The sequence below is a fragment of the Gemmatimonadota bacterium genome, from assembly GCA_009692115.1.
In the GTDB taxonomy this organism is placed as follows: domain Bacteria; phylum Gemmatimonadota; class Gemmatimonadetes; order Gemmatimonadales; family GWC2-71-9; genus SHZU01.
Genome location: SHZU01000008.1, coordinates 57,672 through 170,812, shown reverse-complemented (window position 1 = coordinate 170,812; position 113,141 = coordinate 57,672). Strand labels below are relative to the sequence as shown.

Sequence of the window (113,141 nt, the reverse complement as noted above, 5' to 3'; positions counted from 1 at the left end):
CGCTCACCGGCCTCCGAGTCAGGAAGCATCAAGGATTCGACGCGGACCGATGGGTTCTCTCCAAACCGTTCGCGGAGCCGGGTTCGGTACCATGCTTCCATGTCCGTAAGCACGAGATGTTCGGCCCCGGCCTCGACCATTTGGGCCGACATGTTCCCGATGCCGGAGCCAACTTCGAGCACCCGGCGGCCAACGTACGGCGCGATCACCTGATACATCCACGTGTTGTAGTTCGGCGCGGCCGCCATGATCGCGAGGGTCTCGGCCCCCACCGCATCGCCAGGTGCGAGGCTCTCAGACACCGGTGGTCTGCTCCTCGTACCTCGACAACTTGCGGTACAGCGTCGACGGATCGATGCCCAGCACCTCGGCGGCGCGGGTCTTGTTGCCGCCCTCCGACTGCAGCACCCACATGATGTAGGCCCGCTCCACGATGTCGAGCGACGGATTCGGCGACGAACGCTCCGCCACCAACGGCTCCTTGCGGCGCCGGGTAATCCGCTCGGGAAGACTCATCGGATCGATGACATCGCCCCGGCTCAAGACCACCGCATGTTCGAGGGCGTTTTGCAACTCGCGGACGTTTCCGGGCCAGTCGTAGACCATGACCGCATCGAGCGCCTCGGACGACAGGGCCTTCGGCGCATCGGACCGCTCCGAGGAAAGCTCCTGGAGAAAGTTGTCGATCAAGAGGACCAAGTCGTCCCGCCGGTCTCGAAGCGGCGGTAATTCGAGCGCAATGACGTTCAGCCGATAAAAGAGATCCGAACGAAAGTGACCCCGCCGGACCTCCTCCTCGAGATCCCGGTTCGTGGCGGCGATGATCCGGACATCGACAGGAATCGACTCCGTCGCGCCGACTGGAATCACTTCGCGCTCTTGGAGCACCCGCAGCAGCTTGACCTGCAACGACGGCGGCATCTCGCCGACCTCATCCATGAAGAACGTCCCGCCCCGGGCCGCGGCAAACAGTCCCTGCTTGTCCCGAACCGCCCCGGTAAACGATCCCTTCACGTGCCCGAACAACTCGCTCTCGAGAAGGTTCTCCGGCAAGGCCCCACAGTTGATCGACATGAACGGCCCGTCGGCGCGGGTCGACAAGTTATGGAGGTAGCGTGCGATGACTTCCTTGCCGGTTCCGCTCTCACCCTGGATCAGTACCGTCGAATCAGTCGGGGCCACGACCTCGGCGAGCCGCAGCGAATCGAGGAACCGCCGGGACTTGCCGATCGGGCGGGACACCGTGGGCCGGTCGCCCCGCCGCCGGATGTCCTGCTTCAGCAGCCGGTTCTCGACCCGGATCTGGCGGAATTCGCAGGCCCGCCTGAGAATGGCCAGGAGTTCGTCGTTTGAAAACGGCTTCTGGATGTAGTAAAAGGCGCCGGCGTTGACCGCCGCGACCGCCGTCTGGAGCGAGGCCTGCGCCGTCATCAACAGCACCGGCGTCATGATGTCCTGCTCCTTGGCCGCCTGCAGGATATCGAGGCCGCTCACTTGGGGCATCCGCACATCAGTCAGCACGATGTCGTGATTGCCGCTCCGGATTTGTTCGAGTCCCGCCTTGCCGCCTTGGGCCGTGGTGACCTCGAATCCCTCCTTCCTGAGCAGAATGCGCAGGGTATCCAAGATCCCGGACTCATCGTCCACGATCAGGATCGAGGGTTGTTGACTCATACCGCCTCCTCCATCGTCATCTTCGCGTGTAGCAGAATGGTAAATGTAGTCCCTTCACCCGGCAGCGACTCGACCAACACCAAGCCGCGATGCGCCTCGACCGCTCGTTGCACGATCGCCAGGCCCAGCCCGCTCCCGCCGGTTCGTCCCGAAACGAAGGGCTGGAACAGCCGGTCCCGCACCTCGGGATCGATGCCGGGTCCGTCATCGGCCACCCGCAGGCGGACCGCCTGGTCGAGGCCCGACCCGCGGGGCAACTCGGCCGCGTCCGGGATGTCAATCGTCACGGTCACCCGGCCAGGACCCTTCACGGCCTGCACCGCATTGAGCATCAAGTTCCACACGATCCGGTGAATCAGATCCTCATCGGCTTGCACCAGCGTGGCCGGACCCGACACCGAGAGGTCGATCGTCGGGGCACAATCCGGATGCTCCCGAACCATCCGCGCCACGTCATTCGACACCGTCAACAGGTTCACCGCCCGGAAATGACTGGCCCGCACCCGCGAAAAATCGAGGAATTCTCCGAGTAACCGGCTCAACCTGTCACTCTCACGCAGCACCAGATCGCCCAGCAACCGTTCGTCCGGATCGTCCCGGTGCGATTGGGCCAATTGCTCCACGGCACTGCGAATCGACGCCAAGGGATTCCGGATCTCGTGGGCCAGGGAGGCAGACAACGCCGCCACCGCCTCCAGCCGCTCCGCCCGCAGATGAAGCTCCTGCAAGTACTGGGCATCGGAAATATCACTGAAGATTGCCGTCACCGACGGCAACTGCTCGGTTTCCCGCTGAATCGTCGTGGTCGAGAGCCCAATCGGAAACGACCGCCCGTCGGGCCGGTGTACCGACCCCTCTGCCCGGGCCACCCGTTGGCCGCCGCCGAGGCCCGATTGGATCGCGGCATGGAGCTCCGGCGCCCGCTCGGCGAGCTCCGGCATGATCCGGCGCCTGTACCAATCCTCCGCCACAATTCCAAGCACCGTCTCGGCGGTCGGATTAATGAACGCCAATTCGCCCTGACTGTTGACGGTCAACACTCCGGACCGAATGTTCCGGAGAATCTCATCGGCCTCGAACCGGACATGCTCGAGCTCAGTTTCGAGTTGGGTCTGGTCCAACGCGGCCGCCCGCAGCCGATGCCCCGAGAATGCGACGAAGATGAAGACCACGGTAAACACCGCCACTTGGCCCCACAATCCGAGGCCCAGGGTTCGCTCCGGCTGCGCAAAGCTGGCATTGGCAAGAAACAGGACCGACCCAAACAGCGACATCACGATCCCCGACCGAAACGGCATCAGGAGACCGTACATCGCCATCACCAGCACGTAGAGCGCCGCCCAGCCGCTTTGTTCGGCCCCGGCAAAGTGCACCAGCGCCGTCACCAGCAGCATGTCCATCGCCGCTTGGCTTTGGAGAAAGCCGAGGCTTGGGCGGCTCCGTCGAACAAAGACGACGAAAGCGCCGTAGGCCGTCACCGCCAAGACGAAGACCACCGTGATAACGGCGATGAACGCCACGTACCGAGCGAAATCCGCCCCCTCGTCCGGCGGTTCGTTGAATGCCAGCGCCGCTTGGATTAGAGTCGTGACCGCCAGCACGGTGCGGCCAAGGAACAGCGCCCGCATCAGAACCGGGAAGCTCGGGAGGCCAAGTTTGACGTCCAGATGCGCCCCGCCCCGGGCTGGAACGAGTTTCGACTCCGCGTCCGGCACTTGGCCCTGCCCCATGGATTGGCTCAGATTCTAGATGACGAATGGCCACCTAAGTTAATATCAGAGTTATGCTTAATAGAATGCCAGAAAACCAAACCTCGGTCCGGCTCGATAGCTGGCTCTGGGCCGCCCGGTTCTACAAGACCAGAACCCTGGCGGCGGAGGCCGTGGACGGCGGGAAGGTGGATCTGAACGGCGACCGGCCCAAACGAAGCCGGTCCGTGAAGGTGGGTGACGAGATCTCGCTCCGGCAGGGACCTTTCCACTACCGCGTGCACGTCACCGGTCTCGCGGATCGGCGGGGACCCGCCTCCGTCGCGGCCACCCTCTACCAAGAAGACCCTGCCAGCTTGGCGGCCCGGCAGGCACTCTCGGAAAAACTCAAACTCCAAGCACCGATCTTCTTCGAGGGAGCTGGGCGGCCCACCAAGAAGCAACGGCGCGAAATCGACAAATGGAAAGGCAAAGCCTGAAGGGCGTTTCATCACGCCGATTCGGTTCGCAATCCATTCTGGTTTCGTCAGGTTACGGCCGGGCTTTCGCCGCGGCAGCCTTGGTGGGATAGGCGACGTCGGGCGGCGGATCACCCTTGGGCCAGTCATTCGCTTTGGCGGCGAAGTCAGGGCGGCTCTGCGCGTTGATGTACGCGGCCACGTCAAACGCCTCTTGGTCCGTGAGCGTACCCGGTTGGTCGAAAGGCATGTTGTGCCGGACGAACGACGCCGCCGTCCGGAGCCGGCCCATGCCGGCGCCGATTGTATACGACTCGGGGCCAAACACCGGCGGATAGTACCTCGGCTGACCCCGAGGATCGGGGTTCGGCAGGCCCTCACCCCGGCCACCGTGACACCGGGCGCATTGGGCGGCGTACACCAATCGCCCCGCAGCCGGATCGGCCGCAACGAGATCGATTTTCGCGAAGCCCTGGCCCGGCACCTCGCCCGGGGGGGCAACCCCGCGCGACAGGAACGCCATATAGGAGATGATGTCGGCCATATCCTTGCCGCCTAACGGCAACGGTTGGCCGTTCAGGCTCCGCTGGAAACAGTCGTTGATCCGATCCTGGATCACGTTGATCCGGGCATTGCGGGACCGGTATTGCGGGAACCGGCTGTAAACCCCGACCCACGGGGCTGCGTCCGGCCGGGTCCCCAGATCGAGGTGACAACTGGTACAGCGCAACCGATTACCTACGTGACCGGGCAGGCTATCCCGGGTGTTCGCCAAGAGGGCCCGGCCCCGGCGGATGGCCGACCCGACTTGGTCGGAGGGTATCTCGCTGTCGGGGGGCACTCGAAACCCGGAGAGTGGAGGCGGAACCGGAGGCCGGGCCGGTTCGGCCCGGCGGATCTCGCACCCGGCCGCCAGCAGTCCAAGCAGAATCCATCGCATCGGATCAACCTAGGGTTCACCCCGCCCCAGCGCAACGATTATGTTGATCGATATGCGACGCGCACTCCTCGCTCTCGGTTTGGCAATCAGCGCGCTGGCACTGGCCCCTCGCTCGGCGTCCGCTCAAGTCGAAGTCCAGGTCTTTTTCGGATCGGCCGCCAGTCTCCCGCTGCCGATATCGATCCACCAAGACGGCCAACCCGACCTCAACTTCACAGCCCACTGGACCACCAAGCCCACCCGGCCAACCTGGTACTACGCCTGGCGGATCGGAGTCTGGAAAGACAACCGCGGCTGGCGGCTCGATCATATCCATCACAAGATCTATCTCACCAATCCGCCGGCCGAGGTCCAGCAGTTCCGGATTACCAACGGGTTCAACATCGCCACCGTCAGCCGGGCGTTTCGGTCCAAACACCTGACCTACAGCCTCGGGGCCGGCCCGGTCATCACCTACCCGATCAACACGGTCCGCAACAAGAAACTCGACCACGACCGGGGCCTGAACGGATATTTCTTGAGCGGCGGTTCCGTGCTCGGCATGGTGACCCGGGAGTTCCCAATCACCGGCGGGCTGATGCTGAGCCTCGACGCCCGCGCGTCAGCCTCCTACGTCCGGGTCCCGGTCATTGACGGCCATGCCTCGGTTCCAAACGCTGCCCTCCACCTCCATGCCGGCCTCGGGTACCGTTTCCGCGGCAAGACCTGAGTTCGACGTCTCGAGCGGCCACGGCGCCCGGCATCGGGGCACCGTCAAGGTCGACGCCAGCGATGGCCGGGCCGTGATCGAAATCAACGGTGAGAACGGCGAAGAACTCTTCCGCCTCCGCGCCGACGACAACGGAGTCTCGATCAATGCCCGCGACAAACGCGGCCGAACTCTGCTCAAGCTCCTGGCCGCCGAAACCGGCGTCCAACTGAATGCCGAGAAGCCCTAACGGGAGTGGATGTACATCAGGTCGAGCAATTCATCGTACATCGCCTCGGCCTTGGCATCACCGGCCCGCACCGCATGGGCCGCGCAGTGCCGCAGGTGATGTCGCATCAATTGACGGCCAACCGACCGGAGCGCCTCGTGGGTTGACGCAATCTGAGTCATGATGTCGGCGCAATAGCGATCTTCTTCCACCATCCGGGCCAGGCCACGAACCTGGCCCTCGATTTTCTTGAGCCGCAGCAGATTCCGCTGCTTGAGATCCGGATCGACCGCGACCGCCTTCCGCCCCTCACCTCTGGTCATGTTGCCAACTCCATATCAAGAGACCTGGCCCGCGCGAGCCGGCCGGAACCCGCGAAGGCGAAGGGAATTCGACACCACACTCACCGAACTCATCGCCATGGCCGCACTGGCCAGAATCGGGCTGAGTTGCACCCCAAACACGGGATAGAGCACGCCGGCGGCCACCGGGATCCCGATCACGTTGTAGACAAACGCCCAGAACAGGTTTTGGCGCATCAAGCGAAGAGCCCGCCGGGACAGTTCGACCGCATCGGCTACGGCCTGAAGATCCGGCCGCATCAGGGTGATATCGCCGGCCTCGATGGCCACGTCGGTGCCTGATCCCATCACGAAACCCACGTTGGCTTTGACCAGGGCCGGGGCATCGTTGACACCGTCGCCCACCATGCCAACCGAGAATCCCCGGTCGATCCGCCGGCCAACCTCAGCGATCTTGTCCGCCGGCATCGCATCCGCCACCAAGTCCGTGATCCCAACCGCCCGCCCGATCGCCTCCGCCGCGGCCCGACGGTCGCCGGTGACCATGGCAACGCCAAGCCCCATCGCCTTAAGCCGGGCCACCGCCGCCCGGGAACTCGGCCGGGGCGCGTCGGCCAAGGTCAGGTGACCGAGCAACGATCCGTTGCTCCCGACGAAGACAGTGGTGCCGGTCGCCGGGACCGTTGTCGGGTCGACCTGGATCCCGTACTCATCCATCAACCGGCCATTCCCGACCACCACCATGGCACCGTCGACGACCCCAACAGCTCCGAGGCCGGGCAGGGCCCGAAACCCCTCCACCGGCCGGGACTCGAGTCCCTGGTCCCGGGCCGCCCGGACAATCGCCTCGGCCAAGGGATGTTCCGACAGTCGTTCCAAGGAGGCCGCCGCCGCCAGGGTCTCCGTGGTGGTGGCCGACACGACCTCGGGCCGGCCTAACGTGATCGTGCCGGTCTTGTCCAGCAGTAAGAGATCGAGCCCGCCAGCCCGCTCGAGCGCTTCACCGCCTTTGATCAGAATCCCGAGCTCGGCTCCCTTGCCGGTGGCCACCATCACCGCGGTGGGGACCGCGAGCCCCATGGCACAGGGACAGGCGATAATCAGCACCGAGATGGCCGCCGTCAGGCCCCGGACCACCGGTGCGGTATCGGCGGTGGCGTACCAGACGACGAACGTGATCGCGGCGATGGCGACGACGACTGGGACGAAGACGGCGCTGATCCGGTCGGCCATCCGTTGAATCGGGGCCCGAGTGGCCTGGGCATCGCGCATCATCGTGACGATCCGGGACAGGACCGTACCGGCCCCGACGGCCGTGACGGTAAACTCCACCGCCCCCGTGCGATTGATCGTTCCGCCGATGACCCGGTCGCCGGCCACCTTCGGGACCGGCAGGGGCTCCCCGGTCATCATCGACTCGTCGAGGTCGGTGGTCCCGGAGGCGATAAGGCCGTCAACTGGAACCCGTTCCCCCGGGCGAATCAGCACCAGATCGCCAACCCGGACGTCCTCGAGCGGCAGATCCACCTCCTGGCCGTTCCGCCGAACCCGGGCCCGTTTCGGGCTCAAGTCGATCAGTCCCCGGAGCGCCCCGCTGGTCTGGCGTTTGGCCCGAGCCTCCAGGGTATGGCCGAGCAGCAGCAGCCCGATGATGAGAATCACGGCCTCGTAGTAGACGTCGGCCGGCAGCTGGTTTCGTTCAAAGACCTCGGGGGCCACCGTGGCCACAACACTGAAGGCGAAAGCCGAGCCGGTACCGAGGGCCACCAGGGTGTTCATGGTGGCGGTCCGGTGGCGGAGGGCCGACCAGGCCCCGGCGTAGAAGTGGCGGCCGCCCCACGCCATGACCACGGCGGTTAGGCAGAGGAGGGTCCACCGGAGCAGATCGGGGTTGGCCCGGTAGAGCCACGGCCAGGCGGCTTCGAGTGGCGGATTCAGCACCCCGGCCGCCCACCGCATCACCGGGTCCATCCCGGCATGGGGACCTTGCATCAGGGGCATCGACACCACCATGGCGACCAGGCCGAGCCCGACACTGACCAGGGCTTTCGCGCGGTACCCCCGGTACTCGGCGTCTTGATCCTGCTCGAGCGAGTGGTGGGCCTCCTCGGCGGTCTGGCCTGCTGCCGGCAGCTCGGCGCCGTACCCGGCGTCCCGAATCAGCTCGACCAGCCGCTCCGGTGTGGTGGCCGTCGGGTCGTAGTGAACCGTGGCGGAGTGAAGCATGAGGTTGACGGCAGCCTCATCGACCCCCGGCGTTCGTTCCAGGGTGCGCTGGACCCGGGCCTGGCAGGCGGCGCAGGTCATCCCGGTGACGGGGAGGGTGATGGTTTCGGGCATGAGGGAATATACTATACCCCCCTATGGTAGGATCGGCACTCGGCACTCGGCGGGGGGACTAGAACTTGAGGGCGAGGCCGGCGGTGACGACGAGGTCCTGGGTAGACTTGGCGCCGCGGCCGAAGCTGCCATTGTAGATATAGTCTTCGAAGTCGCCGCGGAGGGCGACGTTCTCGCCGAGGTTGATGCGAAGCGAGACTCCGGCGACGCCGGCGACGTCCGTGGCGGAGACATTGGGATCGGCTACGGTTTTTCCGGTGTGAATGCCGGCCACCCCGCCGCCGGGGGCGAGGCCGCACAGCTTGCTGCCGGGGGTGAGATTGAACATCAGCTTGCCGGAGCCCATCGCCACGGCGGTGCTCCGGGCAAATTGGCCCGCGGTCGACGACACCCGGATCCGGGCCGGCGAGAAGGCGCCGGTGAGTTCGAGGCCCAAGGCTTTGCCGGTCCAGTAGGTCAGGCGGCCCCCGAACGCCGCCGAACCGCGGCGGAGCGCTTCCCGGGTCCCCTGGAGGCCTTCCTTATTGGTGGGGCCGTAGATTCCGAAGAAGCCGTTCAACTCGACTCCCTTGACCCGCGCCGCCGCTGACCGGATACCGGCCACGGCCAAGCCGATGACCAAGAGTCCCCGCACGACCGTCGCCTTCAACCGCCCCATTGATGCCCCCGCCGATGAGTGTTGTGGGAAGATCAGACGACTCGAACGACGAAACATAGACACGGCAGCCGGGCCGGCGGTTGACAAACCGGCTCGCGCTCCTTACTGGCCGCGCCTGGTGTTCGAGCGTTATGCAAAACGTAGGCGAGTTGTGACGGAGATCACATGAGCAACGTGCGGCGCAAGCAAACAAGAAGCGAGGCGCGGGGTGTGCCCGCTGCCGATCGTTTCCATGTCTGGTGGAGGCCTGATCCGTCCTAAGCTTTTCCAAACGCCCGCGCCGTGTTTTTAGGGGCATCGCGGCGCCCCTCCCGGGCCCGCCCCTGGGCGCAAAACAGCGGGGGCCGGTTCTTCACCGGCCCCCGCGTCCTCCATGGCGAATCTGTGGGTTTTCGGTCGATTACTGGACCGCGTTCACCATGTCGAAGATCGGGAGGTACATCGCGACCACCATGCCACCGACGACCACGCCGAGCACGACGATCATGATGGGTTCCATCAAGCTGAGCAATGCGCTGACGGCGACGTCGACTTCGGCGTCGTAGAAGTCGGCGATCTTGGAGAGCATTTCATCGAGACCACCAGTCTGTTCACCGACGGCGATCATCGAGATGACCATCGGCGGAAATACCTTCGAGGCCTCGAGCGGTCCGGCAATCGTTTCACCGCCGGCGATCGACGCCCGGGACTGCATGACAGCATCGTGGATAACCCGGTTGCCGGCGGTCTTGGCCGTGATTTCGAGCCCATCGAGAATCGAGACGCCTGACGAGATCAGGGTACCGAGGGTCCTGGTAAACCGCGACACGGCCGATTTCCGGAGCAAATCACCCAGCACCGGCGCCTTCAGCATGGCGCCGTCGATCATTTTTCGGCCATCAGGCGTCATGTAATACTGGCGTCCGAAGAAGCCGATGGCCCCGGCGCCGCCCAAAATGGCCCACCACCACCCGGTCAGGATCTTGGATGCGCCGATGACGACCTTGGTCGGCAGCGGGAGTTCCATGTTCACCGAGGCGAACATGCTCTCGAACGTCGGAATCACGAAGATGAGGAGTACCGCGATGGCAATGACGGCCACCGAGATGATGACGGCCGGATAGACCATCGCGCCTTTCACCTTCCGGATCAGGGCATCGCTCTTTTCGAGAAAGGTGGCCAACCGGAGCAAGATGGTGTCGAGAATACCGCCGGCTTCGCCGGCCGCCACCATGTTGACATACAGATCGGGGAAGGCCTTCGGGTGTTTTCGGAACGCGTCGGCCAGGGTATTGCCGGCCCCGACGTCGTACACCACCTGCTTGACGATGTCCTTCAGTGCCTTGTTTTCGGTCTGCGCTGCCAAAATGGTCAGCGACTGGACCAGGGGAAGGCCGGCGTTGATCATCGTCGCGAACTGCCGCGTGAAAATGACGAGATCGCGGGTACCGACCCCGCCGGATCCCGGCATCTTGAACGTGATCTGCTTCGGCTGCTCGCGGACCGTCACGAGCAGCATCCGGTTCTTCTTGAGGTACGCCATGACGTTGTCTTTCCCGGCGACGTCAAGGGTCCCCTTCATGATTTGGCCACTGGTGGTGTTCTTGGCCGTGTATTCAAAGACTGCCATCGGCGACCTCACCTGGTTTATCGGCGGGCTTACGCCCGCTCGCTTTTTCCCTGCCCCGGGATGGCCACGATCGCTTGCTCTTCCATCGGTTTCTCGCCAATCATCCGCAAGAACTCGTTCGGGTTGCTAGCCACCCGAAGGCACTCGTCCTTGGGCACCTCGCGGTTCATATAGAGTTGATAGAGCGCATCGGTCATGGTCTGCATGCCGTGCTTCTTGCCGGACTGCAATGCCGAGTAGATCTGATGACTCTTGTCGTCCCGGATCAAGGCCCGAATGGCCGGAGTCGCCACCATGATTTCGCAAGCCATGACCCGGCCCTTGCCGCGGTTCCGCTGGAGCAGCGTCTGGGTAATGACGCCTTCGAGCACGAAGGCGAGCTGGGCCCGGATCTGCGACTGCTGGTTGCCGGGGAAGACATCGATCATCCGGTTGATCGACTCCGCCGCCGAGTTGGTATGCAGCGTGGCCAAGACCAAGTGACCGGTTTCGGCGATGGTGAGGGCCGCCGCGATCGTTTCGAGATCCCGCATTTCGCCGACGAGGATGACGTCCGGGTCTTCGCGGAGGGCGTACTTGAGCGCGGTGGCAAACGACTTGGTGTCGGTGCCGATCTCACGCTGGTTGACGATGCAGCCCTGGTGGCGGTGGATGAACTCGATCGGATCTTCCACGGTGAGGATGTGGCTCTTCCGTTCTTTGTTGATCTTGTCGATCACCGCCGCCAGCGTCGTCGATTTACCAGACCCGGTCGGGCCCGTCACCAGGATCAATCCGCGCGGCCGATCGGCCAGCTCGGCCATGACCGGCGGGAGCCCCAGTTCGTCGAAGGTCCGGACCGAGAACGGAATCATCCGGAGCACCATGGCCACGCAACCCCGCTGCTTGAACACGTTCCCGCGGAACCGGACCAGGTTCTGGATGCTGAAGGAAAAGTCGAGTTCGTTCTCGAGCTCGAACCGCTTCTTCTGGGATTCAGTCAACACCGAGTAGGCCAGCTGGAGCGTGTCCTTCGGCGTCATGATGTGATCGACGGTCGAGTCGAGGATGTCGCCGTCGACGCGGAGTTTGGGGCGCTCACCTGCGGTGACGTGAAGATCCGAGGCCTCCCGATCGATCATCTCCTGGAGCAGTGACCGGAGATTGAGCCGGTTCCGGCCGTCGCCCGCGAACGCCGCGTCTGCCAATCGACGCGCGCCTTCGCTCATGACGCAGTCTCCTTGACCACTTCTTCGAGAGTGGTCACGCCTCGTTCGATCTTCTTGATCCCATCCATACGCAACGTCAGCATGCCGTCTAGCACCGCCTGGTCCCGCAACTCCGCCACCGAGGCGCCGCGGAGGATCATCCGCCGAAGCTCGTTGGTCATCGACATGACTTCGTAGATACCCGCCCGGCCCTTATATCCGGTGCCGCCGCAGGTGTCGCACCCGATACCCTTCATGTACGGCAACGCCCGGGCAATGTCGAGGTCTTCGTTGATGGACCGCAACTCCTCGTCCCGGTACTTGGTGGGCGCCTTGCAGCCCGAGCAGATCCGCCGTACCAGCCGTTGCGCTACCACCAAGTTGACCGCCGCCGACACGTTGAACGGCTCGATCCCCATGTCGATCATCCGGGTAATCGTGCTCGGCGCGTCGTTGGTGTGAAGGGTCGATAGCACCAAGTGGCCCGTCAAGGCGGCCTTGATGCTGATGCCGCCGGTTTCCAAATCGCGAATTTCGCCGATCATGATGACGTTGGGGTCCTGGCGCAAGAACGCCTTCAGCGCCGCGGCAAACGTCAAGCCGATATCGGGCCGAACTTGAACCTGATTGATCCCCATCAGGTTGTATTCGACCGGATCTTCGGCGGTCATAATGTTGGTTTCGATCGTATTGATACGGGACAAGGCGGAGTACAACGTGGTCGTCTTACCGGAACCCGTCGGACCGGTGACCAGCACCATGCCGTACGGATTCAAGATCGCCTTCATCAACTCGCCCTCGGCTTTCGGCTCGAAGCCGAACTTGGAGAGGTCGAGGGTGAGATTGCCCTTGTCCAAGATTCGGAGCACGATCTTCTCACCGAAAAGGCAGGGCAAGGTCGAGACCCGGAAGTCGATGACCTTGGGGCCCATCTTGAGCTTCAACCGGCCGTCTTGGGGGACCCGGCGCTCGGCAATGTTCAGTTGCGAAAGAATCTTGATCCGGGAGATCAACGCCGCCCGAAGCCGGATTGGCGGCTTCATGACCTCATGGAGCACCCCGTCGATCCGGTAGCGGACCCGGAGCTCGTGTTCAAAACACTCGACGTGGATGTCCGACGCCCCACGATTGAAGGCGTCGGTCAGGATCCCGTTGATGAACTTGACCACCGGCGCATCGTTGATCTGCGCCTGGCTGACATTCTCGTCTTCCTCGTCCTGCGCCAACTCGCGATCATCGGTGAGGCCCAGCTTCTCCATGTCCTTGAGGATTTCTTGGAGCTGGGCCTGCTGGGTGTCTTCGACCGATTCGTAGTACTTGTCGATCAGGTTCCGAAGGGTGTATTCGCCGGCGAGGACCGGGAAGAGGTCGAACCGGGTAATGAACTTGAGGTCCTGGAGCAGGCCGTGATCGGTCGGGTCGGCTATGGCGACGGTCAAGGTACGGCCTTCCCGTTTGAGCGGAAGGACGCAGTGTTTCTTCGCCACGTCGGACGGAATCAACTTGAGGATCTTCGGATCGACCTCAAACTGGGAGAGGTCAACCGCCGGCATCCGGTGCTGGCGGGCCAGGACCTTAGTCACCTCGATCTCGGCCAACGCCCCCATCTTGATCAGGATGTAACCCAAGCGATGACCGGAGGTTTTTTGCTCCGCCAGGGCCTGGCTAAGCTGCTCGCGGGTGAGGAGGTTCTCCGTTAGGAGCATCTCACCGAGGCGATCGCCAATTTCTGGGGCTGCTACAACGCTGGCCATGGGTCTACGGACCCCTCCTTGGGGTAGTACCGGGATCCCCCCAATGGCAAAGAATTGCGCCATCCTGATCGGGGTCCGGGCACTCCCTAGATCGAAACCAGTGCCAAACCCCGTATCCGCTCACGGCACTACAACTTGTGGCACCAGTTGAGTTACCAAGGCTGGGGGTATTCCAGGCACTTTTCCGAGGTCCATAGCCGACGCGAATGGCCCGTAGGTTTTGCGATATGCCAGGATTCGCTTGGCCCGTCCCGGGCCGATTCCTGGCAGAGTTTCGAGTTCCGCTTGAGTGGCCGAGTTGAGGCGAATTGGGCCGATCGGGAGCGCGGCCGCGCCCCGATTCCGGCCTTTTTTGGGCGACCCAACGACCACCAACGGAGCCTGGACCGGAGCCGGCTCGGCGGCCCGAGCCGTCCGGACCCGATCGGTGTCACCCAGGGTCACATGGGGGGCGATACCGACCAGCAGTCCTGGGCCGATCCCGGGCACGGCATCGACCTCGGCCATGGAGGCGAACCCGCCGCGAACCGCCCGCTGCTTGATGATCGCCTTAGCGAGGGGGATCCCGACTTTGGGAAGCCGAGCCAGGTCCTCGGCGCCGGCCCGGTTGAGGTCGATTCGTTCGGCTCGACCGAGGGGCCGAGCGGCCTTGGCGGCCCAGGCCCGCTGCTCGGCGAGGGACGGGGCCGCGACACTCGACCGGAGCGTGAACCCGCCGGCAGCTTCAGACCCATCGAGGGCATAGAGACGGATCCCATGCCCGACCAACGCAGCGACCAGCAACGAGATGACGGCGGTCCGTTCTTGAGATGTCATGGGCCCAATCTACGTTCAGATCAGGAGCCGGACATAACCGAAAATCTCGGAGACCGGGCCTTTCCGCTGCGGTTTAGTTGACCGCTTTCGCCTCCCGGATCAGCACCATCATCACGTCACCCACGGTTTTCAGAGTTTCGGCCGCGAGCTTGTCGACCGTGTCGCCGGCGGTATGCCAATACGGGTAGGTCGTCCCGGCGCCGAACTCGGCGATGATATTGACCGCCTTGAGGCCTGCCTGCTGGAGGGGAATGTGGTCGTCGGTGATCGAGGTCCCGGTTTCGTTCAGGAAGTAGTTACTGGCGCCCACCCGGGTGGCCGTGGCCCAGATCTGATCGACGACGTTCGGGGCCGCGGTCACGGAATAGCCTTCCTTGCGGAACACCGCGCCCTTGCCCCCTACCATGTCGAGCAGCACCGCGTATTCAGGCGTGGGCCCCGGCAGTTGGTGCCGGGCGTAGTACTGCGACCCGATCAACACGTCGACCTCCTCGCTAAAGATCCCGTAGTCCTCGCCATCGACGAACAGGAGATCGACGCCGATCGTCGGCGGTACCTTCTTCAAGGCATCGGCCATGGCCAGGAGAACCGCCACGCCCGACCCCCCGTCGTTCGCGCCGGGGATCGGTTGTTTGGCCCGGACCCCGGTGTCGGCATCGGCCACGGGCCGGGTGTCCCAGTGGGCCAGGAAGAGGAGCCGGCGGGTGGCCGCAGGGTTGAACCGCGCCACCAGGTTCCGCATCGGAAGGGAGTCGCCGGTCCGGCTCACATGGGTCCACGCCTGGACCACCACGGAATCGGCCCGGGCCCGGAGCAGACTGTCGAGCCAGGCAGACATCGCCCGGTGACCCGCGGTTCCCGGGATCCGGGGGCCGAACCCGACCTGGGTTTCGACGTACCGGAGCGCCGCCTGACCGTCGATCTCTTTGGCCGGCGGTGGCGTCTGGCATCCGGCCAGACTGAAGAGCAGCAGGTTGAGCCGAAGCGTCATGGTAGGGGTCCGGAAAAGTGAGTGACCAGCGCCAGAGCATAAGGCAACCAACTCGGCCGCGATAGGACGGGCGTTCCAGCCGGAGGGCGATTAGACTTCCGCCCCAGAATGCGTCTGCTGCGAAGGTACATCCTCCGGTCCGTCGCGGGCCCGTTCTTCTTCTCCCTGGGGGCCTGCACCGGTTTGTTGCTGGTCAATCAACTCGCCAAGCGGTTCGGCGAATTGGTGGGCAAGGATCTCCCGGTCGGCATCATCATCGAAGTCCTCCTCCTCAGCATTCCGTTCATCATCGCGCTGACCCTCCCGATGGCGGTGTTGGTCGCGATTCTCTACGGGTACAGCCAGCTTGGCGCCGACAGCGAAATCACCGCGATGCGGGCCAACGGGGTCAGCGTCGGGCAGATGCTCCGGCCGGCCTTGGTGGCCGGCCTGGCCCTGGCCGCCATCAGCTTTTTGTTCGTCGACCAGGTCCTGCCCCGGACCAACGCCCGGCTCGGCAACCTCCAGCGCGACATCGGCGAAAAGCGGCCCGCGTTCCAGATGCGGGAGCAGGCCATCAATGCCCTGGGCCAGTATTACATCCTGGCGTCCCGGGTGTTCCCCGGCTCGGGCAAGATGTCGGATGTCCAGATCTTCGATCACTCGGCCTATGACGGCCGCCGGGTCATTTACGCCGACAGCGGTTTGATGACCTTCGATGAGACGGGTGTCGACCTGATCCTCCAGCTCTTCAACGGCAAGGTCCACGACTACAAGACCTCCGAGATCTCGCAGCTCCAGGTCACCCGGTTCGGTCACAACACGATCCGGGTCAAGGCGGTCCAGAATCTCTTCGAACGCGATACGACCAATTTCTCCCGGGGCGACCGGGAAATGACGACCTGTGAAATGATGGACCAGGTGACGTCGTCGCGCCGGCGGGCCACCCGGGCCGCCGGGACCCGCCAGGACCTGGCCCGCACCGACCTTCGGGCGTTGATGCGGATTTCACACAGCGGCGTGGTGCCGACCATTGCCGACACCGGGAAAGTCAGCCACTGCGGCGCCTGGCGGACCTTCGAGCGGGCGTTCGGGAAACTGCTGCTTCCCGAAGCCGCCGCCGCCCAGAATCCGGTCCAGAATCCGATCCAGACTCCGCTGATCACCGATACGACGGGCCGCCAGACCGTCAACCCCACCAACCAGGCCAACCAGGCCATGCCGGTGCTTACCAGCATCGCTGAAGTCACCGTGACCCGGGATGACGAGCGGACCTCGCGGACCCAGGCGGACCGATTTCTGGTTGAGATCCACAAGAAGTACAGCATCAGCGTCGCTTGCTTCAGTTTCGTGCTGATCGGGGTCGCGATGGCCCTGCGGTTCCCTCGGGGGGGCATGGGCCTCGTGATCGGCGGCGGTCTCCTGGTCTTTGCGATCTTTTACGTGTGCCTGGTGGGCGGCGAGTCGCTGGCCGACCGGGGCTACGCCTCGCCCGCCGTCGCCATGTGGCTTCCCAACGTCCTGGTGTTGCTGGCGGGGACGATCGGTCTGATCCGGGTCAATCGCGAATTCGGTTCGACCCGCGGCGGCGACATCGCGGATCTGGTCGAGACCATGCTCCGGCCGTTCCGGTTCCGGAAAAGGGAGGGGTAGCCGTGCCGCTGATTCGGACCCTGTCCCGGTACATCCTGTGGAGCTGGATCCGGATTTTTCTGCTGGCCGGGTTGGGGTTCCCGGTCGTCGCGGTGATGATCTATCTCGTCGATCGGTTGAGCCGCCTCCTCGACCGGAACCTCGGCGCCGCTGAAATCCTCCAGATCGGCCTCTACGCCATTCCCGGCAACACCGCCAACATGATTCCGGCGGCGGCCTTGTTCGCCACCGTGTTCACGATCGGTCCGCTGGCCAAGAACTCTGAGATTACGGCGGCCAAAGCCGGCGGGATCAGTTTCTACCGGCTGATCCTCCCGATTCTGATCGCCTCGATCTTTGCCGGCGGGCTTTGTTTCTGGGTGACGGAGATCGCGCCGATAACGACCGCCCGGCAACTCGAGATCGAGAAGGAGCGAAACAACCGGAATCAGACCACCCGGTACGATTTCACCTTCTTGGCCGACAACGGGTGGAGTTACTCGATTCGCTACCTCGACACCCGAGCCAAGACCATGCGAACCGTGGTCCTCGAGCACGCGGGCCGGGTCGAGGGCTACCCCAACCTCTCGATCCTGGCCGATAGCGCGCGGTGGAACGACAGCACCAAGCGCTGGCGGCTCGAGAGCGGGGCCTCGCATATCCTGAGCGATAGCCTCCCGCCATCCACGATGAAGTTCACCTCGCTCGAACTGCCGAGCTTCAACGAGGAACCTCGGTCGTTGCTGACCGAGCCGAAACGGCCCGACGAGATGACCTACCGGGAGCTGGAGTCGTTCATCGAAACGCTGGGGCGGTCCGGCAACGACGTCAAGAAGCTCCAAGTCGACCTGGCGGTCAAAGTGGCCTTGCCGGTCGCCTGCGTGGTCATCGTCCTGTTCGGCGCCCCGCTCGCCATGAGCAACCCGAGAGCCGGGGCCGCGATGGGAATCGCGATCAGCCTCGGCACGACGGTGCTCTACCTGCTTCTGATCAACTTGTCGAAGGCGGTGGGAGCCACCGGCGTGATCGACCCGACGCTCTCGGCCTGGATTCCGAACGGGATTTTTTTTCTCCTGGGCCTGGGGCTGCTCGCCCGGGTCAGGACTTGAGGGTATCGGTCCGGAACGCTTCGTGAAATGGAGAATAGAAACGGGGGCCGGATCCCGGCCCCCGTTTCACTCGACCCGCCTTCAGGCTAAAACAGATACTTCGCCCCGAGCTGAATTCGCCACCGCGAGCTGTTGACCAGCACCCGGCGCTGGAACGGCAGCACGCTCGGCACCGTGTAGCGGCCCCGGTCGTCGGTCTGGGCCGCAGTGCCGCGGGTGTCGTAGCCGGACATCGTCACCAGGCTGACCTGCTCGAAGAAGCTGGTTTCGCGATTGATACCCCAGTCGCGGTCGATCAGGTTGAGGAAGTTGAACACATCGGCGCTGATCAGCATCGACTGGCCGCTCGCGGTCCGGATCGGCTTGCTGAACCTGACGTCGAGGAACTTGCTCCACGGGTTCCGGCAGGAGGCCCGTTCCATGATTTTGCCCCGCTGTTCCCGAAGGCATTTTTCGCCGGCAATAAAGTTGTTGAGCCGGTCCCAATCCGCCGCATTGACCAAGCTGATGTCGTTCTGATCGCGGGGCACGTAGAACAAGTCGTTGTTGATGTTCCCGTCGCCGTTGGCGTCGTTGGCCGCCGTGAAGGCGTAGGGGGTGCCGGCCCGAGCGGTGTAGATCGCCGAGATCTGGATGTCGCCGGGAAGGTTGGCGGTGCCGCTGAAGGTGATCTTGTGGGGCACATCGAGCGCCGAGGTCCTGAGGTTCCGGTCGGCGAGCGTTCCGTCGAGCGGGGTGTTCCGGAGGTTCGAGGTCGCGACGCTCGAGCCGAGCGTCATCAAGTCAACCGTCCGCGACCGGGTGTAGGCGGCGCTGAACGCGAAGTCGTCGGCAAACGACTTCTGGATCTGAATCGTCGCCAGGGTCGACTTGTCGGCATTCCGGTTGGTGTGCCGAACCACCTGGCGCACCCCGTTGACCCGGGTCAACCGGGTGATGTTGGTGCCGGCGGTGTTCGGGACCGCGTACATCTGCCGGCCCTCGCCATTCACCTCCCCCAGACGGACGTTGTCGTCGGTCTGGTACATCTGATTGCGGGCGCGGGACTGGAGGAAGTCGAAGGTTGCCACCCAGCCCGACCCGAGCCGCTGGTCGATGCCGAAGGCAATCTTGAACGCCTGTTGGAACTTGAAGTTGTTCTCGAAGTAGTTGACCGCGGCCGTCGGTGGGACCGGCGCGCCCTGTCCAACGCAGGTCGTTGGCTGGGCGTCGGGATCGACGGTGAACGTCGGAGGCGTCCGTCCATTCCCGGACCCCGGCGTCAAATCGCAGGTCAGGGTTACCTGCTCGAGGCCGGTGTTGGTAAAGGCGTTGGCCATCCAGACGTAGGGCGGCCGGCCGGAGAACAAGCCCAATCCGCCGCGGATCACGGTATTGGTGGTTCCGCCCACGTTCCAGTTGAACCCAAGCCGGGGCGACAGCAAGACGTTGCCGCTCGGGAAGGTCCCGGTGTTGACGCCCAAAGTGTCGGTGAGGGCCCGCAACGGATTCTGGAATGGTTTGTCGGTCACCGGAACATCAAACCGGAAGCCCCCGGTCACGGTGATGTCGTTGGTCGGCCGCCAGGTATCTTGGACGTAGCCGCCCAATTGCTTCACCCCGAAATCGGCCGTGAAGCCGCCGGGCCGGCTCTCGAGCTGAATCTCATAGCGTCGCGCCAGGCCCGCGTCGAGCGAGTCCGCGTTGCCGAACGTCCAGGTGCCGTACCGGTTGTTGGCAAAGAGGTTCCGGAAGCCGAACATCTCGTTGTGGGTGCCGACCGTTATCTGGTGCTTGGCGCCGACATTGAAGGTCAGATTCGCGCTCAACTCGCCGACGTTCTGGTCGAGTTCGTTGCCGTGTGAGAAGCGCTCGCCGCCGGCGGCGAGGTAGTTGTTGATGACATCGCCCTGGACCAGGATGAGGGGCGTCCGGTTGGCAATCTCTCGGGCGTCCCGGACGGTCTGGTACCCGAGCAGAACTTCAAGACTGGCCGCACCGAGGAGCGTGGTGTATTTCGCCCGGGCGGCATTGGTGGTATTGCCGATCTTGTATCCGCTATTCGACAACTGCCAGCCGTCGCGGGTCGGATCGCTTCGGCTGCTCCGGTTGAAATTATCCAAACTCGCGCGGACGTAGTTGTACGAGAACTCGAGCTGCGACGTCTGTCCCATCTGGTAATTCAGCTTGCCGAAGAAGTTCTTGTCCGGGCGCGTCAGGTTCTCCGGGGCATCGGCGCCACCCGGATCGAACCCATACTTCGTCCGGATGATGTTGGCGATCCGCTCCGCCGTGGCGACCGTGATGCCGGTCGCCGGCTCGGTCGCGGAAAGGCCGACAAATGGCGTCGTCGAGGCCTGAATGTCGGCGCTCCCGAAGAAATGGAGTTTGTTCTTGATGATCGGGCCGCCGATGGTGCCGCCGTATTGCTTGATGTCAAACCTGGAAAACTTGACCCCGCCGGTGTCGGCGCCGACCAGCTCGGGACGCTGCATGTATCCGAAGACCGAGCCATGGAAACCGTTGGTGCCGGACTTGGTGATGGCGTTGATCAAGCCACCCGAGAAGCTGCCCTGCCGGACGTCGAACGGCGCCACCAGGATCTGAAATTCCTGGATGGCTTCGAGCGAAATCGGCTTGGCACCGGCGCTGCCACCCGGGGTACCGCCGGAGGAGAGCCCGAAGACGTCATTGTTCACCCCGCCGTCGATCAAGATTGCATTGAAGCGGCTGTTCTGGCCGCCGACCGAGGTCCCAATGGTCACCTGCGGGCTGGTCCGGATCAGGTCCGTGAAGTTCCGGCCCAGCAACGGATAGCGCTGAATCGCGGTGTCGGTCACGATCTGCGCCGGGCCGGTCCGGCCCGCGTTGATGAGCGGGTTGGTCGCGGCCACCACCGTCAGTTCTTGGAGCGTAATGACCCGGGCGGCGAGTTCGAGGTTGATTGGGTACCGTTGCCCGAGAGTCAGCATCACCCCCGTCTTGGTCGCCGGCTCGAACCCAATGGCGCGGATCGCAATCGTGAACGGGCCGCCCGGCGGCACGTTTTCGAAGTTGAAACGGCCACTCTTGGCGGTGGTAGTGGCGAGCCGGGTGCCGGTCGACAGGTTGGTGATCGACACCAGCGCGCCCTCGAGAGGAACGCCCCCTTCCTTGGTCACCACCCCGGTTACCGCCGAGCTGGTGACACCCTGGGCCGCAACCTGGCCGACGATCACGAGGCTAAGGCCAATTACCACAGCAAGATAGAAAGTATTCCGCAGGAAAACCCGCATGGCAACTCCGGGGGGGGGACAACGTGGCCAGTAACCGACGGGACAAACATACGGACGGGGGCCAAACGGTCAAGTTGCGAGTGGTATCGATCCCGCAACCGCGTTCAGGCCCGCTTCCGCCCGAGCGTCAAATAGTAGAGCGGAATTCCCGCGCCCAGGATCACGAAGGTAACACCCGTGTTGATCGGGTCCGTCACCAGGGCGTTGATGACCATCCCGGTGGCCGCCAGCAGAAACACGATCGGGACGACCGGGTAGCCGATGGTCCGGTAGGGCCGTTCGAGGTTCGGGTACTTCTTCCGCATCACGAATACGCCCAAGATGGCCAGGATGTAGAAGGGCCAGATCCCGAGCACGAAGCGATCGGCCAGCTGCTGGAAGTCGTTGAACATGACGTACGCGCACCCGAGGAACGCCGCCAGCCAAATCGCAACCGACGGGGTCTGGAACTTGGGGCTGACCCGGGCCACGCCCTTGAAAAAGAGCCCCCGGTCGGCCATGGCAAAGAAGATCCGCGGATTGGTCAGCATCGAGCCGTTCAGGGTGCCGAAGCAGGAAATCATCACGATCGCCGAGACGATTCCAGCCCCCGCCCCACCCAGGATCGGAATCCGGCTGGCCGCGGTGGCCGCGATCAGTGGCTGGCCGGCCATTTCCGATATCGGCACCAAATAGATGTAGGCCGCATTGAGGAGCAGGTAGATCGCGATGATCAGGATGGTCCCGGCAATCAGGGCCACCGGGAAATTCCGGCCGGGGTTCTTGATCTCGCCGCCGATATACGACAAATCAGCCCACCCATCGTACGCCCACATGATCGAGACCAGCGCCGACGCCACCATGGAAAGACTGAACGTGGTGGTGGTCGCACTCCCGGAGTGCGAGAAGTTGCTCCAATTGCCATCGCCGACGGAAAACGCCAGCACCACCAGCCCGACCATGCCCGCATACTTCGCGATCGTGGCCACGCCCATGACCCGGGAGGCGTACTTGACGCCGAGATAATTGATCAGCGCCACCACGAGAATGGTGGCGGCCGCCGCGTAGCGGACTTCCTGGGGCGTGAACTTGGTGAAATAGCCGAGATATTCGGCAAAGATGGTGGCAATACTGCCGAGCGCCGAGGCCCGAATGACCGACAGTTGCGACCAGCCGAACAGAAACGCCGGCATCGGCCCAAAGGCCTCGTCGATGTACGCGAACAGCCCCCCGGACCGCGGCGACGCCGCCGCCAACTCCGCCACCGTCAACGCGCCGAACAACGCCAGCGCCCCGCCAATGACCCACGCCAGCAAGACGACACCCGGCTCGCCCACCAATCCGGCCACCCGGGCCGGCACCCGGAAAATACCCGACCCAATCGTCGTCCCCACGATGATCGCCACCGCCGAGAACAGCCCGATGGTCCGAGGAAGCCGCTCCGTCATAGAACTCCCATCCCCAAGCCGAGTGCCGAGCAGTTACCGCCGAGCCCAAGTATATTCTTCCCCCAGAGGCCCCGATAGCCCTCGATCCCTCAAGCGCCGACTGCCACTGTGTCTCTTCTCGCCGATCTCGTAACCCTGACCAAGCCCCGAATCATTTCGTTGCTGTTGCTGACGACGATCGCCCCGATGTTCATCACCGACCAGGGCATCCCGAGTTGGAGTCTGATTGGCTGGGTGGCGCTCGCGGGCTATTTGATGGCGGGTGGGGCCAACACGGTCAACATGTGGTTTGACCGCGACATCGATCGGCTGATGGCCCGGACCCAGAGCCGCCCGATTCCTTCGGGCCGGCTCTCGGCCGGCGCTGGCCTCGCCTTCGGCCTCTCGCTCGCTACCATTGCCTTTGCGCTCTTCTGGAACCTGGTCAATCCGCTTTCGGCGTGGCTCGCCCTCGGCGGATTTCTCTTCTACGTGTTCATCTACACCGTGTGGCTCAAGCGGTCCACCCACCTCAATATCGTGATCGGCGGCGCGGCCGGTGCGTTCCCGCCGCTCGTCGGATGGGCCGCCATGACCAACACGATCGACTTCGCGGCCCTGACTCTGTTTGCCATCATCTTCTATTGGACGCCGCCCCATTTCTGGGCCCTCGCACTCGTCAAACAGGGCGACTACGCCAAGGTCGGCGTCCCGATGATGCCGGTCGTCAAAGGCAACGAATACACCAAGCGGCAAATGCTCGCCTACACCGTCCTACTTCTGCCGCTCACGATCCTGCCGACGATCGTGGGCACCCAGGGGGTGGTCTACGGGCTCGTGGCGCTGGCCTTGGGCGGCCGGCTCTTGTGGTATTGCTGGCGGTTACTTAAGGAGCCCGGGGTAACCCCGACCGCCTGGAAGATGTACCGCTACTCGCTGCTGTATTTGGCGCTGCTGTTCGTCGCGATGGGCGTCGACCGGACCCTGCCCTTTGGACACCGGGAGCCCGCACCGACCCGACTCGACGTCTCCCGGGTTACCGACGGGCCGGCTGAACACCTCGGCCACTAGGTCGGACTGAGCACCGCCCGGCCCAGGAACGCCACTACTTCTTTGACCCCCGCCGGCGCCAGAATCTCCTGCCACCGCCGCTCCGCTGGCTCCCGGCCATCATTCGACCGCACCAACATGGCGCCGCCTAACGGGCCCCGGTCGACGAAGACGTAGAACCGGCTGACCGGATCGAAATACCGCCAGACCTCATACCAGGGCACCGTCCCGCGCTGTTCCCGCCGGAGCACCTGGGGCGGCAACCCCTCCCGCAGAAAGATCCGGCCCCGGTCGGTCTGCCAGCCGGCGGCGGGCGGCGCCATAGAACGCATTGGCGTACCCAACCCCGGCGTAGAGCTGGGCCCGTCGCTCGTTCCCGGTGGTCTGCGGAGTCGGGTCGCGGCCCTGCCAGAATGCCGCCAATTGATCCGGTCGGGCAATGACCGAGAGCGGCGCGAACGCCTGATCGAGCGCGCCGGCGCCCAGCCCGCCAAAGTAGGTTTCATCCGGCAGGGCCGGCGGCGCATTGGCCACCGCGGGGTCCACCGCGAACGAGGCCTCCCGCATCGTGGCCACCCCATCCAATTCAACGGTGGCCCGAAGCCGGTAGGACCCCGCCTCCAAGTTCCCGATCTCCAGTTGCCCGGTCAGGAGTCCGACCCCAGCCACCACCTTGAGGGCCGTCGGTCCCACCCGCTTGCGTTCCGCCCCGCCCCGGTCGAGGAAGGCCAGGGTCAGCCGGCCGTCGGTGGCGGTACCGGCGTAGGTCTCGAGCAGATAGGCCACCGAAGCGGTCGCGCCACCCACCACGACTTCCGGAGCGATGGCCAGGATCAAACCACCCCGGCGGAACTCGCCGGGCTGGGGAATCGTATCGACCAAGGCCACGGGACGAAGCCACGGACTGATCATCAAGTCGGACGCACTGGGTGGCTCGGGGTAGCCGTCGATCTCGGCGCTCGAATCGAGCCGGCGTCCCGAGACCGAATCAACCACACTGGCCTCGAGCCGATACCGGCCGGCACCGAGGGTAAACCGGATCAGATCAAGCCGGTCGGCGTCGCCCCGGGGAAAGGGTACCGAGGTCCGGCGCTGCCAGGATTGGGGATAGAGCGCGGCGCCAGTCGAATCAAGGATCCTGACCGTGAGGGCCAGCGACGCTTCCCCGGCCGCGCCGGGACTTGGCAAATCGGCCGGGATCTGAAGGAAGGCGGTGACATGGGTTTGACCGGGAGATCGGCCCGGGTCGGCGCGGTACGACCGGACAGCCCGAACCAGAAAACCGGTGTCGGCAGGGGCCGCGGCCATGGCCACGCTGAACCACACTCCGAGCATCGCACCCTCTATGGCAAGATCAGATTCCGCTGCAGTTCACTCGGCGTGACGACCGGACCCTCGGGTGACCAGAACACGTTGACCTCGCTCCGGACCCCGAACCGACCCGGGAGATAGATGCCGGGCTCCACTGAAAACCCGACCCCCGGCACGATCAACCGGTCGTCCCTGGTTTCGTAGTCGTCGCAATGGGGCCCGGATCCATGGAGGTCGCGATCGATCGAATGTCCGGTCCGGTGGACGAAAAACTCGCCATAGCCGGCGCCCTCGATGACATCCCGGGCCGCCCGATCAACTTCGAACCCTCTAATGGGACGTTTCTCCCGCGCCGCCCGCCACACGCAGGCTAGCGCGGCATCCCGGGCATCCCGCACGGTGTCCCAAACCCGGAGAACCTCCTCGGGAGGCTGGCGGCCGCTGAACCCCATCCAGGTCTGATCGGCAAACACCGTCTCCAGGGTCTTCCCGCCGAACAGGTCGATCAGGACCACTTCATCGTTCCCGAGAGTACGGTCGTGTCCCGCCTCGGGCGCGTAGTGCGGGTTGGCGGCATTGGGCCCAAAGCCGATGATCGGGAGGTGACCGGGATCGACCCGAACCCCCGAGTGTTCGAGCAACTCGATGACCCGCCGCTGCACCCCCGACTCCGTGACGGATTTCCCACCCTCGGAGACCGTCTCGGCCATCACCTGCTTAGCCACCCGGGCCACCACCTCGGCGGCCTCGAGATGGTCCCGGGTCTCCGACGCCGACCATCGAGCCGTGAATTGGGTCACCAGCGGTCCGCTCGATACCACGGTCGCGCCGAGGGATTGAATCATTTCGACCACCCCGAACGGCACCCGGTCGAGATACGGCACGGTATCCCGATTCGAGATTTCCATGGCCACGGTCTTCCCGCCGATCACCTCGCGGAGCGCCGCCTCCAGTTCCTGCCATCGAGCGTACGGAAGGATCCGGCCGGGAAACTCCGCAAACTGCTGGAGTTCGATCTTGTGCGCCACCGCAATCGGTGGTCCGTCTTTCGGCAGGTAGACGAACAACCGCCGGGTACCGGGCTTGACGCCGAGCATCCGGAGCGCGATCGGGTTGGTGCCCCGGAAATCAAACAGCAACCATCCCTCGGCGCCCGCGGTGGTCAAGCCGTCGCGAAGCGCCATCCGGTCCAACCCGGCCAGGTGTTTCATCCCGCCTCCTGCCAACGTTGATCTGGTTCCGCCGTTTTCCACCGGCAGGCGTCGTCCCCTCGGGACCGGCACCGTTCGTGGATCATCGATCCCTCAAACCCGCTGGTAACCCGGAGGATCTCGGCCACCATGGCGCTATAAAAATAGCAGCCGGCGCCCTCGAACCCGGCGCGGGTGGCCAGAGAATCCGCCAACCGAACCGCCAACCCGGTCGGTGCGCGGGTCAACTCGAGGCGGAACACGTTGAGGAGCGCCCGGGCGGCCGCTCGTTCACCCGCTCGGCGCCGAACCGACCGCGGAAACACCCGCCACCCCATCGACGGCGTCCCGCCCCGGGTCCGGGCGGCGTACCTGGCGGCGCGGCGGCCGGCATCGGAAAACGCCAGGGTGGCGTCGGCCCGACGGCCCACCAGCCGGAACACCTGAACGGCCTCGTCGTCGGTAACCTGGGCCCCGCGATCGGCCATCTCCCGGTACCGCTCGATCTGAGCGGCCACTGTCGAGGTCAGGCCGAGCCGTTTGGCGAACGTCTCCTGCGCGAACTCGGCGGGAAGGCCATCGTTCAGCGGCGTGTCCAGGTTGCGGATCGCTTCGAGCAGCGTCAGCGGGACGACCGCGTGGACGGTGGTCGGGATACTCACGGGATGTTGGGGCAGGTCATGCTGGACGGGCAACTTAAGGTCGGAGATGCGCCACACCAAGGGGAGTTAGATTCCCGCGATGTCCTTCAGCCTGGCGGTTCTGGTGTCCACAGCCATTGCGCTCGTGGCCTGGCGGGCCCGAACGCTGAGTCGGTGGGGCGCTCTTGCCGCGACGATGGTCGGGACGCTGGTGCTCTGGCCCACTGGTTGGGCCGGCTGCGCCGTGCTTGGGGCATTTGCCTCGGCACTCGGCGCTCGGCACTCGGCACTCGGCGGGGAGCAGGTGGATGTTGGGGGGCGGGGGTGGCGGCAGGTCGTGGCCAATGGCGGGGTCGCGACGGTGGGGGCTCTGGGGGAATTTTGGGTGCCTGGCATTGGGATTTGGTTGCTGACCATCGTGCTGGCGGCGGCGGCGGCGGATACCTGGGCTACGTCGTTTGGGGGGCGGAGCCGCCGACCGCCGCGGGACATTCTCAGGTTCACGGTGGTGGAGCCGGGGACGAGTGGTGGGATCACGTGGCTTGGAACAACGGGCGGGGTCGTGGGGGCTGGTTTCATTGGGGCCGTGGGCGGGGTGGCCAGCCAGAGCCTGAGGCTCGGGGTCACTGCGGCCGCGATCGGAATGGTTGGGATGTTGTTCGATTCGGTCCTCGGCTCGGCCCTCCAGGGTCGATTCTGGTGCGGCGCGTGTAACCAACCGACCGAGCGGCGGATTCATCGCTGCGGCACCCGGGCGGTCCGGACGGCGGGGTGGGCGTGGCTCGACAACGACCTCGTGAACTTCACCACGACGGTGGCGGCCTTCGGGGCGGGACTGGCGCGGTGGCCGACGTCCTGATCGTGGGCCTCGGGCCCGGTGGGGCCGCGGCGGCCATTCGTTTGGCCCAGGCCGGGCTTCGAGTGGTGGCCGTGGATCGGGCGGTGTTTCCCCGAGAAAAGACCTGCTCCGAGTTCATGAGCCCCCAAACCGTCCGGCAACTCGACCTGATCGGCGTCCTGCCGGAGGTCCTTCGCCACGCCGTGCCGCTCTACGGCACCCAGGTGTTCGGGCCCCGAGGCTCCTCGCTGACCGGACTCTTTGCCAAGGTGGCCGGGGTGCCCCCCGGAACCGCGGGTATTTCCCTGCCCCGCCGCGTCCTCGATGCCATTCTGGTCGATGCCGCCCGGCGGGCGGGGGTCGACGTCCTCGAACGCACCAAGATGGTCGACCTGATCCGGGACCAAGGCCAGATCAAGGGGGCCATCGGATCTCAAAACGGCCGCCCCACCGCGATCCCGGCGCGGCTCGTCATCGGGGCCGACGGACTCCATTCGGTGACCGCCCGGTTGCTCGGCGGCCGCCGCCACGAACCGCTCCGGCGTTATGGGTTCGTGGCCCATGTGTCCGGCGTACCCGACCTTGCCCTGACCGAGATGCACGTCGGCCCGGGAGGCTATGTCGGACTCAATCGAATCGGCGAGGACCTCGCCAACGTCGCCGTCGTCGCCTCCCGCCATGAAGTCCGCACGGCCGGCCAAGATCCCACCGAATTCTTTTTCGGGATGCTCGACCGGTTCGACCGGGTCCGGGGCCGCGTCCGGCGCGGCGCGGTCGTTAGGCGGGTCATGACGGCCGGACCGTTTGCAGTCCGGTCCCGGCAGGTGATTGCCGACGGGGCCATGGTGCTGGGCGACGCGGCGGACTTCTTCGACCCCTTCACCGGCGAGGGGATTTGCGCCGCCCTCCGCGGGGCCGGGTTGGCGGCACCCGTGGCGCTGGCCGCGTTGGGGGCAACCGAGTATCCGACCACCCGCCACCTCCTGCCCTACCAACAGGCTCGCCGGAGCACCTTCGGGGGCAAGTGGATCGTGGAACGGATGATCGGCTATGGGATGCTGGCGCCGGCTCTGTTTGACCGGGCCGTCAGCCAGCTCGAACGGCGCGGGATGGCGCACACCCTCGTCGGGGTCACCGGTGATGTCCTCCCGGCCCGCGCGGTCCTGAATCCTCGGTTCCTTTCCGCCCTGGTCATCTGATGAGCCGACTCCTCCAACCTGACCTGGCGTCCCCGATCGGCGTTGAACTCCTCGACGATCGACAGGCCGACCCGGCGCTGGTCCGGGAATCCCTCCGCCATTTGGCCCGATCGAACCGGTGGTTCGGCGGGGTCTTGGCCGTCAAAGCCGGGATTTCCCGGCTCCTCGGATCGAGACGACCGGTTGAGCTCAAGCTGCTCGACATCGGCACCGGCGAAGGGGACATTCCCCGGGCCCTGGCCATGTGGCTCGGCCGCCGGGGCATCCGGTTGAACGCAACCGGCGTCGACTGGCACCGGGCCGCCCCTCCGCTGGCCCGAGCCAACGGGGTTCCGGCCGCCGTGGCCGACGCGTTCCAGCTCCCATTTGCCGACCGGACCTTCGACTTGGTGGTCATGAGTCAGTTCGCCCACCACTTCTCGGGCGAGGGTATCATCCGGCTCTGTCGCGAAGCCAGCCGCACCGCCCGCCTCGGCGTCATTCTCGCAGACTTGCGACGGACCGGGTGGGCCGCCGCCGCCTTTGGGTTGGGAAGCCGGATCCTTGGATTCGACCACTATACCAGGGTGGATGGCATGACCTCATTGCAGCGGGGTTTTCGCCCCGCCGACTTGACCGCGGTCATCGAAGCGGCCGGATTCCAGCCGACCGTCACCGCCTCTCTCGGCGCCCGAGTGGTGGCCACTTGGAGCGCCAGCCCATGATGCGTGTCGTTGACGTGATCGACATCGAGGCCCCGATCGAGCAGGTCTTCGACGCCGCCGCTGATGTCGAACGGTGGCCGGTGATCTTGCCCCACTATCGATGGGTTACGATCCGGGAGCGGCGCCCCGACGGCACCACGATCGTCGAGATGTCGGCCAACCGTCCGTTCGGGCCGTTCAATTGGCCGACCTGGTGGACCTCGGAGATGTGGATTGACCGGCCCCGGTTCGAGGTCCGGTACCGTCACATCCGCGGCATCACCACCGGCATGGATGTCGTGTGGCGCCTTACGACCCAAGGAAAGATGACCCACGTGGATTTGATCCATGACTGGAACGGGCCCGCGTGGCCGTTGATCCGTCGGCCCGCCGCCCAATGGGTCATCCTGCCGGTATTCGTCCATGGCATTGCCGCGCGGACCCTGGCCGGCATTGGCCGGAGTTTGGCCGGACCCCGATGACCGCCCGCCGCCGGGTCGTTATTTCCGGGATCGGCGCCGTCACCCCGATCGGGGTCGGCGTCGAGGGGTTGTGGCAGGGCCTCCGGGCTGAGCGGTCGGCGGTCCGAGTGGTGAACCGGTTCGATCCGACGCCGTTCAAGAGCCACCTCGCTGCCCAGGTCGACGACTTCGACCCGGTCGAATACCTCGGCGCTAAACGATCGAAACGCATGGACCGGTGTTCGCAACTCGCCCTGGCCTCGGCCAAGATGGCGCTCGAGGACAGCGGCATCCGGCTCCAAGCCGAGGACCGGAACCGGATCGGCGCGATGATGGGAACGGCGTTAGGCGGCGTGGCATTGGCCGAAGCCCAGCACGAACGGTACCTGGCCGGGGGGGTCCGGGCAGTCGACCCGGGTGTGGCGCTGACGGTGTTTGCCGGGGCGTCGAGCTGCAATCTGGCCATCGACTTCGGTCTGAACGGCCCCAACATCACCAATGGGATGAGTTGCGCGTCGGGCGCAATCGCCATCGGCGAGGCGTTCCGGACTATTCAGCGGGACGAGGCCGATCTGATTTTTGCCGGGGGATCGGAGGCGCCGCTCGCGCCCCTCACCTACGGCGCGTTCTCGATCATCCGGGCCATGTCGACCCGGAACGACGACCCGGCCACCGCCAGCCGGCCGTTCGACCAGGACCGCGACGGCTTCGTCATGGCCGAGGGGGCGGCGGTCTTGATCGTGGAGGAACGGGAGCGGGCGATGGCGCGGGGCGCCCGAATCTACGCCGAGGTTGTCGGGTTCGGGCTCACCAATGACGCCCATCACATGGCGGCGCCGCTCCCGGACGGGAGCCAGGCCGCCCGGGCCATGACGATGGCGCTCCGAAGCGCGGCCATCCAACCGTCGGACATCGGCTACCTGAACGCCCACGGCTCGTCCACCGGGCTGAACGACCCGACCGAAACGCTGGCCATCAAGACGGCGCTCGGTCCGGCGGCAAGCCGGGTCCGGATCAGCGGAACCAAAGGCTACTACGGCCACGCGTTAGGCGCGAGCGGCGCGTTCGAGGCCGCCATCTGCTGCTTGGCCACCAGCCGGAAGTGGATCCCGCCTACGGTCAACTTGGCCGTGGCCGATCCGGCCTGTGATCTCGATTACACCCCGGGCACCGGCCGCGGGGCCGACCCGGAGTTCATCATGAGCAATTCGTTTGGCTTCGGAGGAATCAACGCCGCCCTGGTGTTCCAGCGGGCCTGAGCGGCGGAGGACTACTTCCGGGAACGATACCGGCGAAACAAACTGACGGCGTACCCAAGTAGCAGGACCGACGCCACCGAATAGGCCGCGATCATGTACCCGGCATTCTGGGGCGGATTCATGAAGCCTCCGCCGCGGCCCGCCGGCCAATCCCGTACCGGGTCGTCACGAACCCGACGTAGACCGCCGAATGCGCCGCCATCGACATGATGAACACCCAGAGCATTTCCCACGGCAACGAGGGCGCGCTCGGTTTGAAGATGACCGGCTGCGGATGAATCGTCCGGAATAAATACACGCTCAAGTGGACGAACGGCACCAACACCAACGCCATGATCCCGACCACGGCGCTGAATCGGGCCCGGTCGTCCGGGTCGTCGATGGCCGTCCGCATGGTCCGGTATCCGACGAACAGCAGCACCAAGAGCAGCGTCAAGGTGAGCCGCGGTTCCCATTGCCACCACGTGCCCCACACCGGGCGGGCCCAGAGCGGGCCGGTGGTCAGCATGACCGCGCCGAACGCCAAGCCGACCTCCGCCGAGGCTTCCGCGAAGGTGTCGAGCCGGCGGTCCTTGAGGAACAGGTAGCCCATACTCGCCACCCCGACCAGCAAGAAGGCCATCAGCGACATCGTCGCGGCGGGGGCATGAACGTAGAGGATCTTCTGGGCCGGCCCCTGCCACCGTTCAACCGGGGTCCGAAATAGTGCCTGGGCGAACACCCCGCCCAGGGCAACCAAAGCCAACGTGGTGATCCACAGCCCCCGCCGGATCAGGCTGTCATGCTCGTTCGTTGCGGTCATTCGTCCATGGTCGCCGGAAAAAGGAGCCAGCCGAGCGTGATGAAGACAATGTCATAAATAGCCAAGAACCGAATCCAGCCGAGAATCTCTCCTGCCGGACGCCCCCCGAGCAAGCGGGTCGTGGCCTGAACTCCCACCAACACCGGCGGAACCAGGAACGCCAACAGCAGCACCGGGAGCATCAGCTCGGCGAACCGAGTCCGGACGGTCATCGCCGCGAGCACCGTCCCAATGGCCACGTAGCCCGCAGCCGCCAATACCAATAGCCCGGCCACCCACGCCAGGGACCCGGTGAGCGCCACGTCGAAGAACAGCACGAAGAGCGGCAGTAGGACGGCGTTGACCGTGAGGACAAAAGCCAAGTTGGCGAGGTATTTCCCGAAATAGATGACGCTCCGGCCAACCGGCGCGAGCAGCAGGCCCTCCATCGCGCCGTGTTCCTGCTCCATAGCAAACGAACGATTCAACGTCACCACCCCGGCAAACGCCGAGGTGACCCACAACACGCTCGGGGCCAGCACTGCCAAGCTGACTTCGCCGGGGTCTCGGGCAAAGTTGAAGATGACAAGCACCATGACCGCAAAGGTCACCGCACTGGTCAGGGCCGCCCGGCTCGCCAACTCGACCCGGAGGTCCTTGGCCGCGATGACCAGGGCCCCGCGAAGGGTCATCACCGCGCGGGCTCCGCATACTGGCGGCGGAACTCGGCCAGCGGTGTGGCGGTCGTGGCCGAAAACCGGATGGTGCCTTGCTCGACGACGTGGACCCGGCCGGCCAGCCGCCACAACTCGGGCAAGTCATGCGACACCAGCACGACGGCCACGCCCTCCGCCAGCACTGACTCCACCAAGCCAACCACCCGATCGAGGCTGGATTGGTCCAACCCAGTGAGCGGTTCGTCCCAGACCAGGAGACTGGGCCGGTGGATCAGCGACCGGCAGATCGCGACTCGCTGGACATAGCCTCGGCTTAGCCGCCGCACCGCGATCGTCCGCTCAGCGGCCACCTCGAGGCGGTCGAGCATGGCGGCCACGGTCGCATCGACCTGGGCCAGTCCGTGGAGCCGAGCCGCAAACTGGAGGTTTTCGACCGGGGTCAGATCCGCGTAGAGCTGCGATTCGTGGCCCAAGTACCCGATCAGGCGCCGGGCATTTTCGGACGACCGCGGATCGGCGCCCGCCACCCGGGCCGTGCCCCGATGCGGCCGCAGCAGACCGACACCGAGCCGGGCGATGGTGGATTTTCCGGAACCGTTCGGCCCAACCAGGAGGTGGAATTCCCCGGGCTTGACCGACAGGGTCACCTGGTCAACGACGGTTCGATTGCCGAATCGGCGAGAGACTTGGTCAAGACCAAGAAGAGGAGGTTGCTCGGAAAGCGGCATCGGCGGATCGATACCGGAATATAGTCAGGCCGTCGCCTCGATTTCGAACAGGTCGTCCAGTTTGGTGAGGACCGACAGGAACCGAAACTCGTCGCGGAGATGGCGGAGCACCACCCGCTGCTACCGCTCCGACGCCCGCCGCTGGATCAGCATGAGCGCCCCCAAGCCGGCCGAGTCGATCCGCCGGGTCCTGGCGAAATCGATCAGCAGGGTGCCGTCCTGCTCGGGGAGCCCCTCCAGCAGCTCGACCGCCGCATCACGGAAAGATCCCCGATCTCTCGAGCCCGAGAACCTCCGGCGCCAGCACCACCCGCGCGTTTGCTTCTGTTGCCGACATGCGTTGCTACCTCCGCCCCGCCAAAAGGCGAAGAGGGTGCCATCCGATAGCACCGGATAAGGCTCTTCAGACTAACAACTCAGTTAGGCGGAGCCCGGTTCATGGCATCGGCGCCACATCGCACTCCGCTCGGAGTTTTGGGGATTGCATTGGACCGGCCTCCGCGCCCCACGGACTGCACCGCTCAAGCAACAATCTGCACCCCCAACGCCCCGCTCCCCGCGTTATTCTTCAGGCGTGAATCTTCGGTGCCAAACGCCCTAACCCAGCCGATCGATGACCTCGCAACTTTCGACTCTGCTCGACGAGCAACGCCGGTTTCCGCCCTCCGCCGCCTTCGCCGCGGCGGCCAATGCCGGCCTCAACCTCTATGCCGCCGCAGACCAGGACCAAGAAGCCTTCTGGGCCGACCAGGCCCGGGCCCTCGAATGGATGGCTCCCTGGACTCGGGTCCTGGATTGGCAACCACCCCACGCCCAGTGGTTCGTCGGGGGCAAGCTCAATGTGTCGGCCAACTGCCTCGACCGGCACGTCAGTGGCGGGAGGCGGAACAAGGCCGCCATCATTTGGGAGGGTGAACCGGGCGACCGCCGGGTCCTGACCTATTGGGACTTGGCCCGCGAGGTCAATCGGGCCGCCAATGCCCTCAAATCACTCGGTCTCAAAAAGGGCGACCGGGTCGCCATCTATCTGCCGATGATTCCGGAGGCGGCCATCGCCATGCTGGCCTGTACCCGGATCGGGGCGGTCCATTCGGTCATCTTCGGCGGCTTTTCCGCCGAATCGCTCCGCGACCGGATCAACGACGCCGAGGCGGTGGCCGTCATCACCTCCGACGGCGGCTACCGCCGGGGGCAAATCGTCCCGCTCAAGCGGTTTACCGACCAAGCCCTGGCCGAATGTCCCTCGATCAAGCACCAGATCGTCGTCCAACGGCTGGCCGGCACCGCCTTCCAAGAGGCCGGCGCCACGATGAAACCCGGCCGCGACCTCTGGTGGCACGATCTCGTCCGCGAGGCCAGCGCCAAGTGCCCGCCTGAGCCGATGGACGCCGAGGACCTGCTGTTCATCCTCTACACGTCGGGCACGACCGGCAAACCGAAAGGGATCGTTCACACCACGGGCGGGTACCTGACCCAGGTGGCCGCCACCTGCCGGTGGGTGTTCGACCTCAAGGAGGATGACGTGTTCTGGTGCACCGCCGACATCGGCTGGGTCACCGGACATTCCTACGTGGTCTACGGTCCCCTGGCAAACGGCGCCACGGTCATGATGTACGAAGGGGCCCCCGATTGGCCGGGCCGGGACCGGCTCTGGGAGATAATCGCCCGCTACGGCGTGACCATCTTCTACACCGCCCCGACCGCCATTCGGGCCTTCATGAAATGGGGCACCGACCACCCCAAGCGCCACGACCTGGCAACCCTCCGGCTCTTAGGATCGGTCGGCGAACCGATCAATCCGGAAGCGTGGATCTGGTACCACGAACAGATCGGGCAACGCCGGTGCCCCATCGTCGACACCTGGTGGCAGACCGAAACCGGCGCCATCATGATCGCCCCGCTGCCGGGGGTGACCACCACCAAACCGGGGTCGGCCACCAGAGCGTTACCCGGCATCTCGGCCAAGCTGCTGGACTCCCATGGTGCGATCATCGTCAAAGGGGGAGGATTCTTGGTCCTGACCAAGCCCTGGCCCTCGATGCTCAGGACCCTCTACAAGGACGACGCCCGCTACCAAGAAACCTACTGGAGCCGGTTTCCCGGAAAATATTTCGCCGGCGACGGGGCCAAGCTTGATGACGACGGCTACTGGTGGGTCCTCGGCCGCGTCGACGACGTCCTGAACGTGGCGGGGCATCGGATTGGAACCATGGAGGTCGAGAGCGCGTTAGTAGACCACCCGATGGTGGCGGAAGCGGCGGTGGTGGGTAAGGCCCACGAATTGAAGGGCCAGGCGCTGGCGGCCTTCGTCATCCTCAAGGACGGCTACCTGCCCACCGCGGAGCTCAAGGACGATCTCAAGGACCACGTGGCCAAGAAGATCGGGGCCATCGCCAAGCCGGACGACATTTTCTTCGTCGCCGATGTCCCAAAGACTCGAAGCGGCAAGATCATGCGCCGCCTGCTCAAGGACGTTGCGGAAGGCCGAACCTTGGGTGACACCACGACACTGGCCGACCCGAACGTGGTGGCCCGGTTGAAAGAACAATACGAGAGTGAGGAAGGATGAAAGAGACCGCGACCCTGGCCGGCGGATGCTTCTGGTGCGTGGAAGCCGTGTTCCAGCGTTTGAAGGGCGTCGACCGCGTCGCGTCCGGCTACCTCGGCGGGTCGGTCAAGAACCCGACCTACGAGCAGGTCTGCTCCGGCCGCTCCGGTCACGCCGAGGCGATTCAGATCACCTTTGATCCGGCCCAGATCACCTACCGGCAGCTTCTCGAGATATTCTTCACCTTCCACGACCCAACGACCTTGAACCGCCAAGGCGCCGACAGCGGCACCCAGTACCGCTCCGCCATCTTCCCGCACACCGACGCCCAGCGCGCCACCGCCAAAGCCGTCATCCAAGAATTAACGGACGCCAAGATCTTCCTCGACCCGATCGTCACCACCATCGAACCCGCCGGCCCCTTCTACCCCGCCGAGCCATCTCACCAAGACTACTACCGCCGAAACCCAGACCAACCCTACTGCGCTTTCAACATCAGCCCCAAACTCGGGAAACTCCGGCAACAATACGGGGAACTCTTGAGGAGCTAGGTTCTCGGCACTCGGTACTCGGCGCCGAGTGCCGAGCCCTTAGATCTGCACTTGGGCGCCCATCTCTACTACCCGATTCGGGGGCAGGTTGAAGAAACCGGAGGCGGACTGGGCGTTTCGAGTCATCAGAATGAAGAGCCGTTTTCGCCAACCAGCCAGCTTGCCGCTGCCGGTGGGCAGCAGGGTTTCCCGGCCCAGGAAGTAAGACACCTGCATCGGACCGACCACGATCCCGAACCGGGCCAGCTGCGGTAGGAGTGCCGGGACATCGGGTGACTCCATGAAGCCATACCGGGCCACCAGCCGGTGGAATCCGCCGGTCAGGTCGGCATGAATGAGGCGTTTCGCTTCGTCGATCGTGGGCACGTTCTCGACCAGGAGGGACAGGAAGATCACCCGCTCCTTGAGGGCCCCATGGTGCTTGAGATGATGGAGCATCATCGGCGGCACGTCGGTGGGGTCGGAATTCATGAACACCCCGGTTCCGGGAACCCGGTGGACGTCGCCCCGTGCGATACTGGCGACGAATTCCTCCATCGTCATCGGGCTTCGCGTCACCGCCGAGACGATTTCCCGGCCTGCCTTCCACGTGGCCATCAGCCCGAAGGCTACGGCACCGAGCACCAACGGGAACCAGCCACCATGGGCGAACTTGACCATGTTCGCCCCAAAGAACGCTAGGTCGACGATCAGGAACAGCCCGGTCGTCGCCGCCACCCGCCAGGCCGGCCACTGCCACCGGTAGTACGCCACATGGGCGAACAGGATCGTCGTGATGGCCATAGTCCCGGTCACGGCGATGCCGTAGGCTGCGGTCAGGTTGGCCGAACTCTGGAACCCGACGACGCACAGCAAACACATCACCATGAGCGCCCAGTTGACCTCCGGAACGTAGATCTGTCCGGCGGTGTGGTGCGACGTATGCACCACCGTGACCCTCGGACTGTAACCGAGTTGCACGGCCTGGCGGGTCAGCGAAAAGCAGCCGGAGATCAGAGCCTGCGACGCGGTAATCGCCGCCAGCGTAGCAATCACGATCATCGGATACAGGAAAAACCGGGGGACCAACTCATAGAACGGGTTGCTCGCCGCCTCGGGGCGGCTCAAGAGCAAGGCGCCTTGGCCGAAGTAGTTGAGCATCAGGGCTGGGAGCACCATGCCGAGCCAGGCCAAGCGAATCGGCCGACGGCCGAAGTGGCCCATGTCGGCGTATAAAGCCTCGCCACCGGTCAAGACCAGGACCACCGCTCCGAGGATCAAGAACCCGACCACGCCGTCGCGAATGAAAAAATCGACAGCGTACCAGGGATTGATCGCCGTGAGCACGATCGGATTGCGAACAATCGCCATGACCCCAAAGAGGGCGATCGCGGTGAACCACACCACCATGATCGGCGCAAAAGCCTTCCCGACCCGGCCGGTTCCAAACCGCTGCATCACGAACAACCCCAGTAGAATGACCACGGCCACCGGCACGATTAACGGCTGAAACGCAGGCGCCGCCACCTTGACCCCTTCGAGCGCGCCGAGCACCGACACCGGCGGAGTAATGACCCCATCCCCGTACAGCAGGGCCGCCCCAAACAGCGCCAGCATGACCAACCGGCGCCGCAACCGGTCGCTACCCCCGCCGGCCCGCACCAGCGCCAACAGGGCCAGGATCCCTCCCTCGCCCCGGTTGTCGGCCTTGAGCATGACCGTGACGTACTTGTAGGTCACGACAAACATCAGCGACCAAAGGATCAACGAGAGAACCCCAATCACATTCTCGGGTGTGGGAGCCAGTCCATGCTCCGGGGCAAAACACTCCCGTAATGCATACAACGGCGAGGTCCCGATATCGCCGTAGACCACCCCCAACGCCCCGAATGTCAACCCAATCAGCGCCTTCCCGGTCGGCTCCCCCCGCCCTTCGCTCATGAATAGTCCTAAATCTGAATTTGGGCGCCCATTTCGACGACCCGGTTCGGCGGCAAGTTGAAGAAGGCGGTAGCGGGGCGGGCGTTGTTGGCCATTAGGACGAAGAGCCGCTTCCGCCACATCGGCATCCGGCGGATGAGCTTCTCGCCGAAGTCTTCGCCTTTCCGTTTGATCGGGATCAGGGTTTCGCGGCCCAGGTAGAAGCTGGTGTTCCGGATCTCGATGCTCAGTCCGTGACTGACAAGGGCCTCGAGCACTTTGGGGACGTCGGCCGTTTCCATGAAACCAAAATGGGCGAGCACGGTGAAGAACCCGCCGCCCAGATCCGTGACCGCGATCCGGTCGGCCGGGGCAACCTGCGGGACCAAATGGTTGACGATCGACAGGAACACGACTCGCTGGTGGAGCACCTTGTTGTGTTTGAGATGATGGAGCAGCACCGGTGGCGCGCCGGTGGGATCGGAACTCATGAACACCGCCGTCCCGTCGACCCGGGGCACTTTCGTGCCAACGTCCTTGACCAACAACTCGAGCGGGAAGGATTCGTCTCGAAGTTTTGTCGCCAGAATCGTTCGGCCCTTTTTCCAGGTAGCCATCACCACGAAAATCACCACCCCGATCAAGAGGGGAAGCCAACCGCCATGCGGGATCTTCGTCAGGTTCGAGGCGAGAAACGTCCCTTCAACCACCAGGAGCACCCCACCGAACGACACGACCTTGAACCGACTCCACCCGAATCGAGCGCCGGCAATAGAACAAAACAACACGGTCGTGGTCATCATCGTCATCGTCACGGCCACCCCGTAGGTCCCCGCGAGGCTCTCGGCATCCCGAAAGGCCAGCACCAGCAACACGCAGGCCACCATCAACGTCCAATTGACGGCGGGCATGTAGATCTGGCCCACCTCCGACCGGGATGTATGGAGAATTTTGAGGCGCGGGACGTACCCGAGTTGAAGCGCCTGCTGGGTCAGGGAAAACGATCCCGAGATCAACGCCTGGGACGCCGTGACCGCCGCCGCGGTCGCGATCCCGACCATCGGATAGAGCGCCCACCCCGGCACCAGCCCGTAAAACGGGTTGCTGATCGCCTCCGGCCGAGTCAACAACAACGCGCCCTGACCGAAGTAGTTGAGCACCAACGCCGGGAAAACCATGCCGAGCCAAGCCAACCGGATCGGCCGCTTGCCGAAATGACCCATGTCGGCGTACAGGGCCTCCCCACCCGTCACGACCAGCACCACCGCCGACAGCACGATGAACCCGTCCCGCGGGTCGCGGAGGAAGAAGGCCACCGCATGCCAAGGATTGATTGCCTTCAGCACGGTCGGGTCGAGCATGATGCCCCGGACCCCAAGAATCGAAATGCACACAAACCAGACCGCGGTAACCGGTCCAAAAAGGGCGCCCACCGCCGCTGTGCCCCGGCTCTGAACGGCAAACAGCCCAATGATGATCACCACACTGATCCACATGACCCACGGGCCCAGCGCCGGGGCCGCCACCTTGAGGCCGTCGACAGCGCCCAGCACCGAAATGGCCGGGGTAATGATCCCGTCGCCATAGATCATCGTCGAGCCGAAAAGCCCGAGCGACACCAGCAGCCATTTGGCGGACGTCTTGATTTCACCGGGCTTGGTCAGCGCCAGCAAAGCCAGGACCCCGCCCTCCCCGCGGTTGTCGGCCCGGAGCATGTTGACCAGATACTTGAACGAAATCAGAAAAGTGAGGCTCCAGAAGACCAGCGAGAGGATCCCGTAGACGTTCTCCGGGGTCAGCGGCACCGCGTGGGTGCCGATGAAGCACTCCTTCAAGGCGTAGAGCGGGCTGGTGCCGATGTCGCCGAAGACGACGCCGAGGGCCGAGAACGACAAAATCCCTAGCGCTTTGCCGGTTGGTTCCTGGCGTTCGCCGGTCATGCCTTCTCGGCCCGGGCCCGGCGCCACTCGACCACGGTCAGCCCGAACATCGTCGCGATGACCACCGCCGATCCGACGCACCACCGGCAAATAGCGTGAATGACGAAGAACTCGAGATACTTGAGGTAGGCCGTGAAGAACACCGCGCCCCCGGCCAGCACTATCAGCCAAGTGAGCGGCCAACTCGCGCCGGCATACTTCGGGTGGAGCACCAGCAGGGCCAGACCGAGGAGCACCGCGTAGCCGAGCACCCCGATCAGCGCGACCTCGACGCCGAGGAACCGGCTCTGGACCGAGAGTTGTACGGTCTCGCACCCGCCGGTGCCACAGGCCATAGTGCCGATCTTCCCGAGCTTGTAGAGCCAGAGGTAGAGCGAAATGAAAAGCCCCGCCACCGCCAGGATGGCGAGGGCCAACCGGTTGGTCATTGCGCGGGGGTCGCCGCCAGCCGCCGGACCTTGGCCGCGAGACTATCCGACGACAACGCGCCGGGATAGAGTTGCCCGCCGATCAAGAAGGTCGGCGTCGATGGCACCCCAAGCTTGGTGCCCTCCTGAAGACTCGCCTCGATCCGCCCAGCGTACTTGGCCGACTGCATGCACTCGTCGTACGGCCCCCGGTTGACCCCGACCGCCGCGGCCAAGTCGCCGAAGAATCCCGCGGCCGACCGAAGCGGCGACCACTCCGCCTGCCGGTTGTAGATCTGCGCTTTCATCTCCCAGAACTTGCCCTGATCGTTGGCGCAGGCCGCCGCATGCGACGCGACCCGGGCGTGCGGGTGCATCGGAAGCGGGAAATCCCGGTAGCGGTAGCGGACCAACCCGGTTTCGATCAGTTGCCGCTTGACGACGTCGAACTGGAGCACGTCGAAGGTGCCGCAGGCCGGGCACTGAAAATCGGCGTACTCGGTGACCTCGATCTTGGCCGAATCAGAACCCAACACGTAGCCCCGAAAGCCCGCGGTATCGGCCGCCAGCACCGTCACGTTGGCCGGAATGCGGACGTCCTTCGGCTTCATCACCAGATAGCCGAGCACCACTGCCCCGGTAACCGCCGCGGCACCGATCAGGAGATAGGACCGGGTCGAGGCCGGCGGCGGGGCGTTCTTCTTCAGTTTGGCGGTCGACGCCATGGCTCATCGTCCTCGGGTTCGGAATCCAAAGATTCCAGTGGTTGCCCGGCCTCGTCGACGATCCGGCGGCTGTCGGCGATTTCCGGCGTGTCGTACGTCGATCGGACCTCGTAGTGGAACAGCTCCGAGCGGAGCTGATCCATTCGTTTCAAGAGTTCAGGGGCCGACTCCAACAACTCACCCCGTTCATCGAGGTCCTGGATCCGCTCGGACAAGTCCCGGAGCAGCGCGGTGAGGCGGCGCTGCCGTTCTCGGCCATACACCTCATCATGCTCGCCCATGAACGGCCCCTCTCCCTGACCGGGTGACCGCCCGCAAAGGTAATCGGGTCCCCTGGCCGCTCCGGCACCCTCACCCCTTGGCCGAAACCGGCTTCTAAGGCTATAATTGAATGTCTGTCACCCAAAGGCTCGGGAATCGCCACCCGCCCCTACCAGCAAGGAAGGTCAATGGCCAAACCGAAGAAGCCCTTCAGCAAGAGCGCGTCAACCCCAACCCTCTTTGATCAAGCCCGCGATGAATTGTTCAGCCATATCCTGCGGTGCGGGGTGGTTGAAGCCGAGCCGGATCAGCAAAAAGAGTGGCTGGACGACACCGTGCAGTACCTGGTCGAACGATTCCCCGATCTCGATGAGGAGCAGCTCGCCCAAGTGCGAGTCCTCGGCGAGCGGTTCTGTCGCCCGGTTGCCCGGAAGCCTGAAGTGGCCGCATCGAACGCCGAGTAAGTCAGACCCGGCAGAGGAATTATGAAGGGCCGTCCCCCGGGACGGCCTTTTATCGTTTCTGGCCCCCGATCCGGACCTGATAGCCCGCCGCCACCCGGGCCCCACCCGCTACCCCGAGTTCACCCCACCAGGTCGAGCCCCGGCCGGCCGGTGTCTCCACCCCGGCCCCGGCCACCAGAAACCCGCCGCCCAAGGGCCCCGTCACGCCCGCCACGCCACCGAAGCCGTACCACACCGTCTTGGCCCCGCCCCATGACCCGAACCGAAGCTGGAGGGTCAGCTCCCCTCGGCCCGCCCAATCGCCGCCCCGTCGAACCAGGCTCGCCCCCGCCGCGAACCCCACCTCCCGGACCAGCCGCCACCGAAACCTCGGTCCCAGTCCGAATGCGGCCGGATCGCTCGCCAGGAACTCGAGGGCCGGCCCAACCGCCAGTCGTTCCTGGGCCATCCCGGTCGCCGGGAAGCCGCCCCAGCAGGCGCCGAGCCCCACCAGGACCCAGCCGGCCCTCACGGTTCGAGGACGAGCTCGTAGGTAATCGGAATGTCGGGGTTCAACGACAGTAAGACCGAGCAGTACTTGGCCAGCGATAAGTCGATGGCTCGTCGAGCTTTATCCTCATCAAGTCCGTCGCCGGCCAGCACGATCCGGTAGGCAATCGCCGTGTACCGCTTGGGGTGGTCGGGCGCCCGCACCCCGCTCACCTCCGTCGTGTATTTCCGGAGTTTGACGTGCATCTTCTCGAGAATGCTGACCACGTCCGCTCCGCCGCAAGCAGCTCCGGCCATCAGCAGGGCCAACATCGGACCGGGCGCTTCCTTGCCATCAGCGTCGATGGTCATGGCCGGGCCCCCGGGCGCTCCGCCCCGAAACCGCATCCCGCCCTGCCACTCCACCGCCACTGTCTTGACGTCACTCATACCGGTCTCCCACGCTTCACAAGGTTCGATGCTCCTGACGAGCCACAAAGACATAATCGATAATCGCATACACCGCGACCGCGCCGGTGGCCCACGCAATCGGGCGGAGCAAGGTTGACTCGAGCAGGAACGCCCAGAGCACCAAGAGCTGACCGATGGTGACGATCTTGCCCGCCACCCGGGCCTGGATGGCCGAAGGACGCCGGAATGCCACCGTAGCCAAGAACGCCGCGGTGGCGGCCAGATCCCGGGCCAAAACCGCGACCACCTCCCACCAGGTTAACGCACCGGCCACGAGCACCACCCCAAACGCCGCCGCCACAAAGACCTTGTCCGCCACTGGATCGAGCACGGAGCCAAGTCGCGAACTGCCCCACTTCCGGGCCACGAACCCATCGATGAAGTCGCTGATGCCGGCCATCCAGAGAAACGCCAAACGCCATCCGGTGTGGGGCACCAACACAAAGGCAATGGCGAGCGGAATCCTGACCGCGGTCAAGAGGTCCGCCGCGGTCCAATGAGTCGCGAGGCCGGCCCGGCCACCCGGCGCTTCGGGTGACTCGCTCACCGACCCCTCACCAACCCTTCGGCCCGCCCATCGGCCACCAGATACCGTTCCGCCACCCGCTGGAGGTCCTCGGCGCTGACCCGACGGTATTCGGCGGCCGGATCGTCCAGTTCCGCCAATCCAGTGCCCAGCAGCCAGGTGTCGACGATCTCGGAGGCCTGGGCCCCCGCGGTTTGGCGTTGAACCGTGGCCTGGCCGGCCAAGTAGTTGACCGCCCGGGTGAGTTCGTCCGGCCGGACCAGTTCGTTCCGAAACCGGGCCAGTTCAGAGAGCATGGCGTCCCGGGCCTCGGCTTCCCGTTCCGGCGAGGTGGCGATGTAGGTGACGATGGCCCCGGCCGACCGCCGCTGCCAACTCGACAGCATGACGGTGTAGGCCAAGGACCGCTGATCCCGGAGCGCATAGAACAGCCGCCCGCCCAGGCCGCTGGCCACCGCGGCGAGAACCTCGGCGGCATACCGGTCGGGGTCGGAACGGGAGGGGCCTTGAAAAACCATCGCCAGGGCCGTCTGCGACTTGTGCCGGTCCTCGGCCCTCCGCGCTTCGGCCCGAGTCCAGGGCACGGAGGCCGACGCCGGGCCGGATGGCACCGCCGGCAGGTCGGCCAGAATCCCACCGAGCCGGTCGAGTGCCTCATCGGGATCGAGATCGCCCACGGCCACGATCAACGGCCGCGACTGATCGAGTTCCCGACCGTGCCACCGCCGGACGTCGTCGAGCGTGAGTGCGGCCAGGGTGTCGGGCGTGCCCTTCGCAGGGAGACCATAGCCGCGGGCCCCGAACGCGGCGCCGAGAGCCAGATCGACCGGCCGGCGAAACATGTCGTCGGCGGCCTGGACCGCCTCCCGGATCATGGTCTCCTGCTCGCGGGCAACCTCGGCGGGATCGAACCGGGGGGCCATCACCACCTCCCGGATCGCCTGAAGCGCCTGATCCCGATTGGCGGCCAGGACCGACGCGCCGAACCCGTGCCAATCGGCGGCGACACTGGTGCCTAACGTGCCGCCGAGGACCTCGAAGGCGTCCGCCAGGGCGGCCAGATCGAACGGACCGGCCCCCCGCGCCGCCGCCCGCACCGCCAAGGCCCCGACGCCGGCCACCCCCGGTGCCTCCGGCTCGCTCCGGCGCCGATACCATCCCAGGGTCACCAAGGGGACGCTGGGTTTGGCCTTGACCAACAGATCGGCGCCCGGGAACGCCAGATGAGCCACCCCGGCCGTCCGAGTCACGCCGACCGCGCGAACCCGTGAAGACACCGGGAGCGTCGGGGCATTCGAGGGCGGATCGGCCGACCGGGCCGGCCCCTCGAAACTCCGCCGAAGGCCCTCCACGGTGAGGTCCGGGCCGCTTCCATCGGGCAGATACACCACGGCGGAGACCGCATCGGGGCGGAGATAGCAGCGCACCGCGTCCCGGACCTCGGCGGCGGTGACGGCCATCATCCGGCGGTATTCTTCGTCGAGACCGGCCACGCCGCCTAACGCTTCCGCGGCCGCCACCGTCGTGGCCCGGCCATCAACCGACTCGAACCGCCGGGCCCATTGGGCGGCGATCAGGGTCTTGACCCGGCTCAAGTCTTGGTCTGATGGACCGGTCGTCCCGAGGCGGGCCATCAAGCCCCCGACCACCGTCAGGGTCTCATCGATCCGGCCCGGCTCGAGGTCGGCGGAAATCGAGAACACCCCGACCTCGGTCGGCGTGTAGTGGTACGCGCCGGCCGATGTCACGATCCCGGGCTGGCGGAGGTGACGATACAGCCAGCCGCCCCGGCCCGCGGACAACACCGACGCGGCTAGGTCGAGCGCCGGAGCGTCCGGGTGCCCGTAGGGAACCGCGCGCCACCCCACGACCAGATCCGCTTGCTTCACATCGCCGCGAAGGGTCCGGACCCGGTTGTCGGAGCGCCAGGGCTCCTCCGGCGAGAGATCGACCGCCGCGGGCCCGGCCGCCCAATCGCCAAACAGGTCCTCGACCGCCTGGAGAGCCGGCCCGACCTCGACGGCGCCGGCCACCGACACGATGACCCGCCCCGGCAGATAGCGGGATGCGTAGTACCCGGCCACATCCTCGCGGGTAAAGCCGGCCAACTGACCTTCGACCCCGATCCGCCAGCGCCGGATCCGGTGGTGGTCGAACAGCACTTCGTGTAGCACCTCATGGGCCCGGGCCGAGGAGCTATCGAATTTTCGTTTGGCCTCCTCGATGATGACCTGGAGCTCGCGCTTCAGCTCACCGGCATCGATGGCGGCATTCCGAAGGGCGTCGGCCTGGATTTCGAGCGCCTGGCGGAAGCCGGCCTCGGGAAGGACCACGTAATAGGTCGTGGCGTCGTAGCTGGTGTAGGCGTTGAGGTAGCCGCCGAGCGCCTTGGTTTCCGAGGCAATCTGGCCGACGCCCCGGGTCGGGGTGCCCTTGAAGAACATGTGCTCGAGCACATGACTGATCCCCTGCCACCGGTCCGGCTCGTCGAAGAAACCGGCCCGGACGTGGATCACGACGCTGACAGCCGGAGCGGTCGGATCAGGATGGATGAGAACGGTCAGGCCGTTCGGCAGGACCGACCGAACGACCCCGGAGGACCAATCTCGGCGCTCGGCACTCGGCACTCGGCGCTCGGCGGGTGGCATTCGGTCAGTGAACGATCCGGAGCACTCCCGCTTCGGCAGAGCCTCGGATGAACGCCTCGGCGTCGGTGGTGGGGATGACTACGCCGGTTTCCTGTTTGCCTCGCTCGGCTTGACCCGCCATGAATTCGGGCACCGACTGGGCCGCGGCGAGCCGGTCCGATGCCTTGATCTGGGTCAAGATCTCGTCCCAGGTGCCCCGCACCATCTGGCCGGCCAGCGTGCCGACCTGGTGGACCTCGGGCCGATGCCCCGATTTCCGGAGCATCTGCTGCAATTCGGTCTGCATGGTGCCGAACAGTTCGAGCTGGGTGGGGTCGCGGACCGATCCGTTGTTCTGGATGGCCTCGATTTCGGCCAGCAGTTCGTCGATCGGGTCGGGCTCGACCGTCAGCTCGGCCACCCGCTGGTACCAAGGCTCGAGGGTTTCGTCGTCGTCGGCCAGGCGGAAGAACATCTTCTTGAGTTCGATGGTCCGGAACAGGCCGAGTTCGTCGAAGTGCTCTTCCGGTTCAGTCCGCTCGAAGTGGATCAGCGCCGCGGCCGTTTCACCCCGGTCGTAGAGCATGTTGGCCAGGTACACCCGGGGTTCGGCAAAGGTGGGGTCGATGGCCAGCGCCCGGCGGAGCCAGAACACCGCCGAGCCGTCCCGGCCCACTCGGTGCGACACGTAGCCCATGCAGGCCGCGGCCTCTTCGCACTCGGGCTCGGCGTTGGCGGCCAGTTCGAAGAACCGATGGGCGTGGGCCAGGAGGCCTTGGCGGAACAGGGCCTTCCCAATCTGGAGCATGAGGTCGTGATCTTCTTGGAACCCGAGGCCCAACACCCGGTCGAACGATTGGAGGGCGGCCGCCTGGTCGCCGATCCGGAGCAGGGTTTCGCCCGATCCGGCCAAGGCGTCTTCATGGTCGGGTTCGAGCAAGAGGGCCTGGGTAAACGCTTCGCGGGACCAGGCGTATTCTTCACGGGCCAGATAGGCGTACCCGGCCCCGACGTACAATTCGACCGACGACGGATAGATCGAGAGCCCGTCCTTCAACACGTCGAGCGCTTCGTCGTAGCGGCCTTGATTGTAGAGCTGGTGGGCTTGCTCATCGAACTCGTCGGAGCTCCGGAATACTTCCGACATCCGGTGGGTCTCCCCGTGAAAGTTCCCGAAACATAGGAGAACGCGAGCCGCCCACACAAGGGGTTTATTGGGCTCGAAACGCTTGCCGAGCGCTACGAACCCGTGAACCGCACCGGCAGCTGCGGGGACGTATTGACGGTCAAGTTGAAAAGGTCGGGCCGGGCGTAGTGCCCCACCGGATCGAAATCATACTTCCCGCGCGCAATCAGCCCCATGTCGAGGTCGGCGACGAGTACGCAGGACTGATCATAGACCGGCCCCGCCAGCACGGTCCCCAAGGGATCGACGATCAGACTCCCCCCTCGAATCAGCGCGGTCTCCGGATCATTGCCTTGGATCGGCGCGTAGTCGGCCGGGTAGTCACGGCGCCGGGCGTGCTGGCAGGCCGACAACACGAAGCACCGGCCCTCCCGCGCAATGTGCCGCATAGTGGCCCCCCAGACTTCCCGGTCGTCCACGGTCGGGGCACAGTACAGCTCAATACCTTGCGCGTACATGGCGGTCCGAAGCAACGGCATGTAGTTCTCCCAACAAATCACCGCGCCAAGTTTGCCTAACGGCGTATCAAACACGGCGAGCGTGGAGCCGTCGCCGTAACCCCAGATGATCCGCTCCATGGCGGTCGGCATCACTTTCCGATGCCGGCCCAACAGCGCGCCTTCCGACGAGAAATAGAGCGCCGTGCAGTAGAGCGTGCCCCCGCTCCGTTCGATCACCCCGATGACCAGATAGGCGCCGAACTCGCCGGCCATTTCGCCAAGCCGGTCGGTAACCGGGCCGGGCACCTCGATCGCGCCGTTCCAATACCGCTCGAATTCCTCCCGGCCCTCGTCACTCCGCAAGCCGACTCGGGCGCCGAAGTCCACGCCCTTCGGATAGCCGCCGATCATCGCTTCCGGAAAGACCACCACCTGCGCCTGCTCGCGCGCGGCCTCCGCCATCCGGGCCGCCACCCGGTCGAGGGTGGCCAAGGGGTCGAAGGCCACCGATCCGTCCTGCACTACCGCCGCCCGAACCCAGGTCATGAGGCCTCCCGCCTAACCACAATGTGAAGTGAGGTCCGGCCGGCGGGTCACGGTCACGGTCTGATCGACCGTGGACCGGACCGGCCGCTTGACCCCGCCGGTGGCCGGGATCCGGGCCGACACGTTGATCTGACGAGTCCAGCCGAGCGGGCCGCCCTCCGGCGACCATTCGAGTTCGCCGGTTTCCTTGATCACTTGGTCGAGCGTCACCGACAAGCTGTCCGAGGCAGCATACCGGTCACCTCGGCGCCGGCTGGCGGTCCATCGATAGTGGTGAGTCCGGGCCCGGTCGGGCAGCCGCCGAATCGTAAGTCCGGTGGTGTCCGACCACTGTTGGCCGGCCGCCAACGGGGCCGGCGGCAACCACGGGAGGAAGTCATCCAGGACGGCGGCCAGGTCGGCCACGTCCGCGAGCTCGTCGGGTATGAACGGGGCCTTGAGCGGCCGGTACTTCCCGGCGGCGTGGAGGACGCCCCGAAACCGGCCCCCCACGACCCCGTCGGTTTCGGGCGCCTCCCGCCCGGCGGCGGTTTCGCGCCAGACCTCGAGGGAGTCGTACCAAGCCTCCAACACGACCACGCCGCTCGAGTCGCGGCCATTGAGTACCAGCAACCCAAACCGGCCGGCCCGGTCGGCGACCTCCGCCGACCCGTTGGTGCCGCGAATCGAGGTCGCAACCGACTCCTGAAACACCGCACAGGCAAACGCGGACGGCCGGTAGGTTTGCGCCGCCGCGCTCGAGACCCATCCCACCAGCGCCAGGCCGAGGCAGCGCAAACTCAAGACTAGGCCATGAAGGGGTACCGGTAGTCGGTTACCGGGACCAGGGTTTCCTTGATCGACCGCGGCGACACCCACCGGACCAAGTTGAGGTACGACCCGGCCTTGTCGTTGGTGCCGCTGGCCCGGGCGCCGCCGAACGGCTGCTGGCCCACTACCGCACCGGTCGGCTTGTCGTTGATATAGAAGTTACCGGCTGCGTGCCGGAGCGTGGTCTTCACCTGGTCGATGATGTCGCGATCCCGGGCAAAGATCGATCCGGTCAGGGCGTACGGACTGGTGCTATCCACCAACTTCACGGTCTGTTTCCAGTCTTTGTCTTTGTATACGTAGGCGGTCAAGATCGGGCCAAAGAGCTCCTCGCACATCGTCCGGTAGGCCGGGTCTTTGACCTGGAGAAGCGTCGGCTCGATGAAGTAGCCCTTGCTGTCGTCGGCGCCGCCGCCGGACACCAAGGTCACACTCCGGTCCTTCTTGGCCTGATCCAGGTATCCCTTGAGCCTGCCGAACGCCTTCGCGTCGATCACCGCGCCCATAAAGTTCTTGAAATCGGCCACGTCGCCGATCTTGATCTCGGCCATCATGGCCACCATCCGGTCCCGGACTTCGGGCCAGAGACTGGCCGGCACATAGGCCCGCGACGCCGCACTGCACTTCTGCCCCTGATACTCGAAGGCCCCCCGAACCAGCGCCACCGCCAGCGCCTCCGGATCGGCGCTCGGATGGGCCAGCACGAAATCCTTGCCGCCGGTTTCGCCAACCAGCCGAGGGTAGGTGGCGTAGTCGGCAATCCGCTCGCCGACCCGCTTCCAGATCGACTGGAACACCCCGGTCGAGCCGGTAAAATTGACCCCGGCCAGCTTCCGGTCGGATAACATCCGTTCGGTAATCAGGGCCGCGTTGCCGGGCAGGAAGTTGATGACGCCGGGCGGCATTCCGGCCGCTTCGAAGAGCTTCATCGTGTAGTAGCTGCTGAGCGCCGCGGTGCCGGCCGGCTTCCAGACCACCGTGTTGCCCATCAGGGCGGGGGTGCCGGCCAAGTTGCCGCCGATGGCAGTGAAGTTGAACGGTGAAATGGCGTAGATGAACCCCTCGAGCGGCCGGTACTCCATCCGGTTCCACGCCCCCGGCGAGGACTTCGGCTGCTGGGTGTACATCTGGTCGGCAAAGCCTACGTTGAAGCGCCAAAAATCGATCAACTCGCAGGCGGCGTCGATTTCAGCCTGATAGATCGTCTTGCTTTGCCCGAGCATGGTGGAACCGTTGAGCACCTGGCGCCACGGACCGGCCAGCAACTCAGCCGCCCGGAGGAACACCGCCGCCCGGTCCTCGAATTTCGAGTTCGACCATTCCCGGTAGCCCCGCTCGGCGGCCTGGACGGCCTGGTTCATGGTCCGGGCATCGGCCTCGTGGACGTTGGCCAGGACATGACCGTGCCGGTGGGGCGAGACCACCGAATGAGTCTTGCCGGTTCGGATCTCTTTGCCGCCGACGATACAGGGAATGTCGACGACCTCGCCGCTCATTTCCTTGAGCGCGGCCTTGATGGCGACCCGTTCTGGCGTGCCCGGGGCGTAGGTGAGAATCGGCTCATTGATCGGAGCAGGGGTATTCGGAATCGAGGCCATGTGGGTTCGTCGAGGCTTGAGGTTGCCGGAATCTACTTATATTCAGGCCGCTGGACGACACCACCCCCAAGGAACCACCATGCGCTACCTCCTCGCCGCCTCCGCATTGGGCGCCATCGCGGCCTGCCGCCCCTACAACCTCCAGTCCACCACGGCCGGCCAGGACGGGTTGATTCCCGCTGAACAGTTTGCCCGCTACGGCACTGAACAGGCCAAGTTGGTGGCCATTGGCCGGTCCCTGGCCCAGTGGGACGGCGGCACCACCGCGGAGGCCCGCGCCACCCAGGTGACCAAGGCGATGGAGTACGCCAAGACCATCCCGGGGGTCGTCACCGTGGTGCCCGACACCTTGGGCTACCGGCTGACGGTCACCTTCGCTAGCGGATGGCGGGCGGCTGCCCTCCCGATCGACGACGGCATCGCGCCCGAAGCCACCCCGGGCGTCGCTGCCAAGTAGCGAGCGCCCTCAGGGCGGGGTGGGCCGTCGGCCGGCCACTCCGCCCATCTTCTCCACCCCGCCCATGTGATCGGCCATCATCCGCCAGTGCACCAAGTCGACCAGATTCGTCTTGGGATTCTGGAACTCATCCAACACCTCGTTGATCACTCGGGCCTTGTCCGCCTTCATCACCTTCGGCGAGGCGAGCACATCCGACATGATGTCGTGCAACATGTGCAGGTTGTCGAAGATGATCGCCGCTCGCTGATGGCGCTCGCTGAACACCGGTGCCACCGCCGAGGTCATCGGCATCACCGATGGAAGATTCGCCGGCGCCTGGACGGTCATGGCCCAAAACCGGTCCAGACTCTCCTTGATACTGGCCCGCTTCCGGTCCGGGCTGGTTTCGGTCAGGAGTGACTCGTAAAGACCAACCTGAAGCCAGTGATAGGCCCAGATCAGCCCGTTGAACTTGGGGTACCGCTGCCGGAACACTTGGCTGTAAGACTGCCCGTCCATCAGTTCCATCGCCTTCGGCTGATCGGTAAAGGCGTAGCGGGTGTCGGCCAAGTAGTAGTCCGTCAATTGCTCCACCATGGCCCGCTGCGCATCGACCGAGAGCCGTTCATCGGCGTAGACGTCGTAGATCTGACGGTGGAGCACGTGGGCCCGCTCGAACATTGACTTGGCCCGCCAAGCCATCCGGGCGTAGTTCGGCATGATCGATTCTTCGGCCACCGCAAACCGAGGCGGCCGCTTCAAGAGATCGCCCACCAGGAAATCGAATTCCCGGACCTCGAGCCGGTCGACCGGTTCGTCCGGGGCGATCGTCAGCCGTTCGGACAAGATCGCGTGGCCATAGTCGAAGGCGTTGAACAGCCGCGCCGCCTCCGGGTAGGCCTTTTGGAACATCCAGTTGAACCGACCCGGCCGGTAGAACTCTTCGTCCCGGCCGCCTTGGGCCGCGACCACACCGGGCACTAGCACGAACAGGAGCCATCCGTGAAGGCGGGTCATCGGCGCGCTCCTCGCATCAAACCGGCAATGGCAAAGGCATGGCTCAAGCCCAAGCTGAATTCGGTGCCCAAGCCCCCCAATCCCTGACTTACCCCGCCGTGAATGACCACCGTCGGGGTCAGCTGCCGGCGGAGCCCCACCCCGGCGCTCCATTCTACGCCCTGCCCGAGCCCCACCCGCTCGGCAACCAGCTCGCCCACTACCAGAGTACTGGTTCGGAACAGAGTCCGATCCCAGGCCAGACCGCCCCACCAGTCGGTGGGCCCGGACAGGTCGAGCCCGGTGTTGAGATGGAGCCGCGAGAGGCCGAACGAACGGGTCGCGAGAAACCGGACCAACGGGTCCTCGCCCACCGAGGCGGCCAGTGACACCGCCGGGAACCCCGGCGTCTCCCGGCGAGCATTCCAGAACGCCGAGGCCTCGAAGTGACTGCCCTGATCCATCAGCTCGGCCCCGACCCCAACCATCAGGTTTCGGAAGATCCCATACTCGAGGTGGGGCGACGCCCGGCCCTCGGTCACCCCGTTCCCGGTGCGGAGCCGGCCCCCCATCGACAGCTCAAACGCAAACCGCTCCACCGGATAGGCATCGGTGACCCGGCTCGGGCGCGCGTCGTCCAGATTGCGGTAATCCACTTGGGCCGGGAGCGCCGGAGCGCCCGCCATGCCAAGTACCAGTGCCGCGGCAACGAGCCGCGATCGCGATGTTCCCATGATGTCGGTCCCCTCGAGTGATCGGTAACGGCTGACTACGGATGCCGGATCAGAGGGTCAGCTGGGGAGGGGGTGTTGGGGGTGACGGGTGACCGGTGGCGCCGGAATTCCCGGGTGTCGCGATGGCCTGGGCATCGGAGGCCGGCACCGGAATTGGGGAACGGGTCACGACCATCGTGTCGAGCGCGGTGGCGCATTCCACATGGCGGCGGCACTCGACCGGCGGGCAATGAGGACATTCCGGGGCCGAGTCGGTATTTTCCGATCCGTGGTCGTGGTGCCCCGGGGCCGATTGGGTCGGTTCGGGACGGCAATGCGCCATGGCTTTCTTGGGCAACGCACCGAGCGCCACCCCAAGAACCGCCATCGCGAAACCGAGCCGTCCAATGACTGAACCCATACCCGAAGCGTAACCATCCAGTTGCTACCTGGCAAACGCCGATTTCTCCGGAGAGGTTCCGATGCGGCTCAGTCGTACAACAGTGTTCTGGATCATAGCGGTGGCCTTCGTGGCGCTTTTGGCCTACACGAGCGTCAAGCCCCAGCAGTTGACCTGCGAGGTCTGCATGACCTTCGACGGCGGCGACCGGTGCGCCAAAGCCTCGGGCCCGACGCCGGCGGCCGCCACGGAAACCGCGACGACCACGGCCTGTGGCGTCCTGGCCCGTGGCATGGACGGCACGATTGCCTGCGGCCGGACCCCGCCCCGGTCGGTTACCTGCAGCGGCGGCTGACCCGGTGACCTTCACCGCGGTGGCCGCCATGACCGACCTGGTAGCGCGGTCGGTGGCGTTGGGTATCGTCGCCCTGTCGGGGGTGGTCTGGCTGACCCACTGGGGGGTCCGGCAGCGGCGAATCGGCCCGTTCACGCCCTGGTCAAAAACCGTTCGCCACCTCTCGGACCCCGTGCTTCGTCCGCTGGAGAAGCAATTGGTCTGGCGGGGGGCCAACCCGCAGGACGCCAGCCTCTGGCTCCTGGGCCTGTCGGTCCTGGTCGGCTTGGTCTTGGTGTCCTTGGTTCGCTGGATCCTCGGCTTCGTGCTCGGGGCCATCGCGCTGAGCCAAGCTCCTCCCCGGGTCTGGGCAGGGGTCGCGGTGAGCTCGGCGTTCGGCCTGGTCATGATGGCCATCTTCGTCCGGTATCTCATCAGTTGGTTCGGGGTGCCGCCCACGGTCCGGTGGCTCCGCCCGCTGGTCTGGCTCACCGACTGGATCCTCGTGCCGATCCGCCGGGTCCTGCCCCCGTTCGGCATCATCGACGCCAGTCCGATCGCGGCCTACTTTGCCCTCCACCTGCTCCGAGGGTTAGTTATGTCGGTCCTCTTCCGGGCATGAACCCGATTACCGCGACGGCTCACGGGGTTCGGCTGGTCATCCATGTCCAGCCTCGCGCCTCCAAAACCGAGGTGGTTGGACGGCACGGAGACGCCATCAAGCTCCGGATCTCGGCCCCACCCGTCGATCGGGCAGCCAATGCCGCAGTGGTCCGGTTCTTAGCCGACGCGCTCCGGATCCCGAGCCGGCAAGTCCATTTAATACATGGAGATACGAGCCGACGGAAGACCGTCGAGGCCCTCGGAATCTCGGTGGCCAATGCCACGGCCGCGCTCGGAGTTGAGACAACAACTCGCTAAGACGCTCGCCCGGGGCGTCAGGTCTGCCTCCGGGCTCATTTTTTGATGGGAACGACGCCACGATGGCTACGACCGCCCTAAAACACCGCCGAACCGCCCGAATCGCCAAACTCAAGCATCTGCTCGCCGAACGGGTGGTGGTGTTCGACGGCGGCTACGGGACCATGATCCAGCAGCACCGGCTCTCCGAAGCGGAGTACCGGGGCACCCGGTTTGCCGACTGGCCGAGCGACCTCAAGGGCAACAACGATCTCCTCTGCCTGACCAAGCCGGACGTAATCGTCGGGATCCACCGAGCCTATTTCGAGGCCGGTGCCGACATCGTCGAGACCAACACCTTCAACGCCAACGCCATCTCCCTCGCCGACTACGGGATGCAGGCTCTGGCCCACGAACTCAACCTGGCCGGGGCCCGGATGCTCCGGAACCTGGCCGATGAACTCGAAGCCCAGGATGGCCGCCCCCGGATCGTGGCCGGCTCGATCGGTCCGGCCAACCGAACCGCCTCGCTCTCGCCCGACGTCAATGACCCATCCGCCCGGAACGTGACGTTCGACGAGTTAGCGGCCGCCTACGGCGAACAGGTCGACGGCCTCCTCGATGGCGGCGTCGACCTGCTCTTGGTCGAGACCATCTTCGACACCCTGAACGCCAAGGCCGCGATCTATGCCATCAAGGACCGGTTCGCCGCCCGCGGCGAGTCGGTCCCGATTTGGATTTCAGGCACCATTACCGATGCCAGCGGCCGGACTCTCTCCGGCCAGGTGACCGAGGCGTTCTTCGCCTCGATTGCCCACGCCGAACCGCTGATCGTGGGACTCAACTGCGCGTTAGGCGCCCCGGCGCTCCGCCAGTACGTCCATGAGCTGGCCCGGATCGCCCCGATGTACATGAGCACCTACCCGAACGCCGGCCTGCCGAACGAATTCGGCGAGTATGACGACACGCCCGCGTTCATGGCGGAAACGCTCGGCGAGTTCGCCCGGAGCGGACTGATTAACGTCGTCGGCGGCTGTTGCGGGACCCGCCCCGACCACATCGCGGCCATCGCCGGGGCGGTGCGAGGCGTGACGCCCCGGCGGCCGGCCACGCCGCCCGTGGCGCTCCGGCTGGCCGGCCTCGAACCGGTGGCCATTGGCCCCGACGCGCTCTTCGTCAACATCGGCGAGCGGACCAACGTCACCGGGTCGCGGAAATTCGCCAAGCTGATCATCGACGGCCGCTACGAGGAAGGGCTCGAAGTGGCCCGCCAGCAAGTCGAGAACGGCGCCCAGATCATCGACGTCAACATGGACGAGGGCATGCTCGACTCGGCCGCCGCGATGACCAAGTTCCTCCGGTTGGTGGCCTCAGAGCCGGGCATTGCCCGGGTCCCGATCATGATCGACTCCTCGAAATGGTCGGTCATCGAGGCCGGACTCCAGAACGTCCAGGGCAAGAGCGTGGTCAACTCGATCAGCCTCAAGGAGGGCGAGGCCGAGTTCCTCCGCCAAGCCACGCTGGTTCGTCGCTACGGGGCGGCGGTCATCGTGATGGCGTTCGATGAACAGGGCCAGGCCGACACCGCCGATCGGAAAGTGGCCATTTGCGAACGGGCCTACCGGCTCCTGACCGAACAGGTCGGCTTTCCGGCCGAGGACATCATCTTCGACCCGAACGTCTTCGCGATTGCCACCGGGATCGAGGAGCACAACAACTACGCGGTCGACTTCATCGAAGCTACCCGCCGGATCAAGGCCTCCCTGCCCCATGCCCAGATCAGCGGCGGGGTCAGCAACGTGTCGTTCTCGTTCCGGGGCAACGACCCGATCCGCGAAGCCATCCACGCGGTGTTCCTCTACCACGCGATCCAGGCCGGGATGGACATGGGCATCGTCAACGCCGGCGGCCTCCCGGTCTACGACGACATTCCGAAGGATCTGCTCGAGCGAATCGAAGACGTGGTCCTGAACCGCCGGCCCGATGCCACCGAGCGACTGGTGGCCGTGGCCGACACGGCCAGAGGCCAAGCCGTCGGCCAGGTCAAGGACCTCACCTGGCGCTCACTCCCGGTCGAGGAGCGCCTGGCCCACGCCCTGGTCGAAGGGATTGCCGACTACATCGACGAGGACACCGAAGAAGCCCGGCTCCGAGCCGCTCGGCCGATCGAGGTGATCGAAGGCCCGTTGATGAACGGGATGAACGTCGTCGGCGATCTGTTCGGCGCCGGGAAAATGTTCCTGCCGCAGGTCGTCAAGAGCGCCCGGGTCATGAAAAAGGCCGTGGCCCATCTGATTCCATACATCGAGGCCGAGAAATCAGAGGGTCAGCGAGCCCGGGGCCGGGTCTTGATGGCCACGGTCAAAGGCGACGTCCACGACATCGGCAAGAACATCGTCGGCGTGGTCCTGCAGTGCAACAATTTCGAGGTCATCGATCTCGGCGTCATGGTACCCGTGGCCAAGATCCTCGAAACCGCCAGGCGCGAAGGGGTCGACCTGATCGGGTTGTCAGGCCTGATCACGCCGTCGCTCGAGGAAATGACCGTCGTCGCCACCGAAATGGAGCGCCAGGGTTTCACGATCCCGCTCCTGATCGGGGGCGCGACGACGTCCCGGGCCCATACGGCGGTCAAGATCGCCCCGTGCTATTCGAAGCCGGTGATCCACGTCCTCGACGCCTCCCGGGCGGTCGGGGTGGCGGGAAGTCTCCTGAGCGACACGCTCAAGACCGAACTGGTGCGCCAGGTCGGCGCGGAATATGCGGCCATTCGGACCGACCGAGCCAACCGGACCACCACCGAGCGGCGGGTGACGATTGCGGACGCCCGGGCCAACCGGCAAACCCTCGACCTCAGCATCGGCGTCCCCACGCCCGACTTCCTCGGCGTGCGCGCCTTCGACAACTACCCGCTGGCCGAGTTGGTTGAATGGATTGACTGGACCCCGTTTTTCCAGACCTGGGAACTGGCCGGCCATTACCCGGCCATCCTCACCGATCCGGTGGTCGGAAAGGCCGCCCGCGATCTGTTCGATGAGGCCCGGACCCTGCTCGACCGGATCGTCTCCGACCAGCTCCTCCGGGCCAACGCGGTGGTCGGTTTCTTCCCGGCCAACGCCATGGGTGACGACATCGTGCTCTACGGCGACCCCACCCAAACCCGGACCGTCGGCCGGATTCACACCCTCCGGCAGCAACACGTTAAGAGCGGCGGCAAACCGAATTTGGCGCTGGCCGATTTTGTGGCCCCGGCCGCGAGCGGCGTCTTGGACTATGTCGGTGCCTTTGCGGTCACGACCGGCATCGGCCTCGACACCTTGACGGCGGAGTTCGAACGGGATCACGACGATTACCGGAGTATCATGGCCAAGGCCCTGGCCGACCGGTTGGCCGAGGCCTTGGCCGAACGGATGCACGCCCGGGTCCGGCGGGAGTTCTGGGGCTACGCGCCGAACGAGTCGTTGGCCAACGACGACCTCATCAAAGAGCGGTATCAGGGCATTCGGCCGGCGCCCGGCTATCCGGCCTGTCCCGATCACACCGAGAAGGGGTTGCTCTTCTCGCTTCTGGACGCCTCCCGCCTGGCGGGCATTGAGCTGACCGAGAACTACGCCATGACCCCGACGGCCGCGGTGAGCGGCTACTACTTCTGGCGTCCGGAGTCCCGGTATTTCGGGGTTGGTAAGGTCCAGAAGGACCAAGTCGAGGACTACGCCGCCCGCAAGGAGTGGTCGGCCGTCGAGGCCGAGCGCTGGCTGGCACCCAATCTCGGCTACGATCGACGTTAGGCGTTACTCCCTGGCTTGGGAGGTATCGGCCAACTTGCGAAGGATTTCTTCGTAGTAGGGCTTTTCTCGGAGGCTCGCCCGGGAGCCCGGGAAATACATCAGGCTGAGGCTGGCCCCCGCCTGATTCATATCGGTCAGCACGACCGCAACTCGCTGATCGTTCGAGAGCCGGATGTTGTCGATCATCGGCGTGGTGAAGAAGCCCACGTCGAACTCGACGTTGTACCGGCCCACCGCGGAGGCCAGCACCCCGGGTTGCGCCACTGTCTCGACTTCGAGTCCGATGTGGAGTTCCCGTTGCGCGGTATCGGCCCGGAACAGGGTCAGCCGGAATCGGCGCTCGATCCCGTCGAGACCGAGCTTGACGTCCTCCAACTGTTCGGTCCGAAGACCGTCGATCAGACTATCACTCAGAATCACGGTCCAGTCGAACCGCCTGCCACCCGCCTCCAGCACGACGATTTGCTTCCGGGCCACTTCCCGGGCCAACTCGCTGACCCGGCTTTCATAGTGCCTCCGGTCGATGGCCGCCAACGGGGCGGCCGCGATCTCGCGCCGGAGGTGCTTGAAGAGCGGCTGGAGGTTCAAGGCTTCATGAAAGTTCTGAGCCAGAAGTTCCATCTTCAGGAGCTTCGACTCGAAGGAGGTCGAGTGGCTGTCAAAAAAGGATCCGATGATCGACTGGAACATCTCCTTCCGGAGGGTGGCCTCGGATTCCTCCCGGCGGGTCATCAGCTCCGAATAGAGCCGGAGCTTGGCCTCACTGCTTTGCTGCCGGTCGAGGGCCCGGGAACCGATCAGGCCCAAACTCGCGACCGCGAGCGCGGTAAAGAGACCGCCGAGCGGTGACAGCACGATCTGGAGCTTATCCCAAAAGTCTTTGTGATCCCGAATCTCCGGCTCGGCCATCGATCAGACCCGCTTCAGGATGTACTTGCCGTCCTTCAATTCCAACACGAGGCGATAGCGGGACGGCTTGTCGAAGACGACGATGTAAACGGACGCTGTCTGTTTGTCGTGAGCCACCGTCACCGTGCACTTACCGCTTCCCTTGACGGTCAGCCGGAACCTCCCCAACGAGTCGGTCACTCCGGCGGCGCTCTGGTCACCGCACTTAAGGTCGATCTTGGCTGCGCCCAGGTACTTGTCCCCCAAACGGACATCACCCGAGATCTCGCCGAGGGCCGGCGCGGTCAGGGCCGAAAGAACGACCATCAGGCTGTACATGAATGATCCCGGTTCGAGTGCCGGTGAAATTTACTCCGTCCGGCGCCGGTTTGCCGCCGCCCTTTGAAAAGACCTGCCGGACAGGATGAAAGGGATGGACAGGATACCCGCCTCCGCTCCCTGCGAGTCTCCCTTGGCCGTGCTCTCCTGTTCATCCTGTCCATCCTGTCGCTGTTCGTCACTCGAACGCCGCCAACGCAAGCGGGGGCGGCCACTGGCCGCCAACGCTCGGTTACCCGCCCAACGACGTCGCGATCAGGACTTGGTCGCGTCGCAGTCGGTCGCTTTGTAGTTCGGGTTGTTATCCTCGGTCTGGGGCACGATGAGGCTGCCCTGGTTGCCGCGGGTCAAGTTGTCCTTGTGGTACACCCCGGTCGGGAACGTCGCCGTGATGGCCCGCCCATACTGGCGGACCAGCCGGCGCAGATCGCCGACCCGATGGGCCGTCGCGAAGAGGGTGAACGCCCGCTCCCGGAACATCAGATCGACCCGGGCCGCCGGCGTAACCGGATCGGCAAGAGGCGCCATCTGATAGGTGGCCCGGACTTCATTCATCTTCGACAGCCAAGTGCCGATGTTGCTGGCTTGCAGGGCAGCTTCGGCCTCGATCAGCCGCGCCTCCCGGCCGCTCGCGTTGACGATTGGACTGCCAAACGAATCATACGGCAAGAACTGAAAGTGCGGGGTCTTGCTGTCGAACCGCGACGGGCCGGCGAAGTGCACCTGCACGCGGGGATCATCGGCCGTGGCAAAATTGAGCCCGTTGCCGCCCTCCCGATCCGACACCGACAGGTAGTCGAAGTCGAATATGAACGCCTTCATGTTGTTGTTGGTTCGAAGATCCGCGGTGGAGAACAAAGCCTGATACGTGTAACCGGTCGGAACCGCCGCGACTGCCGCGGCCGCGGTCGCGAATTGGGCGTTGTTCAACAAGGCGCGACCCCGGAGTACCGCAATCAGATTGACGATCTTGGGATCATTGCCCGTGGTCGTCGCCGCGCTGGTCAGGAGATCGACGGCCGCCTGGAAGAGCTGGGTGGTGCTTGACGGATTACCGAAGACCTCCGGCGGTCCGAAGTCGCTGAGAGGAGCGCCGGAACAATAGTGTTCCCCAACCCAGATGGTCGCCAGTGCCGACAGGGCCTTCATCTCGCCAATTCGCTTGTCGGCTGGGTTCGCCGATGTCAATGCGGCTGCAGCCTTTTGGGGGGCGATCCGGCCGCGATGGAGGTTGAGGTAGATAACCTGGGAGAACGAATTCTCGACCTTGAGGGCCCCAAGGTCGAACTGCCGGACTTCCGGGGGGGTACCGCCGAAGCGGAACTCATCACTGAAGAGGCTCGAAGCCAGCATCACCCCCCCGAAGGTGCCTTGAGCGTATGCCATGTCGCCGATGGCACCGTTATAGAGGGCCGTCGCACCAAGGGCCCCGGTCAACTTGCTGGGATCGATGATGTCGGGCCGATCGACCTGGAGCAGGGTGTCGGTTGAACAGGCGGTGGCGCTGACGGCAACCGCCGCCACCGTCAGGGCACTACGAAGTCGGATCATCATCGTCGTCATCGGGTGAGTCGTAGTCGACTGAGTCATGGGTAGCCGGCTCCTAGTAGGTGAGTTGGAGACGGAACGTGATGAACCGGGGCTGGCCGGGCTGGACAAAGTTGTAGTTCGGCCCGTCGCCCGAACCGCCAGCCTGGGTGTTGATCTCCGAGTCCCAGCCGCCGAAGTTCGGCAGATAGTGGAGCAGATTCCGGCCGGTAAGGGTCGCCACCACGTTGGACGATCCCACGGCCCGGGCCCACTTCGACGGCAGGGTGAAGGCAACGTTCGCCTCCTTGAGCCGGACGAAGGAGGCATCCTCGGCCCAGTCTCCGAAGACCCCGCCGACCGACCGGGCCTGATTGAACAGGGAAGTTTTCGGATCGGTCAGGTACTGGCAGTTCTGGACGAAGAGGCACTGGAACATCGTGCTCACTTCGAGTGACTTGAAGCCGCCCTTGTATTCGACCTGCCCGCCGATCCGGAGCTTGCCCCTGAAGAGCGACAAGTTGGTGTTCAAACTGGCGGTCCGAGCCGGGATCGTCGCGCCCAGGAACGCCGCCGTGTCCGTGACAGTGACTTCGCTCGGATCGATGAAGCCGTCGCCGTTCGCATCGGAATACGAGTCGATCTTCGGCCACCAACCGCCGAAAAGCGGATAGCCGGGCCGCTGCTGGTATCCAAACCCGGTGATCGGGGGCACCCCTTCACCGAGGGCCACGAGCCGGTTGCGGTTACCCGCCAACTCGAGCTGCACGTCCCACTGCAGGCTCGACTTGTCGAGGACCCGAGCCGAGATCGAAACTTCGATCCCCTCGTTCTTCACCTCGCCGACGTTGTCGGTCCGCGCCCCGACCGAACCCAACGATCCCGGCAGCAGCCGCTGGACCAGCGCGTCAGTAGTGTTCTTCCGGTACACCGTGGCTTCGAGAGTAATCCGATTCCGGAAGAACCCGGCGTCAAAGCCGGCCTCGATCTCCTTCGACCGTTCCGGTCGCAGGTTATTATTGCCCAGCCCGGCCAGGAAACTCGCCAGGTTGCCGAGGCTCACGCCTGGAGCCGACCCACCGAATACGGCATTCGTGGTGCCGGTGTAGTACTGGATGGCATCGAGCGCGCCGGGCTGCTGGCCCGACGCGCCATACGCCGCCCGCATCCGGAACGAACTCACCAGCCCGGCGTCACGGGGTTCCATCACGACGAAGGACCCGCCGATCTTCGGATAGGTCGCCGAGCGACTATTCCGGCCGAACGAACTGTTCTGGTCGACCCGAACCGCCCCGGTCAAGAAGAGCCGGTCATCCAAGCTGAACTGCTGTTCGACGTAGGTCCCGAAGGTCACGCTCCTGACGGTCAATTCACTCGCCGTCTTGTTCGCCGCGCCGGTAAAGGTTTCGGCGCCGGGCGCCAACACTTGGCCGAGGTTGAGCGACGCGGTCAGGTTGTCCTTCCCGTACTGGCCGCCGACCGAGGTCTTCGAACCGATCCGTTTGGTCAGCTTGAAGGTCGCCGTGCCGCCCAAGTCGGCTGAATACTTGTAGCTCTGGAACCGGTTCAGGGTCCGAACGCCGTCGCCGTTGCCGCAGAAGGGGCAGGATTCGCCGTTCCGGGCCAACTCCTGGTCCTCATAACCGATATAGTCGAGCCCAACAGTGGCGCGGGTCGCCAGCCAGTTGAGCGGCCTGAAGTTGAGGTTGGCGCTCTGAATGAAGTGGTTGGACTTCCGATAAGTACTGTTGGAAAAACCGTACGCCGGCCGGGCAAAGCCGAACGGGCTCGCGGCCGCCGGATCGGCGGTGCCGTAGGTGGCGGTGGCGAAGACGCCTTCCAAGTTGTCGCCGGTTTGCGGGATCAAGTTGTCGTTGTTGACGAACCCAGTATTCACCGCCACATCAGCCTTGCTCGACAGCGCAACCAACAGGTTGCCGCGGAGGTTGATCTTCCGAAGGCTATTGGGTTCGAGCTGATTGGCCGGAAAGACCGCGTCGGCCCCGCGCAACGTCTTGAGGAAGGCGATTTCCGAGGTCGGCATCTTGAACATGCCCCGCTGGTCCTCGAATTCCGCGCCGACGAAATACCGGGCCGCGTCGGTCCCGCCGTTGATCTGGACGCCGTACTGGGACCGATAGGCCGCCTTGAGCGGGGAGGTCTCGGGATCCCGCAGAATATCCTTGCTGAAGAGCCCGGCGATGGTACACTGACGGAGCGCCTGCTGGAAGGGGAAGCACTGCCCCGGCGCGCCCTGCCTCTTGGAGTACCAGACCGAGAGGTAGTTGTTCTTGTCCTCGACCAGCCCGTGTTCGGTATAGACATTCCACTTCGCCGGCCCGGCCTTGCCCCGTTTGGTCGTGATCCGGATGACCCCGTTGGCCGCTTGGGTCCCATAGAGGGTGGACGCCGACGGACCCTTGACGACTTCGATGGTCTCGATGTCCTCGGGGTTGATGTCGTTCAAGAACGAGGGCGAGCCCCCGCCGGCGTAGCTGCTCAACGGTACGCCCCGCTCGGTAACCCGAATCCCGTCGACATAGAGGAGCGGATCGTTGCTGAGCGACGCGGAGCTGATGCCTCGTATCCGGATTCGGGAGCCGCTGCCGGCCACGCCGTCGTTCTGGATGACCGTGACGCCGGCAATTCGGCCGTTCAGCACCGTGCTCAAGTCCGGGGTCTGGGCCTGGTTCACCAACTGAGTGGCCTCGATGGTGGCCACCGTGTTGCCCAACTCACGCTTGAACTGTTCCCCGGTGGCCGTGACGACGATTTGCTCGAGCTGGAAGGGAACCGGCTTGAGCGACCAGTCGACCGCCGTCGGCTGCCCGGCCGCGACCGTGACCGCCTTCTGCTGGGCGCCGTACCCAAGCATCACGATCCGGAGGGTGTACCCACCAGCCGACACGCTCCGGATCTGGTAGATGCCCTGGGGGTTCGAAATCGCGAACTGCTGACGTCCGATGACTTGGATCCGGGCGCCGGCAAGCCCGGCACCAGTCGCGTCGTCGGTCACCTTGCCTGTGATGGTCCCGGCCTGCGCCGCCGCCGTCGATGCCACGGCGAAGACCGCCAGCGCCGAAAGGGCCAGGCCCTTCCACTGCTTCAACATCCAGATGCTCATGACGTCCTCATTTTACGGTACTTGGGACAGGAACTCTGACACTGACACCGAGGCTCGAAAACGCCGCGACGGCTGGGAACAAATTCTATCGATCTATTGGGCTTTGGATCTCAAATTGAATGCTAAGGTCGAAACACCAAAGTAGCAAATCGGGCCACCGTCCGACCGTCCTGCTTTGCATGGCCTGTGCCGTCTTCGACGGGCCAGAAAATGCCTTTTAACCCCCTCAAATGAGGGCTTCCGGTCCAACTTCATGACGAGACGACACAACCACCACTTCAGATCGCGTGTCGGGGTGACACGCCCGACTACCGCGGAGGAATCGTCGGCCGAAGGAATTTCACCAAAAGCGAGTCGATTACCGGCACCCGTTCCATATGAGGCAAGTGACCGGCGCATCGAGACGATCGGAATAGCCCCGCCCAGAGGTGTCGTAGCAAGCGACTCGGAACCCCGCCGCCGGCGTCACGTGGTCCCCGTCTGTTCGACCACCTTCACCAGCTCGCCGAGGAAGTAGACCCACCCGAACGCCCAGAAGACCCGGTAGTGTTCGAGCCACTGTTCCACCTCCCGCAGTGGTTCGGGCGCCAGCGAATACATCCGCGACCGCCCCACCCGCCGCTCGCGGACCAACCCGGCCGGCCGGAGGATCCGGAGGTGCTTCGAGACCGCCGGCCGGCTGACCGGAAAGAGGGCCACGATTTCGCCGGCCGGACGCTCCTTGATTCGGAGGGAATCGAGAATGGCCCGACGAGTCGGATCGGCGATGGCACCGAAGACCGGATGTTCTTTAGTAACCGTATGGTTACATAATGAGCGCCAGGCTGGATTTGGCAACCCCGCGGCTGCGGATTAGCTTGGTTGCATAGCGGTTCGTGGTGATTTGCGCTGATTGCGGCCACGTTAAACAAACGCTAAAACGTCGCCCGGGGCCGTTTTAGCCTCGGGATTTTTTGTTGGGGAAAGGACCATCGTCATGCCGACCCTGCACGAGTTGATCGCCGACGGCAAAGTCCACGTCTTCGACGGCGCCATGGGCACGATGCTTTATGGCCGCGGCGTCTTCGTGAACGTCTGCTTCGACGAGCTCGCCATCCGGCGGCCGGATCTGGTCCGCGATATCCACCGGGAATACGTTCGGGCCGGCGCCGAAGTGATCGAGACCAACACCTTCGGCGCCAACCAGTTCAAGCTGGCGCACTATGGGTTGGGCGACGAGACCGAGCGGATCAACACGGCGGCCGCCCGGATCGCCAAGGAAGCCGCCGGGACCCAAGCTGCCGTGGTCGGCGCCATCGGCCCGCTCGGCGTCCGGCTCGAACCGTTCGGCGAGTTGTCGCTGGCCGATGCCCGAGCGGCCTTTGGGCGCCAAGCCCGCGGGTTGGTCGAGGGCGGGGTCGACGGGTTCATCCTGGAGACCTTCGCGGACCTGAACGAAATCAGGGCCGCCCTCGAAGCGGTTCGGGGCGTCAGCGACCTGCCGATCATCGCCCAGATGACGGTGGGCGAGGACGGGTTGACGGCCTATGGCACGGCGCCGGAGACCTTTGGACCCGCGTTGGTGGCGGCGGGCGCCGACGTGGTGGGAGTCAACTGCTCGGTCGGCCCCCAGACGATCCTCGAAGTCGTCGAGCGGCTGGCCGCCGTGGTCCAGGTGCCGGTCAGCGCCCAGCCTAACGCCGGCCTGCCCCGGGAAGTGGCCGACCGGAAGATCTACATGGCGAGCCCGGAGTACGTCGCGGAATACGCCCGGCGGATGGTCGAGGCCGGCGCCCGGTTCGTCGGCGGGTGCTGCGGCACCACGCCTGATCACACCAAAGCCATGAAGTCGTACGTGAGGTCGGTGGCGCCGCGGCATGTCAACGTGGTGTCCCCCACGGAGAACACCCCGGCCGGCGCCGACCCGATTCCGCTCGGCCAGCGGTCCCGGTACGGCGGCAAGTTGGCCCGGGGCGAGTTCATTACGACCGTGGAGATCGTCCCGCCCCGGGGCACCGACCCGGCCCCGATGTTCGACCAGTGCCGAGCCCTCAAAGCAGCCGGGGTCGACGCGGTCAACGTACCAGACGGGCCCCGGGCCCAAAGCCGGATGGGGGCACTCCTCTCGGGTTTGATGATCGAACGGGAAGTCGGGATCGAAACGGTCGTTCACTACGCCTGCCGCGACCGCAATCTGTTAGGCATGCTGTCCGACCTGTTAGGCGCCGCGGCGGCCGGACTCCGGAATCTGCTCTTGGTCACCGGTGATCCGCCCAAGATGGGGCCCTACCCCGACGCGACGGCGGTGTTCGACATCGACAGCATCGGGCTCACCAACTTGGTGGCGCAGCTCAATCGGGGCCTCGATCCCGGCCGGAATCCGTTGGGCAAACCGACCAGCTTCGTCATTGGCGTCGGCTGCAATCCGGCCACCGTCGATCCGGAACGGGAACTCCGCCGCCTGGCCTGGAAGGTCGAGGCGGGAGCCGAATTCGCGATTACCCAGCCGGTGTTCGATGTGGCCCAACTGGACCGGTTCCTGAAGCAGGTTGAGTCATTCAAGATCCCGATCATCGCCGGGATCTGGCCGTTGGTGTCACTCCGGAATGCCGAGTTCCTGGCCAACGAAGTCCCCGGCGTCACCGTCCCGGAGTCGGTCCTGACACGGATGCGGATCGCGAGCGATAAGGGGAAGGAAGCGGCGCTGGCGGAGGGGGTGTTGATTGGCCGGGAAATGCTGGCGGCCGTGCGCGATCGGGTCCAAGGGGCCCAGGTGTCGGCACCGCTCGGGCGGGTGCCGGTGGTGCTCGATGTCCTGGCCGGAAGCCGGGTCGGGTAATGGTATCAGGGCCTGAACCCCGTTCCCGTGTCGGCTGGGTCGAGAGGAGGGCAGCGATGCGCTATTTCGGAATCCTGGTGACCCTGACGGCCGCGGCGGCCTGCCAGGACGCCTTCGATCCGGTACCCAACGGCAAGCAACTCAGTATCATCGACGCCGGCTCAGGGGCCGGGTTTCCGTCGGGGATCGTGGTCCCGGACACCGTGGCCGCCGGCCTGGTCACGGTGCGGTACCACAGTTACGGAAGCTCCAGTTGCAACCGCCCCGACGGCGAAGACGTCACCACCGCCGGAGCCGTGGTGACGATCGTCGCATACGACAAGTTCGTGTCCCCCACCATCGCCTGCACCGACGACTTCGGGGTGTTTCTCCGCGATGTCTTGGTTTCGCTCGAACCCGACACGGTCGAACTCCGGGTCCGGGGCAAGCGCCTTCGCGCTGATTCCGCGACCATCGAACTCCACAAAACGGTGGTGGTGAAGTAACCGGGGCCGGCTATTTGCCGGCCAACGACGATGCCGTTTCCACCAGCCGGATAAACTCGGCCCGATACCCTTCCTCATCGGGCCCCCGGGCGCCTCGGGCCGCCGCCAACACACTCGGGAACGTCGCCCGGCCCGTGTGCTCCGAGTCCCGGAACAACATCCCGAACGAGGCCACGGCCGAGACAAACCGGAAGTCGATTGAGGGTGCCCCGGTTTCGGCCCGCACGACCCGTTCGAACAGCCGGCTGGTGCGCCCTTGGGGCGGCTGGTACCGGAGCTTGACCGTAAACCAGTCGCCCGAGCCGGTGGTCCGGGGCCGTTCCTGATAGCGGAGCGGATCCACGGTGCCAGCGTCCCCGCCCTCGGCGCCGTCAACCGGCACGATCTCATACAACGCGGTCACCGAATGGCCGGCCCCCATCTCGCCGGCGTCCTTGGTATCGTCGTTGAAATCGCGATCGGCCAGCAACCGATTCTCGTAGCCCACCAGCCGGTAGGACTTGACCCGCGCCGGATTGAACTCGACCTGGAACTTCACGTCCTTGGCTATGGTGAAGAGCGTCGCACCGAGTTCCTGGACGAACACCTTCTTGGCCTCGAGCAGGTCATCGACGTAGGCGTAGTGGCCGTTTCCCTTGTCGGCGAGTTGCTCCATTTTCGAAGCCTTGAGATTGCCGGTGCCGAAACCGAGGACGGCGAGGAATACGCCGTCCTGGCGCCGCTCCTCGATCATCCGGATCAGTCCGCCATCGCTCGAGACGCCGACGTTGAAATCACCGTCGGTGGCGAGGATGATCCGGTTGTTGCCCTCGGACTGGAAGTGGTCCCGGGCCACCTGGTAGGCCAACTGGATCCCGGCCCCACCCGCGGTGGAGCCGCCGGCTTCGAGCCGGTCGAGGGCCTCGAGAATCCGGGTCTTTTGATTGCCCAGGGTGGGTGGAAGGACCAGGCCCGCGGCGCCGACGTAGACCACGATCGCCACCCGGTCTTCATCCCGGAGTCCATTGACCAAGAGCCGGAAGGCCGACTTGAGCAGCGGCAACTTGTCGGGCGAGCTCATCGACCCGCTCACCTCGATCAAGGACACTAGATTGTTGGGGGGCAGCTCGCCTAACGACATCCGCTGGCCCTGGAGGCCGATCAGCGCCAACCGGTGGGCGGGGTTCCACGGCGCCCGGCCCAGCTCCGCTGTGACGGAGAGCAGGTGGTCGCCGCGGGGGTTGGGATAGTCATAGTGGAAGTAGTGGATCATCTCTTCGACCCGGACGGCATCCCTGGGGGCAGGGTCCCCTCCCGGAGGAACCGGCGGACGTTGCCGTAGCTCACGGCATCGACGTCGATCGAAAAGGTCGAGAGAGGCTGGCGGCTGGGGGATTGCCACTGATTCTCGTCCCGGTGACCGTATTCTTCGGCATTGAACTGGGCGGATCGGTACATGATCAACGATGGCTGGCCGGAGGCAACGTTGACCTTGCGGAGCGCTTCCTGGGTCGGCATCGCGCCCACCGCCCGTTCGTCCTTCGCTTCCGGACCCGGGCTCCCAACCAGGGTCAGGATAAAATCGGCGGTCACGGTCTGGCCGGCTCGGACGACAATCTCTCGGTCCGCTGGTACAAATCCGACATAGGCGACCCTCACCCGGACCGGGCCGGCCGGTACGGCGGTGACGGTGTACCGGCCGTTCCGATCAGTCAGGGTCCGGAGTGCGGTCCCATCGACCGTCACGATGGCGCCGGTGAGCGCTCCGCCGCCGATGCCGGTCTCCCGCACGGTCCCTTGAACCGTGCCGGTTTGCGCCGTTATGAGGATGTCTTTCGGAAAACCTAGGATCAGTCCGGCCAGCATGGCCAGGGTGGGGTTTCGCATCGAATACTCCTGTGTCATTGGGTCCGGGAGATGCGCCGCCCCGATACCCATGCACACGGTCACCCGGATGCCCTTCAAAACCGGCGGCGTCTGGATATCTTGAGGCCAACGACGAACCTCTACGCCTGGGGACACCATGTCCGAGACCCTAACGACCGCCGCGCCGCTCTCAGTCCTGTCCGAGGAAGAGCAGCTCTTCCGCCAAACCGTCCGCGATTTCGCCGAAACCGAAGTGAAGCCGCACGTGATGGAGATGGACGAGGCCGCCAAGTTCAATCCCGACTTGATCACGAGGTTCTTTGACCTCGGCCTGATGGGCATCGAGGTGCCCGAGTCGTTGGGCGGCGCGGGCGGCTCGATCTTTCTGGCCACCCTGGCGATCGAGGAACTCGCCCGGGTCGACGCCTCCGCCGCCATCTACGTCGACGTGCAAAACACGCTCGTCAACAACGCCCTGGCGCGATGGGGCACCGACGAGCAAAAGCAGCGACTGTTTCCCCGCATGACCACCAGCCTGCTGGGCGCCTATGCCTTGTCGGAGCCGGCCAGCGGCAGCGACGCCTTCGCGCTCCAATGCAAGGCGGAGTTGAAGGGCGATCACTGGGAGCTCACCGGCCGAAAGTTCTGGATCACGAACGGGGATGAGGCGGGGATCTTCATCGTGTTCGCCAACGCCGACTTTTCGAAGGGGTACAAGGGCATCACCGCCTTCCTGATCGAACGCGATTTCCCTGGGTTCTCCGTTGGCAAGAAGGAGAAGAAGCTCGGCATTCGGGCCTCGAGCACCACCGAACTGATCCTCGAGAACTGCCGGGTGCCGCTCACCAACGTGCTCGGACCAGTCGGGCTCGGATATAAGGTGGCGATCGAGACGCTCAACGAGGGCCGGATCGGGATCGGAGCCCAGATGATCGGGATCGGACAAGGCGCCCTCGATTGTTGCGTTGCCTACATCAGGGAGCGGAAGCAGTTTGGCCGGGCCATTGCCGATTTCCAGGGCGTGCAGTTTCAGATTGCCCAGATGAAAGTTGAACTCGAAGCCAGCCGGCTGATGGTGTATAACGCCGCCCGTCTCAAAGATGCCGGACAGCCGTTCATTGAAGAGGCCGCGATGGCCAAGCTCTTCAGCGCTCAGGCCACCAACCGGTTGGCCGGCCAAGTGCTCGACTTGTTTGGCGGATATGGCTACTCGAAGGAGTACCCCGCGGAGAAGTTCTACCGAGACGCCAAAATTGGCACGATTTACGAGGGTACCAGCAACATGCAGTTGCAGACCATCGCCAAGGCCATGCTGAAGTAACGAGGAGTTCGATGGCACGAGGTATGTCGCGGGCTCTGCTGTCTCTGACACTGATTGGGGCCGCCGCATCGAACGCGGCGGCCCAAATGTCGATCGACAGCACCCTGAGTCTCCAGCAGCAGCTAGAGACCTGGTTCCGCGATGCTTCCCGGAGGGCTCCAGGCACCTGGGGCATCGCAATTGCCGACAATCAAGGTCGTTTGCTGTGGGGCGTTCAACCCACCCGGACGCTGATTCCCGCCTCGACCGTCAAGCTGTTCACAACTGGATTTGCCCGTAGTGTCCTCGGCAGTGACGCCCGCAAAACGACCCGCGTGGTCGGCACCGGCGCGGTCGATCCAGCCACGGGAGTGTGGAACGGCAGCTGGGCGCTGGAGCTCAACGGCGATCCAACCCTCGAGCATCGAGGGCCGGAAGTCACCAGTTTGACCGATCTCGCCACCCAACTCGCCGCCCGGGGCATTCGGCGGTTGACCGGGCCACTCACAGTGACGAGCGCCCTCGGGCGCGCCGAAGCAGCATTCCCATCCACCTGGTCGGTCCGGCACCGAGGGCGGCTCTTCGCACCGCTGGTCGGCAATCTGACCATCCACGACAATGTCGTCGTCGCGTCCCTCGCGCCCGGAAGCCGGGTGGGCCGGCCGGTTCAGTTGGTCGGCACCGCGCCGGCCGGAGTCGGCCAGCTGTTCACGATCACCGCCAAGACCACCAAGGGACGCCGCTCCCGGCTTCGCATCGAACCGCAGGCCAACGGGCGGTATCTCGTGGCGGGAACGTTAGGAATCAGTGCCCGGCCCCGTTCGATTACCCGGGTGGCCTCCGATACCCGGACCCTGCTGGAGGCCGTGTGGTCCGCGGCGCTTACCGATGCCGGGATCGAATGGACCACCACCCCGGGCCTGATCGGCCGCACCGTCCCCGCAACCGGCGTTATGGCCGAAGTCCACTCGCCAGTGTTGGACTCGATCGCCAGTGAGATCAACCGGCGGAGCCTCAACTTGGGGGCCGAGCTCCTGCTCAAGTGGGCCGGCGGCGGCGACCCGACCCCGGCTGATCGCCTCACCGCCCACGTCCAGCAAATCACCGGTGAATACAGCGGAGTTCGACTGGTCGACGGCAGCGGCTTGTCCGACCTGAACCGGGTTTCCCCGTACACGTTTGTGTCCTATCTGGCTCGGTTTCCGTTGGCGCCCGGCGGCCGGAACTTCCCGATGCTGCTGCCTCCGAACGGTTCAGGAACGCTCTACCGGCTCGCCAGCGGGCTTCCACAGCGCGGCGTGGTCCGGGCCAAGACCGGGACCCTCGGCAATGTCTCCACGCTGGTCGGCTATCTGGGCCGGCCTGATGGGGTCCTCTTGATTTCGCTGATGTACAACGGCGGGCGGGTGGCGGCGGCCCGACAGGCCCAGTGGCGGCTGTTCCGGACGCTGGGCGCCGAAGGCATCGTCATTCCGGCGGATTCCCTGGACGTCGACGGCCGACTGGGTGGCGACGGACCTCCGTAAACCGGCGCTGGCGCTGCTCCTCCTCGCCGCCGCCCCGCTTGCCGCCCAGATCACCCGGGACCCCCCGTCACTGACCGGCCGCTGGATCCTCATCTTGTGGCCCGACTCGAGCACGACCCTCACGGAGACCCAAGGGCTGACCGGTTCTCTCGCATTGGCGCCGGCTCGCGGAACCCCCGGGCGTATACCGGCCGCTATCAGATCGGACTGGCCTCGGGCGGCCTCGGTCCTCCCGCGGCCCGGGTCGTGGCCGGCGCCGGGCCCGGCGACTCGGTGCGGCTCGCCCTCAATCCTACCGGCCCACCACGGCCGGTATCAATCGGCCGACCCCCGCCGCACGGGACGGTTTGTCCTCCGCCGGGCGCCTCGTTAGGCAGGTTCCTGGCCCGGAAGCTGGTCCTCCCAGAGCGCGAAGATATTCCCGTCGGGATCGGCGATCATCGCCATGACACCCCAGGCCATCTGGGTGGGTTCGCTCACGAAGGTGACCCCTTTGGCGTGCAGCTCACCGCAGAGGTGCAACAACCCCGGCACGAAAAACGTGATGCCGGTATGCCGGCCCACCATGGCCTTCGCGTCGGGATGCCCGGCGGGGTGGACGCCCAAGTGCGGCGGGGCTTCGAGGAACTCGGCGCCGAACGAGCCCTGCTTGTTGACGGCGAGGCCCAACGTGTCCCGATAGAAAGCGATGGCACGGTCGAGGTCATTCACGAACACCGCGACCGAGTGCATTTGATTGATCATGGCTCGAGAGATTGGTAGGCAGTGGCGAAGTTGCGGCGCATCCGGACGAGGCCGGGCCGCTCGAGTGGCGTATCGGCAAACCGGGCCGCAAAACCGGCCGCGTCGAGTCGTTCGAAGAAGTCGGGGTCGTCCAAGGGGATGTCGCCCCGGTCCTGATAGGCGGACCGATCGGTGGCCGCGGCAAATCGTTCATTCCACGGGCAGACATCGTTGCAGATGTCGCAGCCGAAGGCCCACCCTTGGAACTGCCGGGCGAGTTCGGGATCGGGGTCCGGTTTGTGCTCGATGGTGAGATATGAAATGCACCGGGTCGCGTCGAGGGTTCGCGGTTCGACCAGGGCATCCGTCGGGCAGGCGTCCAGGCACCGGGTACAGGTGCCGCAATGATCGGTCTCGAACGGCCGGTCGACCTCGAGAGGCAGGTCCGTCAACACGCTCCCAATGAAGAAGAACGACCCGGTCCCCGGCCGAATCAGCATGGTGTTCTTTCCGATCCACCCAAGCCCCGCCCGCGCGGCCAACTCCCGCTCCGGCACCGGCCCCGCGTCCGCAAACGCCCGCGCCACCGTCGCCCCTCGCTCGATCAGAAACCGGCTCAACTCACCAAGCCGCTCCCCCAACTCGAGATGGTAATCCCGCCCCCGAGCATATTTGGCGATCCTCGGCACTCGGCGCTCGGCGCTCGGCACTCGGCCGGCCCCGTCAGCCGAGTGCCGAGGCAAGTAACTATCGAGGACGACCACGGCGCGAACGGCGCCCTCCACGATCAGGGCGGGGTTCTTCCGTTTCTTGGCTTGGCGGTGGAGGTAGCGCATCGTGCCGCCGAACCCGCGGGCCAGCCAGGTATCGAGGGCATCGCCGAACCGGCTGGGATCGAGACTCGCGACGCCGCACGCCAAGAAGCCGAGGCGGGACGCTTCGGCCAGGATCTCCTCGCGGAGGGTCACGACTGCCGGGTGGTCAAAGCCGCATGGTCTCCCGGCGCCAGCGGGCAAACCGGACCACATCTTCGACCGGCGGCACGGCCGCCTCATCGCCGTAGGCGGTGTACATTCGCCACCGGAGGTAGGTCGGATCGGGCAGCGGCAGGAACGGGGCCCGGCCCCACCAATTTCGGCGGCGGAAGGCCCAGCCGGTCTTGATCAGGTCGAGAGCCAGCCGAGGGTTGACGAGCGCCGGGCCAACCAGGGCGGTAGCCAGGGAACCCCACGATCGGGCGGCTGCAGGTTCGATGCGAGGTGGAGAGTCCATAGCTTCCGGGACAATATAGCGGCTCCGGCTATATTCCCGCGGCACATTCTCATGGGACCACGTTGAAAACCAACCGGCTCGAACATCCTAATCCGCCCGCCGGCACGACCGCCGACGAGCAGCTGCTCGACATCCGGAAGACCGACCCGTGGCGGGTGCTTCGGATCATGGGCGAGTTCGTCGAAGGATTCGAGCGCCTCGCCGACGTGACCGACGGGGTGACCATCATCGGCTCGGCCCGGACGGCCGCCACCGATCCTTACTACCAAGCGGCTTGCGACACCGCCCGGCTGCTGGCGGAAGCGGGGTACCCGATCATTACCGGGGGCGGACCGGGCATCATGGAAGCGGCCAACAAGGGCGCGGTCGAAGGCAACGGGCTTTCGATCGGCTGCAGCATCGAGTTGCCGCACGAGCAGGACACCAACCCGTACGTTCGCTTGAAGATGTTTTTCCGGTTCTTCTTCGTCCGGAAAACGATGCTGGCCAAATACTCCAAAGCGGTCATCGCGTTTCCCGGGGGCTACGGCACCCTGGACGAGTTATTCGAGTTTCTGACCTTGATGCAGACCGGCAAGATGGCCTCGATGCCCGTAGTGCTCTACGGATCGCACTACTGGGGCCCGATGGTTGCCTGGATCAAGGACACCATGGCCGCCGAGGGCAAAGTACATCCCGCCGACCTCGACATGTTCACGATGGCCGACGACCCGACGGTCGCCGCCAATGCGATCATTTCCCACCGCCGCCCGACGAAATAACGAGTCAGAATCTATGGCCAAGACCAAGCTTCCCTCCGGCAGGTTCCTCAAGGGACCCCGGATCAACCCGAAAGCCATCACCGGCAAGGAGCGGGTGGCCGACTTGATCGACAACGCCTTCCTGGCCTACAACGCCGGCCGGCTCAAGGAGGCGTGTCAGCTCTTTACGCAGCAGATGCTGAAGCCGAAGGTGACGATCGGGATGAGCCTGACGGGGGCAATGACGCCGGCCGGCATCGGGATGAGCACCCTCATTCCGCTCCTCGAAGCCGGGTTCGTCGACTGGATGATCTCGACCGGCGCCAACCTCTACCATGACGCCCATTTCGCGCTCGGCCTCGCACTCCATCAGGGCACCCCGTTCGCGGACGATGTGGTGCTCCGCAACCAAGGCGTGGTCCGGATCTACGACATCTTCTTCGACTATTCGGTGTTGTTGTCGACCGATGCGTTCATCCGGGAAGTCTCCGCCCGGCCAGAATTCCAGAAGCCAATGAGCAGCGCCGAATATCACTACCTGCTGGGCGGCTACATTCGGGCCCGGGAAAAGGCCCTGGGACTCCGCAAACGGTCGGTGCTGAGCGTAGCCCATGAGCTTGGAGTTCCGATCTACACCAGCTCGCCGGGTGACAGCTCGATCGGCATGAACGTCGCCGAGCAGGCGCTGTCGGGCAGCAAGCTCCGGTTCGACGTCAGCGCGGACGTCAACGAAACCGCGGCCATCGTGCTCGAGGCCAAACGGGCCGGCGGTAAGAGCGGCGCCCTGATTGTCGGCGGCGGCAGTCCCAAGAATTTCCTCCTTCAGACCGAGCCCCAGATTCAGGAAGTGCTGGGGATCGACGAGCGGGGCCACGACTTCTTCCTCCAGCTCACCGATGCCCGGCCCGACACCGGGGGCCTGTCCGGGGCCACCCCGGGTGAGGCGGTGAGTTGGGGCAAGATCGACCCTGACATGCTGCCGGGCACCGTGGTGTGCTACCTCGACAACACCGTGTCACTGCCACTGCTGACGGCCTACGCCAAGGCCCGGGTCGGCAAGCGGCGGCTCAAACGGCTCTATCACAAACGGGACGCCATGATGACCCGGCTGGTTCGCGAGTATCAGTCGGCGCTTAAATTCCGAAACGACCGGGCCCAGAAAGCCAAAAAAGTCCGGACGTGAACGATCGGCGGTATGGCGGGTATGCGCTTGCCGTCCTGACGGCAACCAATCTGCTCAACTATCTCGAGCGGAACGCGATCTTCGCGTTGTTCGAACCGGTCAAACGCGACCTGGGCCTGACCGACGGCCAGCTGGGTTGGCTGGGCACGGCGTACGTCCTGGTGTTCTCGCTGGCCGCCCTTCCGTTAGGCCTTCTGGGAGACCTCCGGTCCCGCCGCGGGGTCATCGCCGGCGGGATTGCCCTTTGGAGTCTCGGCACCGCTCTGTCCGGTCTGGCCATGGGCTTCACCTCCTTGTTCGTTGCCCGAGCGCTGGTCGGGTTCGGCGGCGCGGCGGCGGCGGCGGCCTCAGCCTCGATGGTGGCCGACTATTTCTCGGGCCACCGCCGGGCCCTGGCCATGGGCATCTTCATGTCCGGACTGGCTGTGGGCGGGGTGCTCGGGATCCTGATTGCCGGGCAACTCGAAGCCCTCTACGGGTGGCGGGTGGCGTTCCTGGCCCTCGGGCTTCCCGGCTTCGGGTTGGCCGCGATCATCGTCCGGCTCAAAGATCCCACCCGGCCGTTGCCAACCGGAACCCTGACACAGGAACTCGAGTCGATCGGGATCGGCGTCGGGTCGATGATCATGGCCTGCGCCCCGATGCTGATCGGCCTCGGGCTTGGCGGGTTTGCGGCGTACGTCCTCGACCACTACTACGGCGCCACCTCGAGCCTCGACGCAGCCGCCATGCTCGGGTTTGCCGGGATCGGGCTGGCGTGGAACATCCGGAGTTGGATCAGGCGGAGCCGGGCCGCCCCGGTCCTCGGCGATCCCGGCGAAGAGGTCCTCGATGCGGCGGTCACCGACCTGAAGCAAGCGTTTCGGGTGGTGCTGGGCACCCCGACGCTCGTCTATGTGTTCGTGGGCGGGGCGTTGATTTCATTCGGCATGAACGGGATCGTGGCGTGGTCGCCGACGTTCATCACCAGGGCGCTAGGCATGACCAACGCCGAAGCCAGCCGGCTGCTCGGCGGGGCGGGCTTGATCGCGGGCACGATCGGCACGCTGGCCGGAGGGTGGCTGGCCGACGGGTTGCGGAAACGCTACCCGAGCGCCCGGGTCCTGGTCACCGGCGTGAGTCTGATCCTGGGCGCCCCGCTCGCAATCTTGCTGCTGTCGCTCCGGGATCCGGCGGTCTTCATCCCGGTGTTCTATGTCGCGTTCATTCTGCTCACGATGTACAACGGTCCGCTGACGGCGACGATCTTCGACGTCGTCCCGCCCCGGATCGGCACGACGGTGGTCGGGGCGTACCTCCTCTTCATCCATATTGCGGGTGACTCGATTGCGTTTCCGCTGGTCGGCATGCTGTCGGACCGGTTCGGCCTCGACCGGGCGATCTATGTCTTGCCGGTCGCGGCGTTGATCGGTGGAATCGTGGTGCTCGGCGCCAGCCGGTGGTTGGTCGGTGACGTCCGCCGGGCAAGCGAACCGGCTTCCGGAATCGTTGCGGTCAGCCGACTCAGCTAACGAGGAACCATCGTAACAACCCGGCCAGAGCCGCCCCCGCCAACACCGTCAGCATCCCGACCCGATACCGAAGCATGGCAACCATCGCGACCACCGCAAGCGCCAGGCCAAATGGATCGGCCGTCGACCATACCGGTACCGTGACATTGAGCGGCCCAACCTCGATCCGGTCCACCCGCCCGAATACGACGTGAAGCGCGAACCAGACCGCCAAGTTCGCAATCACCCCGACGACCGCCGCCGTGATGGCGGACAACGCACCACTCAACGGGCGGTGTCGACGGAGCCGCTCCACATAGGGCGCCCCGACCAACACCAGCAGCATACTCGGCACGAACGTGGCCCACATCGTGATCAGTGAGCCGGCCAGTCCGCCCATCAAGCCGGCCACCGGAGCGCCAAGTCGATAGCCCGCCAGGAACCCGACAAACTGGAGCACCAGGATCAACGGGCCCGGCGTCGTCTCGGCGAGGGCCAACCCATCGAGCATCTCCGATGCCGAAAGCCAGCCGTACCCGCTCACCGCCTCCTGGCTGACATAGACAAGGACGGAGTACGCTCCCCCGAACGTGACCACCGCCGCTTTGCTGAAGAACACGCCGAGATCAACGAAGAGATGGTGGGGACCGAGGGCCGTCGCGACGAAAGCGATCGGGAGCCACCACACGATCAGCCCAGTCCCGAGCACGCCGATGGTCCGGGCAAAGGAGGGTGGTTCGGTCGGCGCCGGTACGGAAACCTCTGAACCCCCTGGCATCCACCAGCCGATGAGGCCCGCCACCAGCACCACGATCGGAAACGGAACCGCCAACGCAAATAGGGCGACAAACGCGGCCCCGGCGATGGCCCAATGACCCCGGCGCTTGAGGGCCCGCCCACCGATCCTCCGGAGGGCGTCCACGACGATCGCGAGGACGGCCGGCTTGATCCCCGCAAACACCGCCGCCACCGGCCCCACGGTGCCGACGGTCGCATAGAGGGCGGAGAGCCCGAGCAGGATCACGACTCCCGGCAGCACGAACAGCGTCCCTGCAATCAGGGCGCCGCGGGCCCCGTGGAGCAGCCAGCCCAGATAGGTCGCCAGCTGCTGAGCCTCGGGCCCGGGCAGCAGGGTGCAGAAGTTCAACGCATGAAGAAATCGGTCTTCCGAAACCCACCGGCGCTCGGTCACGACTTCCTGATGGAGGATCGCGATCTGACCGGCGGGGCCGCCAAATCCAATCAGCCCAACCCGGAGCCACACCCGGGTGGCCTCGCGAAGGGTGGGGCCGGCACTAGTAGACATTCCGGACCTGGAGAACCCGCCACGCCGCGCGATGAATCTCGAGCCCGACCAAATGGCCGGCCGCCACCCCGTTCGGCGGGCCGACCAAGATCAGCACTTGCCGGGCGTCCTGACCGGGCGGCACCAGCGCCACGCCTGCCGCCGAGAGGACGAAGGCCGGCCGCTCCTCCAGCACGTCGAACATCCGAACCTTGGGCGCCCGGCGGACCATCGAATCCAGTACCAACGTCGGACAGCGGCATCATTGCCGGAGATCGATCGCCCGGATGGCACTCAACACCCCGGAGGAATCCGCCGCCACCGGCAGAGGAACCCGAGCTTGGGCCCGGGCCGGTTGGGCCAGGAGGAAGCCCAGGGCCACCACTGCCATGATTGCCCACTGGCTCGAAGCCCCTTGTCCGAGTATCCTCCCTTTGCGGGTCCGTTTTTCCATAGCACAACCTCCACAATCGTACCGGAGTCTCTGGCGAATGAGCCATGTGACGGTCCCCCTCACCAGGCGCCGTGCCGGGCAAACCATGCGCAAAGACGCATGGTGGGTCGAGCCCGCGGTGATCTTCGTGATCCTGTCGTCGTTCGTGGTCTATGCCACCTGGGCCGCCTTCCAAGGCAACCACTACACCCATGGGCCATACCTGTCACCGTTCTACAGCCCCGAAATCTTCGGCGACTCGCCCCACGCGTGGTTCGGGCCGAAGCCGGGCTGGTGGCCGGGATGGCTCCCGTTCTCGCCGGCGCTGATCATCCTCCCGTTTCCGGGCTTGTTCCGCTTCACCTGCTACTACTACCGCGGCTCGTACTATAAGGCGTTCTGGGCCGATCCGCCGGGCTGCTCGGTCGGCGAACCGCGCAACACCTATCTTGGCGAACGCTATTTCCCGCTGATCCTCCAAAACATCCACCGCTATTTCATGGCTATTGCGGTGGTCTTCGTGTTTCTGTTGGGATACGACGCCTGGAAAGCGTTTTGGTTTGCCAATGCCGAAGGCACCACCTCATTCGGCGTCGGCATCGGCAGTTTGCTGCTGGCGTTGAATACGATCTGTCTCGCCGGCTACACCTTCGGCTGCCATTCGATGCGCCATATCGCCGGCGGGTGGCGCGACCAGTTCTCCAAAAAGCCGGCGTTCAAGGTCCCCTACGATTGCACTTCATGCCTCAACCGGGGTCATCACCGGTGGGCCTGGGTCAGTCTCTTCACGGTTGCCTTCAGTGACATTTACGTCCGGCTCTGCTCGATGGGGATCTGGACCGACTTCCGGATCTTCTAGAATGACCGACGTCAAGACCTTCGATCACGACGTGCTCGTCATCGGCGCCGGCGGCGCCGGTCTTCGCGCGGCCATCGAAGCCGCGGGCCGCGGGGTCTCCGTCGGCCTGGTGTGCAAGTCGCTCCTCGGTAAAGCCCACACCGTCATGGCCGAGGGGGGCATGGCGGCGGCGATGGGCAACGTCGACGACCGCGACAACTGGATGGTGCACTTCACCGATACGCTTCGAGGCGGCCAGTATCTCAACAACTGGCGGATGGCCGAACTCCACGCCAAGGAGGCACCGGACCGGGCCCGCGAGCTCGAGGCCTGGGGCGCAGTCTTCGACCGGACCAAAGACGGCAAGATCCTCCAGCGGAATTTCGGCGGCCACCGGTATCCCCGGCTGGCGCACGTCGGCGACCGAACCGGCCTCGAAATGATCCGGACCCTCCAGGACCACGGGATCCACCAAGGGATCGACGTCCACATGGAGGTGACGATCGTCACCCTCTTCAAGCAGGCGGGCCGGGTTTGTGGCGCGCTGGCGTACGACCGCCAGCACGGCGAATTCCGGCTGTTCCGGGCTAAGGCCATCGTGCTCGCCACCGGCGGGGTGGGCCGGGCCTACGAGGTCACGAGCAACAGTTGGGAGTACTCCGGCGACGGCCAAGCGCTGGCGTACGAAATGGGCGCCGCGCTGATGGACATGGAGTTCGTCCAGTTCCACCCGACCGGCATGGTGTGGCCGCCGAGCGTCAAAGGGATTTTGGTGACCGAAGGGGTTCGCGGCGAAGGCGGCGTTTTGCTCAACAACCGGGGCGAGCGCTTCATGTTCAACGACATCCCCGACAACTACAAAGCCCAGACCGCCGACACGCCCGAAGAGGGCTGGCGCTACGTGATGGGAGACAAGGACGCCCGGCGCCCGCCGGAACTGCTGACCCGCGACCACGTGGCCCGTTGTATCATGCGCGAAGTGCGAGACGGCCGGGGCAGCCCGCACGGCGGCGTGTTCCTCGACATCCAGTGGATCAAAGAGAAGCTCCCGGGCGCGCCGGAACGAATCAAGAAGAAGCTTCCGAGCATGTACCACCAGTTCAAACAACTGGCGGACATCGACATCACCAAGGAACCGATGGAAATCGGGCCGACCACCCATTACATCATGGGCGGGATCCAGGTCGACGGCGATTCCCAGATGTCCACCGTACCAGGGCTTTTCGCCGCCGGCGAATCGGCCGCCGGCCTCCATGGCGCCAACCGGCTCGGCGGCAACTCACTTTCGGATTTGCTGGTGTTCGGAAAACGGGCCGGCGAATATGCCGCCGCCTTTGCCAAGGAACAGAGCGCCATGGCGCCGGACCAGGGCGAGGTCACCGAGCAGGTCAAGCTGGCGCTGGCCCCGTTCGAGCGGCCCACCGGCGAGAGCCCGTATAAGGTCCAGCAGGACCTTCAGATCATGATGCAAAAGCTCGTGGGCATCGTCCGGTGCGAGAGCGAGATGGTGGAGGCGCTCGAGGGGCTCCAGAAGCTCAAGACCCGGGCCGCCACGGTGCGGGTTCCCGGCAACCGGGAGTACAATCCGGGTTGGCACACCGCCATCGACCTCAAGAACCTCTTGATCGTGTCCGAGGCGATCGTCCACTCGGCTATTGCCAGGCAGGAAAGCCGGGGCGGTCACTTCCGGGAAGATTTCGAAGACAAAAAGGCGGAATTCGGGGCCTTCAACCATCTCATCGAGCAAGGCGCCGACGGCACCATGCAACTCCGCCGGCACCCTATCCCTCCGATGCGGGACGAACTGAAGAAAATTGTCGAGGAGCTGAAGTAATGGCACAGGCGACCTTTTCGATTTGGCGGGGCGAGGCCGGTACCGGCCAGCTGACCGACTATACCACCGAGGTTACCGAGGGCATGGTCGTCCTCGACGCGGTCCATCAGATCCAGATGGAGGATGCCACCGATCTGGCGTGCCGATGGAACTGCAAGGCCGGTAAGTGCGGCTCCTGCTCGGCCGAAATCAACGGCCAGCCCCGCCTGATGTGCATGACGAGGCTCAATCAGCTCGACCTGACCGAACCGGTCACCATCGAGCCGATGCGGGCGTTTCCGCACCTCAAAGACTTGGTGACCGACGTCAGTTGGAACTACCAGGTCAAGAAAGGCATCAAGAAGTTCGCGCCCCGGAAACCGGACGCCGACGACGGCACCTGGCGGATGCAGCAGGACGACGTCGACCGGGTCCAAGAGTTCCGGAAGTGCATCGAGTGTTTCCTGTGCCAGGACGTCTGTCACGTCCTCCGGGATCACCACCTCCACGACGAGTTCATCGGCCCGCGTTTCTTCGTCTACACCGCCAACCTCGAGATGAACCCGCTCGATACCGAAGACCGCCTCGATGAGTTGCGGGAGCTCCACGGCATCGGCTACTGCAACATCACCAAGTGCTGCACCAAGGTCTGTCCCGAGGGCATTCAGATCACCGACAACGCCATCATTCCGCTCAAGGAACGGGTGGTCGACGCGGCGTTCGATCCCTTGGCCAAGTTGCTGACGATCGTCACCGGCAAGATTCCCGGCCCGTAAGGAGGCCTCATGTTCGAGCTCAAGCCGATCACCAAGGATGGCGTAGCCTCGGCGCTCGCCCGAGCCGAGCGGTATCGGTTGCTGAACGAGCCGGAGGGGGCCGAGAGTATTTGCCTCGACGTCTTGCTGCTGCTGCCCGAGAACCAGGAGGCGTTGATCGCGCTGCTCCTGGCCAGGACCGATTTGATTTCCCGGGGGGTGGGTGGATCGGTTGGGCGGGCCCGGGAGGTGCTGCCCCGGCTTCGAGAGCCGTACGATCGGGAGTACTACGCCGGCATCATCAACGAGCGGCGGGGGCATGCCCAACTGCTGAGCCCGAGCATCGGCGCGTCGGCATTGGCGTACGACTGGTTCCACGAAGCGATGGAGTGCTTCGAACGGGCCGTTGCCATCCGGCCGGCCGGCAACGACGATGCGGTACTCCGGTGGAATAGCTGCGCCCGGGTTCTCAATGCCCATCCGGAAATCGCGCCTCGGCACGATGACCGCGCCGAAGTCGTCTTGGACGACTAGGCGGCGAGGACCTTGAACCCCGCCAGTTCGAAATGCTGGTCGAACGCAAAGGCCGACTTGATTCGCTCCCGGCGCATCGACTCGAAGCTGACCGCGTCGCAGAGCGTCAGGCGCTGGTCCCGGAACCGCTCCAACCAGCCGCTGGCCGCGGCCTCCAGCACCTCGGCGTCGACCGCGAGCCACTGGTAGGCGGGGTCCTCGAGCAACGCGGTGGTGACGCCGCGGGCTACCTCCGGGCCGCGACGATACAGCAACAATCCCTGAAGTTCCGCCAAAATCAACGGCGTGGCCACGAACCGGCCGCCCGACGCCAGGAACCGGCGAGCGATCGTGACCGCCCGGACGTGATACTGGTCCTGCCGATGGGCCAGCGCCAGGAGCGCGCTGGTATCAGCGAGAACGCGACCGGCCACCCGACGCCTTGCCGTAGAGGTACTCGTCGTGATTGACCGCCAAGTCCGGTGCTGGCGCCGGCCCATCCGCCGCCCCAATCAACCGGTCGAGCGACCAGCCGGCCGCCCGATCACCGAGGGCCTCATCGGACAGCCGCCGCAGACCGCGACGGAGCAGTTCGGCCTTGGTCAGGCCGGTGGCCACGACCAAGTCGTCGAGGAGATAGAGGTCAGGCCCGTCGAGGTAGACCTGGACCGGCTCCCGAACCCGCGGGATGTTTTTCGAATCAGACATCAGGCCCCCATTTACATGTACAATGTACAGCTTTACATGTATACTGTCAATGCTTCAAAACACGCCAACCCCCTAAGGGCGCGGGCCGGTCGGCCACGGAATCCGGCCGTAGGGTTTCGTGCCGGGCCAGAGTTCGTTGAGGGTGGCGGCCTCGTACAGGCGGCCTGCTTTCATGACCATGGCAACCTTCGAGGAGTTTCGAATGTCGATGGTCGGGTCGGCGTCCAGAATCGCGAGGTCGGCGAGCTTGCCGGCTCGGATCGACCCGGTTTCGTGGTGGGCCCCGATGAAATACGCGCCGTTCCAGGTCGCCACCTTGATCGCCTCGACCGGCGTGAGCGCGGTCGCATAGGTCCAGAGTTCCCAGTGCGAACCAATCCCGGTTTGCTCCCCGTGCTCGCCGATGGCGGCAAACCCGCCCGCCTTGACGATATCGGCCACGCCCTCAGCCATGATCGGGAACGCCACCTGTTCGAGGAGTTTCGGCGCGGCGCTCGCGACCTTCGCAGCCAGGACCGGGTAGGGCATGAACCGCCGAGTTCGGGCTTCGTTCAGCAGGTCGGCCGAGGGCCGGTAGTATTCCATCGCCCCGTGGGGCACCCCGGCCACCATCAGCGTCGGCGAGTAGACCAGACCGGCCTTGCCGAAAAACGTGGTGGCATCGCGATAGAGCGGCAGATCGGCGATCATGTGCTCCCAACCGGTTTGTCCGTCGATAGCATAGCCCACATCGAGAAAGAGCGGCCCGCCCTCGCTGGTGAGGCTGATCTCCGCCTCCCGGGCGGCTTGGACCAGCAGTTGATGCTGGCGGCGGCCGGGCTGGCGGTAGTTCTTGATGGTCACCGCTCCCCAGGCCTTCCGGCGGTTGATCTCCGACCGGGCCACCCCGATCGAATCGATCTCGGGGAAATCGCCCCAGGCGCTGCCCCAGGCGATGACGGTTTCGGCGGAGCTGTACACCCGAGGGCCGGGCATCACGCCGGCCTCGACCAGTTCGGTCAGCGCGAACGCGCTCGCCGATTGGGTGGCCGGGTCGACGATGGTGGTGACCCCGTAGGCCAGATCGAGGGCGAAGGGTGAGTGATGCTGGGTAACGGTGGCGCCGGCGTCACTCTCGGTATGATGGGCGTGGAGATCGATCAGCCCGGGCATGATCGTCTTGCCCGACACGTCAACGACCCGGTCGACGCCGGTGGTGTCGCAGACCCCGACGCAGGCAATCCGCGAGCCGCGCACCACGACGGTACCTCGGTCGATCACCCCACCGCTGTCGATGGTGACGATCTTGGCGCCGACCAACGCGATCGATCCGGCCGGCTTCATCCGCGGCAACCGCAACCGGATCTCAATCGCCTCGGCCTTGGCCGAGGCGACGTCATAGGTCACATACCGGGGCCCGGATGCAAACTCGAGCGTGGTGGCGTTCCGCCATCGGGGGAAGATCCCGCCCCATTCGCCGACTCGGACCCGACCCGCCGCCGTGACGTTCGGATTCGGCTCGATGGGTTGGACGCCGCCATCGGGTGTGGTGGGGGCCACGAAGACCTGGTGAGCCGCATCGAATGCCACCCACCGACCGTCCGGCGACCACACCGGGGTGTTCCCCTGCCCGCGCCGGGCCGGAAACTCGAGATGCGTCCGCACGCCGCCGCCTTCCCAACTCACCGTATTGACCTGGACGGTGTTGGCCAGATCGGCCGAGTCGGGAAACGGTTTGTACAAAAGCGGCGAGGCGGGTTGCGCGAGCTTCTGGGCCGGAAACGTTAGGCGACCGTCGGGCCCAAGGCCGGCCCGCTGCCAACCGCCGATCGACGCCAGGACGGTGGCCGGGCCGCCCGCCGCCGAGAACCGAACCAGATCCCAACCAGCCGGGTTTGCCCAGGGGTTCCAGCCCTGCCCCGGCTTCGGACCGGGGCCCCGGCTCGCCGCGAGCCACCGGCCATCGGGGCTGAAGACCGGCCCGAGATACTCCCCGGGTGCGTTCGATACCCGCCGCACCACGCCGCCCGCTCCCCCAACGACCCAGAGGTGACCGCGCGACGTTTCGTCCCAGCTGGTAAACGCCACCGACTGCCCATCCGGTGACCACACCGGGGCAAACTGAAATGCCGGTAGCATCGGCTCGGTCAGCGGCGTCGGAGTGCCGCCGGGAAGGTCCATGACCCAGATCCGACCCGCCGCCACGAACGCCAGCCGCTTCCCGTCCGGCGACGCCGCCGGCCACTGAATGAACCGAACCTCGAGCGAGTCATCGTCAATTTGGATCCGGCCTCGAACCGGCTCCGCCACGGTCCGGAGCACCCGAGCCTCGAACGGAATCGGCGTCAGGGTTCCGGTCGCCACATCGAGTCGCTGGATCTTGCCGCCAACCGACAACACGATCGATCGGCCATCGGGCATCCAGGCGTACCCTGGAAACGGCCGATAGGCGTACTGCGCGTTGATTTCAGTGAGGTCCTTGGTAGCGACGGGCAGGAGGGCCCGTTCCTCCCCGCTCGCCAGGTTTCGAATCCAGAGCCCGGTGCTCGGCCGCATGGTGTGGCCCCGCCACTCGAACGTCTGGTCCGGCATTTCCCTGGAAAAGGTCAGCCACTTCCCATCCGGCGACACTTTGGGCGTCGTGGCCGAGGGCTCGTTCCCGACGTCGGCCGCGTAGCCGCCGGCTTTGAGGGCCGCGCGGAACTCGGGCGATGGCTCGGCCGGCCCCGGGACCCGGACCGTCTCCGACCGGCCGGTGGCCAACTCGCGCCGGATGATCCGGTACCCGGCGGTGAGCATGCCGAGCCCTTCGCCGATCGAGTAGGACACGTGGTAGAAGAGATCCCGGCCGTCGGGAGAAAAATGGGGCGAGTCCGGTTGGGTCAGCCGTTCGTTGACCAGTGGTTCCGGCGGGCCACCATCGAGCGGCAACCGAAACAGCGTCCGGTTCTGACGGTGCCAACCGCGCCCCGGCGTCCGGTACAACCGGACCGCAACCAGACTCTTGCCGTCGGGCGCCCAGGCGGGCTGAATGAACCGGGTGTCCGGATCGCCGAACACGAGTTTCGGGTCGGTGCCGTCGGCGGCCATGGTCCAAATGGCCAGCTGGCCGTTCCGGTCCGAGGTGAAGGCGATTCGCTTTCCGTCCGGCGAAATCGCCGGGTGAAAGTTGAGGGCGGGGCCGCTGTTCTGGGTCAGGGCCACCGCGGTGCCGCCGCTTTGCGGCATTCGGTAGACATGCCCCAACAGATCGAAGGCGAGCCAACTGGCGTCGGGGGCCACATCGACCGACATCCCAGTGCCTTCATCGGTCGTGAAATCAATGACCCGGGTCTCACCGCCTGGCGGATCCAAGCTTACGGAGGGGTCGATCGATTGACTGGGTTGAGTCCCGCACCCGAGCACGACGGGTCCGAGGAGAAGAGCGAACCGGATGTTGGGCATCCGAATACGATAGCACCATTACATCGGCGTTGCTTTGAAACCCGCGTCGTCGATGGCCGCGACGATCAACGCGGGGCTCCCCTGCCCGGGGTCGAACTCGAGCTCGGCCCGGCCAATGGCCACCGACTTGATCCGAACGCCAGGAAGCTTGGCGAGCCCCCGATTCACCGCGTTGAGGCAGTGGTTGCACGACATGCCTTCGATGGCCAGCTTGATTTCAGTCATGGCAGCAAGAAAGCGGAATCCCCCCGTTTCTGGCAACCCGCGCCGCCCGGAGGCCGGGCTTCCCGGCAGCCACTTGGGCAACTCGTTATGGCACCAACGTTTAGATGACTGAAAAGAGACACAGGTTCTGCATTTCAGGCCCCTGATGACCGCCACAACCGCACCCACCCCGCCGATGGGCGACCTCTTGGTCCCGGTCCTCGACCTCACGGCCGGGGCCCCTGATCCGGCGTCGATCGCCACCTGGGCCAGACTCTCGACCAGATTTGGAGCCCGCGCCACGGTCAAACCGGCGGGAACGCGGAGCGGACCGTCCGGTACCGGCTGCGACGCCAAGGCAACTACAGCCGACACGACTGGATTCGGATCCATGGCCTGTTACGGGCCAAGACCGAAACCGCGGCGTTGACCGTGGAGCAGATGGCCCATATGATGGGAACGGAGGCGCGGACGCTTCGCAGTTGGGTGGCCCGCTACCTCGGGATGACGATGAAGACGTTCCGCGCTACGATCGGTTGGGAGTGGATTCTCGAACTGGCGCTTGGCCGGGGCGGCGTCCACGTCGAGCACGGCGCTACTCGCCCCTGGTCCGCCGAACCCACCAAGCGACGAGGGCAACCAGTCCCGATATCGCGATGATCGTCGGACCGGTTGGGAGGTCCAAGGGAATCGAGAGCGAAAATCCGACCACCGACGCGAGGACCGCCGACGCGATCGAATAGCCGAATGCCCCGTGCATCGACCGGGCCAGCAGCAGCCCGGTCACCGCCGGCAGGACCAGAAAGTTGAACACCAGCAGGACGCCCGCCGACTGCATCGCGAACGCAATCACCACGCCGATCGTCAGATAAAGCAACAGATTCCACCGGGTGACCCGATAGCCCATGGTCTGGGCCGTTTCCGGATCGAAGGAAACGAAGGTGAATTCTTTGGCGAGCGCGAAGTGCAGCACCAGGACCGGACCGATGACCGCGAGCAGTTCGAGCGTTTCGTGGCGGGTGATGCCGAGAATATTGCCCTGGAGAAAGATGTCGTGGGCTTCGCCGCTCGCGGCTTTGGCGATCAGGAGAATGCCCAAGGCGGCCGCCACCGCGTAGGTCACCCCGATCCCAGCGTCATGGTGCAAGAACCGCCGGCCGCCCCCGGCACCGAAGAAGAGGGCGCCCGCCAGTGTCACCACCAGCGACATCCCAATGGTATAGGCGTGGTTGGTACCGAACAGACCGAGGCCGCCGAGCCAGATGGCCAACGCAATGCCGGCGGAAGACAACTGGGCGAGCGCCGCACCGACGAACACGATGCGACGGAGCACCACGTAGACGCCCAGGACGGCGCACCCCACCCCGATAATCAGTGCACCGTACAAGGCCTCCCGAAACAGCGAGATGGTCTCAAACATGCCCGGGTGACCTGGCGGGCCGGCGGGTGACGACGACCCGGTGACCGTCGAACGTGTTGACCTCGACGGGGAGTCCGTAGACTTGGCTCAGGACCTCCTCATTGATGATCTCGGGGACCATTCCGAGCCGAAGTTTCTCCTCGAACACCAATCCGATCCGGTGGACGTAGTTGGCCACCTCGTTCAAGGCATGGCTCACCATCACGACGGTCAAGCCGCGTTGGTCGTGCAGATCCCGCACCAATCCGAGAATCTGGGTCGTGGAGACGAGATCCATCCCGTTGGTCGGCTCATCCAAGACCAGCACGTTGGGATCGCCGACCAGGGCCCGCGCAATGAGGACCCGTTGCTTCTGCCCTCCCGAAAGCCGGGACAGGTTTCGGTCGGCCAAGTGCGGAACCCCGACCTGCTCAAGGGCCTGGCGCGCCGCGCGACGATCGTCGGGGCCGGGGCGGTGCCCAAGCCGGATCCGATCGTACCGGCCCATGATGACGACGTCGCTGACCGACAGCGGGAAGAGCGAGTCGACCTGGTCGCGCTGGGGGACGTAGCCGAACCGGAGGCCTGCGGTCTTGGTAACCGTGCCCGCCAGTGGCAGGAGAGTACCCAACATCGCCCGAATGATCGTGGTCTTCCCGGACCCATTCGGCCCGACGACACCTAGAAAATCCCCCTCGGGCACCGCGAAGGTCACGCCGGTCAGCACCGGACTCCGCCCGTAACCGAGACTGACGCCGTCGAACCGAACCAGGTCGCTCATTGCACCACTTTCGCCAGCGTCCGGATGTTGTACGTCATGACAGCCAGGTAGTCGTCGAGACCCTTCTGTCCGCCGACCGATGGCGGCAGAACGACGACCGTTGCACCGGTTTTGGAGGCCAGGAAATCGGCCGTTTTCCGATCGTAGTACGGCTCCAAGACGATGGCCTTGGCCCCGGTCCGCTTGATGGTCTGAATCAGGCCGGTCAGATGCGACGGCGAGGGCGGAACGCCCGGTTTCGGTTCGACAAACCCGACGATGTTGACGCCGGTATACTCGGCAAAATAGCGCCAGCTGGTGTGCCAGGCGACGATCGGCCGGGCCTTGAGGCTCGCGAGATCGGCGGCCCATCCCTTGGCCGCCGCGTCAATCGCGCCCTCGAATCTGAAAAGATTGGCGGCGTAATCGGCCGCCCCCGCGGGGTCGAGTTCCGAGAACTTATCCCGGAACAGCCCGGCGATCCGCCGTCCGTTGACGGGGTCGAGCCAGTAGTGGGGGTTCCCCAACGCATGGACGTCCCCCTGGCTTCGATCGACCGACCCGCTCGGCAGGTCCAGCACGGCAATGGCCTTGGACACGTCGAGGTAACCAGTCCCGCCCAAACGAATTTTCGGGTTGCGGGCTCCATCGAGCAGGATGGGCATCCACCCGATTTCCAAATCCAGGCCAACAAAGGCCCACACATCGGCTTTTTGCAGGTCGAGCACAAAACTCGGCTTGGCTTCGACGAAGTGGGGGTCTTGGTAGCCTTCGCTGATGTGTTTGATCTTGATTCGAGCGCCGCCAATCTGGCGGGCGATATCGTACAGGTCGGACGTACTGGTCACCACTTTGAGTTGCGCTGCCGCGGGAACGGTCAGCTCCAGCAGCAGCAGCGGAACAGTCAGCAGGAGTCGTCGCATGGCCAGGGTCCTCAGAACGGGTGCGGCTTGTGGGGACCCATGGCGAACGTGGCCTGGACCATGATGCGTCCGTAGGCCGATTCACCGGGAGGGGTCACCCGCTCATAGCCGATCAGGATTTTCGAGAATTCACTGGGGAAAAATTGCCAATACCCGGATGCCGCCCGAAGCCGCTCACCGGCGGCATCCGGATCGGCTACCCAGTCGTAACGAGCCCCGAGGAACGTCCGGCGAGTCAGTTGATAGCGGCTGTACACATAGCCGCCGGTGGAGTTTGCGGTCGGGCCCAGGTAACGGGCCGCCGGCAACCCCGCCGGGATGTCGCCCCCGCCGTTCAGCTGGCGGAGGATCTCCGCTTGAAGGATGAACGACCGGTAGAGGCCTTGTTTCAGCGGGCGCCAACGATAGGTGGCATCGATGCCGATGAGGCTTTGGCGGGCGGTCACGGCGTTGACCCCGGGAACACCGACCGCTTCACCGGGCCGCTTGCCGGTGATCGCACTGGCGGAAATCTCGAGGTTGGCGTGGTTGGTCAGATCGACATAGTTCCGGAGCCGGGCCGAAAAACCGAGGTTGGCGAGTTTGGTGTTGACCGGCTCCGTGGTTTGGAGTGACTCGTCGAATTCCCCGAACCGGTCGGTTGCCGTCACCTGGAGTTCCTGATAGAAGCCAAGTGGCGAGAACACCTTGCTGAGGTAGATCCCGGTACCCTTGAGACCCTCGGGCCCGAGGAACCGCTGGAGGACCCAGGGATACTCAATGGTGTGGAGGTCGTGCCGGTGGGTCATATTCTGCTTGCCAAACGGCATCAGGAACCGGCCGAACCGAGCTTCGAGGCCGCCCGGAAGTGCAGTGGCCGTGAGGTACGCCTGCTCGATCGAAATCTTTTCCTCGTCGTTGAGGCCGAGGAACACATCGCCACGGAAATAGGGATCAATGGCGGATTGGATGGCGAGTTCCACCTCTCGCACCGCAAACCGCTGGCCGCCCTCCTGAGTCGAGCCCCGGCGGGAAAAGTCTCCAATCAAGTCGCCGACCATGCTGACGTCAGGCAACAACCGGGGATTGGTGGCACTCCGCGCCGGAATCGGCGGGGGAGCGGTCTTGGTCGTGTCTTGGCCGTACGCCGGGGTCACGACGGTGGCCAGTATCAATAGACTGTAGGCCCGCACGTCCATGGGGGCTCCTTCCTGTGATCTCGAGGATAGCGACCCAGCCGGACGGCTGGGCTTGGATCAATCGCTAGATGGCGACCCGAGCAGGGGGGGCTCGGCACGAAGGGAGGAGCAACGGCCGGGCATCGAACGGCTGGTCAACGCCGGTCGGATGCGGCGCGGATTCGGGACCAACCGTGTAGAGCGGCGGCGGCGGAACCCGCAACGGGGTCTGGTCGCTGACGGCGGCAGTTTCGAGGCACTGATCGGAGTGGTGCTGGAGATCCTTGGCTTCGACGTGGGCAACGCCGCGCTGGCCCTGATCCTGGCGGTGGAGGCGCAATTCGAACGACACCGGTAGCACCATCGCCACCAGCAGGCTCAGTGCGATCAGGCGAATCCAGAGCGCCGATACCCGGTTCATGGGATAAATGTACTTTGACCCCTGCCTGGCCGCTCCCCGGGTCAGTTTGAATAGGTTTTCGAGAACCTCACCAGGTCATCCCCCGGGCCGTAGTGCCCCGCTTCCACCGCCACCTGCCCGAAACCGTGACGTTCGTAGAAGGCGCGGGTGGGCGCGTAGTCCGGCCGGCCGGAGGTCTCCACCCGGAATGTCCGGGCCCGGCCGGTGGTCCGTCGTTCCATCTCTTCAAGAAGCAAAGACCCAAGCCCCGAACCCTGTTGCCCCCGATCCACGACGATCCAATAGAGATCGAAGGTGCCCTCACTGGCCGGCGTCGGGCCCCAACAAGCCCAGCCCACAAGCACCCCATCGACCTCCACTCCGGCCGACTCGTAGTCGGGGTCGCCGAACGAATCGTCGAAGACCTCAAGCGCTACCGGGATCTCATGGTCGTAGAACAGGCCGACGGCCCGCGTCATCGCCTCGACCCGGGTCCGATCAGCGGGGGTCAAGGCGCGAAGGCGTGGCCGAGCCACGGAACGACTCAGACTGAGACTTTGAGGTACTGCGCTTCGGCAACCCGCCGGCGCTCGGCACGATCGAGGGCTTCGTCGACGACTTTTTGAATCAGCGTGGTGTAGTCCCAGCCGCGAACCCGGGCCATCCGGGCCAGGCCGGCATCCACCGAGATGTCAGGATTGGGATTGACCTCGAGCACATAAGGCTCGCCGTTCGGCGCAATCCGAATGTCGACCCGGCCATAACCCATTTCCGAACCGATAACCTGCCAGGCCAACCGGGCCACCGACGCGACCTTCTCGGCTAACACGGGGCCTAAGGGCGCCGGACACATCGGGATGGTCCCGAGATCTTCTGGGCTCCCGTCATCCCACTTGGCCGCGTAGGTCACGATCGGCCAACTCCCCGGCGGCATCTTCTGAAAGTTGATCTCCGAAATCGGCAGCATTTCGGACCCGACGAAACCAACATTGACCTCCCGGCCCGGCACATACTCCTGGATCAGGGTGTCCTCCCAAAGGCCCGCCACCTTGGCCAACCGCTCCTTGAGAGCCTTCTTGGTAGTGCAGACCGACCCGGAGTCGATCCCGACGCTCGCATCCTCACCCGACGGCTTGACGATGACCGGGAACATCAGCCCGTCCGGCACGGTGCCCCGCTTGGCCAGCACGAACGGCGGTACCGGCACCCCGGACGCGGCGAACAGGGTGTTCGCAATGTGTTTTCGGTGGGCGATCGTGACGGTCCACGAGTTACAACCGGTGAACGGGACCCGGGTCAGATCGAGCGCGGCAACGGCATAGTCCTCATACCGGGCGATCCCGTTGACCCCTTCGCAGAGATTGAAGACGGCATCGCAGCGTTGGACCTTCTGGAGCCAGCGCACGTCGCCGAGGGTAACCGGGATCAGGGTGGTGACATGGCCGCCGGCCCGGAGCGCTTTCTGCACGGTCCGGACGTTAAGAAGCACCGCGGCGACATCTTTCGGATCCCAGTCGCCGCTGCCGGCGTCGTAGACAACCCCAATCCTCAAGCAGCCACCTTGGCCAAGAGGGACTTGCCGCTGATCCGGCGCCAGGCGATGTCGGCCACGGTCTGGATCAGCGTATCATAGGACATCCCGGCGGCCCGGGCGGCCTTCGGGAAGCACGAGTTATCGGCCGGGTTCGGCAGAATCCCGGGCAGCGGATTCACCTCGACGACCATCGGGCGCCCGGCGGCATCGCACCGGACGTCGACCCGGGCCCAATCACGGCAGCCCAAGATCCGGTAGGTCGAGAGCGCCACGCTCCGGATGTCCCGGGCCAGTTCTTTGTCGACCTGGGCCGGGCACTCGAACAACTCAAGCGGCCGATCCGGGGTATCCCAGAGCCACTTCGCTTCGTAGCCATAGATCGGCGGGGCGTTGAGCGGCAGTTCATCGAACTTCATCCCGACGATCGGGAGGCAGCGGGCTTCGCGGCCGTTCCCGATGATCGCCACCGTGAACTCTTGCCCCGGCAAGTAGGTCTCGATCAGGACCGGTTCCTCATAGACCTCGAGGAGGTCGCCGACCACCGAGACCAGCTTGGCCCGATTGGCACAGAGGCTCCGGGTGGTGATCCCCTTACTCGACCCCTCCAGCGCCGGCTTGGCGAAGAGCGGGAACGGGAGGGTGACGTTCCGGGCGTCAGCCCGGGAGTTGGCCACGATGAACGGAGCCGTCGGCACGCCATGATACGCCAGCACCTCCTTGGCCCGGCCCTTATGCAACGACAGGCTCAAGGTCAGCGGATCGGAGGCGTGGTAGGGAATCCCGAGGAACTCGCAGATCGACGGGACGTGCGCCTCGCGATTCACCCCGTAGAGGCCTTCGGCTATGTTGAAGACGAAGTCTGGGCGAGCCGCCATGACCTTCCGAGGGAAATCAGCGTCGGCCTCGAGCCGAATGACCTTCCCCAGGCCTGACAGGGCCTTTTCGACCGCATCGATGGTCTCGGGCTCGTCCCACTCAGCGTAAAGATCGGGCTGCGGGAGATCGGAGCGGAGCGACCGGGCCGAGAACTTGGCCGGCGCTGGTGGAACTGCCGGAGACGGAGAAGCAGGAGCTTCGACGCTCGGGGTGGAAGGCTTGAGATTGAACGCGAACCCAATTCGGACCGCCAAAGGTTCTCCTTGCAAAGGGCTTTCGTGGTGTGGCAAGCGACTACGCACCACTAAAGTAAGAAACATCATCTCATCGCACAATACATTTTTCCAAGATTCGTTGACCAAAGTCGAGATTCAACATCGAGTTGCGGAGGATTGGATACCTGCAAAACGCCAGAGTAACACGGTGAGAGGACTGATCGCGGCACTCTTTTCGATTTTGAGCGCCGCCACACCGGCGGCGGCGCAGCGATCAGCGGATCGAGTGATCGTCGTCACACTCGATGACATGAGGTGGCAAGAGATCTTCGGCGGAGCCGATCGACGTCTGATGACAGGCGCCGACGGCGACGTGGCCGACAGCGGGTTGACCCTCCGGCGGTTCTGGCGCGACGATCCCGCCGGCCGGCGACGAGCCGTGATGCCGTTCCTCAGCTCGATGGTTGCCGAACGGGGCCTCCTCCTCGGTGACTCGGCCAGCGGGAGCGATTTCCGGGTGGCCAACGACCAGCGGTTCTCGTACCCCGGATACAACGAGCTCTGCACCGGAGCACCGGACCCGCGAATCACCAGCAACGACAAGACCCCAAACCCCAACGTCACGGTGCTCGAGTGGCTGGCGGGGCACCCCGGGTTTCGCGGATCGGTCGAGGCCTACGGCTCGTGGGATGTGTTCCCGTTCATCTTCAACACCGCGCGAAGCCGGCTGCCCGTCAATGGAGACGGCCCGCCGTTCAAGACTCCGACCACCGACCACCAACGGGCCACGAACCGGTTCGCCGAGTGGCTGCCGAATTTCTAGGGCGGGGTCCGGCTCGACGCCCCGACCATGGCGGCGGCCCTCGTCACGCGACAGCCCCGGGTCCTGGTGGTTCTCCTTGGTGAAACCGACGAGTGGGCCCATCAACGGCGGTACGATCGGTGCCTCGATGCTGCCCTGCGAGCCGATCATTTCATTCGACAACTCTGGGAAGCGGCTCAGGCGCTGCCCGACGCTCGAGGGCGGACGAGTTTGTTGATCTCAGCCGATCACGGTCGGGGTCCGGGGCGGGATTGGACCGATCACGGCGTGGACGTGCTGCCCGCGGATCGGATCTGGATGGCGGTGATGGGGCCGAAGATTCTTCCGAACGACGACCTCAGACGTCAGAGCGGAACCCAAAGTCAGTTTGCGGCAACCATCGCGATGCTGGTCGGCGAATCATGGCAAAGTGCAAGACCGGGTGCAGCGGCACCCCTTCGCATCAAGTAGCCGAACCGACGCGGGAGTAGGTTTGGAAGGAAAAACTCATCGAGTGGCGCTCATCGGCGGGGTGGAAGACCTCATCGTCGAGCGTCCAAGCCGTCCGATCGAAGTCCGGGAAGTACGTATCACCTTCGACCGAGGCGTGAACGACCGTGAGATAGAGCCGGTCGGCTCCCGGCAGCGCTAACCGATAGATCTCGCCTCCGCCGATCACGAAGACCTCGTCCTCGGTTGCCCCCAACGCCAGCGCCTGCTCGAGACTCGGCACCACCGTCACGCCATCCGGGCGAAACGAGGGGTCCCGAGAGATCACCACATTCCGCCGGTTCGGCAGCGGCCGCCTCACCTCATCAAAGGTCTTTCGCCCCATGATGACCGTGTGGCCGGTCGTGAGCTGCTTGAAGAATTTGAGATCATCGGGCAGGCGCCAGGGTAGTCCGCCGGCCCGGCCGATGACTCGGTTTTCGGCGACGGCCGCGACGAGGGAGAGGCTCGGCACTCGGCGCTCGGCGCTCGGCGCTCGGCGGGTGGTCATATGGCGATCGGGGCGAGGATGGCGGGGTGGGGGGTGTAGGCTTCGATGGCGATGTCTTCGAAGGAGAAGTCGAAGATCGAGGTGATGTTTGGGTTGAGCCGGAGGGTGGGGAGCGGACGAGGGTCGCGGGTGAGTTGGAGCCTCGCTTGGTCGACGTGGTTGCTGTAGAGGTGGGCGTCGCCGAAGGTATGGATGAACTCCCCGGGCACGAGGCCGGTGACTTGGGCCATCATGGCGGTGAGCAGGGCATAGGAGGCGATGTTGAAGGGAACGCCCAGGAAGACGTCGGCGCTCCGCTGGTAGAGTTGGCAACTAAGCCGGTCATCGACCACATAGAATTGGAACAACGCGTGGCAGGGGGCGAGCGCCATCTTCGGAATGTCGGCCGGATTCCAGGCGCTCACGATGATCCGGCGGGAATCGGGGGTCTCCCGAATTTGGCGAACGGCCTCGGCAATCTGGTCGATGGTGCCGCCGCCGGCCGCCGGCCAGGAGCGCCACTGATAACCATATATAGGACCCAAATTGCCATCGGGATCGGCCCACTCGTCCCAAATCGACACGCCATGGTCCTTCAGATACTTGGTATTGGTGCCCCCGCGCAGGAACCACAACAGCTCATGGATGATCGACTTGGTGTGGACCTTCTTCGTGGTCAGCAGCGGAAACCCGGCCGCCAGGTCAAACCGCATCTGGTGGCCGAACACGCTCAGCGTACCGGTGCCAGTGCGGTCGGTTTTGGGCCGACCGCGCTCAAGCAGTAGCGTCAGGAGATCAAGGTAAGCCCGCATAACTCAGATCAGGGGGCCTTGGTGCCGGTGAAGCGGTATCGAAGCAACACGGAGTCGGGGTTTTCAGCCAGCATGAACCGACCCGTTCCCATAACCGTGCCGGGGCCCGTAATCCGGGACACCCATTGCTCGGTCACTTTGATTCCCGGAAAACTCGGGTTGCTCCTGGCCCCGACGGAGCCGACGGCGCTGTCGGCAGACAGGACATAGGTCGACAGCACCGTGTCGGGCTGACCAACGACGGTAGCGCGGCACGTCCCTCCCCCGCAGGCCTGGGTGAACTGACCCAGCAGTGAATCGCTGAGCGAGTGGAGCTCCCCCGACCACGTCCCCGCGATATCCGCCTCGGTCGTGGCGGCAGGGGCCACAGTGGCGGCTTCGTCCTTCGGGACCTCAGCTTTGGCACAGCCAATCACCAACGGCAATAGCAGGGCGAGACGGCGCATCGGCAACTCCCGGTGGGACGGTAAGGGGAGGAACAGGGATCGGGACGAAAGATCAGTTCAAAGCGGATCGTCCGCCAGGTCAAGGCGGGACGAATCATACCCGGCCCCCTGTTCCAGGCGCCGGAGACCAGCCGCGATGTCGGCTGGTATCGGCGCGGCGCGGCTGCCCACTTTGAGGGAGCGGATCGGGGGTTCGCCGGCGCCGAAATCGAACTTGACACCCGGATTCAAAACCCCGCTCGGATCGAAGGCCCGCTTGATCTGCCGGAAGACCTGGGCCATGGCGGAGTCGGCTGGTTTGACGCCCCGATCGAGCCGGACGACTTCGGCATCGGCGGTGACCATGGTCAGGCCCTCGACCCAGCGACGAACTGATCCGTATTTCACCGTCCGGGCACCGGCGCGGCGTTCGTCCCGACGACCCCGCCCACGGTGGCCCATCGCGCACTCGACGGATCGACCGGCATCCGAAGCCCAACCCGTCCCGCCGCCTCGGCCAAGACGCCGAGCGAGACCGCCGCCCCCGTCGTGGCGAGCAGAGCGACTTGGTCGACGGCGACCGGGGCCCCGTCGAGCGCCGTCAAGTCGACCACCACACCGTCACCCACGTTGCCCCCGGGCATTCCGCTGCCCGCGCCACGCGGGACGAGGGGTACCTGATGTTCCCCGGCCCATCGAACCAGGTCGACCAGCGCCTGGGTGGTGGGAGGAACCGCCACGGACCGGAGCACGATGCGGTAGATCCCCGCCCCTTCCGAATAGGCCGCCCGGGCTCGCGGATCGTCGCGCCAGATCCCTCGGAATACCGGAGCCCGCATGGTCAGCGGCGAGAGGTCGTGTCGGGCTTGCTTGGTTCGATGACGGCGGAGTCGGGCTTAACCGGTACCGCCTGGATTGGGGGTCCGCCGGGCGCGGCCTTCCGGGCGGCTTTCTCTTTTTCCTCGTCCGGGACACCGTATTTTTCATTGAGACGCTTCAGCGACTCCGCCACCCGGCGGTTCACCGGATGGGTCAGCGGCACCGCCACCTCGGTGTCCCGTTCGCGGAGGGAGGGATCGGCCGCCGGCACATAGACGGTTTCGATCTCGACCCGGGCAAACCCTGGTTTGCTGGCATCGACCCAGGCGCGGACTCGAACCACGTCCTCGCCGAGCGGCCTGGCGGTGGTGGGCCGGAGCGACTTGGCGTCAAACCAGGGAGTCTCGAGGTAGCCGGCAACCCGATGCACCAGGCTTACCGGAATGCTGTCCGCCTCGAGGTAGGCCACGACCGAATCGGTGATCCCCGCGATGCTCGAGTCTTTATTGAGCAGGCCGAACCCGATTTCGGCATGCTCGGCCTCCGGCAGCGGAACGAACCACGGCCGCTTGGTCGTGGCCCGGCAGCCGGCCAGCAGCGCGAGGGCCGTGAGGGCCCGACGGGGGTACCCGGCTGTCATGGTTTCAAGACTCGCCGAACTTCGTTGGCCAAGAGGTCGATCAGACCGGGGCCGCGGTTCGGAAGTTCATGCCCCGGCTTGACCCCGCCCCGCTCGAGGAAATCGAGGGCCCGCTCGAGGCCGAGTTGGACCCGATCGGCAATGGGCCGAACCCCGCGGAGCCAGATCGCCGAGATCAGGGCGCCCAGCGCCACCGGAGCGATCGCCACAGCGAAGAGGCCAAATCCAGCCAAGACGGCGGCACTCCCAACTCCGAGACCTCCGAACACTGCGGCCCCGATCAGATGCTCGCCCCGGGTCCGGCGTAACGTGCCGATCAGCGTGACATGGCTGTACCCGCTTTCGAGCTGGGTCACGGTCGCCACCACCAGTTCCGCCCGTGACAGCATGAACTTGGGCTTCGAGGTATCGAGCGAGGCGGTGCCCCGCCGGATGGCGGCCTGCATCCCCCGCAGCGGCTCCCAGCTGATCCAGCCAGCCTGTTGGCGCTGCACCACCATCAACTCGTTCTTGTCCATCCACCCCACCAGCGACCGGATCACATCCTCCGCGGCCCCTTGCACGACGCGTTGGGCCCGAACCTCGGCCGGACCAACGATGCGACCGACCAAGGTCTGATCGGGTGTGGCGGCCACCGCAGTCTGGTGCTCAAGCATGGCCTGTTGGAGGTAGCGGCCGGGAATCCCGACATCTTTGCCGAGCGCCAGCACTTCGTCCGGGGTCAGGCTGTCGCCGACATCGCGTTCGCCGGTTTGGAGTTCGGCCGCGCGCTGAATGATCCGGTCGAGCGCCGCTCGATCGATCTTGGGAGCCTCAGGCGAGGTCATCCGCCACCCGCGGTGGCGCCGCAGCGGATACAGTGACTCCAATCGGGTTCGATGTCGTCACCGCAGCGCCCGCACTGAAGCCGCCCAAGCCGGGTCCCGCAATACGGGCAGAAGGTGACTTCCCGATGAGTGGGCAGCGGGCGGTGGCAGGTGGCGCACTCGACGGACTCGACGGACTCGGCACTCGGCACTCGGCGCTCGGCACTCGGCGGGGGTGGAGGTGGCTCGGGCTCGGGGGGCGGGGGCTCGGGGGCGAGTGCCGCGTGCCGCGTGCCGAGTGCCGAGAGCGTTGCTGCCCCGAACTGGATCGTCGTGTCGTTGAGATCCTCGACGATGTCCAGGTCGGGGTTCGGGGAGTTGACCTCTTCGCGGCACCGGGCGGCGGATTCGGCTGGGTTGGTCCGGGCAAAGCCGCCCTCCTCGGCCACGAGGCGGAGGACCAGAAGTTCGTACTCCTCGTGACTCGACAGCTCCAGGGCCGACCGGTTCAGACGGTAGGGCATGATGGAGGCGCGGAGATCGCCGACGTTGACGGGGCGATAGAGGCCGGTTGGATCGCGAGCTTCGAGCCGCTCGACCAGGCGTTTGACGAATCGTTCCAGGTCGGTCATCATCGCTTCTCTTCGAGTCCGAGCGGGAGTGATTCACCCCCGGCCACCCGGCTTTCGAGGGCGGTGAAGGTGGCGTCGGGGTCGTAACCAAGGTAGCGGCCCTTGGCCCGCTGGGCTCCGAGCCACGGGTCGAAGGTGGCGGCGGCGATCCCTTCCGACGTGATCTGCTCCTTGGCGGCCCGAACCGCCAGGTCGTTGGCAAATTCGTTCTTCACTTGGCCCGCGTGGCCCCGAACCCAGACCAATTGGGTGGCATGACGGGCCAGGGAGGCGTGGAGGGCTCGCCACAATTCGAGATTCTCGATGGCGCCGCTTTTTCGCTTCCAGCCCCGGCTGACCCAGCCGGGCAGCCATTCGCGGGCCCCGCGAACCAGATACTCCGAGTCCGACACGATCAGGACCCGGAGCCGCTTGCCCTTGGCCGACAGCAGTTGGAGCAGGGCGATGGCACCGGCGAGCGCCATCCGGTTGTTGGTGGTGGCCGGGGAGTGTTGGTAGAACTCGCGCCGCTCAATGCCTTTCGGGGTCCGGATCTCGATCAGGCCGCCGGTGCCCCCCGGGTTGTCTCCCTCCCGGCCGTTGCCAAGGCAGCTCTCGTCCAGATGTGCCACGACGATCATCCGAGCACCTCGAAGGATTCGATGTGGCGGAGCTCGAAGACGATTTCCCGGCCGGTCATCGAGAGGAACCCGACGAATTTTTCGCCTTTGCCGGACAGTTCGAGCCGGCGGGCCACCACCACGAATTCGGTGCCCCGGCGTGACAAGGCAACGCGCCGACCTTCACGGGCGGCGCGTTCGAGTTGATCCATCCGGGCGGGAGTCCAGTGAAAGGCCACCCTGGAATAATAAGAGGTTTTGGCTACAGACCGCTGCCCCTGCCCACCTTGATGACTCCGGACCGGGCGGTGATATGCCCGATGACCCGGTGGGTCGGGGTCCGAGCGGCCCGGAGTGCCTCTATCAGCCCTCGAATCCGGTCCTCGGGAATCGTGATTAGGAGACCTCCCGACGTTTGGGCGTCGGCCATGAGGAGCTGTTCCATCGGGGACACGTCGTCGCCCCACTCGACCGCGACGGTCTCGAGGTTCCGACGGGTGCCCCCGGGCACCGCGCCCTGAGCGGCCAGTTCGACAGCCCCGGCCAAAAGCGGAAGCCGAGCCACGTCCAGTTGAGCGCCGACCTGACTGGCTCCGAGGATATTCCGGAGATGGCCCAGCAGTCCAAAGCCGGTGACGTCGGTGGCGGCGGTGGCGCCATGGGCCACGGCCGCTTTGGCCGCGCTGTCGTTCAGGGTGGTCATGACTCCGATGGCTTCGGCAAGTTCTGATTCCTCGATGATGCCGCGTTTGAGCGCGGTGGTGAGAATGCCGGTGCCAAGGGGCTTGGTGAGGACGATCAGATCGCCGGGCCGGGCGCCGGCGTTGGTCAGCATCCGGTCGGGGTGGACGTCGCCGACGACGACCATCCCGAACTTGGGCTCGGGATCATCGATCGAGTGCCCGCCGAGAATCAGGCAGCCGGCCTGCTTGGCGATCCGGGCAGCGCCGTCCAGGACCTCGCCCAACATGCTGAAGGGCACGATGTCTCGGGGCCATCCCACTAGATTGAGGGCGAAAATCGGGGTGGCCCCCATCGCGTAGATGTCGCTCAAGGCGTTGGCGGCGGCAATGGCGCCCCAGGTGGCCGGATTGTCGACGATGGGCGGGAAGAAATCGACCGTCACCACGAGAGCCCGATCATCGGCAATGCGATAGACCGCGGCGTCGTCCTTGGAGGCGGCGTCGACCAATACGTTGGGATCGGTGATCCCGGGAACGTGGCGCAGCACCTGCGCCAACTCGGACGGTCCGAGTTTACTGGCTCAACCCGCGCCGTGCGATAACGACGTGAGTCGGATCCTCGGGCGCTGATCGCGTGATGCATCACTCATGGTAGATCTCCTTCCGATTGCTACGGCCTTCGTGCTGGGGCTGGCCCACGCGGTCGACGCGGATCACGCCATGGCGGTTTCCACTTTCGTCAGCGGCCGGCCGTCGTGGCCGCTGGCGGTCCGGTTCGGACTCCGGTGGGGCATCGGCCATTCGATCGCGGTGTTGGCCGTCGGCCTGGTGCTGCTCGGGTCCGGGCTCAAGGTCCCCGCGGCCTTCGATCATTGGGCCGAGCGCCTCGTCGGCGTGATGCTGATCGGGATCGGCGGCTGGGCGCTTTGGAGCCGCCGAAACTTACACGAACATCAACCCGGATCCCACGGCGACCACGCCCATATTCACCTCCACCGGGACGGGCCGCCGCCGCACGAGCACCACCACGACCGACCGGCACCGGGACCCCACCAACATCGCCCCCGGGGCGTCACCGCCGTGGGCCTTCTCCATGGACTCGCGGGCACCAGCGGCGCGATGGCTCTGATTCCCGTCACCCTGATGAACGACTGGCGGGTTGGGGCGGCCTACCTGATCGCTTTCTGTGCCGGGGTGATGGTCGGGATGGCGAGCTTCGCGTTGATGCTCGCCGTGGCGATCACGAAGGCCACCGGTCAATCGGTGCAATGGGGACGACGGATCGCGTCGGGTATCGCACTCGGGTCGGTCGCTACGGGAGTGTTTTGGCTGGTGCGGCCGGGGGGTTGACCACCCGTTCCAACACCCGGAGCCCGATCAAGGACCGCTCATCGGCCGCCACGTTGCCGAACGATCCGTCGTCCCGTTGGCGCTGCAACAATCCGGGCAGGGCTTGATCGAGGATCGGTCCGACCAAGAGATGATCGACCCGGCAGAGCCCGTCGAGGGCGTTGAAGAAATCGGCCTTGGGCCAGGTCCCGTCCCGGAGTTGCTGATTCCCAACTAACCGCACCATAGACTCAAGGGTCGGGCGCCATCGCTCCGGAGCCGCCGCCAGGGCCGCCAGCGCGTTGAAGGCCAGATCAGGCACCAAGAACTCGCCCTAGGTATCCCATTCAAGCTGGAGGTTCGAGAAGCTGTCGAGGTGGCGCTGGGCGGCCGGTTCGTGCGCCCGCCCACCCCGAAGCACGGCGGTCAAGGCCAAGCCACTGACCGCAAACCGGGCTTGTGACTCAACCTGGTACACCTTGCCGTTAGGCATCGACGCGGGGGCGGCCCGCTCGGACGGCGGGGCGGGACTGAAGAATCCACTCACGAAATGCTCGCACACCCGATGGGCATGGCGAGCCGCCGTGCACCCTTCGCCAAACCCACCGGGGCGGTTGGCCTGCGCCATGATCCAGGTCAGGGGGGGTCGAGCCGGGACGGCGGCGCATCGAGATCGACCAAATCGAGCACGGCAAGGGCCGTGGCGGGAAAGTCGGCGGCTTTCCCGTCCGGGCGGATGCCGGCGGCGATCGATCCGATCAGTTGATCGCGAAGCACCGTGTCCGACGGGAACGCCCGGCCAAACGCCCGGCGAGCGACGAAGGCATGACGGGAGCTTCGCCGGCCGAAGTACTCGACAGTCCGGGCGAGCGCAGTATTCGGATCCAGGGTCTACCGCTTCTTGCCGCCTTTTTTGCCCTTCTTCGTCGCTTTCTTGCCCTTGGCTTTCTTGGCGACCTTCTTGGCGACCTTCTTGGCGACCTTCTTGGCGACCTTCTTGGCAACCTTCTTCGCGGCCTTCTTGGGCTTCGACTTCTTCGCCGCCTTGGCCTTCTTGGCTGGTTTGGCCGATTTGGCCTTTTTCACAGCTTTGTTGGCTTTTTTAGTCTTTTTGGCGACTTTTTTGGCTTTTTTAGCCGTTTTGGTGGGTTTTGCAGGCTTGGCCTTGGCGGCCGGCTTCGCTGCCACCTTGGGGGCTCGGGCCTTGGGACTTGGAGCGCTCGGAGGCATCACCGGGGGTGGGGTCGGCGCAGCCATTGGCCGGGGAGCAACCGGCGGTGGTGACGACGGCATCGGTTCCATCCAACCCGAGCCGGTCCAACCCATCTCCATGTCACGGAAAACCATGCGATTCCTCCCCAACGACGGATGCCTGCTGGATTTCTGCGGAACGAGAACTCCCCGCAGCACGGTGACGCCTTATATCTTGCACCACTTCCCAACCTTGTGCAAGCTATGAGAGCGCTGACGCTAGTCGAACATGGCGGCATGGACCGTCTCCTGGTCCAGGACGTCCCCACTCCTTCGGTCGATGGTCCTGACCAAATCCGAATTTCCGTTAAGGCCGCTGCCCTTAACCGATTGGATTTATTCATCTTAGGAGGCCTCCCCGGGATCACCCTTGGCTTCCCCCACGTGGTCGGCACCGACGCCGCGGGCGTGGTGGACCAAGTCGGGGCCGGCGTTTCGGGCCTTGCCCCGGGCGACCGGGTCGTCGTCAACCCGGGGCTTTCCTGCGGGGTGTGCCCGATGTGTCAATCGGGTGAAGACCCCTTTTGCCGGAATTTCCAGATTCTCGGCGAGCACCGGGCCGGAACGGTGGCCGAGTATTTGGTGGTGCCGGCGCGAAATGTGGTCAAGGTGAGCGACCGGCTGAATTGGGCCGAGGCGGCCGCGCTGCCGCTAGCCGCGTTGACGGCGTGGCGGATGATCGTCTCCCGAGCCCGGGTCGAGACGGGCGAAACCGTGTTGATCTGGGGCATCGGCGGCGGCGTGTCGCTCGCCGCGCTCCAAATCGCGAAGCACCAGGGCGCCCGGGTGGTGGTCACCAGCTCATCGGATGCCAAGCTTGTCGCGGCCAAGGCGTTAGGCGCCGACCTGACCCTCAACCATGGAACCCAGGACGTGGCCAAGGAGGTTCGCGCCTGGACCAAGCGGGGCGCCGATGTGGTCGTCGATTCGGTCGGCGAGAAAACCTGGGACAAGTCCCTCAAGGCGCTCCGTCCGGGCGGGCGTTTGGTTACCTGTGGCGCTACGACCGGCCCCCACGTCCAGATCGATATCCGGAAGCTGTTCTGGTTCCAGTGGACCATCATGGGGTCCACCATGGGCTCGGTGCCGGAGTTTGAAGCCATGATGGCGTCGGCCAACAGCGGAGCGATCGTCCCGGTGGTGGACCTGATCGTGCCAATGGACCAGGGTCTCAAGGCCTATCAACGCATGGAAAGCGGCGAGCAGATGGGGAAGGTCGTCATCGAGGTCTCCCCGTGAATCCAATCGTCGAAAGGCTCCGCGCCGGGTTCGATCAATTGGCGGCGGTCGTGCCGGCGTTCTTCGGCTCGCTGCTGATCTTGGTGGCGGGGTATTTCATCGCCAAGATGGTTGAGCGGTGGACGGACTCGCTCCTCAAGCGGCTCAACTTCAACAAGATGGCGGAGGCGGGCGGGATTTCCGAGGCGGTGGGCCGGACCGGCACCCGTCTCGATCCGATTCACGCGGTCGGGAACTTGCTGTTCTGGCTGATGATGCTGGTGGTCATTCTGCTCGCGAGTGCGGCGCTCGGTCTCAGCAGTATCAACCAGATGTTCGGGACGATGCTGTCCTACATCCCCACCCTCTTTGCCGCCGTCATCATCGTGATCCTCGGCATGATCCTCGGGGAGTTCGTTCGGGCTATCGTACTCGCTTCGGCCGGCGGAGTGGAGGGGGTGCCGACCCTGGCCAAGCTCGCTAAGGCGGCGGTGGTCCTGATCGCGGTGTTCATGGCCATGCAGCAAATGGGCGTGGCGGCCGAGATCGTCACCGCGGCGTTTACCCTGATTCTCGGCGCCATTGCCCTGGGTGCTGGCTTGGCGTTCGGGCTTGGAAACACCGGCCTGGCCGGTGAGATTACCCGACGGTGGTACGAGGAACGGCGGGACGAACGCCGGGAGCAGGAACGGCGCAGCGCCGAGATCGAGGCCCGCGAAGCCAATGGAGAGGACCAGCCCTAAGATGAAATTCTTATGCTGTTACTGGGCCTTGCTGGCCCCCGTTGCGCTGACCGCCCAAACAACCGACACCCTGCCAGCCCGGGTGGCCACCAAACAAATCGACGCGTTCAACCAGCACGACCTCGACGGCTTCATGGCATTGTACGCCGAGGATGCCGTCGTGGCCGAGTTCCCGTCCGGAAAGATCCTCCGGACGGGCAAGACAGCGATCCGGGAACACTACGCCGCGATGTTCAAGGCCAACACGATGCCCCCGGTTCGGGTACCGACGCGGGTGGTCGATGGCGCGTTCGTGGTGGATTACGAGGAGTGGGACGCTAAAGCGGGCGAGCGGAACCATGCGACGTGGATGTACGAAATTCGGGGCGGGTTGATTCGAAGGGGTTGGACCCTCCGGATGTAGGAGCGGGCTGGCGCCCGCCCCAGGCATTCGGATTCTCGGGAAGATTCAGACGGCGAGCGGCGCTTTTCGGATCGGTTTCCCGGTCAGGGCAAACAAGGCGTTGGCCACCGCCGGACCAATCGGTGGGGTGCCGGGTTCACCGACGCCGGTCGGCGCTTCGGTCGAGGCGACCATGTGAACTTCGACCACCGGCATTTCCCGCTGCCGGAGGACCCGGTATTTGTCGAAATTGGTCGACACGACCCGACCCTTGTCGATTTGAATCTGGCCATAAAGCGCAGCGCCTAAGCCAAAGGCAATGCCTCCCTCCATCTGGGCCCGCACCACATCCGGATTGACCACGATCCCGCAGTCGACCGCGCACACCACCCGGTGGACCCGCGGCTTGCCCCCTTCGAGCGACACTTCAGCCACCTCGGCCACATAGGTGTTGAACGATTTGTGGACCGCGATCCCGCGGGCCCGGCCGGCGGGAAGCGGCGTGCCCCAGCCAGCCTTCTCGGCGGCCAGGTTGAGAACCCCCAACCGCCGGGGCTCCTTGGCCAAGAGGCCGCGGCGGAATTCGACCGGATCTTTGCCGGCCGCCTTGGCCAGCTCGTCGATGAACATTTCGACGGCAAAGGCGGTGTGGGTGTGCCCGACCGACCGCCACCACTGAACCGGAATCCCGCTCTTCGGGAAATGAGTGTCGACGAACACATTGGCAACGGCATAGGGATGATCCGCCGCGCCTTCGAACGATGACGGGTCCTTGCCGTCCGGCGGCATGAACGGAGTGCCATCCATCAGCGCCGGACCGACGATCCGGTGCCACCAGGCCACCGGATTGCCGGAGGCGTCAATGCCGCCCTTGATCCGATGCAGGAACGCGGGGCGGAAGTACCCGGCGCCGGTGTCGTCCTCCCGGGTCCAGATCATTTTGACCGGGGCCCGGCCCTCGATGGCCTTGGCGATGGTGGCCGCCTCAACCACGTAGTCGGACTTGGCGTTGGCGCGCCGGCCAAAGCTGCCCCCGGAGTACAGTGTGTTGATCCTGACCTGCTCTGGCTTCATGCCGAAAACCCCGGCGACGGCGCCTTGGTCGGCGGTTTGGAACTGATCGCCGTTCCAGACTTCCGCGCCATCCTTCCGGAGGTGGACCACGCAGTTGAGCGGCTCCATCGACGCATGGGCCAGGAACGGAAACTCGTAGGTAGCCTCGATGGTCTTGGCCGCCGTGCCAATGGCAGCCTCGGCATCGCCGTCCTTGCGGATCTCGATGCCGGGCTGGCCCGCCAACTCACGGAACTCGGCCATCACTTCGGTGGTGCCCCGCTTGTTGGCCGCCGAGGTATCCCACTCGACCGTGAGAGCGGCACGCCCTTGCCGGGCGGCCCAGAAGTGCTCGCCGAGCACCGCCACACCAGTCGGAATCTGCACCACGTCGACCACGCCGGGGACCGCTTTGGCCTTGGTGGCGTCGAATGACTTGACCGTGGCACCGAACAGGGGCGGATGGGCCACGACCGCCGTCAACATGCCGGGTAGTTTGACATCTTGGGTGTAGGTAGCCGTGCCCGTGCTTTTGGGCTTGGCATCGACCCGCGGGGTACCCTTCTCCTTCCCGATGTAACGGAAGTCCTTGGGATCCTTGAGGGTGACAGTCTCCGGTACCGGCAACTTGGCCGCGGCAGCCACCAAGGTCCCGTACTCGGCGCGCCGATTGCTCTTGGCGTGGACCACAACCCCTGGTTCCGTCGTGAGTTCGGTGGCGGGGACACCCCATTGCTTGGCCGCCGCGGCCACCAGAACCGCCCGGGCCGTTGCACCAGCCTTCCGATGTTGCTCAAATGAGGAGGCGATGGCGTTCGACCCGCCGGTGCCCTGCATGCCGCCGAGGCCGGCGTTGCCGTACTTTTTCGCGTCCGCCGGAGCGCCTTCGACCCGGACCCGGCTCCAATCCGCGTCCAACTCGTCGGCAATGAGGGTGGCTAACCCGGTGTAGGTACCCTGCCCCATTTCGAGGTGCTTGGAGAGCACGAGCACGTTGCCGCTCCCGTCGATCTGCACGAAGGCATTGGGCTCGAAGAGGCCCGCGGCACCGGCCACCGGCGTGGCAGCATCCTTCGGTCCGCAGCCATACACCGTGACCAACAGACCGCCGCCAACCGCTACCCCGACGCGGACGAAGTCCCGCCGGCTTACCGTCGTTGGTTTCGGATTCATATTAGGCCTGCTTCGTTTCGGCGGCGCGGTGGATGGCGGCGCGGACCCGTTGATAGGTCCCGCAGCGACAGATGTTCCCGTTCATGGCCTGATCGATGTCGGCATCGGTCGGCTGGGGCTTGGATTCGAGCAACGCCACCGCCGACATGATCTGACCGCTCTGGCAGTAACCGCACTGGGGCACCTGCAGTTCGACCCAGGCCTGCTGGACCGGGTGACTCCCATCGGGCGAGAGCCCCTCGATGGTGGTGACTTTCTTGGCGCCAACCGCCGAGAGCGGGATCGAGCACGAACGGACCGGAACGCCGTCGAGATGGACGGTGCACGCGCCGCACTGGGCAATCCCGCATCCATACTTGGTGCCGGTCATGCCCAGGACGTCGCGGAGGACCCAGAGCAGCGGGGTCGTGGAGTCGGCGGCGACTTCCTGCGCTTGGCCGTTGACGGTAATGGTGGCCATGAGTTCTCCTTGGGGAAGGGAGGAGATTACTCGGCCAGCGAGATTTCCGGTAGAGCCTAGCGCTCGTCGGGCCGGCCCCGGCCCCGAAGGTAGCGATCGAAGAACCGAATGGCCCGCTTGGACTGGTCCAAACGACTGGCCTCGGTCTGGACGGTGTGGGGCTCCGAGGGGTAGTACATCACCTCGAAGTCCTTTCCGAGTTCGACCAGGCGTTGCACCAGCCGGGCCGCGTCCTGAAAGTGAACGTTGTCATCGACGAGCCCGTGTTCGACCAACAGGTGGTCCTTGAGGCCCTCGGCGTAGTAGATCGGGCTCGAGCGGCGGTAGGCCGCCGTGTCTCGCTGGGGCAGGCCAAGAATCCGGCTGGTCCATTCGTCACTGTAGTGGGCGTAGTCGGTAACCGAGGCCCGGGCGATCCCGGCCGCGAAGATCCCGGGGTAGCGGAACTGGCTCATCAGGGTCATGAACCCGCCGTACGACACACCATAGACCCCGATCCGAGTCGAGTCGATCCCCTGGGTCCGGACCAGGTAGCGAGCGGCCGCAACCGCGCCGTCGACGTCCGTGATGCCCATTGCCCCGGTCACATCGGTTCGATAGGCCTTCCCGAAGCCGGCCCCGCCCCGATAGTCGAAATCGAGGACGGTATAACCCGACTGGAGCAGGTAGTGGAGGAACCCGACATGGAGACCCCAGCCATACACCGACCAGCCCCGATGCGCGAATTGGCGATAGCCGCCGCCGTGGAAATGGATGACCGCCGCCCGTTCCCGGTTCGGCTGGGCCGGCCGGTAGAGCGCGGCCCATACTGATTTGCCGTCGGGATGGGCGAACGACACGATTTCGGGGTTGACCAAGCGGTGCCGGGTGAATTCGTCGGTCCCGCTCATAGTCACTCGCCGGGCCGGGTCCGATCCAGCCGTGGCGCGGAGGAAGAGGTCGGGCAGTTGGGAGGTGGTGGAATTGGTGATGGCGACCCGAGTGCCGTCCGGCGAAAGGACACCCCCGTTCCGGCCGGCGCCACGGGTGAGCGGGCGAAGCGGACCCCCGGCCGCGGGCATGACCGCGAGCTGATCATCCGAGGGATGCTCCTGGCTGGTCTGGAGCAGCCACTGGGTTCGATCCCGGGAGAGCGACGCCTCTCGGACCTCCCACTCACCGGTCGTGAGCGGGCGAACGCTGCCATCGGGCTCGGCCAGGTAGAGGTGGCTCCAGCCGCTCCGCTCCGAGGCGAACACGAAGCGATTGCCCGGCAACCATTCCAGCAGGGCCGCCTGAACGTAGTTGCTCTGGATCGGCGGGCCGCCGAGCCACCCCTCGTCCTGATCATGGGTGAGCACCCTGGTCTTGCCCGACGTCGGGTCGATCTCCGCAATCCAGAGGTCGTGGTCATGCTCGCCGACGAACTGGGCTACCGCCCGGGTCCCCTCGAGATTCCAGAACAGCCCCGCCGGTTCGGTCCGCTCGTCGCCGGCTTCCGGCAGGGTGATCCACCGAACTTCGAGACTATCGGCCGGCACCGTCGGAACCGCGGCCACCACGCCGAGCCGGATGAGGTCGCGGGGTTCACCGGTCTTGGACCGCGCGTCGAGCACTTTGCTGTACCCGCTCGGATCAACGAAGTCGAGGTACTTGGTCGGGGGCCGTCGCAGGTCGGTCGTTGTGGCCCGAAAGGTCAGGTATCGGCCATCGGGGGAGAGCTCGATCCGGTCGACCTTGGTGCCCGCCGGCACTGGAATGGCAAACGGCGTGCCCGGCTTGCCGCGAGCCAAGGCGGCCCGGAGCTCCCGGTCGCGATCGGCCTGCCGAACGCTCGGAAACAGATCTCGTTGTTGCCGCGCCAGTTGCCGGGCGGCATCGGTCGGAGCCGGGTGGTCCGGGACGACGCGAATCGCCACCAGCTCGATGCCCCCGCCGGTCACGCCATAGCGGTAGAGCCCCTCACCCACCTCGAACTCGACGGCCCCGTCGGCGCGGGCAAACCGGGGTCGGGCGATCGGGCCGGCCAGGGTCGCAATCCGGCGAGTGGCCGCGCCATCGAACAGGTAGAGCGACGATCCCTCCGCCCACGTGGCGAGGCGGCCGGAGCGGCTCCAGACCAGCGACGCGCCGGGAACGAGCGCGGCGGCGCCCGCGGGGACCGGCTCGGCCCATTGGCCGGCGGCATCGGTCCGAAACCAGGGATCGGCCTCCGGAAGTTCGGCTGACTTGGGTTTGATGTTCCAGCGGAAGTAGACCCCCGATCCGTCGGGGGCCCAGCGAACATCACGAACCCCGAGGCCGAGCCAGCGATCATTCCGGGAGACGTCTTCAATCGTGAGGGGAACCCGGGCGGTACCGGCCCCGGACGACTGGCGAATCGGAGTCGGGATCCGGCCGTCTTGTTGGAATGACACGAGCAGGACGGCCAGGGCAGGTATGATCATGAGGCGGGTCTCATTTCGGTGGCGCGAGCCACCCATCAGGGTCGTACACCGGTCGGCCGCCAACCAGCGTCAACACGCTGACGGTCTTCGGCAGTTCCGGCGGAGGGATCGTGAAAATGTCATGAGAGAGGACCGCCAGGTCGGCCAGCATCCCCGGCACCAGGCGGCCTTTGTCCCGGTCGCGACGCTCGGCATACGCCGAGCCGAGGGTGAACGCCCGGACGGCCTGCTCCATGGTCAACGCCTCGGGCGGATTGTTCGGGTGGATGACCGCGAGCATCAGGTTCACAAAGGGATTGACGGGGCCGTCGGAGCCTAACGCCAGCATGATTCCGTTGCTCAGGACGCTCTTGGCGGGCTGGAGCGTCGGAAGCCGGGCGGCACCGTACCGGGCCAGGGCCATCGGGCCCAGGGCAAAGTGGGCCGAGTTCTGGACGATGACGACACCGAAGGACTTCGCCGCCGCGTACTGATCGAGGGAGAGCCCGTCGCCGTGTTCGATCCGAGGCCGGAGCTCGCGCCAGACCGAATCGGGAGCGAGGCTCGCCATCGCCGAGAGCACCACGCCGATGGCGCTATCGCCGACCGCATGGATCATCGGTTGGATCTTGGCCGCGAGCGCCTCGGCCAAGAACGCCTTGACGGTATCGGCGGGAAAATTGAGCCGGCCGTACCAGCCGCTTCGATCGCTATACGGTTGCCGAAAAGTGGCCAGGCGCTCGATCGGGGTGCCGTCGAGAATCCATTTGATCCCGTCGGCCTTGAGTACCTGCCACGGGCCGACGATTCGGCCGGTCGAATTAGTGAGCGGCACCGGGATCAT

General features: G+C 65.2%; 113 protein-coding genes, 2 pseudogenes and 1 riboswitch (2 of these 116 cut by a window edge). Of the genes and pseudogenes, 36 read left to right on the top strand and 79 right to left on the bottom strand.

Annotated elements, in window-relative coordinates; all coding sequences use genetic code 11:
• The 3 genes in view from EXR94_11010 to EXR94_11000 are tightly spaced (each overlapping or abutting the next) and all read right to left on the bottom strand, a layout consistent with a single transcriptional unit that may run on beyond the window.
• On the bottom strand, positions 1-302 hold the beginning of the coding sequence (locus EXR94_11010) for a class I SAM-dependent methyltransferase (protein ID MSR03248.1). The gene continues 424 nt to the left of window position 1, outside the view; only the first 302 of its 726 coding nucleotides appear in the window; the start codon lies at positions 300-302; its stop codon lies beyond the left edge, outside the window.
• Complete coding sequence (locus EXR94_11005; GenBank protein ID MSR03247.1) at positions 295-1,674, bottom strand: sigma-54-dependent Fis family transcriptional regulator; 1,380 nt, start codon at positions 1,672-1,674, stop codon at positions 295-297. Before EXR94_11005 ends, EXR94_11010 begins: the two co-directional genes overlap by 8 nt.
• A complete protein-coding gene (locus tag EXR94_11000) occupies positions 1,671-3,404 on the bottom strand; it encodes a PAS domain S-box protein (GenBank protein MSR03246.1) in 1,734 nt (577 codons plus the stop codon). The genes EXR94_11005 and EXR94_11000 overlap by 4 nt, the downstream gene beginning before the upstream one ends.
• Positions 3,405-3,469: 65 nt before the next feature.
• Here EXR94_11000 and EXR94_10995 point away from each other — a divergent pair, with 65 nt between their 5' ends.
• A complete protein-coding gene (locus EXR94_10995; GenBank protein MSR03245.1) occupies positions 3,470-3,862 on the top strand; it encodes an RNA-binding protein in 393 nt (130 codons plus the stop codon).
• A gap of 52 nt (positions 3,863-3,914) precedes the next feature.
• On the opposite strand, the gene EXR94_10990 is transcribed toward EXR94_10995, so the two are convergent.
• Positions 3,915-4,781 (bottom strand): c-type cytochrome, encoded by an 867-nt coding sequence (locus EXR94_10990; GenBank protein ID MSR03244.1) that lies wholly within the window; start codon positions 4,779-4,781, stop codon positions 3,915-3,917.
• 52 nt (positions 4,782-4,833) lie between these two features.
• On the opposite strand from EXR94_10990, the gene EXR94_10985 reads away from it, so the two are divergent.
• Positions 4,834-5,490, top strand: a complete 657-nt coding sequence (locus EXR94_10985; protein MSR03243.1) for a hypothetical protein — start codon at positions 4,834-4,836, stop codon at positions 5,488-5,490.
• A complete protein-coding gene (locus tag EXR94_10980; GenBank protein MSR03242.1) occupies positions 5,453-5,719 on the top strand; it encodes a hypothetical protein in 267 nt (88 codons plus the stop codon). The genes EXR94_10985 and EXR94_10980 overlap by 38 nt, the downstream gene beginning before the upstream one ends.
• On the opposite strand, the gene EXR94_10975 is transcribed toward EXR94_10980, so the two are convergent.
• The 8 genes from EXR94_10975 to EXR94_10940 all read right to left on the bottom strand — a co-directional run bounded on the left by EXR94_10975 (position 5,716) and on the right by EXR94_10940 (position 15,355).
• Positions 5,716-6,021: a transcriptional regulator gene (locus EXR94_10975; protein MSR03241.1), complete on the bottom strand. Its 306-nt coding sequence runs from the start codon at positions 6,019-6,021 to the stop codon at positions 5,716-5,718. The genes EXR94_10980 and EXR94_10975 overlap by 4 nt on opposite strands.
• A gap of 15 nt (positions 6,022-6,036) precedes the next feature.
• A complete protein-coding gene (cadA, locus tag EXR94_10970; protein MSR03240.1) occupies positions 6,037-8,340 on the bottom strand; it encodes a cadmium-translocating P-type ATPase in 2,304 nt (767 codons plus the stop codon).
• Positions 8,341-8,398: 58 nt separating this feature from the next.
• Entirely contained in the window at positions 8,399-8,998 is a 600-nt protein-coding gene (locus EXR94_10965; GenBank protein MSR03239.1) for a hypothetical protein, read from the bottom strand.
• Positions 8,999-9,398: 400 nt separating this feature from the next.
• Positions 9,399-10,607 carry a type II secretion system F family protein gene (locus EXR94_10960; GenBank protein MSR03238.1) on the bottom strand — a complete coding sequence of 403 codons (1,209 nt, stop codon included), beginning with the start codon at positions 10,605-10,607 and terminating at the stop codon, positions 9,399-9,401.
• 29 nt (positions 10,608-10,636) lie between these two features.
• Entirely contained in the window at positions 10,637-11,815 is a 1,179-nt protein-coding gene (locus tag EXR94_10955) for a type IV pilus twitching motility protein PilT (protein ID MSR03237.1), read from the bottom strand.
• Positions 11,812-13,548: a type IV-A pilus assembly ATPase PilB gene (gene pilB, locus EXR94_10950; GenBank protein ID MSR03236.1), complete on the bottom strand. Its 1,737-nt coding sequence runs from the start codon at positions 13,546-13,548 to the stop codon at positions 11,812-11,814. Before pilB ends, EXR94_10955 begins: the two co-directional genes overlap by 4 nt.
• 120 nt (positions 13,549-13,668) lie before the next feature.
• Complete coding sequence (locus EXR94_10945; GenBank protein ID MSR03235.1) at positions 13,669-14,364, bottom strand: helix-hairpin-helix domain-containing protein; 696 nt, start codon at positions 14,362-14,364, stop codon at positions 13,669-13,671.
• A gap of 73 nt (positions 14,365-14,437) precedes the next feature.
• Positions 14,438-15,355 carry a M28 family peptidase gene (locus EXR94_10940; GenBank protein ID MSR03234.1) on the bottom strand — a complete coding sequence of 306 codons (918 nt, stop codon included), beginning with the start codon at positions 15,353-15,355 and terminating at the stop codon, positions 14,438-14,440.
• Positions 15,356-15,463: 108 nt separating this feature from the next.
• Between EXR94_10940 and EXR94_10935 the strand changes: the two genes are divergently transcribed.
• Together EXR94_10935 and EXR94_10930 are read left to right on the top strand one after the other, a co-directional pair.
• The gene (locus EXR94_10935; protein ID MSR03233.1) at positions 15,464-16,987 is read left to right on the top strand and encodes a YjgP/YjgQ family permease; all 1,524 of its coding nucleotides are present in this window, start codon (positions 15,464-15,466) and stop codon (positions 16,985-16,987) included.
• Positions 16,780-18,075, top strand: a complete 1,296-nt coding sequence (locus tag EXR94_10930; protein ID MSR03232.1) for a YjgP/YjgQ family permease — start codon at positions 16,780-16,782, stop codon at positions 18,073-18,075. The genes EXR94_10935 and EXR94_10930 overlap by 208 nt, the downstream gene beginning before the upstream one ends.
• Positions 18,076-18,161: 86 nt before the next feature.
• Here EXR94_10930 and EXR94_10925 read toward each other — a convergent pair whose 3' ends face one another.
• Both EXR94_10925 and EXR94_10920 read right to left on the bottom strand, forming a co-directional pair.
• The gene (locus EXR94_10925; GenBank protein ID MSR03231.1) at positions 18,162-21,329 is read right to left on the bottom strand and encodes a hypothetical protein; all 3,168 of its coding nucleotides are present in this window, start codon (positions 21,327-21,329) and stop codon (positions 18,162-18,164) included.
• Between the two features lie 104 nt (positions 21,330-21,433).
• Complete coding sequence (locus EXR94_10920; GenBank protein ID MSR03230.1) at positions 21,434-22,756, bottom strand: amino acid permease; 1,323 nt, start codon at positions 22,754-22,756, stop codon at positions 21,434-21,436.
• A gap of 84 nt (positions 22,757-22,840) precedes the next feature.
• Between EXR94_10920 and EXR94_10915 the strand changes: the two genes are divergently transcribed.
• Positions 22,841-23,806, top strand: a complete 966-nt coding sequence (locus EXR94_10915) for a protoheme IX farnesyltransferase (GenBank protein MSR03229.1) — start codon at positions 22,841-22,843, stop codon at positions 23,804-23,806.
• Here the strand turns inward: EXR94_10915 and EXR94_10910 are convergent.
• The 4 genes from EXR94_10910 to EXR94_10895 are packed head-to-tail and all read right to left on the bottom strand — an operon-like array spanning position 23,803 to position 26,948.
• Positions 23,803-24,036, bottom strand: a complete 234-nt coding sequence (locus EXR94_10910) for a hypothetical protein (protein MSR03228.1) — start codon at positions 24,034-24,036, stop codon at positions 23,803-23,805. The genes EXR94_10915 and EXR94_10910 overlap by 4 nt on opposite strands.
• Positions 23,996-25,120, bottom strand: a complete 1,125-nt coding sequence (locus EXR94_10905; GenBank protein MSR03227.1) for a hypothetical protein — start codon at positions 25,118-25,120, stop codon at positions 23,996-23,998. Before EXR94_10905 ends, EXR94_10910 begins: the two co-directional genes overlap by 41 nt.
• 8 nt (positions 25,121-25,128) lie before the next feature.
• On the bottom strand, positions 25,129-26,307 hold the full coding sequence (locus EXR94_10900) for an aminopeptidase P family protein (GenBank protein MSR03226.1): 1,179 nt from the start codon (positions 26,305-26,307) through the stop codon (positions 25,129-25,131).
• Positions 26,304-26,948 carry a hypothetical protein gene (locus EXR94_10895; protein ID MSR03225.1) on the bottom strand — a complete coding sequence of 215 codons (645 nt, stop codon included), beginning with the start codon at positions 26,946-26,948 and terminating at the stop codon, positions 26,304-26,306. The genes EXR94_10900 and EXR94_10895 overlap by 4 nt, the downstream gene beginning before the upstream one ends.
• Positions 26,949-27,027: 79 nt before the next feature.
• Between EXR94_10895 and EXR94_10890 the strand changes: the two genes are divergently transcribed.
• The 5 genes from EXR94_10890 to fabF are packed head-to-tail and all read left to right on the top strand — an operon-like array spanning position 27,028 to position 31,367.
• Positions 27,028-27,786 (top strand): DUF92 domain-containing protein, encoded by a 759-nt coding sequence (locus EXR94_10890; GenBank protein MSR03224.1) that lies wholly within the window; start codon positions 27,028-27,030, stop codon positions 27,784-27,786.
• Complete coding sequence (locus EXR94_10885; protein ID MSR03223.1) at positions 27,669-28,964, top strand: hypothetical protein; 1,296 nt, start codon at positions 27,669-27,671, stop codon at positions 28,962-28,964. Before EXR94_10890 ends, EXR94_10885 begins: the two co-directional genes overlap by 118 nt.
• On the top strand, positions 28,964-29,668 hold the full coding sequence (locus EXR94_10880; protein MSR03222.1) for a methyltransferase domain-containing protein: 705 nt from the start codon (positions 28,964-28,966) through the stop codon (positions 29,666-29,668). Before EXR94_10885 ends, EXR94_10880 begins: the two co-directional genes overlap by 1 nt.
• Positions 29,665-30,129, top strand: coding sequence for an SRPBCC family protein (locus EXR94_10875; protein MSR03221.1), 465 nt, complete (start codon positions 29,665-29,667; stop codon positions 30,127-30,129). Before EXR94_10880 ends, EXR94_10875 begins: the two co-directional genes overlap by 4 nt.
• Entirely contained in the window at positions 30,126-31,367 is a 1,242-nt protein-coding gene (fabF, locus tag EXR94_10870) for a beta-ketoacyl-[acyl-carrier-protein] synthase II (GenBank protein ID MSR03220.1), read from the top strand. The genes EXR94_10875 and fabF overlap by 4 nt, the downstream gene beginning before the upstream one ends.
• An 11-nt stretch (positions 31,368-31,378) precedes the next feature.
• Here fabF and EXR94_10865 read toward each other — a convergent pair whose 3' ends face one another.
• The 4 genes from EXR94_10865 to EXR94_10850 are packed head-to-tail and all read right to left on the bottom strand — an operon-like array spanning position 31,379 to position 33,553.
• Positions 31,379-31,489 (bottom strand): CcmD family protein, encoded by a 111-nt coding sequence (locus EXR94_10865; protein ID MSR03219.1) that lies wholly within the window; start codon positions 31,487-31,489, stop codon positions 31,379-31,381.
• Positions 31,486-32,169: a hypothetical protein gene (locus EXR94_10860; protein MSR03218.1), complete on the bottom strand. Its 684-nt coding sequence runs from the start codon at positions 32,167-32,169 to the stop codon at positions 31,486-31,488. Before EXR94_10860 ends, EXR94_10865 begins: the two co-directional genes overlap by 4 nt.
• Positions 32,166-32,840, bottom strand: coding sequence for a hypothetical protein (locus tag EXR94_10855; protein ID MSR03217.1), 675 nt, complete (start codon positions 32,838-32,840; stop codon positions 32,166-32,168). Before EXR94_10855 ends, EXR94_10860 begins: the two co-directional genes overlap by 4 nt.
• Entirely contained in the window at positions 32,840-33,553 is a 714-nt protein-coding gene (locus EXR94_10850; protein MSR03216.1) for an ABC transporter ATP-binding protein, read from the bottom strand. Before EXR94_10850 ends, EXR94_10855 begins: the two co-directional genes overlap by 1 nt.
• Before the next feature lie 613 nt (positions 33,554-34,166).
• On the opposite strand from EXR94_10850, the gene acs reads away from it, so the two are divergent.
• Together acs and msrA are read left to right on the top strand one after the other, a co-directional pair.
• Entirely contained in the window at positions 34,167-36,122 is a 1,956-nt protein-coding gene (gene acs / locus EXR94_10845) for an acetate--CoA ligase (GenBank protein MSR03215.1), read from the top strand.
• Positions 36,119-36,652 carry a peptide-methionine (S)-S-oxide reductase gene (gene msrA, locus EXR94_10840; GenBank protein MSR03214.1) on the top strand — a complete coding sequence of 178 codons (534 nt, stop codon included), beginning with the start codon at positions 36,119-36,121 and terminating at the stop codon, positions 36,650-36,652. The genes acs and msrA overlap by 4 nt, the downstream gene beginning before the upstream one ends.
• Before the next feature lie 39 nt (positions 36,653-36,691).
• On the opposite strand, the gene trkD is transcribed toward msrA, so the two are convergent.
• Genes trkD through EXR94_10815 form a run of 5 tightly spaced genes read right to left on the bottom strand, consistent with a single transcriptional unit; the run spans position 36,692 to position 41,904 of the window.
• A complete protein-coding gene (trkD, locus tag EXR94_10835) occupies positions 36,692-38,572 on the bottom strand; it encodes a potassium transporter Kup (protein MSR03213.1) in 1,881 nt (626 codons plus the stop codon).
• 8 nt (positions 38,573-38,580) lie between these two features.
• Positions 38,581-40,491: a potassium transporter Kup gene (locus tag EXR94_10830; GenBank protein MSR03212.1), complete on the bottom strand. Its 1,911-nt coding sequence runs from the start codon at positions 40,489-40,491 to the stop codon at positions 38,581-38,583.
• A complete protein-coding gene (locus EXR94_10825) occupies positions 40,488-40,919 on the bottom strand; it encodes a vitamin K epoxide reductase family protein (protein ID MSR03211.1) in 432 nt (143 codons plus the stop codon). Before EXR94_10825 ends, EXR94_10830 begins: the two co-directional genes overlap by 4 nt.
• Complete coding sequence (locus EXR94_10820; protein MSR03210.1) at positions 40,916-41,623, bottom strand: DsbA family protein; 708 nt, start codon at positions 41,621-41,623, stop codon at positions 40,916-40,918. Before EXR94_10820 ends, EXR94_10825 begins: the two co-directional genes overlap by 4 nt.
• Positions 41,602-41,904, bottom strand: coding sequence for a hypothetical protein (locus EXR94_10815; GenBank protein MSR03209.1), 303 nt, complete (start codon positions 41,902-41,904; stop codon positions 41,602-41,604). The genes EXR94_10820 and EXR94_10815 overlap by 22 nt, the downstream gene beginning before the upstream one ends.
• A 168-nt stretch (positions 41,905-42,072) precedes the next feature.
• On the opposite strand from EXR94_10815, the gene EXR94_10810 reads away from it, so the two are divergent.
• Positions 42,073-42,348 (top strand): hypothetical protein, encoded by a 276-nt coding sequence (locus EXR94_10810; GenBank protein MSR03208.1) that lies wholly within the window; start codon positions 42,073-42,075, stop codon positions 42,346-42,348.
• Between the two features lie 49 nt (positions 42,349-42,397).
• On the opposite strand, the gene EXR94_10805 is transcribed toward EXR94_10810, so the two are convergent.
• From EXR94_10805 to pruA, 8 genes are all read right to left on the bottom strand, one after another.
• Entirely contained in the window at positions 42,398-42,859 is a 462-nt protein-coding gene (locus tag EXR94_10805) for a hypothetical protein (GenBank protein ID MSR03207.1), read from the bottom strand.
• Entirely contained in the window at positions 42,856-43,335 is a 480-nt protein-coding gene (locus tag EXR94_10800; GenBank protein ID MSR03206.1) for an OsmC family peroxiredoxin, read from the bottom strand. Before EXR94_10800 ends, EXR94_10805 begins: the two co-directional genes overlap by 4 nt.
• Complete coding sequence (locus EXR94_10795; protein MSR03205.1) at positions 43,283-43,972, bottom strand: CDP-alcohol phosphatidyltransferase family protein; 690 nt, start codon at positions 43,970-43,972, stop codon at positions 43,283-43,285. The genes EXR94_10800 and EXR94_10795 overlap by 53 nt, the downstream gene beginning before the upstream one ends.
• Complete coding sequence (locus tag EXR94_10790) at positions 43,831-46,461, bottom strand: insulinase family protein (protein ID MSR03204.1); 2,631 nt, start codon at positions 46,459-46,461, stop codon at positions 43,831-43,833. Before EXR94_10790 ends, EXR94_10795 begins: the two co-directional genes overlap by 142 nt.
• 4 nt (positions 46,462-46,465) lie before the next feature.
• Positions 46,466-47,587: a tetratricopeptide repeat protein gene (locus EXR94_10785; GenBank protein ID MSR03203.1), complete on the bottom strand. Its 1,122-nt coding sequence runs from the start codon at positions 47,585-47,587 to the stop codon at positions 46,466-46,468.
• Between the two features lie 92 nt (positions 47,588-47,679).
• Positions 47,680-48,612: a nitrilase gene (locus tag EXR94_10780; protein MSR03202.1), complete on the bottom strand. Its 933-nt coding sequence runs from the start codon at positions 48,610-48,612 to the stop codon at positions 47,680-47,682.
• Between the two features lie 12 nt (positions 48,613-48,624).
• Positions 48,625-49,395 carry a hypothetical protein gene (locus tag EXR94_10775; protein MSR03201.1) on the bottom strand — a complete coding sequence of 257 codons (771 nt, stop codon included), beginning with the start codon at positions 49,393-49,395 and terminating at the stop codon, positions 48,625-48,627.
• Positions 49,396-49,397: 2 nt separating this feature from the next.
• Positions 49,398-51,020 (bottom strand): L-glutamate gamma-semialdehyde dehydrogenase, encoded by a 1,623-nt coding sequence (gene pruA / locus EXR94_10770; GenBank protein ID MSR03200.1) that lies wholly within the window; start codon positions 51,018-51,020, stop codon positions 49,398-49,400.
• Between the two features lie 79 nt (positions 51,021-51,099).
• On the opposite strand from pruA, the gene EXR94_10765 reads away from it, so the two are divergent.
• Entirely contained in the window at positions 51,100-51,477 is a 378-nt protein-coding gene (locus tag EXR94_10765) for a hypothetical protein (protein ID MSR03199.1), read from the top strand.
• A 9-nt stretch (positions 51,478-51,486) separates the two neighbouring features.
• Here the strand turns inward: EXR94_10765 and EXR94_10760 are convergent, their stop codons facing one another.
• Genes EXR94_10760 through EXR94_10750 form a run of 3 tightly spaced genes read right to left on the bottom strand, consistent with a single transcriptional unit; the run spans position 51,487 to position 53,589 of the window.
• Positions 51,487-52,476, bottom strand: a complete 990-nt coding sequence (locus EXR94_10760; protein ID MSR03198.1) for a hypothetical protein — start codon at positions 52,474-52,476, stop codon at positions 51,487-51,489.
• Positions 52,473-53,189, bottom strand: a complete 717-nt coding sequence (locus EXR94_10755; GenBank protein ID MSR03197.1) for a hypothetical protein — start codon at positions 53,187-53,189, stop codon at positions 52,473-52,475. The genes EXR94_10760 and EXR94_10755 overlap by 4 nt, the downstream gene beginning before the upstream one ends.
• 49 nt (positions 53,190-53,238) lie before the next feature.
• Entirely contained in the window at positions 53,239-53,589 is a 351-nt protein-coding gene (locus EXR94_10750) for a hypothetical protein (GenBank protein ID MSR03196.1), read from the bottom strand.
• Positions 53,590-53,650: 61 nt separating this feature from the next.
• Here EXR94_10750 and EXR94_10745 point away from each other — a divergent pair, with 61 nt between their 5' ends.
• From EXR94_10745 to metH, 4 genes are all read left to right on the top strand, one after another.
• Positions 53,651-53,923 (top strand): hypothetical protein, encoded by a 273-nt coding sequence (locus EXR94_10745; protein ID MSR03195.1) that lies wholly within the window; start codon positions 53,651-53,653, stop codon positions 53,921-53,923.
• A gap of 4 nt (positions 53,924-53,927) precedes the next feature.
• Positions 53,928-54,524, top strand: a complete 597-nt coding sequence (locus tag EXR94_10740) for a YggT family protein (protein MSR03194.1) — start codon at positions 53,928-53,930, stop codon at positions 54,522-54,524.
• A complete protein-coding gene (locus tag EXR94_10735; protein ID MSR03193.1) occupies positions 54,521-54,823 on the top strand; it encodes a DUF167 domain-containing protein in 303 nt (100 codons plus the stop codon). The genes EXR94_10740 and EXR94_10735 overlap by 4 nt, the downstream gene beginning before the upstream one ends.
• A gap of 62 nt (positions 54,824-54,885) precedes the next feature.
• Positions 54,886-58,590, top strand: a complete 3,705-nt coding sequence (metH, locus tag EXR94_10730; GenBank protein MSR03192.1) for a methionine synthase — start codon at positions 54,886-54,888, stop codon at positions 58,588-58,590.
• Positions 58,591-58,593: 3 nt separating this feature from the next.
• On the opposite strand, the gene EXR94_10725 is transcribed toward metH, so the two are convergent.
• From EXR94_10725 to EXR94_10705, 5 genes are all read right to left on the bottom strand, one after another.
• Positions 58,594-59,499, bottom strand: a complete 906-nt coding sequence (locus tag EXR94_10725) for a hypothetical protein (protein ID MSR03191.1) — start codon at positions 59,497-59,499, stop codon at positions 58,594-58,596.
• 3 nt (positions 59,500-59,502) lie between these two features.
• A complete protein-coding gene (locus EXR94_10720; GenBank protein MSR03190.1) occupies positions 59,503-59,817 on the bottom strand; it encodes a hypothetical protein in 315 nt (104 codons plus the stop codon).
• A 255-nt stretch (positions 59,818-60,072) separates the two neighbouring features.
• Entirely contained in the window at positions 60,073-61,407 is a 1,335-nt protein-coding gene (locus EXR94_10715) for a hypothetical protein (protein MSR03189.1), read from the bottom strand.
• A gap of 13 nt (positions 61,408-61,420) precedes the next feature.
• On the bottom strand, positions 61,421-64,468 hold the full coding sequence (locus EXR94_10710) for a SusC/RagA family TonB-linked outer membrane protein (GenBank protein ID MSR03188.1): 3,048 nt from the start codon (positions 64,466-64,468) through the stop codon (positions 61,421-61,423).
• Between the two features lie 465 nt (positions 64,469-64,933).
• Entirely contained in the window at positions 64,934-65,305 is a 372-nt protein-coding gene (locus EXR94_10705; GenBank protein ID MSR03187.1) for an ArsR family transcriptional regulator, read from the bottom strand.
• Positions 65,306-65,333: 28 nt separating this feature from the next.
• Positions 65,334-65,409, top strand: a riboswitch (SAM riboswitch).
• Between the two features lie 35 nt (positions 65,410-65,444).
• Here EXR94_10705 and EXR94_10700 point away from each other — a divergent pair.
• Positions 65,445-67,286 carry a bifunctional homocysteine S-methyltransferase/methylenetetrahydrofolate reductase gene (locus EXR94_10700; protein MSR03186.1) on the top strand — a complete coding sequence of 614 codons (1,842 nt, stop codon included), beginning with the start codon at positions 65,445-65,447 and terminating at the stop codon, positions 67,284-67,286.
• Between the two features lie 56 nt (positions 67,287-67,342).
• Positions 67,343-67,771, top strand: coding sequence for a hypothetical protein (locus EXR94_10695; protein MSR03185.1), 429 nt, complete (start codon positions 67,343-67,345; stop codon positions 67,769-67,771).
• Between the two features lie 10 nt (positions 67,772-67,781).
• On the opposite strand, the pseudogene EXR94_10690 reads toward EXR94_10695, so the two are convergent.
• Positions 67,782-69,616, bottom strand: a pseudogene (locus EXR94_10690) (DUF3520 domain-containing protein).
• A gap of 157 nt (positions 69,617-69,773) precedes the next feature.
• On the opposite strand from EXR94_10690, the gene EXR94_10685 reads away from it, so the two are divergent.
• Positions 69,774-70,937, top strand: coding sequence for an acyl-CoA dehydrogenase (locus EXR94_10685; protein ID MSR03184.1), 1,164 nt, complete (start codon positions 69,774-69,776; stop codon positions 70,935-70,937).
• An 11-nt stretch (positions 70,938-70,948) separates the two neighbouring features.
• Positions 70,949-72,442, top strand: a complete 1,494-nt coding sequence (gene dacB / locus EXR94_10680) for a D-alanyl-D-alanine carboxypeptidase/D-alanyl-D-alanine-endopeptidase (GenBank protein MSR03183.1) — start codon at positions 70,949-70,951, stop codon at positions 72,440-72,442.
• Between the two features lie 369 nt (positions 72,443-72,811).
• Here the strand turns inward: dacB and EXR94_10675 are convergent, their stop codons facing one another.
• Genes EXR94_10675 through EXR94_10665 form a run of 3 tightly spaced genes read right to left on the bottom strand, consistent with a single transcriptional unit; the run spans position 72,812 to position 74,437 of the window.
• A complete protein-coding gene (locus tag EXR94_10675; protein MSR03182.1) occupies positions 72,812-73,186 on the bottom strand; it encodes a VOC family protein in 375 nt (124 codons plus the stop codon).
• Positions 73,183-74,220, bottom strand: coding sequence for a tRNA epoxyqueuosine(34) reductase QueG (queG, locus tag EXR94_10670; GenBank protein MSR03181.1), 1,038 nt, complete (start codon positions 74,218-74,220; stop codon positions 73,183-73,185). The genes EXR94_10675 and queG overlap by 4 nt, the downstream gene beginning before the upstream one ends.
• Positions 74,147-74,437, bottom strand: coding sequence for a hypothetical protein (locus tag EXR94_10665; protein MSR03180.1), 291 nt, complete (start codon positions 74,435-74,437; stop codon positions 74,147-74,149). The genes queG and EXR94_10665 overlap by 74 nt, the downstream gene beginning before the upstream one ends.
• Before the next feature lie 167 nt (positions 74,438-74,604).
• Here EXR94_10665 and EXR94_10660 point away from each other — a divergent pair, with 167 nt between their 5' ends.
• From EXR94_10660 to EXR94_10650, 3 genes are read left to right on the top strand one after another with little or no spacing between them, the layout of a single operon-like run.
• A complete protein-coding gene (locus tag EXR94_10660) occupies positions 74,605-75,198 on the top strand; it encodes a TIGR00730 family Rossman fold protein (protein MSR03179.1) in 594 nt (197 codons plus the stop codon).
• 13 nt (positions 75,199-75,211) lie between these two features.
• A complete protein-coding gene (locus EXR94_10655; GenBank protein ID MSR03178.1) occupies positions 75,212-76,360 on the top strand; it encodes a deoxyhypusine synthase in 1,149 nt (382 codons plus the stop codon).
• Entirely contained in the window at positions 76,315-77,871 is a 1,557-nt protein-coding gene (locus tag EXR94_10650) for an MFS transporter (GenBank protein ID MSR03177.1), read from the top strand. The genes EXR94_10655 and EXR94_10650 overlap by 46 nt, the downstream gene beginning before the upstream one ends.
• On the opposite strand, the gene chrA is transcribed toward EXR94_10650, so the two are convergent.
• On the bottom strand, positions 77,864-79,156 hold the full coding sequence (gene chrA, locus EXR94_10645; protein ID MSR03176.1) for a chromate efflux transporter: 1,293 nt from the start codon (positions 79,154-79,156) through the stop codon (positions 77,864-77,866). The genes EXR94_10650 and chrA overlap by 8 nt on opposite strands.
• A complete protein-coding gene (locus tag EXR94_10640; GenBank protein MSR03175.1) occupies positions 79,146-79,367 on the bottom strand; it encodes a hypothetical protein in 222 nt (73 codons plus the stop codon). Before EXR94_10640 ends, chrA begins: the two co-directional genes overlap by 11 nt.
• 259 nt (positions 79,368-79,626) lie before the next feature.
• Here EXR94_10640 and EXR94_10635 point away from each other — a divergent pair, with 259 nt between their 5' ends.
• From EXR94_10635 to EXR94_10620, 4 genes are read left to right on the top strand one after another with little or no spacing between them, the layout of a single operon-like run.
• Positions 79,627-80,427 (top strand): succinate dehydrogenase, encoded by an 801-nt coding sequence (locus EXR94_10635; protein MSR03174.1) that lies wholly within the window; start codon positions 79,627-79,629, stop codon positions 80,425-80,427.
• Position 80,428: 1 nt separating this feature from the next.
• On the top strand, positions 80,429-82,240 hold the full coding sequence (locus tag EXR94_10630) for a fumarate reductase/succinate dehydrogenase flavoprotein subunit (protein ID MSR03173.1): 1,812 nt from the start codon (positions 80,429-80,431) through the stop codon (positions 82,238-82,240).
• Positions 82,240-82,995 (top strand): succinate dehydrogenase/fumarate reductase iron-sulfur subunit, encoded by a 756-nt coding sequence (locus EXR94_10625; protein MSR03172.1) that lies wholly within the window; start codon positions 82,240-82,242, stop codon positions 82,993-82,995. Before EXR94_10630 ends, EXR94_10625 begins: the two co-directional genes overlap by 1 nt.
• Before the next feature lie 9 nt (positions 82,996-83,004).
• Positions 83,005-83,508, top strand: coding sequence for a hypothetical protein (locus tag EXR94_10620; GenBank protein MSR03171.1), 504 nt, complete (start codon positions 83,005-83,007; stop codon positions 83,506-83,508).
• Here the strand turns inward: EXR94_10620 and EXR94_10615 are convergent.
• The 12 genes from EXR94_10615 to EXR94_10560 all read right to left on the bottom strand — a co-directional run bounded on the left by EXR94_10615 (position 83,505) and on the right by EXR94_10560 (position 95,191).
• On the bottom strand, positions 83,505-83,987 hold the full coding sequence (locus EXR94_10615; GenBank protein ID MSR03170.1) for a PIN domain-containing protein: 483 nt from the start codon (positions 83,985-83,987) through the stop codon (positions 83,505-83,507). The genes EXR94_10620 and EXR94_10615 overlap by 4 nt on opposite strands.
• On the bottom strand, positions 83,899-84,195 hold the full coding sequence (locus EXR94_10610; GenBank protein MSR03169.1) for a hypothetical protein: 297 nt from the start codon (positions 84,193-84,195) through the stop codon (positions 83,899-83,901). Before EXR94_10610 ends, EXR94_10615 begins: the two co-directional genes overlap by 89 nt.
• 72 nt (positions 84,196-84,267) lie before the next feature.
• The gene (locus EXR94_10605) at positions 84,268-87,618 is read right to left on the bottom strand and encodes a hypothetical protein (GenBank protein ID MSR03168.1); all 3,351 of its coding nucleotides are present in this window, start codon (positions 87,616-87,618) and stop codon (positions 84,268-84,270) included.
• Positions 87,619-87,636: 18 nt separating this feature from the next.
• The gene (locus EXR94_10600; GenBank protein ID MSR03167.1) at positions 87,637-88,215 is read right to left on the bottom strand and encodes a copper chaperone; all 579 of its coding nucleotides are present in this window, start codon (positions 88,213-88,215) and stop codon (positions 87,637-87,639) included.
• Positions 88,216-88,417: 202 nt separating this feature from the next.
• Positions 88,418-89,242, bottom strand: a complete 825-nt coding sequence (locus EXR94_10595; protein MSR03166.1) for a hypothetical protein — start codon at positions 89,240-89,242, stop codon at positions 88,418-88,420.
• Positions 89,235-90,002, bottom strand: a complete 768-nt coding sequence (locus tag EXR94_10590; GenBank protein MSR03165.1) for a metal ABC transporter ATP-binding protein — start codon at positions 90,000-90,002, stop codon at positions 89,235-89,237. The genes EXR94_10595 and EXR94_10590 overlap by 8 nt, the downstream gene beginning before the upstream one ends.
• Positions 89,999-90,904: a zinc ABC transporter substrate-binding protein gene (locus tag EXR94_10585; GenBank protein MSR03164.1), complete on the bottom strand. Its 906-nt coding sequence runs from the start codon at positions 90,902-90,904 to the stop codon at positions 89,999-90,001. The genes EXR94_10590 and EXR94_10585 overlap by 4 nt, the downstream gene beginning before the upstream one ends.
• Before the next feature lie 11 nt (positions 90,905-90,915).
• Positions 90,916-92,082 carry a hypothetical protein gene (locus EXR94_10580; GenBank protein MSR03163.1) on the bottom strand — a complete coding sequence of 389 codons (1,167 nt, stop codon included), beginning with the start codon at positions 92,080-92,082 and terminating at the stop codon, positions 90,916-90,918.
• Positions 92,083-92,146: 64 nt separating this feature from the next.
• Entirely contained in the window at positions 92,147-92,482 is a 336-nt protein-coding gene (locus tag EXR94_10575; protein ID MSR03162.1) for a hypothetical protein, read from the bottom strand.
• 41 nt (positions 92,483-92,523) lie between these two features.
• Complete coding sequence (locus tag EXR94_10570; protein ID MSR03161.1) at positions 92,524-92,997, bottom strand: GNAT family N-acetyltransferase; 474 nt, start codon at positions 92,995-92,997, stop codon at positions 92,524-92,526.
• An 8-nt stretch (positions 92,998-93,005) separates the two neighbouring features.
• Entirely contained in the window at positions 93,006-94,013 is a 1,008-nt protein-coding gene (locus EXR94_10565; GenBank protein ID MSR03160.1) for a D-alanine--D-alanine ligase, read from the bottom strand.
• Positions 94,010-95,191 carry a D-alanine--D-alanine ligase gene (locus EXR94_10560; GenBank protein MSR03159.1) on the bottom strand — a complete coding sequence of 394 codons (1,182 nt, stop codon included), beginning with the start codon at positions 95,189-95,191 and terminating at the stop codon, positions 94,010-94,012. The genes EXR94_10565 and EXR94_10560 overlap by 4 nt, the downstream gene beginning before the upstream one ends.
• Positions 95,192-95,294: 103 nt before the next feature.
• Here EXR94_10560 and EXR94_10555 point away from each other — a divergent pair, with 103 nt between their 5' ends.
• Complete coding sequence (locus EXR94_10555; protein ID MSR03158.1) at positions 95,295-95,909, top strand: hypothetical protein; 615 nt, start codon at positions 95,295-95,297, stop codon at positions 95,907-95,909.
• Between the two features lie 27 nt (positions 95,910-95,936).
• Positions 95,937-96,359: a hypothetical protein gene (locus EXR94_10550; GenBank protein ID MSR03157.1), complete on the top strand. Its 423-nt coding sequence runs from the start codon at positions 95,937-95,939 to the stop codon at positions 96,357-96,359.
• Here the strand turns inward: EXR94_10550 and EXR94_10545 are convergent.
• Genes EXR94_10545 through selD form a run of 11 tightly spaced genes read right to left on the bottom strand, consistent with a single transcriptional unit; the run spans position 96,352 to position 102,933 of the window.
• Positions 96,352-96,888, bottom strand: coding sequence for a dihydrofolate reductase (locus EXR94_10545; GenBank protein ID MSR03156.1), 537 nt, complete (start codon positions 96,886-96,888; stop codon positions 96,352-96,354). The two genes, EXR94_10550 and EXR94_10545, sit on opposite strands and share 8 nt — an antisense overlap.
• Entirely contained in the window at positions 96,885-97,679 is a 795-nt protein-coding gene (locus tag EXR94_10540) for a thymidylate synthase (GenBank protein ID MSR03155.1), read from the bottom strand. The genes EXR94_10545 and EXR94_10540 overlap by 4 nt, the downstream gene beginning before the upstream one ends.
• Before the next feature lie 8 nt (positions 97,680-97,687).
• A complete protein-coding gene (locus EXR94_10535) occupies positions 97,688-98,125 on the bottom strand; it encodes a hypothetical protein (GenBank protein ID MSR03154.1) in 438 nt (145 codons plus the stop codon).
• A gap of 57 nt (positions 98,126-98,182) precedes the next feature.
• Positions 98,183-98,512: an FAD-binding oxidoreductase gene (locus EXR94_10530; protein MSR03153.1), complete on the bottom strand. Its 330-nt coding sequence runs from the start codon at positions 98,510-98,512 to the stop codon at positions 98,183-98,185.
• Complete coding sequence (locus EXR94_10525; protein ID MSR03152.1) at positions 98,509-98,943, bottom strand: FAD-binding oxidoreductase; 435 nt, start codon at positions 98,941-98,943, stop codon at positions 98,509-98,511. The genes EXR94_10530 and EXR94_10525 overlap by 4 nt, the downstream gene beginning before the upstream one ends.
• 2 nt (positions 98,944-98,945) lie before the next feature.
• Entirely contained in the window at positions 98,946-99,563 is a 618-nt protein-coding gene (locus tag EXR94_10520) for a hypothetical protein (protein ID MSR03151.1), read from the bottom strand.
• Positions 99,560-100,390 (bottom strand): hypothetical protein, encoded by an 831-nt coding sequence (locus EXR94_10515; GenBank protein MSR03150.1) that lies wholly within the window; start codon positions 100,388-100,390, stop codon positions 99,560-99,562. Before EXR94_10515 ends, EXR94_10520 begins: the two co-directional genes overlap by 4 nt.
• Positions 100,387-101,004 carry a zinc ribbon domain-containing protein gene (locus EXR94_10510; GenBank protein MSR03149.1) on the bottom strand — a complete coding sequence of 206 codons (618 nt, stop codon included), beginning with the start codon at positions 101,002-101,004 and terminating at the stop codon, positions 100,387-100,389. Before EXR94_10510 ends, EXR94_10515 begins: the two co-directional genes overlap by 4 nt.
• Positions 101,001-101,621: a ribonuclease HI gene (locus EXR94_10505; GenBank protein ID MSR03148.1), complete on the bottom strand. Its 621-nt coding sequence runs from the start codon at positions 101,619-101,621 to the stop codon at positions 101,001-101,003. The genes EXR94_10510 and EXR94_10505 overlap by 4 nt, the downstream gene beginning before the upstream one ends.
• Entirely contained in the window at positions 101,618-101,839 is a 222-nt protein-coding gene (locus EXR94_10500; protein ID MSR03147.1) for a hypothetical protein, read from the bottom strand. Before EXR94_10500 ends, EXR94_10505 begins: the two co-directional genes overlap by 4 nt.
• Before the next feature lie 23 nt (positions 101,840-101,862).
• On the bottom strand, positions 101,863-102,933 hold the full coding sequence (gene selD / locus EXR94_10495; protein ID MSR03146.1) for a selenide, water dikinase SelD: 1,071 nt from the start codon (positions 102,931-102,933) through the stop codon (positions 101,863-101,865).
• Between selD and EXR94_10490 the strand changes: the two genes are divergently transcribed.
• Positions 102,932-103,633 carry a hypothetical protein gene (locus tag EXR94_10490; GenBank protein ID MSR03145.1) on the top strand — a complete coding sequence of 234 codons (702 nt, stop codon included), beginning with the start codon at positions 102,932-102,934 and terminating at the stop codon, positions 103,631-103,633. The two genes, selD and EXR94_10490, sit on opposite strands and share 2 nt — an antisense overlap.
• Here EXR94_10490 and EXR94_10485 read toward each other — a convergent pair.
• From EXR94_10485 to EXR94_10475, 3 genes and pseudogenes are all read right to left on the bottom strand, one after another.
• Positions 103,596-103,934 carry a hypothetical protein gene (locus EXR94_10485; GenBank protein ID MSR03144.1) on the bottom strand — a complete coding sequence of 113 codons (339 nt, stop codon included), beginning with the start codon at positions 103,932-103,934 and terminating at the stop codon, positions 103,596-103,598. The two genes, EXR94_10490 and EXR94_10485, sit on opposite strands and share 38 nt — an antisense overlap.
• A gap of 12 nt (positions 103,935-103,946) precedes the next feature.
• Complete coding sequence (locus tag EXR94_10480; GenBank protein MSR03143.1) at positions 103,947-104,240, bottom strand: hypothetical protein; 294 nt, start codon at positions 104,238-104,240, stop codon at positions 103,947-103,949.
• 306 nt (positions 104,241-104,546) lie between these two features.
• Positions 104,547-104,636, bottom strand: a pseudogene (locus tag EXR94_10475) (transposase).
• A gap of 344 nt (positions 104,637-104,980) precedes the next feature.
• Here EXR94_10475 and EXR94_10470 point away from each other — a divergent pair.
• From EXR94_10470 to EXR94_10460, 3 genes are read left to right on the top strand one after another with little or no spacing between them, the layout of a single operon-like run.
• Positions 104,981-106,102, top strand: a complete 1,122-nt coding sequence (locus EXR94_10470; protein MSR03142.1) for an alcohol dehydrogenase — start codon at positions 104,981-104,983, stop codon at positions 106,100-106,102.
• The gene (locus EXR94_10465) at positions 106,099-106,824 is read left to right on the top strand and encodes a hypothetical protein (GenBank protein MSR03141.1); all 726 of its coding nucleotides are present in this window, start codon (positions 106,099-106,101) and stop codon (positions 106,822-106,824) included. The genes EXR94_10470 and EXR94_10465 overlap by 4 nt, the downstream gene beginning before the upstream one ends.
• Positions 106,805-107,227, top strand: a complete 423-nt coding sequence (locus EXR94_10460) for a DUF4440 domain-containing protein (protein ID MSR03140.1) — start codon at positions 106,805-106,807, stop codon at positions 107,225-107,227. Before EXR94_10465 ends, EXR94_10460 begins: the two co-directional genes overlap by 20 nt.
• A 45-nt stretch (positions 107,228-107,272) precedes the next feature.
• Here the strand turns inward: EXR94_10460 and EXR94_10455 are convergent, their stop codons facing one another.
• The 4 genes in view from EXR94_10455 to EXR94_10440 are tightly spaced (at most 56 nt apart) and all read right to left on the bottom strand, a layout consistent with a single transcriptional unit that may run on beyond the window.
• Positions 107,273-109,432 carry a xanthine dehydrogenase family protein molybdopterin-binding subunit gene (locus tag EXR94_10455; GenBank protein ID MSR03139.1) on the bottom strand — a complete coding sequence of 720 codons (2,160 nt, stop codon included), beginning with the start codon at positions 109,430-109,432 and terminating at the stop codon, positions 107,273-107,275.
• 1 nt (position 109,433) lies between these two features.
• The gene (locus tag EXR94_10450; GenBank protein ID MSR03138.1) at positions 109,434-109,892 is read right to left on the bottom strand and encodes a (2Fe-2S)-binding protein; all 459 of its coding nucleotides are present in this window, start codon (positions 109,890-109,892) and stop codon (positions 109,434-109,436) included.
• A 56-nt stretch (positions 109,893-109,948) separates the two neighbouring features.
• Positions 109,949-112,354, bottom strand: coding sequence for a S9 family peptidase (locus tag EXR94_10445; protein ID MSR03137.1), 2,406 nt, complete (start codon positions 112,352-112,354; stop codon positions 109,949-109,951).
• Positions 112,329-113,141 carry the 3' end of an amidohydrolase gene (locus EXR94_10440; protein ID MSR03136.1) on the bottom strand. Its footprint extends 825 nt past the window's final position, so the window shows 813 of its 1,638 coding nt (coding positions 826-1,638); its start codon lies off the right edge, out of view; its stop codon occupies positions 112,329-112,331. The genes EXR94_10445 and EXR94_10440 overlap by 26 nt, the downstream gene beginning before the upstream one ends.

Bases quoted from the DNA above. Each gene is read 5' to 3' on its own strand.
- EXR94_10520 (MSR03151.1), bottom strand. From the start codon at position 99,563: ATGACAGCCGGGTACCCCCGTCGGGCCCTCACGGCCCTCGCGCTGCTG.
- EXR94_10695 (MSR03185.1), top strand. From the start codon at position 67,343: ATGCGCTATTTCGGAATCCTGGTGACCCTGACGGCCGCGGCGGCCTGC.
- EXR94_10860 (MSR03218.1), bottom strand. From the start codon at position 32,169: ATGACCGCAACGAACGAGCATGACAGCCTGATCCGGCGGGGGCTGTGG.
- EXR94_10920 (MSR03230.1), bottom strand. From the start codon at position 22,756: ATGACGGAGCGGCTTCCTCGGACCATCGGGCTGTTCTCGGCGGTGGCG.
- EXR94_10755 (MSR03197.1), bottom strand. From the start codon at position 53,189: ATGGGAACATCGCGATCGCGGCTCGTTGCCGCGGCACTGGTACTTGGC.
- cadA (MSR03240.1), bottom strand. From the start codon at position 8,340: ATGCCCGAAACCATCACCCTCCCCGTCACCGGGATGACCTGCGCCGCC.
- EXR94_10900 (MSR03226.1), bottom strand. From the start codon at position 26,307: ATGAAACACCTGGCCGGGTTGGACCGGATGGCGCTTCGCGACGGCTTG.
- EXR94_10815 (MSR03209.1), bottom strand. From the start codon at position 41,904: ATGGGCGAGCATGATGAGGTGTATGGCCGAGAACGGCAGCGCCGCCTC.
- EXR94_10760 (MSR03198.1), bottom strand. From the start codon at position 52,476: ATGACCCGCCTTCACGGATGGCTCCTGTTCGTGCTAGTGCCCGGTGTG.
- EXR94_10985 (MSR03243.1), top strand. From the start codon at position 4,834: ATGCGACGCGCACTCCTCGCTCTCGGTTTGGCAATCAGCGCGCTGGCA.
- EXR94_10545 (MSR03156.1), bottom strand. From the start codon at position 96,888: ATGACCACCCGCCGAGCGCCGAGCGCCGAGCGCCGAGTGCCGAGCCTC.
- EXR94_10560 (MSR03159.1), bottom strand. From the start codon at position 95,191: ATGTTTCTTACTTTAGTGGTGCGTAGTCGCTTGCCACACCACGAAAGC.
- EXR94_10510 (MSR03149.1), bottom strand. From the start codon at position 101,004: ATGATGACCGACCTGGAACGATTCGTCAAACGCCTGGTCGAGCGGCTC.
- EXR94_10480 (MSR03143.1), bottom strand. From the start codon at position 104,240: ATGGCGCAGGCCAACCGCCCCGGTGGGTTTGGCGAAGGGTGCACGGCG.
- EXR94_10925 (MSR03231.1), bottom strand. From the start codon at position 21,329: ATGCGGGTTTTCCTGCGGAATACTTTCTATCTTGCTGTGGTAATTGGC.
- EXR94_10575 (MSR03162.1), bottom strand. From the start codon at position 92,482: ATGAACCGGGTATCGGCGCTCTGGATTCGCCTGATCGCACTGAGCCTG.
- EXR94_10785 (MSR03203.1), bottom strand. From the start codon at position 47,587: ATGTCGGAAGTATTCCGGAGCTCCGACGAGTTCGATGAGCAAGCCCAC.
- EXR94_10585 (MSR03164.1), bottom strand. From the start codon at position 90,904: ATGCGACGACTCCTGCTGACTGTTCCGCTGCTGCTGCTGGAGCTGACC.
- pruA (MSR03200.1), bottom strand. From the start codon at position 51,020: ATGGCCTCGATTCCGAATACCCCTGCTCCGATCAATGAGCCGATTCTC.
- EXR94_10875 (MSR03221.1), top strand. From the start codon at position 29,665: ATGATGCGTGTCGTTGACGTGATCGACATCGAGGCCCCGATCGAGCAG.
- EXR94_10800 (MSR03206.1), bottom strand. From the start codon at position 43,335: ATGCGATTATCGATTATGTCTTTGTGGCTCGTCAGGAGCATCGAACCT.
- EXR94_10535 (MSR03154.1), bottom strand. From the start codon at position 98,125: ATGCGCCGTCTCGCCCTGCTATTGCCGTTGGTGATTGGCTGTGCCAAA.
- EXR94_10620 (MSR03171.1), top strand. From the start codon at position 83,005: ATGTTCGAGCTCAAGCCGATCACCAAGGATGGCGTAGCCTCGGCGCTC.
- EXR94_10580 (MSR03163.1), bottom strand. From the start codon at position 92,082: ATGGACGTGCGGGCCTACAGTCTATTGATACTGGCCACCGTCGTGACC.
- msrA (MSR03214.1), top strand. From the start codon at position 36,119: ATGAAAGAGACCGCGACCCTGGCCGGCGGATGCTTCTGGTGCGTGGAA.
- EXR94_10990 (MSR03244.1), bottom strand. From the start codon at position 4,781: ATGCGATGGATTCTGCTTGGACTGCTGGCGGCCGGGTGCGAGATCCGC.
- EXR94_10890 (MSR03224.1), top strand. From the start codon at position 27,028: ATGTCCTTCAGCCTGGCGGTTCTGGTGTCCACAGCCATTGCGCTCGTG.
- EXR94_10445 (MSR03137.1), bottom strand. From the start codon at position 112,354: ATGGGTGGCTCGCGCCACCGAAATGAGACCCGCCTCATGATCATACCT.
- EXR94_10540 (MSR03155.1), bottom strand. From the start codon at position 97,679: ATGCGGGCTTACCTTGATCTCCTGACGCTACTGCTTGAGCGCGGTCGG.
- EXR94_10600 (MSR03167.1), bottom strand. From the start codon at position 88,215: ATGGATCCGAATCCAGTCGTGTCGGCTGTAGTTGCCTTGGCGTCGCAG.
- EXR94_10635 (MSR03174.1), top strand. From the start codon at position 79,627: ATGAGCCATGTGACGGTCCCCCTCACCAGGCGCCGTGCCGGGCAAACC.
- chrA (MSR03176.1), bottom strand. From the start codon at position 79,156: ATGTCTACTAGTGCCGGCCCCACCCTTCGCGAGGCCACCCGGGTGTGG.
- fabF (MSR03220.1), top strand. From the start codon at position 30,126: ATGACCGCCCGCCGCCGGGTCGTTATTTCCGGGATCGGCGCCGTCACC.
- EXR94_10450 (MSR03138.1), bottom strand. From the start codon at position 109,892: ATGGCCACCATTACCGTCAACGGCCAAGCGCAGGAAGTCGCCGCCGAC.
- queG (MSR03181.1), bottom strand. From the start codon at position 74,220: ATGAGGCGGCCGTGCCGCCGGTCGAAGATGTGGTCCGGTTTGCCCGCT.
- EXR94_10945 (MSR03235.1), bottom strand. From the start codon at position 14,364: ATGACATCTCAAGAACGGACCGCCGTCATCTCGTTGCTGGTCGCTGCG.
- EXR94_10940 (MSR03234.1), bottom strand. From the start codon at position 15,355: ATGACGCTTCGGCTCAACCTGCTGCTCTTCAGTCTGGCCGGATGCCAG.
- EXR94_10710 (MSR03188.1), bottom strand. From the start codon at position 64,468: ATGAGCATCTGGATGTTGAAGCAGTGGAAGGGCCTGGCCCTTTCGGCG.
- EXR94_10660 (MSR03179.1), top strand. From the start codon at position 74,605: ATGGGCGAGTTCGTCGAAGGATTCGAGCGCCTCGCCGACGTGACCGAC.
- EXR94_10810 (MSR03208.1), top strand. From the start codon at position 42,073: ATGGCCAAACCGAAGAAGCCCTTCAGCAAGAGCGCGTCAACCCCAACC.
- EXR94_11005 (MSR03247.1), bottom strand. From the start codon at position 1,674: ATGAGTCAACAACCCTCGATCCTGATCGTGGACGATGAGTCCGGGATC.
- EXR94_10550 (MSR03157.1), top strand. From the start codon at position 95,937: ATGGCGGCGGCCCTCGTCACGCGACAGCCCCGGGTCCTGGTGGTTCTC.
- EXR94_10825 (MSR03211.1), bottom strand. From the start codon at position 40,919: ATGACCAACCGGTTGGCCCTCGCCATCCTGGCGGTGGCGGGGCTTTTC.
- EXR94_10640 (MSR03175.1), bottom strand. From the start codon at position 79,367: ATGGTCCGCCGGGCGCCCAAGGTTCGGATGTTCGACGTGCTGGAGGAG.
- acs (MSR03215.1), top strand. From the start codon at position 34,167: ATGACCTCGCAACTTTCGACTCTGCTCGACGAGCAACGCCGGTTTCCG.
- EXR94_10595 (MSR03166.1), bottom strand. From the start codon at position 89,242: ATGTTTGAGACCATCTCGCTGTTTCGGGAGGCCTTGTACGGTGCACTG.
- dacB (MSR03183.1), top strand. From the start codon at position 70,949: ATGGCACGAGGTATGTCGCGGGCTCTGCTGTCTCTGACACTGATTGGG.
- pilB (MSR03236.1), bottom strand. From the start codon at position 13,548: ATGGCCAGCGTTGTAGCAGCCCCAGAAATTGGCGATCGCCTCGGTGAG.
- EXR94_10790 (MSR03204.1), bottom strand. From the start codon at position 46,461: ATGCCACCCGCCGAGCGCCGAGTGCCGAGTGCCGAGCGCCGAGATTGG.
- EXR94_10905 (MSR03227.1), bottom strand. From the start codon at position 25,120: ATGCTCGGAGTGTGGTTCAGCGTGGCCATGGCCGCGGCCCCTGCCGAC.
- EXR94_10455 (MSR03139.1), bottom strand. From the start codon at position 109,432: ATGAATCCGAAACCAACGACGGTAAGCCGGCGGGACTTCGTCCGCGTC.
- EXR94_10720 (MSR03190.1), bottom strand. From the start codon at position 59,817: ATGTACAGCCTGATGGTCGTTCTTTCGGCCCTGACCGCGCCGGCCCTC.
- EXR94_10975 (MSR03241.1), bottom strand. From the start codon at position 6,021: ATGACCAGAGGTGAGGGGCGGAAGGCGGTCGCGGTCGATCCGGATCTC.
- EXR94_10515 (MSR03150.1), bottom strand. From the start codon at position 100,390: ATGACCTCGCCTGAGGCTCCCAAGATCGATCGAGCGGCGCTCGACCGG.
- EXR94_10865 (MSR03219.1), bottom strand. From the start codon at position 31,489: ATGAATCCGCCCCAGAATGCCGGGTACATGATCGCGGCCTATTCGGTG.
- EXR94_10470 (MSR03142.1), top strand. From the start codon at position 104,981: ATGCCTGCTGGATTTCTGCGGAACGAGAACTCCCCGCAGCACGGTGAC.
- EXR94_10955 (MSR03237.1), bottom strand. From the start codon at position 11,815: ATGAGCGAAGGCGCGCGTCGATTGGCAGACGCGGCGTTCGCGGGCGAC.
- EXR94_10525 (MSR03152.1), bottom strand. From the start codon at position 98,943: ATGCGGGCTCCGGTATTCCGAGGGATCTGGCGCGACGATCCGCGAGCC.
- EXR94_10850 (MSR03216.1), bottom strand. From the start codon at position 33,553: ATGCCGCTTTCCGAGCAACCTCCTCTTCTTGGTCTTGACCAAGTCTCT.
- EXR94_10665 (MSR03180.1), bottom strand. From the start codon at position 74,437: ATGGACTCTCCACCTCGCATCGAACCTGCAGCCGCCCGATCGTGGGGT.
- EXR94_10715 (MSR03189.1), bottom strand. From the start codon at position 61,407: ATGACTCAGTCGACTACGACTCACCCGATGACGACGATGATGATCCGA.
- EXR94_10490 (MSR03145.1), top strand. From the start codon at position 102,932: ATGGTAGATCTCCTTCCGATTGCTACGGCCTTCGTGCTGGGGCTGGCC.
- EXR94_10935 (MSR03233.1), top strand. From the start codon at position 15,464: ATGCGTCTGCTGCGAAGGTACATCCTCCGGTCCGTCGCGGGCCCGTTC.
- EXR94_10995 (MSR03245.1), top strand. From the start codon at position 3,470: ATGCCAGAAAACCAAACCTCGGTCCGGCTCGATAGCTGGCTCTGGGCC.
- EXR94_10980 (MSR03242.1), top strand. From the start codon at position 5,453: ATGCCGGCCTCGGGTACCGTTTCCGCGGCAAGACCTGAGTTCGACGTC.
- EXR94_10615 (MSR03170.1), bottom strand. From the start codon at position 83,987: ATGGGCCGGCGCCAGCACCGGACTTGGCGGTCAATCACGACGAGTACC.
- EXR94_10675 (MSR03182.1), bottom strand. From the start codon at position 73,186: ATGATCAATCAAATGCACTCGGTCGCGGTGTTCGTGAATGACCTCGAC.
- EXR94_10460 (MSR03140.1), top strand. From the start codon at position 106,805: ATGGAGAGGACCAGCCCTAAGATGAAATTCTTATGCTGTTACTGGGCC.
- EXR94_10880 (MSR03222.1), top strand. From the start codon at position 28,964: ATGAGCCGACTCCTCCAACCTGACCTGGCGTCCCCGATCGGCGTTGAA.
- EXR94_10855 (MSR03217.1), bottom strand. From the start codon at position 32,840: ATGACCCTTCGCGGGGCCCTGGTCATCGCGGCCAAGGACCTCCGGGTC.
- EXR94_10630 (MSR03173.1), top strand. From the start codon at position 80,429: ATGACCGACGTCAAGACCTTCGATCACGACGTGCTCGTCATCGGCGCC.
- EXR94_10590 (MSR03165.1), bottom strand. From the start codon at position 90,002: ATGAGCGACCTGGTTCGGTTCGACGGCGTCAGTCTCGGTTACGGGCGG.
- EXR94_10505 (MSR03148.1), bottom strand. From the start codon at position 101,621: ATGATCGTCGTGGCACATCTGGACGAGAGCTGCCTTGGCAACGGCCGG.
- EXR94_10605 (MSR03168.1), bottom strand. From the start codon at position 87,618: ATGCCCAACATCCGGTTCGCTCTTCTCCTCGGACCCGTCGTGCTCGGG.
- EXR94_10780 (MSR03202.1), bottom strand. From the start codon at position 48,612: ATGACCTGGGTTCGGGCGGCGGTAGTGCAGGACGGATCGGTGGCCTTC.
- EXR94_10625 (MSR03172.1), top strand. From the start codon at position 82,240: ATGGCACAGGCGACCTTTTCGATTTGGCGGGGCGAGGCCGGTACCGGC.
- metH (MSR03192.1), top strand. From the start codon at position 54,886: ATGGCTACGACCGCCCTAAAACACCGCCGAACCGCCCGAATCGCCAAA.
- EXR94_10685 (MSR03184.1), top strand. From the start codon at position 69,774: ATGTCCGAGACCCTAACGACCGCCGCGCCGCTCTCAGTCCTGTCCGAG.
- EXR94_11000 (MSR03246.1), bottom strand. From the start codon at position 3,404: ATGGGGCAGGGCCAAGTGCCGGACGCGGAGTCGAAACTCGTTCCAGCC.
- EXR94_10610 (MSR03169.1), bottom strand. From the start codon at position 84,195: ATGTCTGATTCGAAAAACATCCCGCGGGTTCGGGAGCCGGTCCAGGTC.
- trkD (MSR03213.1), bottom strand. From the start codon at position 38,572: ATGAGCGAAGGGCGGGGGGAGCCGACCGGGAAGGCGCTGATTGGGTTG.
- EXR94_10830 (MSR03212.1), bottom strand. From the start codon at position 40,491: ATGACCGGCGAACGCCAGGAACCAACCGGCAAAGCGCTAGGGATTTTG.
- EXR94_10820 (MSR03210.1), bottom strand. From the start codon at position 41,623: ATGGCGTCGACCGCCAAACTGAAGAAGAACGCCCCGCCGCCGGCCTCG.
- EXR94_10765 (MSR03199.1), top strand. From the start codon at position 51,100: ATGCGCTACCTCCTCGCCGCCTCCGCATTGGGCGCCATCGCGGCCTGC.
- EXR94_10725 (MSR03191.1), bottom strand. From the start codon at position 59,499: ATGGCCGAGCCGGAGATTCGGGATCACAAAGACTTTTGGGATAAGCTC.
- EXR94_10745 (MSR03195.1), top strand. From the start codon at position 53,651: ATGCGGCTCAGTCGTACAACAGTGTTCTGGATCATAGCGGTGGCCTTC.
- EXR94_10655 (MSR03178.1), top strand. From the start codon at position 75,212: ATGGCCAAGACCAAGCTTCCCTCCGGCAGGTTCCTCAAGGGACCCCGG.
- EXR94_10735 (MSR03193.1), top strand. From the start codon at position 54,521: ATGAACCCGATTACCGCGACGGCTCACGGGGTTCGGCTGGTCATCCAT.
- EXR94_10700 (MSR03186.1), top strand. From the start codon at position 65,445: ATGCCGACCCTGCACGAGTTGATCGCCGACGGCAAAGTCCACGTCTTC.
- EXR94_10750 (MSR03196.1), bottom strand. From the start codon at position 53,589: ATGGGTTCAGTCATTGGACGGCTCGGTTTCGCGATGGCGGTTCTTGGG.
- EXR94_10960 (MSR03238.1), bottom strand. From the start codon at position 10,607: ATGGCAGTCTTTGAATACACGGCCAAGAACACCACCAGTGGCCAAATC.
- EXR94_10965 (MSR03239.1), bottom strand. From the start codon at position 8,998: ATGGGGCGGTTGAAGGCGACGGTCGTGCGGGGACTCTTGGTCATCGGC.